The following is a 115,343-nucleotide window of genomic DNA, read 5'->3' as shown; positions in this document are numbered from 1 at the left end:
TTTTATCTCCACTTCATCGGTTTCTTTATAAAAATCATATAACTATTTTTTATTAGTGTCAATATTTTGTTGTTATTTTATCTAATGTTTTTATTTTAGTACATTTTTATATGATTTAAGATCATTACAAAACATTATATTTTACACAACGAATAAACTTATTGGATATGCAACAGTATGATCCTAATCAATAATTAATTTATCTTCATAAAAGAATATTTTCAGCTTACAGATCTGTTTCAATTAATTTTATCCTTTCTAACAATTAAAAAATGATTCTAATATTCATTTATTTCTTTATATTTTTATTATGATTTACTCTACGTTTATATTCATCAATCAACAACGGCTGTATTAATGGATATGTCCAATCAACAGGTAATACTTCAGTGAAAATTATTTTTTCCATTTCACTCTGTAAATCATCTGCAAATGTTTTGATATCTGCATAATAAAGCATCCCATATGTTTCCTCGCCCGTTTCATTCACTCTGTTTTTTCCTGTAACAGAATATACACAAATAGGCATTATTTCAAAATCAATAGCTCCGGTTTCTTCTTTTAGTTCTCTTTTTGCTGTATCTTCAATCGCCTCACCATCATTTCTATGTCCACCTGGAATTTCAAGTGTTTTTCTTTCCTTATGTTGACAAAACACCCATTTCCCTCTTGAGCGTGAAATAATGACTGCAAATTTTAACAAAGAATCTTCAATATCATCATAAAATTTGACTTTCATAAATTTTATTCCTCTTTCGTAAATTATAATTATCAAATTTCTTTTATCATAAAGATTTCCATCGGCTGTTCATATCCTCTAATATCAATTACAAAACCGCCACATTCTTCGTATCCTAACTTTCTATAAAAATACTATGCATTTTCATTAACTGACGTAGCTGTTAATACCATTTCATATCATTTTTTCAATATTTTACCATATCCCAAATTCTGATATTTTTCATCTATATAGAGCATTGTGCAAAATAGTGGATTGGCCCAAAAAATCATCTTTTAATAATCCTATTCCATCTACAAGTAAAACATAGTCTTGCTGGTTTGCCACCTTTTTTGCAAATTCTTCTACCGATAAATGCTTATCCAAGCTATACCAAAAATTTTTATCATTTCCTTGTACATATCTAATCTTAATCATCTTGATATTTCCTGTAAATTCTAATTTTACAATATATTTATATCTACTGCAATAAAACCAAAGTGTCAACTTATAGCTTGATAAATAATTTATTTTTTACAAGCAGCAAAGTCATGGTAATGATTGCTACACCAATTAAAAGTTGTTTTAAAATTTATTGATAAAATCAGATATTTTTTATTGAAAACGCTTTCATTTTTATGAGAAATGTGCTATTATAATAGTGAGGAAAGGATTAGGAGAAAGGAGTTGATAATATGAATGAAATGTATATAATTACAGTATTAATGTTGTATACATTATTAGTTTTAAGTGAAGCATTATTAAGTACATATCGCTTATTAATGAATGAAAGCAATACAATCGAAGATAAATATATTTATCCAAAAAAGAATTTTATTAATTTAATTCATATTAAGATCACTCCATTAATTCTTAAAATCAATGAAAAAAAGGATTATCGACTAAATATGAAACGTAGACCCCCAATTATATTGGTGGCCCACTAAGGCTGGGTCTTAAAGATAAAAGAATTGATTGATGTGAATCAAGCAGTTTAATATAATTAAACAAGTGAGAATTTAAATTCTCACTTGTTTTTATTATCCTCAAGATATTCTAAAAAACTATTTATATCATAATTAACAATTAATTCTTTAGGAAAATCAATTTCCTGTAAAATACTTTCAATTTGATCGTAATTAATAATATCAAAATGAATATGCGCATCGCTGCCTAAAATAACCTTAACTTGATATTTTTTACATAACTTAAGCATCTCAATTACATTATTACGTGAATTTAACCTTGATGAACTCCGTAACGCATTATTATTAACTTCTAATAAAGTATGATACTTTTTGGCTGCTAAAACAACTCTCTGATAATCAAGAGGACAATTTCCATCATCAGGATGTACGATTACACTAATATGCGGATTTTTGATCGTTTCAATTACTGCTCTTGTATTTTGCTCGATTGTTCCAGCTTGATAGCACTGTAAATGAATTCCGGCCATACAATAATCAACATATTTATATAAATCATCATCAATACTTAACTTACCATCATAATCAAGAATATTAATTTCGATTCCTAACAATAAATTTACACCATTGATCTTTCTAGGAACAACCCCAAGATTTTTAAAATATATGGGATCGCAGGTCCCGGGAATACCTTGATCATGTTCAACGATTCCAAGTAATTTTAACCCTTTATTTTTAGCCTCATTTACCATTTCGCTAATAGTTGAATAAGCATGCCCGCTAGCTAAAGTATGGGTATGTACATCTAATTCATAATTTTCCATCCTAATCCTCCTTTTATATCTTATAGAATAGCTCATTTTTAAAATAAAATTAGCTTTTTTCTATTTCAGCAAAGGTAAATCGCCCGTTAACTTATTAATTCTTTTTTTACTACCATATAAACAAATACCAGAATAATTTAATCTAACTTCACTTGTCACTTTCATCTTAGAAATATATTCAGGATAATTTTTACAGCTTTGAGCCAAATCACTAAAATCAATAACTGCAATCTCATCATTATAATCATTCGCTTTTTCTAATATATTTCTAATCAATCCTTGATTCTCTTTCAAAATTACAATTGGAAGCATGACAATACCACAATGCCTATTATTTTCTAAATCAAATACATCTTCACCGATGATCTTTATGTCCAGTTTAGCTAATGCTGTAGCTAAAACAGCTGTCGTATTAGCAATTAAACCAAGCGGTAAACTTTCATCAACGATCATCACACACTTTTTTTCTATCATTTTTTACTCCCTTGCGATAAAAATAAGCCCATTAAAGTTAACAATGTACCTACCAAAGACAGTATCGTTATGCGCTCATTTAAAACAAGAAATGACGTTATTACAGTAACTACAGGTACGATATAAATATAAATACTTGTCTTTATTGTCCCAAGTATCTTAATCGCAAAATTCCAGGTTACAAAGCATCCTGCTGAAGCCCCAACTCCTAAAAAGACGATATTTCCTAAATAGACAGGATTAGCAAATCTTTTCAAATTCAATTTAAAATCAAGGGGAATTAATGTAAACAGCATAAAAATAATTCCATACATAAACATTCGCCTCGTTACTTGGATCGTATTAAAACCATATTCACTGATTTTTTTAGTTAAGATCGAATAAACTGCCCAAATCAATGCTGCCAATAAAGCTAATAGATCGCCTAATGGATTCAATTTAAAATTAGAACTAGTATTAAAACTAATCAATGAAATACCAATCATCGCTAAAACAAAACCGATAAAAAAATTCCGCTTTAATCTTTCCTCTTTTAAAACAAGATATGATAAAACAGCTGTAAAAAAAGGTGCTATAGAAATAATTACCCCAACATTAGCTGCTAAAGAATACGTCAAAGCAATATTTTCCAATAAATAATATAATGTAATTCCCGTCAATCCTGCTAAAGCAAAAGTAATTTCCTGCTTCTTAGTTGTACCTGATATCTTTTTAGGATAGATAATAATAAGAAGCAGCAGTCCCAGCAAAAATCTGAAAAAAAGAATCTCTATTGGTTTAAAATCAACCAATAATAACTTTGTCGAAATAAAAGTCGTTCCCCAAATAAAAATAGTTATCAAAGCCGCTAAATGCCCTTTTAAATTCTTATTCATCATTATCACCATTAAAAATATTTTGATATTGTTTTGGTGTCAACCCAATTAATTTTTTAAAAAAACGTATAAAATGACTTTGATCACTAAAACCTGCAAGAATCGCTGTTTCTGTTAAATCAATTCCAGCTTCTAAAAGTTTTTTAGCTTGGTTTATTCTAATCGTTTCTAGATATTGATATGGTGTTATTTGCATTTCATGAGTAAAATTACGAATCAAAGTATACTTATTCATTCCCGAAATCTGACTTAATTCATGTAATGAAATCTGTTTTTCATAGTTATCGTCTAAAAATTGTTTTACCTTTTTGATTGGTTCTTTGAATTCAACTCTTCTATCTGTTTTTAAAACAGCATATTCTTTGATTAATTGTTCTAATAATAGATAGAATAGTTCTTCTTTAAAAAATTCCGTTTCTTTTTTCATGATCATTTCATGCAATAATCTTAAATTATCTCTTAAATCACTTGAAAAAATAACAGGCGCTTTAAATTCCGGCAAATAAGCTATCGTAAAGATTTCTTTAGCTATTTTTTTCATTACAGCTTTACTAATATTTAAACAACGATAATCCAAAGCTTTTCCATCTTCACTATCACAACTATGACTATCTAAAGGATTTAATAATAATATATCGCCTTCTTTTAAAACATACTCGTTATTGTTGCAAGATAAAATCCGTTTCCCCTTTTCAACAAAACCGATTACATAATAGTCATGAAAATGATTAGGAAATTTTTGCATAACTCCTATAAACTGGTAAGCTTCGATCTTCAACTGTTCATCATAAACAATAATTCTTTTTTCTTCCATCATCATCACCATCATCAATATAACATAAATAAAAAAAACTTACTTGAACGATATTGACATATTAAAAGATGTGCATAAACACATCTTACATCAATTCCTGGGTATTTTGCTTTAGTGCTTCAATAAAAATCTGACCTAAATTACTGCGAATAGTATCTTTATGAACAATATAACCAATACTGATCACTTCATCGACATCAAGGGGAATGGCAATGATATTTTTACCATTTAACTCCTCGCTAATAACACCTGTACATATAGTATAACCATCCAAACCGATCAATAAATTAAATAATGTTGCTCGATCACTTACTTTGATCATCTTTTGATGAATCATCGTACTTAAAATTTCTTCAGAGTAATAAAATGAATTATATTGTCCCTGCTCAAATGATAAATAAGGATATGGTTCAATATCTTCAAGTGTCACAATCTTTTTACCAGCTAAAGGATTAGTATCACTTACAAAAATATGTGGTCTAGCATCAAACAGTTTATTAAAAACCAAATCATTTTCTTTTAATAATTTATTTATTACTTTTTTATTAAACTCGTTTAAATATAAGATTCCAATCTCACTTTTTAACGTTTTAACATCTTCGATAATTTCATGAGTTCGCGTTTCTCTAATCATAAATTCATAATCATTATCACGATATTTTTTTACTAGATCAACAAATGCATTAACAGCAAAAGAATAATGCTGTGTCGAAATACTAAAACGCTTTTTTGTCACTTTATCTTGTAAATATCTATTTTCCAACAAATCCGCCTGTTCCACAACTTGGCGTGCATAACCCAAAAATTCAAGTCCTTCATCACTGATTACAATACCTTTATTAGTTCGTGAGAAAATGACGATTCCTAGCTCTTTTTCTAATTCTTTGATTGCATTAGATAAACTTGGCTGCGAAATAAATAATTCCTTCGCCGCTTCGCTTATCGTTCCTTTTTGAGCTGTAGTAATAATATACCGTAGTTGTTGTAATGTCATTTTTTCACTTCCTTTTTAGCTATTTTAACATTATTTTTTGATTTGTTGAAGTTTAAGACGAATATTTTTAGTCGCTGTTACCATATTTTCAAGACTGCTTTGAGTCTCTAAAACCCCGCGTGTCTTTAATCCGCAATCCGGATTGACCCATAATTTATCTACTGGTATTTTTTCAACCATTGCCTCTAATGCTGATTCAAATTCTTCAACACCAGGAATTCTTGGTGAATGGATGTCATATACCCCTGGGCCTACCTCACTCTTGAACTTAACTTTATTTAAAGTATCTAATAATGTTAGATTAGAACGAGAGGCCTCAAATGAAATAACATCACTGTCCATATCTTCAATTGCTTGAATAATATCATCAAATTCACTATAGCACATATGACTATGAATCTGTGTATCAGCCTGAACACTACTGCTAACTAAACGATAAGCTGGAATTGCCCAATCTAAATATTCACTTTGCCAGTCACTTTTACGTAACGGTAATTTTTCTCTTAAAGCTGCTTCATCGATTTGGATGATCTTAATTCCCTTAGCTTCTAAATCTAAAACTTCATCTTTGATTGCTAAAGCTAATTGTAAAGCTGATTCTTTTAAAGAAATATCAACTCTTGGAAATGACCAGTTCAACATTGTAACAGGCCCTGTCAACATTCCTTTTACTGGTTTATCTGTCAAACTTTGGCTATAGACAGCATAATCGACTGTTAAAGGATGATTTCTAGAAATATCGCCCCAGATCACAGGTGGTTTGACACAACGAGTCCCATATGATTGAACCCAGCCATTTTCAGTAAATAAATAACCATCAAGATTTTCACCAAAATATTCAACCATATCATTTCTTTCAAATTCTCCATGAACAAGTACATCTAAACCAATTTCTTCTTGATATTTGATCCATTTTTGAATCATTGTATGATTGAAATTGCGATATGCAGTTTCATCTATTTCCCCTTTACGATACGCCCGCCGATTAGCACGAACTTCACTTGTTTGTGGAAAAGAACCGATCGTCGTTGTTGGTAAAAGAGGCAGATTTAACTTTTCTTTTTGAATTTCACGACGCTGATCAAACAATGGCTGACGAATAAAGTCACTTTCTTTCAATGAAGCTAAACGAGCTTGAACACTTGCATTACTACGGTTAGCAGCTTCATTAAAAATATTCACGTTATCAACATAATAACTATGCTTTGTTCCTAATTCAGAAATTATTTTTAACTGGAATAATTCAACTAATTTTTCTTTTGCGAAAGCAAGATGTCTTTTATACTTATCATCTAATTTTTCTTCGTTTTCCAAACTATATGGCACATGTAATAATGAACAAGATGTACTAATGACAATATCATTGACATTTTCGTTAATTTCTTCTAGCAAAATAATCGTCTTTTGATAATCATTCTTCCAAATATTTTTACCATTGACAATACCTGCAAATAATATCTTATTTTGATCAAAACCATATTTTTTGATTAAATTCAAAGTTTCTTTACCCTCAATAAAATCAAGACCAATACCATCAAAATCTAATGTCATAATATCATTATAACAATCTCGTATATCTCCAAAATAAGTTTGTAATAAAACCTTTATCGTTCCTTTTTCCTTCAAGATCTTAGTATATATATTTTTAAATAATCCAATATCCGCTTCACTCATATCAAGTACTAAAGCTGGCTCATCAAATTCAAACCATTGTGCATTTAAATCATTAAATTTAGTGATTATTTCTACATACACTCTAATAACATCATCTACAATATCCTGAATAGTTAAAGTTCCTGTAAAACGTAATAATTTAATTAATGTATACGGTCCAATAATTACTGGTTTAGTATTTATATTCAAATCTTTAGCTTCTTGATATTCATCAAATATTTTAGTTCCATTTAATTCAATTTGAACATCATCTTCAACTTCCGGTACTAAATAATGATAGTTTGTATTAAACCATTTTTTCATCGCTAAAGCTTTTACATCACCTGCTTCACCTTGATATCCTCGAGCCATAGCAAAGTATTTATCAAGAGGATCAAGATCCAAACTTTGATAACGTTTAGGAATGATATTTAATAAATATGCTGTATCTAAAACATTATCATAAAATGAAAAATCGTTTGATGAAATAAAATCTATTTTTTGATTATCTTGATCAAGCCAATTTATTTTTCTTAATGCTTTGGCTTTAGTAATTAACTCACTCTGTTCTATTTGTCCTTTTAAATATTTTTCAATTGCAAATTTTAATTCACGTTTCAATCCAATTCGTGGATATCCAATTACTGCTGTTTTCATCTTTTACCCCCATAATTTCTTTTTTAAAGACGCAGCCGCCTTCTTTAGATATAAGAATACTAGATTATTTTAATATTGAAAAATACTTATAATAATTAGTTGAACATAGTTTTAAACTATATTTATTTAAAAAAAACATCTTGTCATAAGATGTTTTAATAAATGTATGTAAAAACTATTTAATACTATTAATAAATACATTTTTATCTAAAGCTTTATTTTGGTGGGCAACTATCGTTGTACAAACAGCATCACCAGTAATATTTACAGCAGTTCTTGTCATATCTAAGATTCGATCAATTCCCATGATCATTCCAATCGCCTCAACTGGAAGTCCTACTGAATTGAAAACCATCGTTAATGTTACTAAGCCAACACTAGGGATGCCCGCTGTTCCAATTGATGCTAGAGTTGCCGTTCCAATTACGGTAATATAATCTGTAAAGTCGAGATTAATTCCAAAAGCCTGAGCCGCAAAAACAACAGCGACACCTTGCATGATAGCAGTTCCATCCATATTGATCGTTGCTCCTAAAGGAATCGTAAAAGATGAAATTCTTTTTGAAACTCCCATTTTTTTAGCTAAAGTATCAATTGATAATGGAATCGTAGCATTTGAAGTTGCCGTTGAAAAAGCAAATGCCATAACCGGAAAAAAGTTTTTGATAAATTTTATTGGATTTAAACCTGTAAATAGTTTTAATAAACCTAAATAAACAAAGAAACACTGCACTGCCAGAGCCAACAAGACCCCAATCATATATTTTCCTAATGGTAAAAAAGCGCTAAATCCGATTCCAGCAAAAGTCCTTGCAATCAGGCAAAATACCCCAATTGGCGCAACAGCCATTACCATCATTGTCATTTCCATCATAATATCATTAAATTGACTGAAAAAATTGCCTACTATTTCTGTCTTTTCACCTAATTTAGCTAAGATCACTCCTACTAATAAAGCAAATACAATGATTTGTAACATATTACCATTAGCTAATGAACCAATCGGATTATCAGGAATAATATTTAAAATCGTTTCAACTAATGATGTTGATTCCACACTATCAACACTCGTTACATTTGCTTGAATCGTTGACATATCTAGTCCCATTCCCGGATTGATCAAGTTTCCTACTAATAAAGCTACGGTTATTGCTAGTGCTGTAGTTAGAAGATAGAAAATGATCGTTCTAACGCCTACCGATCCTAATTTTTTTGTATCGCCAATTGCCATACTGCCACAAACTAATGAGCAAAATACTAATGGTACAACAAGCATTTTCATCAACTTTATAAATCCCTGGCCAACTACATACAAAATCCCATCGATCACAATATCATCACGAACAAAACTAGCTGGTAAAGCATATAAAACAATCCCTAAAATTGCTCCTAATAATAAAGCAATAAAGATCTTGGTCGTTAAACCCATCTTTTTCTTTCTTTTTTCTAATGCCATCCTAGCCCTCCTTTATATCTTTTAAATATTCATCTAATGATGTTTTCCAATCTGGCATTTCAAATTCATTTACTAAGCGCAAGATAAAATTATCTAAAACTGCATATGCTGGTCTAACAGTACCTTTATCAACATCTTTAGCTTCGACTTTTTTTAATTCAATTTTCTTATCAGCTCTTTCTTTAAGATATTGAGCAAATTCATAGCGACTGCAAACACCTTTACAAGTAATATGATAAGTACCATATTCATTTGTTTTAATTAAATATAAAATAGCTCGTGCTAAATCTTTAGCACTAGTAGGTGATCCTAGCTGATCACCAGCAACATTTAAAACTGCCTGATCATAATTTAAAAGATCATTAACGAAATTCTTTCCTTTTTTACCATATACCCAGTTACTACGAATAATAAAATGTTTATGAGTAAATTCTTTTACATAGTCTTCACCGGCTTTTTTAGAACGACCATAAATAGTTTGGGGATTAGTACGATCAAATTCATTATAGGGCCGATCATTTGTCCCATCAAAAACATCATCAGTAGATAACTGAACTACTTTAGCCCCAATTTTTCGTGCAACAATACACAAATTACGAGGTCCTAAAGCATTTACTCTAAAAGCCTGATCTTTATCACTGGCACACTCATCAAGATTCGTGATTGCAGCGCAATTAATAATTACATCAGGACGATTTATTTCTCCAAAGCGGATAATATCATTAGTATTGGCAATATCTATTTCTTCTTTATCAGTATTAAATACCTCAATATCCAGCGGTTCAATCAATTCATTTAAAGCTGTCCCTACCTGGCTATTTGAACCAACGATCCATAATTTTAGCATTCTTTTTACCTCCTCATAATAAAAGCGCTGAATAATCAACGCAATGATGACATTATATCAATTAACTCTATTACTGTCAAATCAGCTGTTATCATCCTTAAGTAAAGAAAAAAGTAAATCATCATAAATGATCCCTTGAAATCCTTTAACGGCTCTTCTTAAATGTCCTTCCAAAACAAATCCTAACTTTATTAATAGTTTTTTTGAAGCCGTATTATCAACAAAGACTCTACCACTAATAACTTCAATTCCCTGCTCAAATAATTCTTTGATTATAAGTTTTAAAGCCTCATACATATAGCCCTGACCCTGATAATTTTTATCTAAATAATATGAAAGACAAACAGCCTTTACTTGATATCGTAATTGATCTTGACCTACAAAAACAGCCCCAATTATGCGTTTAGAATCAGGTAGCTGTAAATAATAAGTATTTTTACGATCATCAATAATATCTTTAAGCATATCTTCGCGACGATAAAGTTTCATCGCATTATAGCGCTGCACATATTCACTATTATGAATTTTTAAAATTTCATCAACATCTTCTATTTCCGGTCTTTTAAGAATCAACCGCTCGCTCTTTAATATCATTAAATCCTCCAAATAACTCTGTTCCACAAGCAATAAAGTCTAATTTATCGATTCGTTTATGATGTTTATATATTAACACAGTAACTTTAGAATTTAAACTCTCTTTTACATCACTGTTCATCATTCCCAGTTGTGGCGCTTTCAACAAATAACTATTACCAGGAATAATTTTAATATAAAAACTGTAAGGATACTGTTTAATGATTAAATAATATTGACCTTTTTTAATCAACCATCTTTTTAAATATGCGCCATAATAACTAGCAACTCGATATTGTTTATCGTCTATCATCAAAACCATAATAATTCCAGTAAAACTAGTAATTTTAATGGGAATATTAGCTATGGCTAAAAATAATGAGGCTTTACATTGGTTGCAATCATTTGATTGTAACCATAAGTAATCTTTAGGAAATGAATATCCCCAATCTTTTTCCATATAACCAATTCCATTTATATTTATTTTTTGCTGGTTAATGATCAAACGACCTTTTATTTGATGTGATAAACTAATGATCCCGTGATTACATTCCATCTTCGCTAAATAATGAAAGGGACCCATAATAGTAGGTGCATATAATGAGGCTTTTAATGGTGTAAAAGCATCATTTTCTAATACTCCTCTTATTATGATTGTACCCTGATCCAGATTTAAAATAATTTTTTCTTTAGAAAAATAATTATTTTTTATTCTGATAAAAAATGGAGCATTTCCATATTCAAACTCATTCAAATCAAATTCAAGCATTTGACTAACATTAGTATACGTATCGATCGTTTGAATAAAAGCCATTGTCTCACTGACTCCCACAATAACCGCTAAAGAAACTTTCCGATCACTAACTCTAAAATACCAGCCTTCAAACATTCCTTTGTCTTTTAAATGTAATTGTATTTCTTGTTTTCTTTGATGCATATTTTCACTCCTTCAGTTCATATTTTACTTTAATGATCTGGATAATAATCATTAATATTGTCGGAACAATTATTAATCCTGTTATTCCCAAGATTTTCATTCCTAAATACATTCCAATCAATGATACTAATGGACTAACTCCTAAATTTTTAGCAATTAATTTAGGTTCTAAAATATTTTTAGTAATAACGATTACCATATATATAACTAATAAGCCTAAAGCCATTGACATGCGATTTGTTAAAGCATTGATAACAATCCAGGGAATCATGATCATATCAATTCCTAAAACCGGCATAAAATCAAAAATAGCAATAATACATGCCAGCATTATACAGTTATCTAATTTTATAATCATAAAACCAGCCCATAATTCAACAAAAGTAATGATCATGATTATAAAATATGCTTTAAACAGATTACTTAAAACATCTTTGATCATATTAATAACTAAAGAAACCATGGGATATCTTTGAATAACCAAATTATCTATTCTTTGATAATCTAATAAAATGAATAGCGAAGTAATGATCATAAAAATCAAATCAAACAAAATACTAGGAATTTTCATAATAACGGTAACTAGACCCGTAATAAATCCACTAGAAATACTTTCAACGATACTCATTGAACCATTATAAATAATATCGAGAAATCTAGCGGTATCAATGATATAGTTATTTTGACTAAGTAAATTATATAGATTAAATAAATAATCCGGTAGTAATTCTAAAACTGTATAAATTTGGATACAGCAAAAAATGATTATGGCGATAATTACAGCAATAAATAATAAATAATTAAACACAATTATGCTTTTAGCAAAAAAAACATTTTTTATTTTCAGGACTTCAATTTCCTTATTCAATAACGGCTGTAAAATCAAAACGATCAAACAGCTAAAAAAAAGCGGAATTAGCCAGTTGATCAATACATATGTAACAATAACCGCAATAATTAAGAGCATCAAATAATATCCATACTTGATTAATTTTTCTTTCATCTAATCACCAATACATTATATGTATAAAAATAAAAAGAATTCTTATTAGAATTCTAATTATTTACACTATGATGAACTACATAAGAGCTATCATCGATACCTTTAAAAACATAGCCTTTTTTTTGATAATACTGAATTACTGGTCCTAGTGCTTTTAAAGAGTTTTCCTTACCATTAGCATCATGAAATAATAATATAATATTATTATCATTAGAAGCAGTTGCATTTTTAATTAACTGATTAACTGATAATTGCCCCGAACCATCTTCACTATCTTCATTCCAATCGTAATACTGATAACCGCGGTTAATTATTTCCTTGGTTAATTTAGTCATAATTTTATAACAATATTTTTTTGACACATTATTACTGCTGCCTCCAGGAAAACGAATATACTTAGGAATTGAACCTATTTGACTATAAACAAGATCTTCGATTTTTTTTAAATCAGCAAAATAGGCTGACGAAGAATTATAAATCTGGTCATATTCATGAATGTAACTGTGCAAGCCGATAGTATGACCAGCATCATATGCTTTTTTAATTAAATAATAATACTCTTCATTGGTTCCGGTAACAAAAAAAGTAGCTTTAACATCATAAACATCAAGAATATCTAAAACTTTTTGAGTATTCTCTGATGGTCCATCATCAAAAGTCAAGTAAACAATTTTTTGATCACTTTGTTCAAAAGTACCAATTGTTTTATTTTCAACGACACTAACAATACATGTTTCTACAGTAGTATTTAATGATCGATCTTTGGCATGATAAGTTATCTGATAATCACCTACTTTTGAAATATCAAGATTTGAACTATCAATCGTTAAAATTGGACTATCATCTTGATTGTCTTTAACACTAACACTCGATAATAAATCAATATCACTATCTTTTAAAACCGTCAGATTACGGATCCCTAAAATTTGTGGTGGGGTTGTATCTTTAGCTAACACATGAACAATTGTTTTTTTTGAAATACGATTATTTCCGCGACAAATAATGATTTCAACTTCATGATCACCAATTTGATCAAACTGATAATCTTCTTTGAATTTAACTGTTGTTCGCTTAGAATCAAAACGGGTTTTGATCAAGTCATCAGCTGTTATTTTCATTCCTAAATCAATTGTTAGTTCTTGAACTTCTAAATCGGGTATGATCGTATCTTTTAATTCAATCGTGATTGTTGTTTTAATATTATTATAAGTGTATGTGATTGGATATTTACCAGTTTTATTGAAATTAATCTTGCTTGTATCTACACTTACATCATCGATTGAACCGCCAATGACTCTTTTAATATTAGCTTTAGGATCAAATTTATCAGATATTTCTATTGTCGGATGATAATTATATAAAATAATTTGATTTGTTTGATGAATGGATAAAGTTATTAATGAAATAATTAAAATTAAAACAATCAACATTAACTTGTATTTGGACACTTTTATCCCCTCATCAAACCATATTCAAAGTAAAAAAAAATAGAACTCATCAGAGTTCTATTCATCTTCTAACTGTTTCAATTCTTTTTCACCAGTAATATATTTAAGAATTGCAATAGCTGCTTCTTGAGGACCTTTATGCTCATTTCCTTTAATACCTAAACGAGTTCTTAACTGTCCTACTTTAATTCCTTGATCAAACATATGATTAAAATAATCCACTAAAATAGGCTCTGTTTGTTCCTGACGTTGTACTGGACCAAATGGATTTGCAAAATAACTTCCAACTAATCCATATTCAGTAGTTGTTCCTTTAGCCATACGATTACCAGCTCTAAATACGGTTAAAGCATCATCAACATTATCAAAGAAACTTAATGATTCGCCACCTTCTTCATAATTATTAGCATATAAGAAGAAGTCAACATCATGTTTAGCAACTACATCTTTATAATCTGTAATTGGTATTACGATTCGCGCATTGATTTTATCTGGATTCATAAATACTGAACGGTCTAACTCTTTAAAACTATATCCCGCATCTAAATCATCAAGTCTGACAAAAGCTCCAATTTCTGTACCAGAAGACTGTACTTTACCATCTTTATCTAATGACAATACCCCCATATCATCATAGACAGTAACTAAATCACGAATATATGCTGCACCAAATACTTTGATTTGTTCAATTGTTTCAGATTTACCAGCACCACTATCACCCATGACAACAATATTTTTAACCTCACCACTATGCAAAGTCATTTTAACCATTGCTCCGTGGATAGGTAACTGATGTTGATTGATTTTACGAACATTGTGTAAAGTTAACATCATTTTCTTCATATATCCAAAATAATCAAATTCATCACTTGCTGATAATAATGCTACCATCATATCATTTTCATCATCTTGATAGAAGCTTTGATTCATTTTACCATCTTCATATCCATATACATAGATAATATCTGGTTTACGATTACGATATTCTTCTTCGCTTGCAAGTTCAAACAAGTTACATAAAGCAACCCCTTGAGCCATGAAAGCAACATTGAAATATACAAATGCTAATAAATCTCCAACTTTAGCAGGATAACAGAACCATTGTTCAGGATCAAATTTTAAATCCTCGATTGGATTATGCTTCATTTCTGGGAAAACCCCATCACGTTTATTACGTTTTGAATAAGTAATAAATGGTGGATGTATAATAACTGTTTCAATAAATGGAATATCATCTAAATTACGATACTCATATGGTAAAAAAGAACGCATATTTGTTACTCTTAAACCAGCATTAACACCAGCAGTAATTTGACGATATACTTGATGACGATATCCTAAAGCCGTTTCTTCAATCGTACGATACACTTGAAGAACTAATTCTTCAAACTTAGCCTGAGCATCTGCAAATTGAACATTTTGATACCCACGACTTGTACTTTCATTATAAACGACACTATAACGCTGTAGCTTTCTCCAAAAAAGATATACTTCTTCAATGACTTTAACAAATTCATCACGATTTCTAAAATAACCAGCAAACTGTGGATAAGATTGTAATACTTCTTCTACTGACATAACTAGTAATAATTTAAAAATCGTTCTTAAATCAGCAACAATATCAACACTTTCTGATTTTACTTCTCTTAAATACGTATAAGTAGTATTTTCTTTTCTTTTACATACATGTATAAACCCTTTTAACACTCGTGCAAATGATTCACTTTCAATTAATTGACAACGAGATTGACAATATTCTTCAGAAAAATTTAAGATTGCGTTCCCGCGTGTAATTTTAAATTTGTAACCCATGTAACCACCCTTTCTTTATTCAATAAGTACTTCCCCCACTTATTGATTTTTGTCATTTTAACATAAAAGTCATATTGTATACAATACTTATTGCAAAAAAAATTAAATTTATTGATAAATCAAAAAAAGTCGTTAAGACCACGTAAATTATATGTAAACGATCACAAATCGAGTATTAACGGCTTTAGTTTTTATCTAAAATTATATCTGTAATGAATAAATTTTATAACAGCTATCCATCGTTTTTAAAACACCATCACAATATTCACATCTTGTTTGTAAAATATTTTTGATCGGCGCCCCGCAAAAAGGACAAACAGAATTATGATTTATTAACCATTCTGTTAAAAAATATTTATCTCGCATGATCTTCATTCGATAATTAGCATTTACTTTTTGATCGATCTTGCCTGATAAAACAATGCCATTACCTTCTTCCTGGTAATAATCAATTAAATTTACAAACATTTGAACTGTTATTGCTTCACAATCACTCAATCGTTCAAAATCAATGATTTTTGTTTCAATAATTTCCATTTCTTTAACAACATTTACAACTTTGTTTTCTTTCATTGTATTTAATTGTTTTTCATGAAGTTTATAAAGCGTTGTTGTTTCATAATATTTTAAAGTTTCTAAGTCTTTTTTTGACCAGGCTTCCTGCAGTTTTTCTAATACCTGATTACACCACTGTTTAAATTCCGTTTTATTAAAATTAGGATCGTCTTCATGAATTTTAGCAACAATATTCTTTTCAATCATTTTTTCACCTACTTTTTACTTATTCGAAGACTATTATAATTCCATACTATATATTGACCATCTTTAATAGTAATTGTTTTAGATTCAGGTCCAACTTCATATTTTTCTGCCGTTGATACATCAATCACACCATTTATTTCATCTAAAACATATACATTAACATAATAATCATAAGTAACTTCATATTCACCAGCTTCAATATGTTTTCCAACCTTAAAAGTATTTGTGATTTTTGATTTAATTTGTTCTGAATTATCAATATGGTACATTGTCGTCCCATTTAAAACTATTTTTTTACCTATAAAATCATCACCACTAGCATTAATAATAGTATTACTAGAAACATCTTCTTGATGTTCAAGAAAAACACGGCCTTTTTCGATACCATCATTTTTTACAACTACGTATTCACCTGGTAAAATATCTACCCCGATAATATATTCTCCTTCAGTATATACCATTTGTTTATATGCATTGTTTTTTTCCATCATATCGGGAGAAATCAAACCATTATCAAGATTTTCTTTAGCTGTTGTAAGCAGTTTTTTCCAATGCAAGTATTCTTGTTGATATTTTGTTACATCATAATATTTCAACTCATCTAAACAATTAGTTACTAAATTATTGTTATTTGATGCATAAGCAAGATCAACCTGTTTATTCATATTGTTTACTAATAAACTGATGCCATTAAGCAAACTATCTTTTGGATATTTTTGTTTCCAAACATTTAATTCACCATCATAATACTCTTCAAGTTCATCAAGATCTTTTGAAGCAGGAAAATCATTTTGTTCAAAATTCATTTTATCAACCGCTTTATATAATATATTGCTGTAAGTTAGAACCAAATCAGAACTAATACTATTATCAACACTCATTAAAATATTTTTTCTAGTATAAATAATACGTTTATTAGGTAAATCGGCCATATTTGGTAAATTGCCATATTTTTCATTTTCATATATTTCATCTAAATAATCGTTTTGAGCCTTTAAATATTCAACACGTAATTTTAAATCATCAGTATTATTAAACACTTCGATCGTAACAGCCTCAGTATTTTCAATATAATTTCCAATTTTTGCTCCTACTATTGCTTTAGCAATATATTGATGATTATTTTCGATGTTCGTATCCAGACGATTTTCAGATATTTTTAGATATTTAAAAATATTATCTTTATCATCATCTTCTTTCAATAAATTAAATAACTCATTGATTTCTTTTTTATTATTTTCATTAACCTTTTGTTCTTTTCCACCTGTAAAAAAAGCAATAACAACTATTACTAATACAATAATTATAAAACAGGAAAAAATTTTCAATGATTTATTCTTTTTTTTAATTGGAGATGGCGAAAGTATTGTTGTATATTTAGTAGAACCAATCATTTATATCACGTCCTTAGTTTTAGAATAACATATTTTTTCGTTAAAAACTACCCATAATAAAAACAGGCACTATGCCTGTTTTATCATCTTTAAAAGAAAGGAACTGTAAAGAACACTTTACCAATTACATCATCTTCAAAGTCAAAATAACCTAGTTTTCGAGAATCAAGACTATTATTACGATTATCCCCCATAACAAATACTTTACCTTCAGGGACATCAACAGTCATATCCTCACTATTAGCCATTACGCCATTGATATAGTCTTCTTCCAATAACTTACCATTTAAATAAAGTTCATTATCTTTAATTTCAATATGATCGCCACCAATACCAATAACTCTTTTAATTATAAATGTTTCTTTTAAATTAGCATCTTTATAATCAACTACAACAATATCATTCCTTTTAGGCTCACTATGCTTATAAAAAACTTTATCAACTAATACTATATTTCCTTCATGATAAGTAGGGAGCATTGAAGTTCCATATACCCTGGAAATTTGAACAAAATATAATATACCATATGTAATTAATAGTGTAACTACAATTACTTGAAAATATTCTACCCAAGCTCTTTTTCTTCTCACCACTATTTTTCTAACTTCTGGTTTTTCACCGCTGACTTCTACTTCTTCATTCATTTTATCACCTGATGACATTATAACATGTTTTATTATTCGTTCAAGTGATTACGTAATTTTGCGATAATTTTCTTTTCTAGACGGGATACCTGCACCTGTGAAATATTTAATCTTTGAGCCACCTTTTCTTGATTAAAATCGAGCTGATAACGCATATATAAAATTAATTTTTCTTTTTCATCTAGTTTGTCAATTTCCATTTTTAAAGCAATTTTTTCAAACCACATTTTATTATGCTTATCTTCAACTCTTTCTTCCATCGAAATAGATGATCCATCTTTTTCATAGATTGGTTCATTTAAAGATGTTGGATAATATGATGAATCAATTGCCTCAACGACATCTTGAACATCAACCTTTAAATATTTTGCTATCATTTCAACTGTGGGCTCCTGTCCACTTTGATTGATCAATAATTCGCGTACTTTATTAATTTTTAGATTCAACTCTTTTAAAGAACGACTTACTTTAATCGTTCCATCATCTCTAAAGTAACGTTTGATTTCACCCATAATGATTGGTACTGCATAAGTTGAAAATTGAACCCCATAGTTAGTATCAAAGTTATTAACGGCTTTCATTAAACCAATACAGCCAATTTGAAATAAATCCTCTTTATCATAGTAGTTATTTTTAAAACGATGTACAATCGACCAGACTAAACCTAGATTTTGACTTACCACTAATTCTTTAGCATGATCATCCCCGCATCTTGCTTTTTCAATTAGTTCAATTGTATTTGTTTTAGTCAACGCTGGAATCTTTCAATTGCTTTTTAATAGTTAGTTTTGTTCCTAAATTTAAAGTTGAATGAATTTCTAGATTATCACAAAGGGCTTCAATAATCGTTAGACCCATTCCGGCATGTTCTAACTCTTTTAATGAAGTATACATAGGCATTTTTGCTTCCTCAATATTCTCTATTCCTTTACCATAATCTTGGATCACAATTTTTATTTCCCGATTTTCTTTAATCGATACCTTAATGATTACTTTACAGTCAGCATTATTTTGATACCCATGAATTATTGCATTACTTACCCCTTCAGAGATAATCGTTTTTATTTCGGCCAATTCATCAATAGTAGGGTTTAAAGATGTGATAAATGACGCAACGCTTGTCCTTGCAAAGGGTTCGTTTTCAATTTTAGCATTAAAACTAAGTTCCATTTGATTCATTATTCTTTTACCCCCTCTACATATTCCATCAAATCAAACATTCCTGATAACTCAAATACTTTATACGATGTTTTTGATAAGTTTGCAAGAACTAGTTTTCGTTTTTCATTATTTAACTGGTTATAGCGTCCTAATACTAAACCAATTCCTGAACTATCGATAAAATTTGTATGTAAAAAATCAAAATATACTGTGCCGCCACTTTTATCCAAAATACTATCTAATAGGCTGCGATACTTAGCTGCATTACTACAACTTAGTTCGCCATAAAAATAGATAGTAATTTTATCATCTAAGATCTTATATTCTATTTTATTTTCCATTATTTCATCTCCTCGAAGCTATCATACAACTTTTAAAAATATGAATAAATGCTTTCGACAAAACTAGAATAATGGTAACAAAAATAGAAGTAATTTAACTAAATGAGCTTAAATATGATTTTATTTATATTATTCTTTTATCTTTATATACATGTACTAATATTTTCTAATTGTTTGATGTATTTTTATCAATCTTGGACATATTATTTATTGAGGCGATCAAATTGATTAAAAAAACACTAATAACCTTACTAATTATCTGTTTATTACCAATAACTAATGTAAAAGCATTAGATAATGATGTTACCCCTAATGCTAGAGCAGCCATTTTAATCGAAGCTAATTCAAGACAAGTTTTATATGATAAAAATTCTAATGAAAAATTATATCCAGCATCAACAACAAAAATAATGACCATGATCTTAATGTTTGAGGCCATTAGAGACAATAAAATATCTTTTGATGATCAGATAACTACATCAAAATATGCTGCTAGTATGGGTGGCTCTCAAGTGTATCTTGAACAAGGTGAAACCATGTCTTTGAAAGATATGTTTAAATCAATTGCTATTGCTAGTGCTAACGATGCTAGTGTTGCTGTAGCTGAATATATTGCTGGAAGTGTTGATAAATTTGTTTCGATGATGAATGACAAAGCTCAACAATTAAATTTAAAAAATACACATTTTAAAAATGCTACTGGTTTACATGATAATGATCATTATACATGTGCCCATGATCTAGCCTTAATGGCTGCATATTTGATTGAAATTGGTGGTGATGATTTATTAAGTGTCACCTCACTTTATGATAGTTATATCCGTGAAAATACCAAACAAAGTTTTTGGCTGGTTAATACAAACAAACTTTTAAAATTGTATGATGGTGTTGATGGATTAAAAACTGGTTATACTAAAGAAGCTGGATATTGTCTAGTGACTACTTCGAAACGTGATAATCAAAGAATAATTGGGGTTTTAATGAAGGAAAGTGCTCCCAAAACAAGAAATGAAGAAATGTGTAATTTGCTTGATTATGGTTTTAATAATTTTAAACAGGAGATTATTTTTAAAAAAGATGATATTATTGAAAAATATGTAATTGATAAAATGGATAATATAACTATTGATGTAAAATGTAAACAAGATATTGCTTTTACTAAAGCTAAAAACAGCGATAGTAAATATTCAACTGAAATAACTTATAAAGATAATATTTTACCGGTTAAAAAAGGAGATATTATTGGCACTTTGACTGTCACCGTCGATGGTACAGAGACTGCAAGTTATGATTTGTATAGTGATAATGATGCTAGTAAAGCTACCTATTTTTCTAAACTGATCAAAACATTTAAAACTTTATTTTAAATAAAATGTCTGAAATATTTTTTATTTCAGACATTTTATGATTATTTTACATAATAACAAAATATTCTTTGACTACATCTTAATACTGCTATATTTTTGAAAATTTTCTCTACTATTAATATTCTCCTTAATAACAAATAATTAATTTCTATTCACATACTATTATGTCATTTTACGTAATCTAAATTCATGTTATATATATTTCTTTTTATATATTACTTTATGGTCATTATCTATAAAAAGTTTATATCTATTTTTGCTACTTTAAACTTATTAACAATAAATATAATTCTATAAATAACAGTTATTTAATCAGTGTAAATTGAATTATAGCAATGATCTTTAACTAATTTTTTAAACAAAAAAAGAAATAATCGGTAAATTATTTCTAGATTAAAATATTTTTTATCTAAAATAAACTCATATAAATATCTCATTAAATCATCTTAATAAAATCGTCACTAATTTTCTTATCTAACTTAAGGAATATCTTTTCAACCTGTTCAGTTACTCCTTGTGTTAATTCCTGAATAAGCATCAATAAAACCATTTCAAATATATCTTTATCTAAAACTATTTGATTGATTTTATTGTATAAAAGCAACACTTTATCATTACTACAAATAATTATAGGCACGTATGGGAAAATCCCTAAATATTTGCAATACTTAAGATAATTTTCATAACTGATCTGTCCACCATTTTCAAAACGATAAACAGAACTTATACTCAAGTTTAAGATTTCAGCAATTTTCTTCTGTGAAATCTTTTTTGATTTTCTAATCTGTTTTAAGATTAAACCTACTGGTAAAATAATATCACCTATTTAATTAACTTAAGTCGTTTCATACATTCATATATGCCATCATGATCAGGCTCCTCAAATGTATCATCAGCAATTGCTTTTAACTTTTCAGGTGCTAAATATGAAACTACGCCATAACCAGCCGTTTCAATCATCTGATAATCATTCATACTATCACCAAAGGCAATCGTATCTTTCATATCAGCTTTAAAATAATCTATTACTCGTTTTATTGCATCTCCTTTAGTACAATCCTTGAGAATAATCTCACCATTAATAAAATCGTCTGACTCTTTAGAAAAAATAACTATATTAAAAAACTCGTTTAAATATTTTACACAATCATAAAATGCTAATTTATCTTCAGAAATAAAACATACTTTAGTTACTTTAGTCTTTAAAATATCAAATTTACTGATTGGTAATCTAACTTCCTCATTTTTCCGTTCTTCCATAAAACGTGCTAATTCAAGATTTTCTTTTACAACGTTTTTATTCTTTTTATCAAAAAAATCTTGAACTCCCGGAGTCTGATATAAAGCTTCTTTTGTTTCTAAACTAAATAAAATTCTAGCATTAGTAAATAAAAGCATTACTTCAGATAATACATATTGATTAATAAAATTCTCAAATATATATTTATCTTTTATACTAATAAAGCCCCCTGCCGATGAAATAATTCCATCAAAACCAATATCTTTGACATCTTTCATGATTGATATCGGTGCTCTTCCAGTACATAAAAAAGCTTTATGACCTTTTTTACGGGCCTGACGAATTCCTTCGATCGTTTTTTGGCTAACACGCTTACTTGGACCTATCAACGTACCATCAATATCAAAAAATAAATATTTATACATTTTCAACCTCCATTCATCTATATTATACAAGAATTTCATCAATTAGTATTGGCTTTTTTACAAAAAAATCAACTATTTTATAAGCCTGATAAAACTCTTCAATTAATTCTTGAGCAATTTCATCATTTCCATGAAGATAAGCTAAAACATCTCCCCTATCACATTTATCACCTACTTTTTTATTCAAAACAATTCCTACACTATGATCTATAATATCATCTTTTACCAATCTTCCTCCCCCAAGTTTCATTGAAATTATTCCTAATGCTTTAGCGTTTATCTCTTTAACATACCCGTCTTTTCTAGCTTTGATAGGAATAATAAACTTAGCTTTTTTAAATAAATCAGGATTATCTATATAATTAACATCACCATTTTGATAGTCAACCATTTCTCTTAATTTCTTTAATGCTGTTTTATTTTCTATCGTCTGTTTTAATAATTTTACTGCCTCAGCTTCATTTTGACATCTTTTAGCTTGAACTAAAATATTACTACCAGCTTGTAAACATAATTCTAATAGATCTTGAGGTCCTTCGCCCTTTAATGTATCGATTGCTTCGATTACTTCCAAAGCATTACCAATCGCATTACCTAATGGCTGATTCATATCAGAAATAATTGCACGAGTATCTTTACCTAATCGCTGTCCTATTTCTATCATCGTATGCGCTAATATTATAGCTTCTTCTTTAGTTTTCATAAAAGCACCTTGACCATATTTTACATCTAATAATATTACATCACTTCCAGAAGCAATTTTTTTAGCCATGATTGAAGAAGCTATCAAAGGAATGCTATCAACAGTAGCTGTAACATCGCGCAAAGCATACATTTTTTGATCAGCAGGAACAATTTTAGTACTTTGACCAATAATAGCAATCCCAATTTCATTAACCTGCTTAATAAAATCAGCTTTACATACTTGAATGTTAAATCCGGGAATTGACTCTAATTTGTCTAATGTCCCGCCAGTATGTCCCAAACCTCTTCCTGACATTTTTGCTATTTTGACATCACATGCTGCAATCATTGGTCCTAAAACCAATGATGTTTTATCCCCAACACCACCAGTTGAATGCTTATCTACTTTAATTCCTTCAATATCCTTTAAATTAATTATCTCACCACTATGAATCATTTCATCTGTCAAAATTACCGTTTCTGACATCGTTAAACCATTGAAACATACACTCATTAAAAAAGCACTCATCTGATAATCAGGTATTTTCCCTTTACAATAACCATCAATTATAAAATGATACTGTTTTCTTGTTAAAGAGTGATTATTTTTCTTTAAATCAATTAAATCTACCATCCGCATAAATATCTCCTCCAGTATTTAAATTAATTAAAGCAAAATATTAACTAAAATTTCTTCTTCAATAATTAATTCTTTTTTGTTTCCTAAAAAATACAAAAGGAAGTATTAACTTCATTGCCGATAATTAAAACTTCCTTAATTTCGTTTGTACATTAGCTAATAAAAACTTTTTCTTTATCATTTAATCATATCTATTTTTTGCTTAAAAACTTTAAAATCAGCTTCTTTAAAAATTAATTCAATTATTTCTTCTAATTGCTTCCCTGTTAAGCTCTCTACCCATTCCTGGCAGTCTTGATGATATTGCTTTTTAATCAATTTAATACATGTTTGCTCAATACCTTTTTCAATACCCTGTTCAACACCTCGCTCAATTCCTTGAGCAATACCTTGTTCAATCCCTTGTTCGATACCCTGCTCGATGCCTTTTTTGATTCCTTCTTCGATCCTTTTGGCTGTCTTTTCTTCGCGTTCCATCTCTAAGGATTCAGTTCTAAGCTTCGCTAACGCTAACTGGTTCGCTAATGACCATATCGGCTCATTACTTCTAAACTTGTCATACATCTTTATCACCATCTCCACTATATCTTCTTCTCTTTCCTTCATTATAGCAGTGTATTCATTTTTTATAAACAAATAACATAATCTTTCTAGATCATTTAATCCTGCGATTCCTTTTTCTTTGATGATCTTATCGATATGTCTCATCTTGATAAAATAGCGATAGTTAAGATTTTCTTTTTCCAGCTCTCCCTGATCATCTCGAAACGCATAATCTTTGATCAAACGATCATCATCTTCATTGATAAAGATGATTTGATATACTGGTCTTAGCTGATGATATTTTTCACCGGTATCGATCTGTTCTACTAACAGTCTGGCCCCATAGAACTGAAAGCGGGTGCTTTCGCTATTACTGTTGCCGGCCATCTGCATTTCGATATCAATGATTCGACCCTTTTCATCAACAGCACAGATATCGAGGATAATATTTTTAGCGAGGACCGTATTTTGATTGATTTCCGGATTTTTAACGATCATCTGCTGGCAGTCAAGATGGGTGACAGATTTAACGATAAACTTTCTCAGTTTTATAGATTCTAAAGTATCTCTGGAAAGCAGGTATTTAAAGAACAGGTCATTACTAAAGCGAACATTATTATTATCGATAATAGTTTTTTCATGAATCATATTTTTTCCTCCTCATTATCTTTTACAATCTAAAAAGGAGAATTACTTTAAAAAAAACAGCTTTTTTTGAAAAAAGCTGCTATTCAAACTTAGTATCTACTTTAAAAACATTATTACCATTTAAATAATCTTTTACAAACATTCTTTTTTTACCAGCAATCTGTAATTCCGTAATTAAATAAATGCCTGCCCCTGTTTTTACACCAATAGCATCTTTAAATATTTTAACGATCGTACCATTTTCTTGATGTCCATGGTGTTCAATAGCATTTTTACAATGATGAACCTTACCAGCCCAAATTTTAACTACCTTATCTTGATAAGTAGTATAAGCACCAGGCCAAGGATTCATCCCACGTACTTGATTATAAACCTGCAAAGCACTCTTATTAAAATCCAGCTTTTCTTGTTCATGGCTAATTGTTGGAGCATATGTAACAAGATTTTCATCCTGCTCAATAGAAGCATTTGTTCCTTCAATAATACTTGGTAAAGTTTCAATTAATAATTTTGCTCCTGCAACACTTAAGCGTTCGTACAATTCACCAGTTGTTTCTGCATCATCAATATTAACTTCCAACTGACTAATAATATTTCCTGCGTCCATCATTTTAGCCATATACATAATTGTTACTCCAGTAACTTTTTCACCATTAATGATAGCATAATGAACAGGTGCCCCACCACGATATTTAGGCAACAATGAAGCATGTACATTAATACAGCCGAGTTTTGGTGTGTTTAAAATTATTTCTGGTACGATTTGACCATAAGCTGCCGTAATTATCAAATCTGGTTTTAAATCAATAATTTCTTGATATTCCTGCTTGATTTTCTGCGGTTGAAACACTGGAATATTATTTTTAATAGCTACTTCTTTTACCTCTGGCATCGTTAAAACCTTTTTCCGTCCAACAAAACGATCAGGCTGACTAACAACACCAATAACATTAAAATTATTTTTTAATAATTCTTCTAATACATGTCTAGAGAAACTTGCAGTTCCCATAAATAATATTTTTACATCTTTCATTTAATCACCACTTTCTTATAAAAGTGTACTAATAATATTAGAAATAATCAATACTAAAGTTTCAATTACTTTAATACATCCATCACTAATTTTTTTTACTACTAATGATAATGCATTTTCATCATTATCATTAGTAGTTCCATAATCAGTTGTAATAGTTCGCTGTTCTTTTATATCTTCTTCAAACTGTTCAATATTTTGTTCAAACATTGCCTTTTTAACACTAAAATCACCAAACAAACCATTGATCATAAATAAAAGCATTCCCACCAGGCATAAATCAATTAAAAAATTTTTCATCAGCCTAAATATTCTCCAATCGCTTTTGCAATGATTTCAACTGTTGCCTGGATTTCTTCTTTAGTGTTACTTTGAGCTCCAACTTCAATTAATACCATGTTATCACTTGTACCTTGATTATAGTGCGAGTTTTTAACATAAACACCCCTACTGATTTTAGGAATCGTAGCATTCGCTAAATCTGATAATTTTTGCGATAATTGATTTACAGCATCAAACTTGCCACTGCTTTTTCCTACTACAAACATAATTTTAGCATATGATTTACCATTATAACTAATCGTCGACAATTCTTTTGAAATTGAATCCCGATGAAAATCAATGATCAAATCATATCCACCATTACTTTGTAAACTTTGTTCCAAATACATCTTAGAAACCGTATAAGATTTGTTATAAGCAATATTATGCACAGCTTTATAGCTTTCAAAATCATTACCTTCAACATCACACTGATAACCCTGACTATTTAAACAATCCTTTAAATAATTCGCCCCTAAAACAACATTATATCCATCATATTCTTCACTTTGATGAGTATTGTAGATATGAACCTTTTTATCTTTAGTAATTGTAAACTCTGTAGTTTGGGGATTAGCTGCTACAGGGGTAGAACTAGTAGTATTATTAATAGCATTAATAACTTGTGCATTAGGAGAAGTTGATACTTTACTTGGAAGATATACGATCAAACCAACTATAACGGCTAATTTCAATAAAATCAAAAAAGTATTTTTTAGTCTCATCTTCATCACCCACTATACTATACAACTAATTGTATGCACGAAATGTAGGATTTAGTACCTTAAAGAATTAATACTTTTACTAATTATTTTAGACATTATTTCACACTGTTCATCAATCTGTTTATCACTTAAAACAAAATTACAATCAATAGGATCTAATACTTCATTAAATAACATTTCAAGTTCATTATCATTAAGTTTTCCAATCTGTCCTAACATCATTTCCTTTTGCTGCTCATTTAAAGTCCCTTGATAGCTTTCTCTTTTTCCTACCTTTAATCTATTTACAGGATTTAAACTATCGCCAAAATAATCAATAGTATAATTTAACACATCACTAACAAGGCTACTGGCATAGATTACTGTTGGTATTCCGATTGCAATGACTTTAGTTCCCATCGTTTGTTCATTTATTGCTTGACGATAATTACCTATTCCACTACCAGGATTAATTCCCACATCATTTATTTGGATAACATGGGCTAATTTACGATAATTTTTAGCACATAAAGCATCTACAACAATTACTAAATCAATATTTTCTTTATCAACTATAGCTTTTACAATTTCACTTGTCTCCATTCCCGTTTGGACTTTTACTCCTGGAGCAATTCCTAAAATATCATAATAATGATTCAAGAGTTTATCTTCATCATCAAGAAAATGCGTAATTCGAATATCTCTTAAAGTTCTAGGTCCGATTGCATCATTAGTTAAATATTGATTTCCTAGACCAACGATTAAAATTTTGGGATAGTTGATTTTATCAATCAAGGGTTTTAAATTATTTACCAGTTCATCAATAATGATTTGTTGATCCATGTAGTTTTTAAAACTAATTTCAATATATGTCCCGATTCCTTGATTAATACTTTGATGAGGTTGGAGAATTGATACTTTTTCTACTTTTACACCATTATTAACATATTCTTCTTTATTATAATGTTTCCCTATTTCTAATTGTTCTAATGATTCTGTCGCTAAATCACTACGTATATTCTTAAAATTCATCATATCACCTACCATAAATATCACCAATTCTTTGATTTTAATACATTTTTATCTAAATAATGTCTTATCAATTTAAAAAAAAGTTGCATTTAATCAATTATTTATATATAATGTAAAGGCAAGAATAAAGCGAGGTGAAAAATCATGGCAAATATGAAACAACAAATCAAACGTTATAAAAATGATAATGTAAAAAGAGCAAAAAACGCTTCTTATAAATCAGCATTAAAAACTGCAATTAAAAAATTATTAGCTGAAGTTGAAGCTGGAAATAAAGATGGAGCAGTAGAAGCTTATAACATTGTTGCATCAAAATTAGATGCTTCTGTTTCAAAAGGAATTCATCATAAAAACTATGCTAGTAGACAAAAATCTAGATTAGCTAAATTAGTGAACTCTATCTAATGATAGGGTTTTTATTTTAAAGGAGAAAATTGTATGGAAAGAAAAGATATTGATATTAAAGATACTTGGGATTTAAGCACCATTTATCAAAATCATAATGACTTTTATCAGGATTTAGAAAAAGCTAAATCTTTAATTGATGACATAGTTAGTTTTAAAGGAAAAATATGTAATAGTATTGATAGTTTCTATAATTTTTTATCAACAAAAGATCTAGTGGAACGATTAATTAATAAATTATACTGCTTTGCTCACTTAAATTGTGATGTCGAGCCTAATAACCAGGAATATCAGACAATGATGGCTTCAACCATCGGTGTTTTAGAAGCTTCATCGGTAAAAATCTCTTTTATTGATAATGAAATTATTGAATCTAAAGATAAAGTTTTAGAATATATCAAAGATCCAAAACTTCAAAAATATACTTATAAAATTAATTCATTATTATCATTTAAAGATCATATTTTACCTAAAGAACAAGAAGAACTTTTAGCTAAAGTTGAAAGTATCGCTGATACTTCCAGCCAGGTATTTGATGCGTTGCGCCTTGAATATGATGATGTTGAAGAAAACGGTGAAATGAAAACTTTAAACAACGCTACTTTAAATCAGTTTTTAAAAAGTAAAAATGATAATGTACGTAAACAGGCCTATACTAATTTTTTTAAGGAATACAAAAAATTTGAAAATGTTTTTGCCCAAACACTATCTGGGGCAATGAAAAAAGATGTTTTCTACGCTAATGTTCGTAAATTTGACAATGCCTTAGAAGCTAGTGTTTTTGATGATGATGTACCTAGTGATTTATTCTTTAAAATTTTAGACAGTGCTAATGTGAAATATCGTCATTTATTTCATCGCTATAATCGTCTAAAAAAAGAGCTTTTAAATAAAGATGTAATTTATAATTATGATTTAAATATTCCTTTAGTTTCATCAATAAAAAAAGAATACACGATCGATCAATGTTTTGAAATCATCAATGAATGTTTAAAACCATTTGGACAAGAATATTTAAATATTATTAATAAAGCTAGAAGTGAGCGCTGGATCGATTATTATCCAACTCCTGGTAAAAGAATTGGAGCTTATTCTAGCGGCAGCTATGATACCAATCCATTTATTTTAATGAATTTTATTGGTGATTATAATTCTCTTTCAACTATGATTCATGAATTAGGACATAGCGCTCATTCTTATTTATCTAATCATTATCAAGATTCTGTTAATGCTAATTATCGTATTTTTGTTGCCGAAGTTGCATCAACTGTAAATGAAACATTATTGATTAATTATATGATCAATAATGCTAAAGATGATCAAGAAAAAGCTTATTTTATTTATGAGCAGTTAGAGAATTGTGTAGGCTTAATTTTTAGACAACCAATGTTTGCTGATTTTGAATATAAACTGCATACTATGGCTGAAAATAATGAGCCCTTATCTTCTAAAGTAATTACTGATTTATACGCTAAACTAAATCAAGAATATTATGGAGATGATGTTGTAATGGATGATCTAGTTGGCTGGTCTTGTTACTATGTTCCACATTTCTATTACAATTATTATGTTTATAAGTATACATTAGGAATGACCGCTGCTCTAGCAATTGTTAATCGAATCTTAAAAGGTGATCAAAATCAAGTTAAAAATTATTTAAAATTCTTAAAATCTGGTGGTAGTATGGCTCCAGTTGATTTATTAAAGAAAGCTGGAATTGATCCTTTAGATGATCAAATTTATGAAGATGCCTTTAATTATTTTGAAAATCTATTAAATCAATTTGAGGCAATTAAAAAATCATCATAAAAGTATTTGCGCTATTTATTATAAATAGCGTTTTTTATATGTTATAATAGTTTAGAGGTGAGTTCATGAAAAGAAATGAAACAAGAGCTATAAAAGTAGGTAATCTTACTATTGGTGGTAATGATGAAGTAGTTATTCAATCAATGACAAATACTAAAACTAAAGATATTGAAGCAACTGTTAAACAAATTAATGAATTGGCAAATACAGGCTGTCAGCTAGTTCGTTTAGCTGTTTTAAATATGGATGATGCCTTAGCGATTAAAGAAATCAAAAATCGTGTTAATGTTCCTTTAGTTGCTGATATCCATTTTGATTACCGTTTAGCCCTACAGGCAATTGAATCGGGAATTGATAAAATTAGAATCAATCCTGGTAATATTGGTTCTATTGATAAAGTCAAGTTAGTAGTTGAAGCTTGTAAAAAGAAACACATACCTATTAGAATTGGTGTTAATGGCGGTTCTTTAGAAAAAGAAATTTTAGAAAAATATGGTAAACCAACTGCCCAAGGAATGATCGATAGTGCTAAAAAACACGTTGAAATTTTAGAAAGTCTAGATTTTTATGATATTTGTATCTCATTAAAATCATCTAATACTTTACTTACGATCGAAGCTTATCAATTAGCCAGCGAAACCTTCCCATACCCTTTACATATCGGCGTTACTGAAGCGGGAACAAAACTAGGCGGGACAATTAAATCTAGTTTAGGAATTGGAACTATTTTATATCAAGGAATCGGTAATACTATAAGAGTATCTTTAAGCGATAGTCCATTAGAAGAAATAAAAGTAGCTAAAACATTATTAAAAGAATTGCAGTTAATTGATAATGTTCCGACTCTAGTTTCCTGTCCTACATGCGGACGAATCCAATATGATCTAATTCCTATCGCTAAAGAAATTGAAGATTTCTTAAATACGATCAATGCTAATATCACGGTAGCAATCATGGGCTGTGCAGTTAATGGCCCAGGTGAAGCAAAACATGCTGATATTGGAATTGCTGGAGGAATCAATGAGGGTTTATTGATCAAAAAAGGTGAAATCATTCGTAAGGTTAAACAAGAAAATATTGTAGATGAATTAAAAAAAGAAATTTTAGCAATGATTTAATAAGGATTGAGCTTATAATCAATATTATTAAGTTAAAAAAGTACACATTTGAAAAGATATAACGGTTGGAGTTAACAATTCCTGCCTAAGCGAATTAGCAAGTATTCCTTTAGCTATAAAATGTTCTATTGGTGGGATTTTCCCACCTTTTTTAGTTAGAAAGTGTCTTGTTATACGATCTCGTGAAGTTGATTTGGAAATATATATTTTATCACTTGTACGACCCTTTGACAGAAATTAGATAGAATACTTTCTTTAGAATGCAATATGTTAGCGCATATTTCACTTCTCTAAATGATGTTTCATGCCTCTTCTCTTTGACAATTATTCCAAAACTTGGGAATCTTTAAATAATGAATATTGTCAATACATGAAACTTTAACACTTTTACCTACTAATCCCAAACTGCTTTTTTATTCAATTCACCAAGTATATCTTTGACTTTTAATTCATGTCTTTGCTGGAACAGACACCATGTAAATGTGCAAACGCTTTAGTAAATGACGATGATGAATCATAACCATATTTATAACTTATATCAACTATTTTCATTTTTGTACTCTTTAAATCATATCTCGCTAAAGTTAGTTTTTGTAAATGAATATATTCTGCAAAACTGATTCCATTCATATATGAAAATATTTTTTAAAAAAAGCCAAAAGAATATCCTACAATCTAAACTATTTCGTCCTTATCAATAATCATCTATAGTTTTTCATACCAAACCATATATCCTCTCATCTATATAATATTTTATCAAATGATATCTTATCTTTCAGCTCATTTTAAACACTAACTAGCTAACTATTGATTAATATAATATTTATTAAAAATGGCAAATAACAAGTAAAATGAATAATTCTTTTGTATATATTAATAGGAGGTCTTTTTCATGACAAAAGAATTTTACAATGATTTTAAAAATGATATCTTATTCAAATATTTACTGCACGATGATTTAGATCCTGACTGTATCTTTATGTTAAAACTCTTTATCGAAAATATCCTCAATATTAAATGTGATCAAATCTCTGTCCTTAATCCTGATCTTAACCCGAAACATATATCTGATAAAGATATGATCCTTGATGTTAAGGTAAAAACAACTGATGGTGATATTATTGATATCGAAATGCAGAATTCTACCTTTTCTAAAAGTCATTACTATCGTTTCTGGCAGTACGGTGCAGCTTTACTGGCAGCACAAAAAGAAAAAAGCAGGAGTTATATTGAAATCATGCATTCTGTATATCAGATCATCTTTATTGATGATATTGATAAAGATAATCTAAAATTGATTGATACATATAGAAGTACTAATGAAGATGGAATAATAGAAAAGTATAATCTCATTACCAGGAGTTATGTCCAGCTGCCATATATCAATATAATCAGGAAACAGAAAAGTTTAAAAAAATGAGTCAAATAGAACTGGCTTTGTATATATTTAAAAACGGGATAGATAGTGATATAATTGGTTTAACGAACCAAGGAGTGGTAAAGATCATGAAAAAAAATTAGAAATGTTTAATGAAGACGAACTATTAAGAGATATGTATTATAAGCGAGATTTAAACAGGGCAGCAAATGAATCTGAAAAACAGGAAATATATGAAAAAGGATTGGCTAAGGGAAGAACTGAAGGTGCATTAAAAATAACTATTGATTTTATTGAAGCAAGATATGGAATAAGAGAAGAAGAATGGGTATTATCGCTAAATACTAAACAATTAAAAGTGATTGATAAAATAATCTTTGAAGAGGATGAGTATGAAAGGTTCAAACAAAGAATAGATGAGATAAAGGAAACAGAAAAATAAATCTGTTTCCTTTTTTATCGAAAATAATTTTGTATGAACGTTCTATTTATTTTATTTATGCATATTATTAATTATGGAGGCAAAATAATGAGTAATAATAATTATGATAATCTATTTGATTTAGATTTTAAAACATTTGAAAAACTTGTTTATGACCAGGATATCGAAATTGATGAAGATCAATTATTAATAATTTATAATTTGATTCAGAATAATCGTTATGCCTTAGTTGATAGTCATTACAATGAAGTACTTTATAACTATATAATTGAAAAGACAAGTATTGCTACTTGCCTTAAAATTAAATCTTTTTTAGCTAATTGTCCTAATTATTTTAAATTAGGATTAAAAGTTTGAGTTTTAAACATTTCTATTTCATCTTTATATGGTGCTCTTTTATCGATGTACGGTGTTTCTAAAATTTTAGGGACATCTTTTAATTTATCATGATGAACGATCTTATTTAAAATTTCAAAACCAATGTGACCATAGCCAATATTTTCATGGCGATCTTTTCCAGCCCCACATACATTTTTAGAATCATTAACGTGAACAACTAATAATCGATCTAAACCAATTTTTTGATCAAATTCCACTAAAATTTCATCAAATTTACTTAAATCATAACCTGCATCATGCATATGACAAGTATCTAAACATACTCCTAAACATTCATTATTATCAACATGTTCAATAATATATTTTATTTCATCAAATGAACGACCACACTCAGAACCTTTTCCTGCCATCGTTTCTAAAGCAATTTTAACATTGCCACAATTTTTAGTAGCTTCATTTAGTCCGGCAACAATTTTATCTAAACCTGCCTGTGCCCCAGCTTTTACATGACTTCCAGGATGTAAAACTAATCTTGTCATTTCTAAGGCTTTACAGCGTTCAATTTCCTGCTTTAAAAAGTTTACAGCCAATTCAAAAGTTTCTGGTTTGATCGTATTAGCTAAATTAATAATATATGGTGCATGAACAACAACATTATTAATATCAATGCCATTTTCTTCCATTAATTTTTTAGCTTCATCAAATCTTAACTGATCTACTGGTTTACGTGCTGTATTTTGTGGAGCTCCTGTGTAAAACATAAAAGTATTAGCATTGTACAAAAGAGCTTCTTTGACTGAACCTAACAGCATTTCTTTACCTGACATTGAGACATGACTTCCAATTATCATTAATATTCTTCTCCATTTCTTTTAGCAATTTGTGCAGCTTTTGCACGTTCTTTTTTCTGACGTTTAATATCGTTTTGAATCATTTGCCGTTTTTGTTTACGGACTACTTTTTCAATTTCTCTTTTACGTTTCTTCTTATAACCTGGTTTTACTTTTCTTGGTTTACGAATAATACTTTGAACTTTTTTTTCTAGTTCTGTTTGTTGTTTAGGGCGCTTAGTTCTTTTTAAACGTTCCCCTAGATCAACAAATTGACCATTTTTAATTGTCATATTTTTAAAAACAATGCCTTTTCTCTCTAAGATTCTTAGATTTTCTTCATCACTAGTATCATACATACTGTAACAAATACCTGTATATTTACCTCTTCCACTACGACCACTACGATGAATGTAAAAATCTGCTTCTTTAGGTAACTCCATATTAATTACGTGTGATACCCCATCAATATCTAGTCCTCTAGCTGCAATATCAGTAGCAACAATATATTGATAATCATTGTTACGAATTCTTCGCATCATTTGTTTACGTTCCCGTGGCTCTAAATCACCATGAATTTCTCCTACCTTGAAACCATCTTCACGTAATTTTTTTGTTATCATTGCTACTTCATCACGCTTATTTGCAAAAATAATACATATATAAGGGTCAATAGCCTTCATTATTTTCTTTAAAACATCATATCGATCCTGATGTTTTGTCGCAATTAAAATATGTTCAACATTATCAGTAGTAACTTTATCATCATCGATTTCAATCGTTACTGGTGTTTTCATATATTTCTTTAAAAACGGTCTTAACATTTGGGGAATAGTTGCTGAAAAAACCATCATTTTCAAATCATCTTTCATTTTACCTGCAACAGCATCGATATCTTCTAAATAACCAAATTCCAAAGTCATATCCGCTTCGTCAATTACAAGGATAGAAGCTGTCGTTATTTTTAATGCTTGTTCATCTAATGATAGATCTTTAATTCTTCCTGGTGTTCCAATAACGATATGAGGCTGGACTAATAATTTATTAACCGCTTTTTGGCGATCACTTCCACCAATAATTAAAGATACCCGAATATCCTGATTATATTTAATAAATAACCTGGCATTATTGTATATTTGCGTTGCTAATTCACGTGTCGGTGCAGTAATCACGGCTTGAACATGATCTTTACTTGTATCTATTTGATCCATAATCGGTAATAAAAAGGCATGTGTTTTTCCTGTTCCGGTTTGTGAAATACCGATTATATCATTATTTTTATATCCTAAAGGAATCACTTGTTCTTGAATTGGCGTTGGTTTAATAAAACCTAATTCATTAATTGTTTGATAGCAAAATTCCTGTAATTTATATTTTTCGAATGTACTCATCTTTTCCTCCTTTTCTTTGAGAAATTCAATTAATTTTATCATAACATAAATAAAAAGCAAATAAATTTATCTTCTCTTTAAAACTATCTTATATAATTGACATCACTACACATCAAATCTATCTGCTTTCTTAAATCTTTTCATTCATTATAATCATATATTTTCTTTTTATTGAATTTCACACTTTTACTTAGACATTGATTATATATTCATTTTAACATATGGGTAAATAAAGCAAAAGAATACACATAAATTATTATTGGTAAGAGAGCTTTAAAACTATTTTGATGTACTTATTAAAAAAAATACTTATTTATCTTTTGTTTCTGGCACACATACAAAAAAAACACATAAACTATAATAAAAGGAGGGATAGTATGAACCCATTTTATGATGAGAATTTCTACTATGATAACTTTAATCCACAAATCTATCCTATGAATCAAGTATATCCAATTAATCGTAAAATGAAAACCCGAGCTAATATCCAAAAATCATTACATTATGCTACTAAAACAATATATACGATCAACCAAATAATTCCATTAATATATCAAATCCGACCAATAATTAATAATACTAAAAATGCCTTTCGCGTTATTCAAGCAGTAAATCATATTAATGATATTGACTTTGATGAAGTAGAACAAAATATCACTCCGCTCAACGAAGAAAAAATAAAAAACTCTACTGATAATGACGTACAGTTTGAAAATATGATACAATAACTTTGAGGTGATATAATGAAAGTCTATCAAATTGTTCCTCGTGGATATTGTAAAGGTGTTATCAGAGCAATAGAAACAGCAAAAAAACAGGCACATCATGAAGATACTTATATATTAGGAATGATTGTTCATAATCAATATATTGTTGATGCCCTTGAAAATTTAGGGATTAAAACAATCGATAAAAAAGGTGCCTCAAGAGAAGAATTGTTAGAAGAAGTTAATAAAGGAACCGTAATTATTACAGCTCATGGAGCTAGTGATAATGTCATAAAAAAAGCGCTTGAAAAAAATCTAAACGTAATCGATGCAACTTGTCCTGATGTGATCAAGACTCATGATTTAATAAAAGACTATCTTAATAAAGGGTTTGAAATTCTTTATATTGGTAAAAATGGACATCCTGAATCAGAAGGTGCCCTATCTATTAATTATGAACATATTCATTTAATTGAAACTAAAACAGATTTAGATAAGTTAGACAAAAATTTAAAATATGTTATTACCAACCAAACAACCATGTCTTTATATGATGTCTATGATTTATGTGAATATGCTAAAACACAGATTCCTAATTTAATTATTGCTAAAGAAACATGCCAGGCAACTACGATCAGGCAAGAAGCCATTGCTAAAATTAACGATGATGTTGATGTTGTTTTTATTGTTGGTGATCCACATTCAAATAATACCAAAAAATTAGCTAGTATTGCTTGTAATAAAGCTAATAAAACTACTTATATGATTGAAAGTGTTAATGATATTACATTAGAAATGTTAAAGGATAAAAAAGCTGCTGCCGTAAGTTCAGGCGCTTCTACCCCTACTTATTTAACTAATCAAGTCATTAATTATTTAAAACAATTTAATTATAATGATTCATCAACACATCCAAAACCAAAAATTGATCTAAATAAAATACTCTAAAAAGCTCCTAGATTTAGGAGCTTTTCCAATACTAATTATTATTTATTAAATAAAAGTTAGAATTAATTTTTCTTTTTCTTAACATGCATTATTAAACTATATATAATCACAACTGCGCAGGGAAAACCTAAAATTTCATTTAAAACTATTGCAGTTGTACTATTAATAATAGCTTGATCATAACAATATCTAACTATCAGCATACCAATTATACAAACGATTAAAAAAAGTGCTATAAATAAATTTTTATTATTTTTCATAATTATAATGATCCGATCTTATATTCCCAATATTCAGTAATACATGGACCTGAATGTCTTGGTTCACATTCTAGAATAAACTTGCCAGTAAGTTCATAACGAGCTCTTGGTTTTGCTGATGTTTTTAATTTACTTAAAACAATTCGACAAATATCATGTCCTGATACATATTGAATTCTCTGACAATCATCAATAGGAGTGATAGCAATAATCAATGAACATCCCGTGAATAAACAGCTAATATGTTTTAACATAATTTCCTCCTTTTCTGTCTAACTTCATTAATAGACGCAAATATTTTAATAAAGCAGAAAAGAAATTTTTCTAATACTTCAAATTCATATTTAATTACTTTCTTATCATTCCTTTAATTTATTTTCCCTTACCTATTTGATGAAATTAAAACTATTTAACGTTACCATAACTTATTCACATAATAAACAGAAGTATCATTTCTTTTAGCTGTTTTACTTACCTTTACTATAACATAATAAATAATGATATTGTTCATTTCCCCATTTAATGGTTTGATATTCAATTAAACGGTCGTAACTTTTAAAAATTATCTTATTAATATGATTTATATTGATTTAAAAATGACTGGTGAAATGCTTTAAATAAAAACTAATCGATATTTATCATATATTAAAAAAATATATTAAATAATATTTGCATGTATTCAAACTAATTTCCAATCTTAAATTTCATCATACAGATATATACTCATAAAATATCAATTTATGCTGTATAACATTAGTTTTTATATAATGACATACTATTTTTATCTATGATTCCTTCATCAGATAATAAATATTTATATTCATTATCAACTACAGTTTTTAATATTTTTGGTAATATATTCATTAAATCTATAATTTAAAATTATCATAAAACTAATTATCTATGATTAATATTTTAATTGATCAAAGCATAATGTAAATATAAAAGAGACTTTTTCCATAATATGAGTCACAATACCTTATATTATGGAATAGTCTCTTTTAATCGAAATCTTAGATTGTTTTGTAAAGCTTCTATTTTTATAACTACTTTTTTAATAGTATTTGTATCAAATAATAACTTCTATAATTAAAACTATTTTCTAGCCATACTGTTATTAGAAAACTTTAATTTTTATATTATTAAAATTTTCCTTTAATCATTATCGATACGCATATTAGCTACCCTAATCATTATATTCTTAATCTAACATCATTTTTTAATTTATCCTATTAATTAACAATCTATCAAGAAATTTATTTTGAGATTGTAATTTTATTTATGATACTGTTACTTTTTTCTTTTTTACTAAAGAAATTACAGCTGTCAATAATGTTAATGCTAAAGTACCACTATGAATTGCAATCGACGTATCATCACTTGTATTTACAGCTACATGAGTATCATTTTGAGCTGTTTCTTTTTTGATGATTTCGATTTCAAATGATGTTTTATATTTTCCATCTGAAAGATTGATTTTTTGTTTTCCTACTTTATTCATATCTGGTTTAAAAATAATTAATTTTTCTAATGGAATTATTTCTACTGTATCATTATCATAAACGATTGCAGCTACTAAACCATCGATTTTAAATTCTTCACCCATTTCATAAACAGTTTTAGTTGGTAATGTTTGGATCACTAAACCTATAGATGTTTTAGGTAATATTTCAACTGTTTGATCAACTGAAACATTAGTTCCTTTACAAACAATATCAATCACTTGCTGACCAACTTTACTGTTGTCATATCCTTTAATGATAAAATCATCACTATTAGCATTAATAATTTCTACACTACCATTATTATATGTTAATTCTAATTTACCACTAAATATAAATGGTTTTCCTTCTTTAAATTGTAAAATATCTGGTTCTTCGATCCATTTCATTGCAGTAACAGTCTTAGCATCAATTTTAATTGAATAAGATGTTTTTAATTCATTATATGATACCTCAACATCAACTTTTTCACCAATTTGATTCATATCAACGTTACACATAGTAGAATCTAAATCAATTATTTCTTTAGAATTATCATCATAGATCAACAATAATTTACCACCTGTTATATCCAATTGTTGACCTTCAATATATTCTACTCTATCAGGTGCTTTAAAGATTTCAATTGCTGTTAATGCCTTATTTCTAACGATAATATTAAAACTTGTTTCAAAGCCATCATAAACAACTTTAACTGTTTTACTTCCTGATGATGATAAAGCAGGAATCGTAACCATTTCATTAGTTACAGTAATAATTTCTGTTTCATCATTATTATAAGTTACTTTAAGTGTTGCCCCAGTAATATCAAATGTTTGATTGACAATATAATTAACTTTATTTGGTAAAGAATTCATTTCAATATTAGTAATTGCTTTTTTTATTACATTTACTTCAAATGTTGCAGATTGATTTTGATATGTTACATTAACAACTTGTTTACCAATCTTGCTATTATCATAACCACTGATCATATCCTTAGTAATTGAAATAGTTTTCGAACTACTATCATTATATGTCAAAAGTATTGATGCCCCAGTTAAATCTAGTTCCTGACCTTCAACATATTCCAATTTTGATGGTGCCGTTATTTCCATCTTAGTTATTTCTTTAGCTAACACTTCAACTTCAAATGTTGCTGTTTTTCCTTCAAAAGTAATTACAACTGTTTGTTTTCCAACCTTATTAGCATCATATCCACTAACCATTTCATTTTCAACACTGATTGGATTACTTGTTCCATCATTATATTTAGCAATAATCGTTACTCCTGTTAAATCAAGAGCCTGCCCTTGAATGTATTCCGTTTTTGCAGGAGTACTTATAGGGGAGTGTAAAATAAAGTGTGTAAGTAAGTAATATGTGTTATATTACTGCTACACACTTTTCTTATTATCAAAATTAAAAATATGGAGGTTAATGAAATATGGCAAGAATAAAAAGAGATCCAAAAACAGTAGCTTTGGCTCAACAAATTATTGATACTTATAATCCACAATCAGCACAGGATATGGATGAAGCTTTAAAAGATATTTTTGGACCATTATTTGAATCAATGCTTCAGGGAGAAATGAACAACCATCTTGGTTATGCATCTAACAGTAAAGAAGAAAAAAAGACATTAAACAGAAGAAATGGTTATTCTCCTAAAAAAATAAAAACATCAAGAGGAGAATTAGATATTAATATACCTAGAGACAGGGAGGCATCTTTTGAACCGCAAATTATTCCTAAGAGAACGAGAGATGTTTCGGACATTGAAAATAAAGTCATCTCAATGTATGCAAAAGGAATGTCTCAAAGAGATATATCAACCACAATTGAAGATATCTATGGATTTTCGGTTTCTCATGAAATGATTTCCGATATAACCGATGCTATCATTCCTGAACTGGAAAACTGGCAAAACCGACCACTATCTCAATGTTATGCATTCTTGTTTGTTGACTGTTTATATGTGACAGTAAGAAATGATTATGAGGTAAAGGAATATGCTGTATATGCTGTTTTAGGCTATGACATCAATGGAAACAAGGAAATACTGGGGTTATGGTTAAACGAGACAGAAAGCAAGCATAAATGGATGCAGATTTTTGATGAAATCAAAGCGAGAGGTGTGGAAGATGTTTTCTTTATATCTATGGATGGTGTTAGTGGACTTGAAGATGGTGCGAAAGCAATATTTCCCAATGTTGTGGTACAAAGATGTATTGTCCACCTTATAAGGAATTCTATTAAATATGTCCCAAGCAAGGATTATAAGCGATTTACACAATCATTGAAAAAAGTTTATGGAGCTCCTAGTTTAAAGGCGGCCAAAAACGCATTTGAAACATTCAAGAATGAGTGGAAACAATATCCGGGAGCAGTTGATGTATGGGAAAGGAACATTCATCATGTAGAACAGCTGTTTGATTATGGATCAGCCATCAGAAAAGTTATGTATACAACCAATGCAATTGAAAGTGTCAATTCAAGTTTTAGAAAGGTCATAAAAAAAGGAGCATTTCCAAATGAGACAGCGGTATTAAAAGTGTTATATTTAAGAGTTCTTGAATTATCGAAAAAATGGTCAGGTGGGCGTGTATCAAATTGGGCAATGGTTATGAATCAATTAATGATGGATGATAGATTTTCAACAAGAATCCAAAAATATTTAGAAAAATAAAATGACCTATATATACTCGATATAAGTCATTTCTATAGTTCTTTGACAATTTAATAAAATTACTTACACAAATTTCTTGACATTCCCTTTTCAATCGTCAGTTGATACTGATGATACAAATTATATGATACAGGATTTTATACTCAATATCAAGTCAGCTTTTGATTCTCAAAATATTAAATTCTATAATGAACCTTCTTTTTCACAAATCCGCGATTTCGAATTCTACTGTCTCAATCATTTGGAGCTGTCATCTTTACATACTCATAACGGCATCGTCTGTAAATCTTCCAATATCAAATATTATCAGTCCTATCAGAGACATTATATCTCTTTTCATAATGGCCAAATTGATGATCAGATGCTTGAAGTCCCTGTGATGTACTGCCGTAATGACGGTCATTTTCATTCTATTTTGCCTGCTTCTTTTATCATACCTCATTCATCATATTCCATATTTTTTGTACTTCATGTCCTCTCTTTGAAGATGTTTTCTTCATTGACCATTGAAAAAATCGTCAATATATTTCAGATATCTGTTTCAACACTTTACCGCTGGATAAAAAAATATTCATATTATTTAAGGATATTCAGCTTTTTAAAAAATAAATATCATATGCATTTCTTCATTCATTTGATCTATGACTACGAAAGTCTCATCAGTGATATTTTCGGTATGACTCTTCATACTCTTTTTCAAAACAGTCGCAAGCTGTTTCAATCAATATCCTGATCGTTCTTGAAAGATAATCAAATAAATATGTTGGCAATGTCATTTCATGATTGTCTGTTCTATACTCAAATCAGGAGGTAAAATAATATGAATATACAAAAAACAGACAGCTATGAGTATCGAAAGCTTGTAGCACAGGTCAAATTTTCGATGATTGCGCCAGTTGTTTCACATACATTTACTGATGATTCTATAACTGCCTATTTCAAGCGCATTGGAAACAGTGAAATTGAATGGCCTGATGGTACAAAACGCCACTTTTCTGGACAGACAATGAAATACTGGCTCCATATTTACAGAAAATTTGGCTTTGAAGGACTTATGCCTAAAGATAGACTCGATCTTGGGAGAGTCAGGAAACTTGATGAGGAACATAAGAAATATATCGCTAATCTCATTAAAGAATATCCTAAAATAACAGGAGTTATGATCTATGAAAAAATGATCGAAGATGGTGTGTTAAATCAAGGAGACTGTTCGGTAGATACGGTTCAGCGTTATATCAAAAACAGTGGTTTAAGAAACGGACAGGGTAAAACACTGACCAAAGAAAGAAGGGCTTGGGAATTTGCCCATTCATGTGATGGATATGAAGCTGATACATGTCATACATTTTATATTTTTGATAAAAATGGAGAATATCGAAAAACATATCTGATAGCTATTATTGATAATCATTCAAGGATGATCGTTGGTGCTGAATTCTTTTTCAATGATAATGCAGTCAACTTTCAAAAAGTGTGGCATGATGCTGTTTTAAGGTATGGGAGAAGCAAAGTCATTATCTTAGATAATGGAAGCAGCTATAAAAATAAGAGCACAAAAGAAATAGAAGCAAAATTGGGAACTAAGATTATCTATAATCCCCCTTATTCTCCAACGGGAAAAGCTGTTATTGAAAGATTTTTTCATACCATGAAAATGAGATTTTTAGATGTACATAAAGGAAGTGATTATCAGTCACTCCATCAATTGAATGATGATCTCAATAAATGGATCAATGAATACAACAGAACGGTCCATTCATCCATGAAAGATGATGAACACGATAATCATACACCATTTGAAAGGTATATGTATGATATGAGAGATATTGAAGTATCAAGACTTTCCAATAAATCACCGGCTGATTATTCTTCATGGCTTGATGATGTATTTCTTCATGAAACGACAAGAAAGGTTAATGGAGATTCAACAGTTCTTATAGAGAATGTATTATTTGATGTTCCTTCTGTTTATATAGGGATTCGAGTTATTATTCGTTATAATCCTCGTACTTTTGAAGGAACATATCTTTATGATACATCACAAAAGAAAAAAGTATTCCTAAAGAGAACAGATAGAGTTGAAAATGGAAAAACAAGAAGAGAGGAGATCATTTACTGATGGAAATGACAACATATTATGGAATGGATAAAAATCCTTTTACCAAGGATGCAACAGTTTCAACACTTTATGCATCGAATGATTTCAATCAGATGACAAATAGACTGGATTTTATCATACGTTCAAGGGGTATTGGTGTATTTTTAAGCAGTCCAGGAATGGGAAAGACGACATGTTTAAGAAAGACACTTGAATCACTCAATCCAAATCGTTATGTCGTCATCTATATATGCATGACAACTATAACAGCGATTGATTTTTATCGTATGCTTAATGATGCACTTGGTCTGGAAGAAACAACGAAGAAATCGCAAATGTTCAATCAGATACAGGAAGAACTCAAAAGACTGACATCAGAAAACAAGATGGAAGTCATCATAGCTGTTGATGAGGCACAGTTTTTAAGAAAAGAAGTACTCAGAGAATTCATCATGCTTATGAATTTTGATTATGATTCTAAAGATTACTGCACACTTATATTTGTAGGGCAGAATGAATTTTTAAGAACATTAAGACTCAAATCACTTGAACCATTTAGACAACGCATCAATATGAATTATACATTTACTGGCTTCAATGAAGAAGAGGTCAAAAACTATGTTGTCTCAAGACTCAAATCAGTTAACTGCAGAAGCGATCTTTTCAAAGAAGAATGTTATCATACACTATATTCATTAATGAATACTTCTGTAAGAATACTCAACCTTTTAATAAACAAGAGTCTGATACTGGGAATGCATTATAAAAAAGATGTAATAGATAGTGAATTAATAATGAAAGCAAGCAAGGAATTGATGATTGGGTAATGATTATGGATTATATATAGAAATTCACAAGAAGAAAAGTGTGTAGGAACAATAGAAGGACTGGTAATAACACCAGTATATGATTTTTCAATAAAAATAAAAGATAAAATAATATGGTGTCAGATGGAGCATTTATTAAATGAATGGTGCATACATTTTATTGATATTAGAAAAAATGTAGAACTTGCACATCCAAGAGATGTCTATTGGAATATGAAAGCGATATATGAAGTATTTGAAGATATTGAAATAAGTTTAAAAATAGCATATGGAATAAAAGCGATATATGAAAAAACAAGAGAATGCATAATTGCATTCTTTTTTTATTTAACAGATAACAAGTTAAAATAATTTGCGGTTACAATTCAAAAAGTATAAAAATCTGATTATTTTAATTTGCAGTTGCAAAGTGGGGAGAGTTTGCAGTTTAACATTTCCGGCAATACATGGTTTCACCATAAATCCATAATCATCTGCAAACTGTTGAAACTTAACGTTGACTTTTCCGCTCGAATACTCTGTTCTTGCTTCATCCATAACCGTTTTCATGTTATCGGTCTTTAGGATATCAGGTATACCACCTGCTGATTCAAAAGCCTGATCAAGATAATGAAATAGAGCTCCTTGTTTCTTGGTAAGTGATATAAAATTAACACTATATCTTGAATAGGAATAAACAAGGGCAAAGATATTCAAATTAATAACTTCACCAGTTTTTAATGTGTAATTCATACTTTCTTTCCAGTCTAGTTGTGCTTCAACTCCCATACCACTCTCTCTTTTGATTGCCTGATGATTAGTAGAACAATTTCTAACTTCACCATTTACTGTTCTGTTTGTTTTTCCATTAAAATATTTGTTGAATTCTTCATGTTGACTGATCCATTTTCTAAAATGTGAAGCCGAGCATTCTAATCCATGATTATCTTTTAGATACTGCCATAAAACTCTTTTATAAAAGAAAACCTGAGTTTTCTGGTTGATAAGCAAGTCATATACTATATGATAGAAATCATCTAACTTACTTTTTCTTTTTCTTTTCTCTGGCTTGGTATAACCATTCATATATTTATCTATTAATCTTCTATCTACACCAAGCTCTCTTGCAATCTGTGATTTATTAACTTTCAATTTTAACTCCTCTATTAATACTTTCAATTCAAGTAAAGATTTGATTTCGATACTTGAATTAACTGATAAATTCATAATCATAATATAATCCTCCAATAAAACTGGATTATTATATTATATATAATTGATTTTGTACATTTTTATATGATCATTTTTGTACGTATTAATAGTATCATTTATAATTCTACATTCATAACAAGTAAGATCTATCACCGAGCGACGTTTTAAACTGTTAACGTTCAGCGAAAATGTCACCAAAAATGAAGAAGGGTTCAACTAGTGAGAACCCTTTGTTTTATTGTCTAATTCTTGGATGAGATTATTTAAGTCTTTGTGATTGTTAATCACAACTTTTCTGTTTTTATGATTAGTACCAACTATTGCACAATCATAAATTCTACCTATATATTTCATTCTTACTTTGTTTTCCAACACAAAATATAAAACAGTAATTTCCGTTGATGATCTGATTTTTATGACTTCTCCATTATTATCATATGGAACATAATAATAACCTTCATAAGAAAACATATTACCTTCAACGATTTTTCTTTTATTTGAAATTGTAAATACTAAATTTAAATCATAATTTTCGGTTAATTCTACAAATTCATAGATTGGATCAATGGGTAAATGCGCAAATTTTTCATTTAGATATTTTATATAGAAGTCATTGAACCATAAGTTTAGCTGATCATAATCTTTTATTTTAAATCTAATAATATCATTCGGTAATCTTCGTTGTGCGGTTCCATTGTATCTTTCTATTAATCCTTTTGCTTGTGATGTATTAGCGAAAATCATTTCAATACCGAGCTTTTCCATCATTAATCCAAAAGATGTCGTATTACCTTCAGAACTTTTAAAAATAGTATGTTTGTCTGAATAAATCGCTATGGGAATTCCTTTTTTTCTAATAATCAGTTCCATTATTTTACAATATCCAAACATACATTCGTTTTTGGTAAACCATCCTGCAAGTATATCATTGGTTGCATCATCTACAGCCATATGTAATGTGTAGAGCTGACCATTACCAAACCAGTCAAAAGGAGTTCCATCAACTTGAATAAGCATACCAGCTCGAGGACTTCTTTTTCTTAATAAATGTAGAGGAGAAGCTCTTTTATGACTTCTATGTTTTACCGGAGATGACCACTTGAATTGTTTATAAAGGCGCTGAAAGAATGAAATACTTCTAGGTTTAAGCTGATATTTTAGAACATCAAGCTCTTTAGATGGATTGAAAATAACATCTTCAAGATAAATATCTCTAAATTGTGATATAGTGATATTAGGGTATAGTTTTTTGAAATTGACGATATAGTCAACTTCAGTATTTGAAGCACGGTTATTGGCGGCCAAACCTTTATTGCCGTGAATCAAAGTGGAATCTATACCTTTTTCTTTTAATGATTTAGAAATACGAATAAGTTGACGCCTAGAATAGCCAGTAAGAATAGATAATTGATCATAAGACATATTTAAATCACCATTTATTTTTTTAGACAACAGATCAACAATTTCTTTTTTGTCCAATAAAAAAGGGACAAAATAAATTTTGTCCACCTGGGTGATAGTGCATTTTAAATGCCTTTCATCCTTTTTGGTATTATAATGATTTTAGGAGATGACTTTATGATCGATTTATCTGTTCCTTCTGATACATTAGGTCTTTTTAATTTTAAGCAGTTTGTTAAAAAAGACGGTAAAAATACTTTTAAATATATCTTCTTTGACAATTACGACTATATCATTAATCTACATGATAAAGGCAAACTCAGGGATGTTTCTTTTGATAATGTTCAAAAAACTATCCTTTGTTCTTCTATCCATCTTGGTTATGATCTCTTTGTCTGTCCTAACTGCGGCAATGAAACTATTGTTGCTCATACCTGCAGTTCCAGATACTGTACCAAATGTGGTTCTAAATCCAGTCAAAGACGCGCTGCTTATGTCAGCTCTATGGCTTTTAAATCCAAACATCGTCATATCGTCTTTACCATCCCTGCTCAGCTTCGCTTCTACTTTATCAAAAACCGATCACTGCTTGATGGTCTTTTTGTCGTTGCCAGAAATACTCTGGCTTCCCTTTTCAACGACAGAAAATATCGCAGACAAAAGCGTCTTGAAAAAAAGAAAGGTATCTTCTATCATAAAAAAAGCAATAAATCTCAATATCTTTACAAAGATACAACTGATAATGTGATCTTTGGTGCCATTGCCTCATTGCACACTTTTGGCAGACCTCTTGACTGGAATCCGCATATCCATGTTCTGGTATGCGAAGATGCTTATGATTCTAAAGATGACAAAATCAAAAACTTCAGTTATATGGACTATAAAAAACTTCGCCAGACATGGCGTTATCAATTACTCAGCTATCTTGACAGACACATTGGCAACGACAAAGAATTTCAAAGCCTTAAAAGCTGGTTCTACCGAAAATACGAGGAAGGGTTCTATGTCTATGCTCCAAAAATCAAAGATGAACAGACTAAGGACGACATTGAAAAATGTGTTCAATATATAACCCGTTATACCAGCAGACCAATAATGGCTGAAAGCAGGATAGTAAACTATGATGATGATAAGAAAATGATTCATTGGTTCTATCATCGTCATGAAGATAATAAGCGTGTAGATGTCACAGAATCTGTTTACAGTTTTCTTAACAAGGTATTGATGCACTGTCCTGAAAAGAACTTCAAGATGGTAAGATATTTTGGTTTTTATTCAAATAAATCAATAAAGACCTATAACAGGATGGCTGAACTGTTGAGCCATAAACAAAAAAGAGTAGAAGAACTAAAAAATGACAGAAGGGTGATGATAGAAAAGAGACAAAAAGAGTTACATTTCAGATATAATATGATAAAATCATTTCAACGGGATCCATTGCTTTGTGAATGTGGAGAAACAATGGAATATAAAGAAAGCTATGAACCATTTGGTGGAAACGATAAAAATGACAGAGAATATCGTGACCGAAAGATTCTCAAAGCAAAATACAGCTATGAGCATAGGAAGAAGGTAAACAAGTGATCAATCTGACCGATGAAGAACTAGCAGAATTATTAGGGGAACCAGAGGTAATGATACCGATGAAATGTAAGAGATGTGGTTATGAAGAAGAAGTACCGGAATGGATACTAGAAGAGTTTTTAGGTGAAGAAATATATTCAGGTAAAGAGAATCAAGGATACAGCTGTCAGTGTCCAAAATGCAATGGAAGAATGGTTAGGAAAAAATGATATTTCTAACACTTTTTTAGCCACATAAAAATATCCAGCCAATAAATGTACCCTTATGGTTGGATATTTTTATTTTATACCTAAACGAATCGAAATTCCTATTAGATAAAAAAACCTCCTTCATATAACATGATAGAGGATAATTTTAACAAAGAGAATACTGGTGACATTTTCGCTGAATTTTGCGGTGACATAATCGTTGAATTTTAACAGAGCGACGTTTTAAACAATTAAGATATCTGATAAAAACTAATTTTTATCGTTCCTGGTATATTGTAATTGACTTATTTAACTGTCAATTATGTATACCTTATAAAAGTCAAGATAATTTGACCAATTTGTTGCACTTAAGTGTTCTCAGTTTTTTTAGGATTCAATTTATCCTTGATTCGATAAGATGGTCCTGTAATATTAAATAAATATGAGTAATGAAGAATTCTATCTACTATGGCTTTAGTTATCATTTCATCATTGCCTAATATCTGTGGCCATTTATCAAAGGAAATATTGCTGGTAAAAATTGTAGATCGTTTCGTATATCGTATATCAATCAATTGGAAAAACAATTTGGCCTCCAATGGTGATATCTCATTAAATCCAACTTCATCAACGACTAGCAGTTTATATTTATAAAATAGTTTTATTTTTCTTTCTAAAGTGCCCTCGTTATATGCCTGTCTTAGAATATTGATTAATTTATTAAATTTAATAAAATATACACTATTACGTCTAATGGCTACTGTATATGCAATTGCTATTGCTAAGTGCGTTTTCCCCGTACCTGGATTACCTATAAAAACAACATTTGTTGCGTTTTCATAAAAATCCGATTCAATAATCGATCTTATTTTTTCTTCTTTTATGCCTGGCTGAAAATTAAAATCATAATCGTCAACTTTTCTTAAGAAAGGAAATGCTGCTACCTTTACATTATAAAGTCTGTTATTTTCCTCCTTGGCTATTACTTCCTTATTCAATATTTTATGCATTACCTGTAGTTGTTCTTCATCTATTTCATTATTCATTATTAATGAATTTAAATATGAATATGCTGATTTCAATTTTAAATAATTTAATTGTTCATTACATGAGCGGAACATCAGGTATGCTTCCTTCGCAGTTTAACTATCAACCAAAAAGTATAACTAAGAGAGTGCATCAGGCTGAAAAACCTGTCGAGTTGCTAGAGGAAATAATCGGTTATATATCGCTTCCATATGAAATTATTCTTGATCAGTTTGCTGGAAGCAGTAATTTAGCCGTGGCTGCATTGAATATGTCTAGAAATGCAATCGTTATTGAAGGAGTTGAAAATATATAAAATACCTCACAAGAAAAAAGAAATTTAGCAAAAGAAAATTTTAATCTAATGAAAAAAAATATAGAAGAACAGCTGAATAAAGAAGCTACTATAATTGATATCAATCGTATTACATATTCTAATGAAAGTATTGTCGGATATGAGGAATTAGAAAATGATTATGATTTAGGATTATAACAAGGAGAAAAAATATGGAAAATAAATTAATCAAAACTAAAATTGAAAATCTTATCGAAAAAACAAAACAACTAAAAATACACGATGTAATATCATACATTAAAATTGAATTTCCTGAAAATGAGTTTAGTTGGGAAAACATTGATGAAAGAAACGATTTTTATTATGATCATCGAGATATTATTCATCTAACAAATCAAACGGAATTGATTATTAATTATCCTGGAGGTGACAGATTTGGGGATCTATATGCTGAACCATATACTGATATAAGTTTTCACAGTTTTAAGTTAAGTGGTAATAATGACTTAGACGATAACTTATACCTGTTTCTAAATGATAAATATAACGAGGGGAATAAAATACTCGACTATCTGAATGAATTGTCAAGTAATGCCAATTTTTCAATCGAAGAAATAATTATACGTTTAACCACTATGAATGTAAATATTCCATATCATATTTTAGGTCAGTTATCAAATGAAGAATTACAAAACATTAAAGTAAAAGAAGCGATAGTTAATTGTGTTGAAAATATTGCATTTCACAAACATTTTGATGCATGCGATCAATATCAGTATGGTCAATACGGAGGAGAAGATGTAGCTGAGTGGAGATTATCTCAATCACTTCAATTTAAAGAAATCTGGGAAAGCCTGCCAGATAAAGTGAGAGAATATTGCAATGATGAACTTGAAAGAGCGTGGTTGCAGATACCTAATACAAAAAATATACTGAATGGAGAAGTAGAATTTTTACAGGAAAGCTAACTATATATAAATCAAGTGATTTTTGATAATTAGCTGAAATATTTTTTAGTTCTTTGAAAAGTGAATTTTGTGTACACTGAAAACTACTGCTTTATGCAGAATTTTAAAAATATTAAGTTAAATATTTTTAAATCAGCTGTCTTTCATCAAATGGTATGTTTTCAGACAATAATTTATAGATTACTCTTATAAGTTTTCGTACTGAATGGCCCTGGGCGCATCTATGGGATTTACCTTGTGACCGTTTTAGTTTATAATACTTATTGAAAGTGAGATTGTATTTGCATACTGTAAGAATGCACTGATATAGATTTTTTCTTAGGTAGCGCGAACCACGTTTAGACAATGCTGTTTGAGGAGCGCTGTATTCACCGGACTGATAAGTACCGGGGTCTACACCTGCAAATCCCATGACTTTGACAGCAGAGCTGAAGTTATGGATATCACCAATCTCGCTTAAAATAGACATTCCCGTATAAATCCCAATGCCGGGAATCGAGAAGATAAGAGAATCTAGTTTAGCATCTAATTCTTCTATTTTTTTGTCTATAGTTTTAAGCTGACTGGTTAAGAGTTCAATATTTTCAATAAGCATCTTAATTTCAAGAGCAATAACTTCGTTATTTTCGCCAATAGATTTCTTTGCATTATCACGAAGAGATGATGCATCTATCTCTACATGATACCCCTTGTTTTTAGGGTTTAGAACGTTTTTGAGATGAGTAAGATTAGCTTTGGCTAAATTATAAGAACTTCCAAATTCTTTTAAAACAGCCATATAAGTTTTGGAATACTTGGTTTTAAACCATGAATTAAACTCGGGTATAACGATATCGATACACTTTTGAAGACGGTTTTTCTTTTGATTGATATCTTCAGTAATTGAAGCGTGATAACGGGTTAATTCTCGAGCCTGTTTCATATCGAGTTTATGCTGAGTGACTTTAGTATAGTCTCTGTCAAAGAGTACTGAACAGATAAGAAAAGTATCTTTTTTATCATTCTTAGTCTTGCGGATTTTAGACTTGCGCTTGGCATCAGTGGTTAATGGATTAATTAAAGCAACCTCATAATCGTGTTTGATTAGAAAGCTGATAAGGTTGTCACCGTAATGACCGGTGGCTTCTAAGCCTACAATATGTCTAGGTGATTTAAATTTTTTAACAGCTTTGATAAAAGAATCAAAACCATCAGAATTATTAGGAAAGAAGAAAGGTTCATGACAGTTAAATAAGTCAATTACAATAGGTTTTTAAAGTTTCCAATTTTCTGGGTTCACTTCAATAGCACGTGGTTTTTGTTTCACAATAAAAACTGTGAAGTCAATCCGTACGCTACTGACTTACACAGTTTATATTACACTCTCTATTTCTATGTAATTTAATTCATTATTTATGAATATTTTTTAGATTTTTTAAATATTTTTTGATCATTATTATAAAAGTCATTAAGCTTACAACTGCTAATGTTAAATAATTACTATTAGCAAGATCACCGGTAAGTGGTGCATTGGCAGATGAACTAGTAGTACTATTATTTCCATTTACACTACTATCGTTTCCTGGTTGAACATTGATATCTTGATCGTCATCATTTTCAACAACTTCTACTACTCTAGTTACAATAGCAACATTGTTAAAGCAATCAGTTACTTGATATGTCAACTCGTATCTACCAGCTTTATCAACATCGACACTACCTAATACAACAATCTGACTAGTCAAATCATTGCCTTGACTGTCAAAAGCTTTAACATCTTTCAATGGATCAAAATCTGTTCCTACAGCAATCTTATTAAATTCATCATCAGGTAATACTATTGTTGGTTTAATATTTTGTTTATCAATATTAACATAATTAACATTTGATCTTGTTAAACCACCATTAGTATCACTAATTTCAACATACCAGCCAAATAATCCATGAGGAGCATTTTCTAATGTATAGCTGATTTCTTGATTACTTCTTACATCATTAACTGTACCAAAAGTATCATCAGTATAAATATTAACATCTAAATTTGTTGTTTCAATTTGTTTTTGAACTGGTGTAATTCCTAAATCGCTATAATTAATTACAAATTCTTCTTCACCATTAATATCAGCTACATCACCAATATTACTTTCATCTTTAGCATTATAATCATCTAATGAAGGTGAATATGTTCTAATAATTATTTGTCCATTTGTATTATCAAAATGCATCAAACGCATATAACCCATACCACCTTGAGCTAAACCTTGATAATCAAATAACATTTGATAAACATTACGATCATTAACACCATCATGATTATCATCAAACTGCGATACTACTGTTTGAGCATTATGATAATGACCAGATAAAACCATACAAACATTAGGATTAACAGCTACGACTTCATTATAAATTCTTTGTGGCTCTTCACCTAAACCACCACTAGCTAATAGGTATTCATGGAAATTCAAAATTGCTTTTCTTTCTGGATACTGAGCTAAAACATCATTCATCCATTGAATTTCTTGATTACCAATACCCCACCCCATATATACCATGATAAAGTCAATGCCATCAACAGTAATTAAATCATAATGTCCACGATTGTCTTGATAACTTTCACCATACCATGGGTTTTGATTATAACGATCTTCACCAAAGTATTTGGAGAAAGAAGTATAATCACCACTTAAATGACCAACGTCATGGTTACCAGCTAAAACACCATAAGGCATATTAGCATCATCAAGCATTTTATAAGCATTGTCAGCATTGATCCATTCTTGCACTTGATCTTCATCATCAATAATATCACCATCATGGAATAAATACTGAATATTCATCCGTTCACGGTTAGCTAATAACCAATTATGAATATCTAATTGATATTGATAGTTTCCATCAACATCTTGATCTGGATTGCCATCAAAGTCTTCATTATAATATTGAGTATCACTTTCAACAGCAAATGTAAAATCATAGTTTTCTCTTGGTGTATCTGCTGGATTAGACATTGCACCAGTAAAATCTTCTCTATATTGATCAGGGGTATATCCTTCACCATTTTGAACCATAATTTTGATTGTTTGATCAAGTAAGTGATCTTTTAATATTACTTCACCGGTTAATTTCATGGTTTCACCATCAATTTCCATAACCGTATCTAATTTATCAAAAGTATTAGTTGCATAGTTATAAGCATACATAAAAGTCTTTTGATTATTAGATTTACCTTTCCAATCAATCTTAACAGTTGCATCATCACTTATATCACCAGTTACTTTAACATCAAACTGTTGATAAGGGAATCCATCACCAGAATCACCACTGAAATCCTGAGTATTATTACCGGCAATCTGACTAATACCACTAGATGAAGTAATATTAGCATCACCTAATAGATAACGTTCACCATGTTTGAAAGCAACCTGCATTAAATCATCAGTACTATCACTTACAGTAACTTTAAATGTTGGATCACCATTAACAGTTGTCCCACTTACTGGTGTTATTTCCCCATTAATTGCTGCATTTTCTTCTGGTGTTACAAAATTTATTACCTTACTAGTAACATTTCCAATCATATCTGAAGCTGTTAATACTAATTGATGATTACCTGGCTCCATTTCTAATGAACGGAAATCATAAGGCAATTCAATTCCTTCCCCATCAAGAGCAGCAATTAAAGTACTCGTATCACAAATAGCATCTTGGGCACTACCTTCAATAGTTCCATTATGATAAATTTGACCTTCAACCATATTAGTTTCAATAACTGGTGCGGTATTATCACTAACAAATGATACCGTCTTGCTACCACTTGTTACACTATGAGTACCATCTTCTAACGCAGTTGTATCAAGATCATAACGTAAAGCATTAAAGTTTTGATCATCTAATGTGAAAGTAGCATATAAAATTTCAACTTTGCTTGTACCATCACCCATACTAATTTCTTTTTCAGGGGTAATATCATTAACTTCAACTGGACTATCTGGTTTCCAGTTATCTTCAGTATGTTCAACTGCTCCTAGACCATAAACAGCACTATACTGACCAGCTCTTAAAGTTGTACCATCTGGTAATGTTAATCTAATATTCTTTATAGTAAAGTCATCGTTATTTTCAACATTGTGTTCTAAAGCATTAGCTTTATTACCAGCATGGAAAGCAATAGTAATTGTTTTTGAATCACTGTCAAAACAGCTAGCATTAATATCATAAGCATATGTCCGCCAGTCACTATAAGTACCTTCATTGAAAACGCCAATTACATCATTTCCAATTGCAACTGCATTTTTAAAGAAAACATCTGTTTGAGTAGTATCAAAAACAATTCGTGCGTTTCCGTTAATTGATTTGACTGCTTTATCAGTTACATCCTGATCATCAATTATCAAATTATTAGCGGTACCAATAATTTGTTCAGTTTGGTTAATAATCGCACCTTCGCTAATATTAATTTGATCGCCAGTAGAAACTGGTTTTTCATTATTAACTGTGCTAACTGGTGTTGTTATTTGTTGATAACCATCGCTAATAGCAAAATAATATGTATATGATGATTTATTATATAAATCTACTGCTGGTAATGTTTTTGAAAAATTATCACCAGAATTACGTAATAAATTATAAACTTCAAAATCTTCACTATTATTATCTTTTAAATACAAGTAAACACTCTTAATTGTTGTATCGTTAGATTTAGCATCAAGCGAGAAAGTTAAATCGTTAGCTTCATTAAAAGTAGCTGGTGTTTGATCTTTGTATTCTATCAAAGAAACAGTTTCTGGTAAAACAGCCTCATACATAGGTTTTTCAGTTACTGTTCCTGGTGTTGGTTCAGCGCTATTATCGATTAGCGTACTAGTAAAAGTTGAACCATCATATCTATTTTGATATACAATTGATTTATCAGCTGCAGTATCATCAACACCATCCATATTATATAAAACATAATCTAAAACATCTTTAATATTAGAAGTTATTTTTAACCCACGAGCCGAACCATTTGCCATTCCAGCATTATAAATCGAAATTAAATGATCACTATCTAGATTAGTATTAAACTTATTGTTAAAATCACTAATTTGTAAATCATCATTAGCACCATTTTTAATCCAAAAAACTAATGTATCATGTGATTTGATAATTTTATCCTCATTAGTTTCATACCAGATAACATCACCATCTACACCTTGATCAGGATAATTATAATACAATTTATAATCTTTTAAATTAATATCCAAATTTGAATTATTATAAATTTCAATGAATTCATAACCATCACTGCCACCGACATTAGAACTATCAGGCATAATTTCACTAATAACCAAGGGGGCAACCTTACTTTGATCAATCATTCCTGGCTGTTCGATTACTACAGTTTTCTTAACAGAAGTCACCTTATTAAAACCATCAGTAATAGTAACATCATATGTTAAATTTGAATAAGCAGCTAAATCTTGAGCAAGTACATCTACCTTTAAAATCCCATCAGTATATGATAAATCATAGCTGGCTACTACATTTTCATCCTGATATAAATTTAACTTAGCATCAATAATTGTGTTTGTAAGATTAGTATTTTCTACACTGACAGTGAAATTGCTATTTGCACTTACAAAACTATCTGCCCCAACTTCTACTTCAGGGTTTTCTACAATCGCTGGTGTTATATAGCGCCCCGTAATTAATTGTTGACTATTTAATTTTCCTAATGTTACTTCATTATCATAAACTGGCACTCCGGAATTTGAAGTGTAATTATAATAAATAGCTTCATCTGTGTCGATTTTACCATTACTAGAATCACTAGCAGTATAATTAACCGATGTTAATTCTTGATTAGTATTAGTGATAATTTTAAATCCACGAGTACCACTATTGCTCATTCCATCACTATGAATAGTTGTAAAATTATCACCAGCGACAAAATTAGTACCATAATTATTATTAAAATCTGCAACTGTTAAGCCAGTTTGTTCTACTGTCTCATTAACAACCCAAACTGTTAATACTTCTTTAGCATCTAAGACAATATCATCATCTAATTTCCAAACTGTTTCTTTATTACCATTAACATAAACAAGCTGGTAATTATTTACAGCTACACTTTGGTCACTAACATTAAAAATCTGTAAATATTCATACGCATCACTACCAGAAACATTAGTACTATTTGGTGATAATTCACTAATCAACAATGGTGAAGCAAATTCAACCGCCCCTTCATTAACAGTAACTGTTTGAGTTGCACTAGTAATTTCATTAATACCATCATTAAAAGTAGCAGTAATATTTAAAAGATCCTCATTACTAATTTCGCTAGCAGGGACACTATAAACATAATTACCGTCACTATCATATGTCATATCATATTCTTTATCATTTACCTTTAAAGTTGCTTTTAAAATAACTCCTGGTAAATTAGTCGTAGCTTTTACAACCAAAGCTTCGCCGGCATTGATTTCTTGAACAGTATTAATGGTAACAATTCCATCACTTACTGTTACAAATTGATACTTACTTTCTAATTTTTGTTGTTCAATCAAACTACCTGGTGTAGGATCCAAGTCATAACTAAAAGTACTTTCTTGAATTCTACCAGAATTGTAAATAAAGTTAATTCCTTTTTTTGTTTGTACTTTAACATCTTCATCATTATAAATAACTGAACTTAAAATTTGTTTAGTATTTTTTACTGTAACTCGCAGTTCTCTTTGACCACTATTAGAAAAACCACTAACAATATTTTCAGTTTTAACAATTTGTCCTTCATCAGCTGACAAATTATAATATTCTCTAAACAAAGCTAAATCTAAATCTTTACTTTCTTCATTTTGAATCCAAACAATCAAAGCTTCATTAGCTGGTAAAATTGTATTAGCAGGTAAATTCCACTCACTAATAGTACTACCATTATCATATAATACTTGATAATCATCTAAATTAATACTTTGATTACTAGTATTATACAATTCAAAATACTCAAATGCATCTCTACCACTAGTTGTTGTCATATCACTCTGGTGGCTATCAGCAACTATTTCACTAATAATAATTGGTGATGTAACACTATTTTCATTTAAGATAGCTGTGTCACTATTATCATTATTAACTGCTTGTAATGAAATAGCACTATTACTACCTACAACAAGAGTTGTCACCAAGGTTGCCATTGTGGCTTTAATTACTTTATTTGATTTTTTCTTCGTCATTTTTTCGTCCTCCTGATATTACAAAGGTAATATAACAAAATCATCAACAAAGTATGTTAATACTAAGTAATTTTTTCCTTAATTTTCTTTTATATAACCTTTACTAAATATTTACTTTGATAAAATTATTTTAAAATAGCAAATTAGACTTTAAAATAAACCATGTTAACATTTAACAAAGACTAAGTCCACTGGATATAAGGAAATTCAATTCGTTTGGAAACCTACAAATCTGCCACTTACAAACTATTATTTGACAAAACGTCAAACCAGACAGATATTTTATTTAATTAACATAAATTTTATCCTTTTTAATACAGCAAATTTACATATTTTTAAGCCTGCAACATATTTATAGCCATTTTATACAAAATGATTACTAATTATTATAAATAATTAAAATAAATAATATGCTAGAATATCTAATGTATTTTTAATATGAACTAAATCACCAGTAGTTTAACTAAAAATATAAACATACATTAAGAAAAGATAAAGAGGAAAGAAAAATGAAAAAAATTTTAAAAGGTTCATTAGTTTTAGCTCTTACATTATCTTGTGTCCCAATGAATACAAATAAGTTAGATGCATTAGCAGCTTCTGATATTGAAGTAACTAATTCAAATAACATTGTAACAATTGGAAACGAGTATATTGAAAGGGAATTTTCAACAGTAGATAATAAATTAAAAACTACTAGTATTGAAAATAAACGTGCTAAAACAACGTTTGAACCAGCGACAGGCAGCGAAGAATTTATTATTAAAACAACTAAAGAGCAAAAAGATGCTCCAGTTGTACCGGCACTTAATCGTAATGGTTGGACAGCGACAGCTGATAGTTTTCATAACCCATCAGGACCAAGTGATGGACCAGCTCAAAATTTATTAGACGGTGATGTTAATTCAATCTGGCATACTAATTATGGTGGGGGAACTGGTGACCAAGAATATCCTCATAACGTTGTAATTAATTTAAAAGGTGAAGAAACATTTCAAGCATTTTCTTATACACCTAGACAACAAGGTGAAGAGACAAATGGAAATATTCAAGGATATGAATTATGGGTTTATAATGGACCTGTTGGTGATGATTTAGCAGTTGATTCATCTGAATGGAAACAAGTTGCTAAAGGAAATTTTGTTTATGAAGGAGTAAATCCTATTTATGTAAATTTAAAAGAAGCTACAACAGCAACACAAATTAAGTTTGTTGCGACTTCATCTAATAATGGAGCAAAATTTGCAGGTGGAGCAGAATTTAATTTACATGCAGAAAAGGCACCTGTTGAAGAAGATAATGCACGTTCTTTTGAAGCAAGTGATTTGACTTTAAAGGAAAATGGAGTAACAGTAGAAGATACTACTGCTACAATTAATAACATAGAAAAAATTGGTAAAAAAGTAACATTTTCTTTTGAACCATATAATTTCAAAGGTGTAGATTATACAGTTAATGAAGTTGTTGTTATGTATGAAGGGGATCACTTCATGCGTAAATATATGGAAATTAGTGTACCTGATGAACATGCAGGAGAAGCTGAAATCGATTATATTGATTTAGAATCATTAAATGTTAATGAAAGTGATGCTACTTGGACTATTCCAACTGGAAAAGGTGGCGTTGTTGAAATGGATGAATTTAAAGCTAATTTAGGACAGCCAATCTATATTCAAGGTATGTTTATGGGATGTGAATTTCCTGCAACTGATACACAAATCGTTGATGATAACGGTTATATCAGATATTATACAGGAAAAACATTTAACAAATTAGTTGACGATAAGCAAGCTACTAGCAATGATGGCATGACTAATTATATGACATGGCAAACAGTAGCTGGTGCTGCTAGAAGTACTGATAATTCTGTAATTCAGGCAGATTTTTATGATTATATCCAATCTATTGCAACACCTTCTGAATTTAGAATTCAATATAATTCATGGTTTGATAATATGATGAGAATTGATGATAAAAATATTCTTGATTCATTTATTGAAGTTGATAGAGAACTGAGTAATACAGGTGTTAGACCATTAGATTCATATGTTGTAGATGATGGATGGAATAACTATAATGATACACATGTTGTAGATGCAGTACGTTCTGGAACAACATTAAATCAAACAGGATTCTGGGAATTCAACAGTAAATTTCCTCAAGGATTAACACCTTCAAGTGAATTAGTAAATAATTTTGGAAGTAACTTTGGGGTATGGGTTGGACCACGTGGTGGTTATAACTTTTATAGTTCTTTAGCTGATATTTTAGTTAAAAATGGTACAGGAAGTAAAGCTGGAGGTTCAATCGATGTAGCAGATCGTAACTACATTAAAAATTTCCAAGAAATGGCTGTAAATTGGCAAAAAGAATATAAAGTTAATTATTGGAAATGGGATGGATTTGCTGATAGAGCGCAATTTAATGCTTTCCCTGCTAGAGATGGGGTACCTGGATATGCAAATAATCACATGACAGGTGGATATAAAAATATGTATCATGTAACTGATATGTGGGAAGCATGGATTGATTTGTTTGAAGCAGTTCGTCAAAGTGAAATTGATGACAATATCAATGATTTATGGATTTCATTAACTTGTTATGTAAATCCAAGCCCTTGGTATTTACAATGGGCAAACAGTGTATGGATTCAATGTACACATGACCGTGGTGATGCTGGTCCAATTAATAACAAAATGGATACCATGCTAACTTACCGTGAAGCTGTTTATTATGACTTCATTAAAGAACATGAATTCCAATTCCCGCTTGCAAACCTTTATAATCATGATCCGGTTTATGGGGTTGAAGGTACACAAATTAATATTAATTCAATGACTGATGAACAATTTAAAAATTACTTATACATGATGTCAACTCGTGGAACAGGTTTCTGGGAATTGTATTATTCAGATTCAATTATGACAAAAGGTAAGTATGAAGTAAATGCTGAATTCTTAGCATGGGCAGAAGAAAATTTCCATATTTTAAAAAATGCTAAGATGTTTGGTGGAAATCCAGCTAATGGTGTTAAATTAGGTGGAATTGGTCAATCGACAGAATTTGAAGCATATGGATTCTCTGCTTGGGATGGTGAGGATGGAATTATTTCAATGCGTAATCCTGATGACGAAGTACAAACAATTACATTTACATTAGATCGTAATATTGGTCTTGCAGAGTCTATTAAAGATAAAACTTTATATAGTACAGGAATTCATAGTTATAATATGCCAGAAAGTGGAAATGATAACTATAAAGAATTTACATATGGTCAAGAAGTAACTGTTACTTTACAACCTGGTGAAACAAGACTTTGGTCTTTGTCAACTACTAAAGATGTAGAAGCTCCTACTTATACAACTTTATCAACTGATGGAGATAAAACATTAAATGTTAAATTTGATGAAAAAGTAATTGGAACAGATTTTGATGTTACAGTAAACGGAAAAGTTGCAGAAATAGCTAACGTTAGTAAGAGCGTTGATCAAGTTTTTTATGAAATTGAATTGGCAACTAAACCAACAAACAATGCAACAGTTGTTGTAACTGCTAAAGATATTTCTGATTTAAATGGAAATAAAGTTGCTAAAGCTGAAAAATCAGTAATATTCCATAAAAATAATACAGCTTTATCTGTTAAATCTGATGAAGTAACTGGTTCTAAAGTTGTAGGAACTGTAGCAAAATCATTAAGTAATGATAATGGATTTAGTGTGGTTGTAGATGTTAATACGACAACAACTAATAAAGAACTTGCTAGTCAAGGATATACAGTAGGAATTAATGCTGAAGGTAAAGCATACTTTACATTAGGTAATGCAACAGCTACATCTAAAGTTGTAGTAAATGATGGTACTGATCATCAAATTCAAGCAATTAAAGAAAATAATGGTATCTTAAAATTATATGTTGATGGAGCATTACAAAGTTCAGCATATGATAAAGATAATAAAACATTAGTTATCGAAGCTGCTAAGACGATCCTTGGTAGCGATGGATTTGAAGGTAAATTAGGTATAAAAGTATTAGATAGAGCATTAGGATACAATGAATTTACAACTGATAGTAGTGAAGAAGGATTAATCTCAAATGAAAATATTAAGCCAACAGCTACTACATATGATAGCACTGAAGGTGCTGTAGCTAATAATGCAAATGATGCTAATACAAACACTTATTGGGCAAGTGCACAAACTGCTAACAATAAAACTGAAAAACAATATTTAACTTATGAATTGTCAAATGCTTATACAGTAAACAAAGTACAATATATTCCAAGATTTGATGCTACTCAAAAATTAAATTGTACAGGTAATATTTTAGAATATGTTGTAGAAACAAGTATGGATGGTCAAGAATGGAAACAAGTAGCAACTGGTGCTACAGTAAGAGAAGGTAACGGGGTTACTGATATCATTTTTGAATCCCCAGTTGAAGCCAAATATGTACGTTTAAGTGCAAATGATACATATCACTGGAAACAAGGTTCAAATAATACAATTGTTGCAGCTGCAGAATTTAAAGTATATGGTAAGATTGAATTAGATACAGATGCTTTAAGTCAACGTATTGAAGAATTAGAAAAAGTTGATACAACAAATTGTACTGAAGAAAGTATTGAAGAATTTAATACTTTATTAGATGAAGCTAGAGATGTATTAGAAAATGCAACTGATCAAGAAGAAATAGCTCAAATGGTTGAAGCATTAAAGAATGCAGAAGGTATTTTAAAACCTAATGAACCAGCAAAAGAGGCAGATAAAACACTATTAAAGATTGCCCTAGATTTAGCTAATGCTATTACTGATGAAGATTTAGCTAATGTCGTACCGGCAGTAGTTGAAGAATTCAAAGAAGCAAGAGATGAAGCTAATGGAATTTATAATGATACTAGTGCAACTCAAGATAAAGTAAATGCTGCATTTGACAGACTTGCAACAGCTATGCATATGCTAGACTTTGTTAAAGGTGACAAAACAGCGTTAAAAGCATTTATTGATAAGGTTAGTGGATTAGAAGCTAGTAAATACACAGAAGCTACATGGGTACCGTTTAATGAGGCTTTAGTAGTGGCAACTGGTGTATACAACGATGAAAATGCAATGCAAGAAGAAATAACTAAAGTATACAATGAATTAGTAACTGCATTTATAAATTTAAGATTAATCCCTGATAAAACTTTATTAGAAGATTTAATCAACAAAGCAAATGGATTAAGCGCAGCTAATTATACAAAGGCATCATATAAAGTTTTAAGTGATGCATTGAATGACGCAAAAGTAGTATTTGATATTTCAAATGCAACTCAAGAAGAAGTAGATAGTGCAAAAGATGTTCTTGCAAAAGCTATTGCTGGATTACAAACTGTAACAACTGATAATACAGTAAGTACACCAGTAAATAAAGGTGATACAATAGTAAGTGTAAAAACAGGAGATAATGGTTTAGTTGGAATGTTTGCAACAATGGCATTATTAAGTGCGGCTGGATATACAGCATTTAGAAGAAAAGTAGATTAATTCTTTAAACGGTTATGAATTTTCATAACCGTTTTTTAAAGAAATTTGTTAAATAGAAAATACTGGTTAGGGCTAGTTAGAATTTATTTGTGACTATGACTAATTTATGCTTTATCTTTGAAAAAATATACTTTGTTATTGAATTGTTTATATGGAAAATTTCGTGATTTGTTTTTGTCAAGCAAATTTGAAAATATCTCAAAAAATTTTAAACATTAGCACCAGATCAGTGCTTTTGTTTTGCAAGGAAATTTAAGTAGAAGCCGGGTTTGTCAAGTAAAATGTGTAAGTTTTTTAGAAAAATTATTTCGAATTAAAAACTTACCACTTTTTCTATGCTGTTATAATTTTATACACATTCTTTTATTTGTTTGATTTTATATTAATGCTCAAAAAGGTAAGTGTTCCTTTGTAAACGCTTACCTGTAAATATCTTCACATATTTATGATCTATAATTTTATATATTTATTTATCCTGTCTCTAAATCTATCATCTGTCATTAATTGGTTTAATACCATTGACCAGTTTCTAACTCTTCCTCCTTCCCATTTTTTCTCTAATTCCCTCACTCTTAAATATATTAATTTAAATAATGCATTTTCATTAGGAAATGCTCCTTTTTTTGTGACTTTTCTAAATGTTGCATTTATCGATTCAACTGCATTAGTCGTATACATGATCTTTCTTACATCACTTCCGATATCAAATAATTGATCGATATGCTCCTTGTTTCTTGCCCAGACATCTACTGCACCTGGATAATGGCTCCATTCTTTTTTAAAAGCTTCAAAAGCTGTATTTGCAGCTTTTAAACTAGCAGCCCCGTATACTTTTTTTATACTTTGCGTAAATCGCTTATAATCCTTTGATGGTACATATTTTAGTGAATTGCGAATCAAATGAACAATACACCTTTGGACTACTACATTGGCAAATATTGCTTTCGCACCTGATTCTAATCCCGATACACCATCCATAGATATGAAGAATATATCTTCTACACCACGTGCTTTAATTTCATCAAAAATTTGCATCCAATAATTCTTAGATTCTGTCTCATTTAACCAAATACCGAGTATTTCTTTATTACCGTTTAAATCATAGCCTAAGATAACATATACAGCACAATCCTTTACCTCATAATCATTTCTAAGTGTTACATACATACAATCAACAAAAGTAAACGCATAACACTTTTTAAGCGGTCTATTTCGCCACTCATTTAGATCATCTAAAACTGCATCAGTAATATCAGAAATCATTTCATGTGATACACTAAATCCATAAATATCTTCAATAGTAGCTGAAATATCTCTTTGTGACATTCCCCCGCATACATCGCAATAACTTTATCTTCGATAGAAGATATATCTCTTTGTCGTTTAGGGACGATCACTGGATCAAATGAACCGTTTCTATCTCTGGGAACCTGAATTTCCAGTTCACCTTGTGAAGATTTTACTTTCTTTTTACCATAACCGTTACGTCGATTATCAGTTTCTTTAAAATTTTTATCATTAGAATCATAACCAAGATGATGATTAATTTCACCTTTAAGCATACTCTCTAACATTGGTCCAAAAAGATCCTTCAAAGCATTAGACATGTCTTCTACTCTGGTTTATATTGTTTTAAAATAGCTTCAGCTAAAGCTACAGTTTGTGGGTCTCTTTTAATTTTTGTCATATAAATCTCCAATCATAATTACTATATACTATTTAAATAAAAAATAAACTGTCTAAGCAAAGCCGTACGCTCTTTACTTACACAGTTTATTTTACACTCTCCTGTTCTCTCTTAAAAATTGTCCAAAAAATTGTTGACAATCCAAACAAACTGCTAAACAGATTGCTATATAAATAATTTTTAATATTTCTTTCATAGCGTTACTTCTCCTTATATAAATGTATTTTTATTTATTTCTGATTACTATCTCGTCTATGCTTATTTCTAATGCATCTGCAATAGCTATTACTGTAGATATAGTCGGATCTTTTATTTCACCATTTAGTAGTTTCTTTAAATTCGTACGGTCATAATTTGTCATTTTTGATAATTTATATACTGTTATATTTTTTACTTTCATAAGTTCAATTACTTTATTTGTATTCATATATTTTTCCGTCTGATATTCCAGGGGGTCAATAATAATTTTACCATTTTCTTTAGCCCACTTTTCAAACTCAGCTCTGTCAATCATCATCTTTTCACCATGTCCTTCAGATGAAAGCACTATATTTCTGTATGTATATGGATTTTTTCTACTGTCTGCATCATCACAGATCTTATCTTTGTTTTCGTTCATAATTTTCAACTCCTCTTTTGTACCACTCACTGACACAAATGTTATTAAATATTACGTTTAACATTTTTGTATGTGCCCTGATTATTTATTATTTCACATCTGATTACATTACTCCCAGTATTGTCTCAACAAAGATACAGCCGTAATTGTATAAATGACACTTTGCGAGTGTATCATTATAGCCGTTTCTCAACGAGGGAGTATTTACATATTCTTCATAGTTTATTGCCTTTATTGTATTGCTCATTTTTACTGTCCCCTTTGCAAGTTTAAATTTTAATCATCATACTATTTATAAATTTTTTATAATTATTTTTTAAATATATGTAGTTGCACTACAACTTAATAGACTCAGGATTAAAAATACACACATTTTTAATCCCCGTTTAATATTGTCCGCAAATGTTACACTTCTTTTTCATATTTAACCTGCACGCTTTATATTTAAAATAGATTTCTTATATAACTGCATTCTCTAATCATAGTAATCATTTCATTTGCTCTTTCTTCTACTGCGTTACAAAATCCATCGATTACTTTTTCTTTATCTATATCAGCTTGAAAGCTATATTTGTCAGCAGATGTGCAGTAAGGCATTAAATAACTTATGATACATACATTATTAGATACTGTGATACTTGTAATTTCTATTTCTTGATTTTTCATTTTCAATGGTTTGAATACTTTTTTCCAATACTTCTCTAACTTTTTATCTGATGAAAGAGTATTACTGTTTTGTAGATCATCATTTGTATTTTTTTCAGGTGTTTTAAGTCCAATAAACATTAAATGTGATTCTAAATCATTTTCAGACCATTCAATAATTTTAAAATTATATGCATTTTCATCATTTCCCCAAACGATTTTATTTTTTAGATTACTAAGATGCTTTTCTGCGCCTTTTAGTGTTTTAAAAACTTTTGGTTTTTGCATATTAAACCAACTGCTTGGATAAAGATACAGCCCATCCATATCACTGTATGTTCCTGCATAAATTTCACTATTATATTTAATTACATACATTTTTTATCATCTCCTTTTGGCCTTGATCACATTCTAAAACACTTTTTAATATTGAACGCACATAATCATATGCTCTCTCACGTTCCTTCTGTTCTTCTCTTGTATACCTGTCATAAGAATAACCATGAGTATTAGTTTTTCCATAACCACGAAGATACAATTCCCTGCTTATTATTGAATAATTATACGTAAATTCAAATTTAAACTGTTTATATGTGACATAAATACGATCTATATCATTGCTGTATATGCTTATTTCAATGTCTGAATCAATTTTATTAATTTCCTCTTGAATATGCTCTTTTATTAATAATGCATATTTTTCTTCATATTTTTCCAGTTCAGCTCTAAATTTCTCGATTCTATTCATTTTAATCCCTCTTTTTATTCAACATCTTCATAATGATCATAAATGTCATTAACACACATAGAATAAATGAACTCCTTTTCAATTTTTTCACTATTTTTTTCCAGCCAGGCTTGTCGTTTTTCTTCATTCCATTTCAACCACGATTTTGGTACATCATACAACATTGAAAGCTCTCCATTATCCGCACAATGATTACTATCATTTGTGAATTCGTAATTAGCATATACTATAATTTTTGGCATCCTCTATAACCTCCTGAATTTTAAAACTCTTTTCATATTTCCAATTAACCATTTCAACCTCAATTAAATTAATCAAAAATAATTTCAAAATATTCAACATTTTTATAATCGTGTTTCATACGTTCATAAAATTCTTTAATATCGTTAATTCTTGTTGGATCTGGATAGTTTAATTTATAAAATTCATTTTTTGCCTTTTTTAAATTTTTTACTGCTGTATCATACGAAATCAAATATATTGACCCATTACCAGATAATGCATTACATTCCTCACATCTAAAAGCTTTATAAAAAATTCCATCTGCATATCCAAAGAAATACACTTCATCATTAGGTACTCCTTTATATTCCTTTTTTTCAATGTATGTATGTTCATTTCCAACAGTTATTACATCATATCTTTTCGACCATATTCCATTTGGTACTCTTATAGTAAAATCATGCGCCATTCTAATCACCTGGTATATTGTAATTGACTTCAATCCATGAATTAATATATTCAGAAATCCCTCTTGCAGTAATTTCATCCATTCCTGCATCCATTAATTTAATTCGATTATAATAACAGCTATCACTATGATCAGATGCTTCACAGCAAATATTCCAATTTGGTATTGCTATAAATCCACCGTTTATGTGATGACCAAAAATTATTAAATAACTGTTATCTTTTATCTCTACACAATGTTCAAAATAAATCTTAGTATTTTTCGTAAAATTCTGTTTATTTTTTATTTCCATTTTTATTTCACTCCTAAAATATTAGCCATTTGCACTGGAAAGAAACGATTTTCTTCGAATTCTCTAACATGACATTCCATATTATCAAAGAATACTCTCACTGTTCTGCTTTAATACATTAAAATTTCTATAAAAAGCAATATAAATCCATACATAAAATAAACCAATATAGGTAAAAGCAACAAAATCAAAATGCAGAAAACAAATATTAAAACTACTCCACAAAATCTAAGTATTTTATCTGAATCATGCATTATTTCATTTATAAAAGAATAAAATTCCATACATAAAACTTTTATTTTTTTTATCCGTTCTATTGTTGAACCACTGATATAAGTAATTTTTCTATCAAAGAAAATAGAACTGGTTATATTTCTAATTCCCTCAGTCAAAAAAATTATAGTTAAATATACATAATAGTTATTTCGAAAGGAAGCACTGGCCACAAAACTTTTATCTACCATATCCGGATTTACTAAACAGGCAAAACCTAAAAATCCTAAATACATTGCTACACACTCAATAATAAATATAACTATCCATTTAAATAACCTAAATACATCAATGTTATTAAAAACAGTATAAAATAAACGTTTAATCATCATATTCCTCCTTTGCCAACGCTGGTAAATTTACCAGCGTTGTAATTTCCTTGTACTTATATTTCATCCATACTCATCTGCCCATCTAAAACATTTTCATCTTTATTTTGTTCATCTATCTCAATTGATATTTGAATACATCTGCTAAATTTACTAATCACATTATGAATATTTATTAGAGAATCTTCGACAGTAATATCCCTATCATCAGACTCTGCAATCTTTTTATGAGATATAGATGTATTCTCAACTTTTTTATTAATCTTATCAATCTGCTTTAACAGCTTTTTGTAATCTGAAAAGAGTTCACTTAATCCATACTCTTTATTTTTACAGCTATCTTTTTTGGCTTCATCATGCGTTCCTATATCAACAGATTCTTCTTTCTTTTCAATTGCATTTATATATTTTTGTACCGTTTTACCTGACTTTGCACCAATAAAAGGTGCAATCCAGTCTCTTTTATTACCTTTAGGTTTAGGATCCAATTGCTGATATATATCTAACAGCTCAGCAACAATTTTTATTTTATCTAGTTCCGACATTATTCTTGTCCCATTTCCTAATATCAAACGCAAACGGTCATTTAATTCACTTTCCGGTGCTTCATAAACGATACAGTATACTTCCGGTTCTATCTTTCCCTCGTCAGCTAATCCCTTAAGTGCTGTATACCTACGTTCACCATCACTTATCCTGTATCTGTCACCTATTTTATAAACATCCAGTGGTTTCCTTAATCCATATTCCAGAATTGACGATTTAAGCTCGTCAATTCCATTAATATCAAACTGATTATGTTGATTCACTTCTATATCATCAATATCAATAGTTTTTAGTCCAACGGGTTTCTTATTCATCTTGTTAACTTTATCTGCATTGATTAAATTTGTAAGTGCCATACCTTTACTCCTCCTCATAATCCTGGTAAATTTACCAGGATTTAAATTTCATTATCAAACTCTTTAATTAATTCATCTACAAGATTACGATAATCCTCACCAACACCAGTTTTACTGTTATACAGTAATTTACCGCTCATAGTTGATCTTGATGCAACTGCATCCTGATAGCCTACTGTTGTCTTTAAAATAGTATCGCCATAGAATTCTCTAATCTTATTAATAAAATTGATGTAAGCCGGTCTTATACCACGAGGAATCATATTCATCAATATTCTTATTTTATATTCACATTCATAATCATCTTCAATATCAAACAATTCCTCAAGTGTATCAATCAGCCCCTTTAATTCAAATCCACCTGGTTTAAGTGGGATTATAATTTCATTCGAACAAAATAGACCATTTACAGTAATATTATTAAATGTTGGTGCATGATCAATGATCACGATATCATAATCATTTCTAATTTCTCTCAAAGCCCTTTTTAAAATCACATGTCGTTGACCTGTTGATGCACCAAGCAGCTTATCTGTAGCAATAAGTTCAGTACCGATTGATGGAATAATATCTAACTGCTGATACTGTGTTTGATGAATACACTCTCTAATAACATCTTTCCCCTCAAGCAGAAGTTTATTTAAATCATTTCTTTCGCCAAGCATACTGATTAGTGAATTTTTTATAAACTTAGTTGAACTTCTAATGTCACAGTTTTCCGGTACCTCCAGCATATTAAATTCTTCTAATGTAATTGATTTAAACTCCGGCAGAAAAAATTTAGTTGCATTGCCCTGTGCATCTGCATCGATTAACAAAATTCTTTTTCCGTCATTCATTAATCTTTCTACTAACCCGTAACTGATATTTACTGATGCGGTGGTTTTTCCAACTCCGCCCTTTTCATTGATAATACTTATAACTTTCATCTCTCTATTCTCCTTGTTTTTTCTTTTATTAAATTTCACTTTTTCGTATTAATCTCAACAGCAAAAACATTCATAAACTAATAAGAATCAACTCATTTTACAAAATAAAATTCAAGTATTTGACATCAAACATCTACGCTACCCCTTTCACCCCAAACACCGCTTTGACATTCTTAATAGTTTCTTCAGTTAATTCAACATCTTTGAATATCTTCATACGCTTTGACCAGTTTAAAAAATCTTCGTAATCTTTTAAATGTATAGTCCCGTGCATTCCATTCTTAGCTATATAGTTAACTGGGATTCGCTCTTTACTTTTACTTTCTTTTACAGTTTTTGTGTTCTTGTTCCTTATATTTTCATCTTCATAGACCAGTACATCATCAAACAGATAAATAAGCTCTGCCAGCGCATTATCACGAAGTTTATATACCTGCCAGATAGGTTCAAACTCAACATCGTGTACTGAATCATAATAACCATAACGTATTTCATTAAATGTAGCGTTATAGAAATAGTGAAGAATAATTACATTTTTTTGTTTTTCATTTTTCAGCATATTTACAGCTTCAAGCGTTCTGCATATATAATTTTCGTTACTATTTGACTTGCATACACTTTTAATAAACTTATAGTCACCGCTTTCTAAACTGCCATTGGACATTCTTATTACAGAGGCAGAAAATGATGAAATATTTGCTTCGACTGAATAGGCATGATCGAGCATCAACTCACTTACTCTGTTCAAAACAGCTTTAACATTTTCAATAGATAATTTTATATTTACTTTTCTTCTGCAGTTATCAGATTTGTCATTATTCAGCATCGACCATTACTCCTCTCCAGTAAACTCTAATCATTATGTCGGCTATTCTACCGATATAATATGATTTTTATATGTTAATGCCCTTATAATCTCATTTTTACCAATTGAGACATTTCATCTTTTCCGTTTTTTAAAGCGTCCTGTACAGTATATTTATCCCATTCTGCTCCAGCAAACATCCGATTTTAAGCCTTGAAATTCTTCTTGTTTAGAATATGAAATTCATCATATTCTTCGCGCGTTGCTTTTCTGGATACTTTATATGCACGCTGTAAATTTGTTCTTGGAAGAAACAGGTTCATATTAACCTTTTCAAATTTTATATCAATTTTCTGTTCTAAATCCTTGAAACCTGAGAGATATGTTTTTACTACATCTGATAATCCTTCACTGTTTCTTATTTTTGTATACTTGTCTGCTCCCTCAAAATTGTAAAAAATCGTAACATCATCATAATTATTAGCTATTGCATATTTAATCCCTTTCAAAACCCCTATCAGATATCCTCCAACCTGATAGCTCTTTATTTGCCATGATTCTTCTGTAAAACCGCTTATAATATCAATTGGTTTGTATTCTTCTACCATAATTACTCCATATCCGCATTTTTTGTTCAGTTCATCAAAACTTGATGCAACATAGCATTGCAGTTTTTTCATTTAAGCCACCCCTTTTTCTTTCAGATTTAGATATGTATTTATTAAGTTGTTGTCCCAGTATCCAGTATTTGAAGGTTTCTCCATATAATGATGCTGATCAGTTGCCCTGATACAGAAAACACATTCAAAACAGTTACAGCATCCAGTGCAGCAGCTGCAGTCTATGCAGTCAGTGCAGTTTTTACAGTTTCGGCAGTCAAGGCAATTGATGCAGTTCCTGCAGTTTATAAGAGTTCTTGAATACTCAAGAGCCTCCTCATAACTATAGCGGTTCTTACTCCACTTATTGTTGTTGAAATCTTTCCAGTATTTATCAGTTTCAACTAAAGATTTAACCGAATCAGCTTCATGCTCCGTATATTGATCAGCTGTAAAATCATCATCACTATATACTTCATCAGCCCACCACTGCGTTAGGAGTGACTCTATATACTCCTCTATTAAAGAAATATTGTCTTTTAAACATGTAACAGACTGTTTTGTTCCGAGATAGATCGAACTGCCACTCACCGGGTCGGTCCATCTGGTTAGATATAACAGACTGTTAATACGATGAATCATCTTATGAAAGGCTTTATCAATATCCGAGGTGTTCCAGTACCTGCCTTCCTGTAATGCAGTCTGCATAGAATTAATACGGGAATTTAGCCTGATTATCAGCTGATTTTTTATATGAATCTTTTCTTTATTTTTAAAACCTGATTTTTTTATTGTTATCCGTGAAAAATACTTTATTTTTTTATTCCAGAAATCCCGGTCTAACAGCATAGCTGCATACTCGGCATTTTTTAAAAGACGTTTATGAAATCGGGTAAAAGAAGTATATTTAAATATTTCTTGCTCTGTTTGGGAAACAAAGAAAGTTTCTTTTACAGGAGAGCCGTTGGCATCTTTTTTCATATCACCTTTCTTATGAACAAGTACTGCATCCGGATCATCTTTCTTACACAGCCTTTTTGTCTTACTGCTGTAAATATAATCCTTTTCATAGGTAACAGTCATTAACCGTTGTCTTTTGAAATACTTTCTGGTAAAACACAGTACACTAATATAGCTACCTTTACCTTTTGAAATAAATTTGTAGCAGTACAGGAAACTGTTAAGCTTGTAAAGCGGATTTACTGCACACATGAATTTTTTGATAAAATCATGCTTAAGTGCATCAGTCATAGTAACTGGAATCATAACCTCCATCAGATGGGCATAAATATTAGAGTAAACCTTTTTGTTCTTCTTTCTGCCATAAGTATAAGAATGCCTGTCCTTATAATCACATTGATGCGCTATCACTGTCTTATAGTCCGAACGGTTGCTGAAGATGTCATGACCGGTATTAAGCCAGATATTGATATCATCTCTGGAACCGCATGTAGCGTAAGATACATAAGTGTTATTGGTAATCATCTATTCTTCGTCCTCCTAAATAGACATTAAAGCTCTGCTTTAATGTTTTTTTTATTTCAGACCGTATTTTCAGTACTGAAATCATTGAAATAGTCTATTAATCTTGCTATAATCATTTTGTATTAATTAAATACATTTTTTTACAAAACACGGTTGTAGTACACGGTGTAGTACATGGTGCAGTAGACAGTGCAGTGTGCAGTGTGGAGCATGGATCGAGGATCGAGCGGTGATTGAGCGGTTTTGAATTTCGATACAATCCGGGTATTCGTGTTTTTGCTTAAACTTAAATTAATAGCCCTTGTCGCCAAACAGAGTTATTATTAATTTAAGTTTTTTTCTTTTTCATATTATTTTTTTGTTCGTAAAGGATAACACTGTCAAGAACCTCTCCTGGAGATTTATCTAAGACAATTCCCATTTTTATATAAAACTGAATTGACGGCTGATAATCACCTCTCATAGCATTAGAAATCATCCTTTTCTTTTTATCAAACATCTTTTCAATGTCGCTGGGCTGCATTTCATTTTCTTTTAACAGATCCCGTATCCACGGAATAAGATTGACTTTCATCAATTCAAACAAACGCTCTGCTCTAAGGTTATTTTCTTCCACTGTATCGCTTTTTTTAGTATCGACAATCATTTTATCTCACCTCCTTGAAATATCGTTTAAAAACGAAAAAAAGTGGGTAAGCTATCGAACGATAACTTACCCACTTGAGTAAATTTTATAAATAATGGTGCGGGTGACAGGAATCGAACCTGCACGCCGAAGGCGCTAGATCCTAAGTCTAGTGCGTCTGCCAGTTCCGCCACACCCGCATATAAAATGGTGCCGGCTAAAGGACTTGAACCCTCAACCTACTGATTACAAGTCAGTTGCTCTACCAATTGAGCTAAGCCGGCTTATAATATTAATGGTGGAGGTTAACGGGCTCGAACCGCTGACCCTCTGCTTGTAAGGCAGATGCTCTCCCAACTGAGCTAAACCTCCAAAATGGTGACCTGTACGGGATTCGAACCCGTGAATGCATGCGTGAAAGGCATGTGAGTTAACCGTTTCTCCAACAGGCCATGGCGCTTGAAGTAGGACTCGAACCTACGACCGATCGGTTAACAGCCGATTGCTCTACCAACTGAGCTATTCAAGCAACTTGGTGCCCTAATATAATATCATTTATGTAAATTATATGCAATACTTTTTTTACATTTTTTTATTTTTTTCTGTGCTAGGTATTATAAAATGAAACTGCTTTAAAGAATTGTACAGATTGACAAGTCAATCTATACAATTTTCTTAACTACTTTTAATATATTTTTCATATAAGTCTTCTTCATGATCACCATCTATTGAAATACTTTCCATTTTCATTTCTACTCGACTATTATTACTACTACGAACATACTTTAAAACTATTCCTGTTTCTTTGTCCACCAATAAAGATACGGTTCCTCCTTCAACATACAAATCATTTTTTATTTTACCTTCTACAAAAAACACCTCTCTTTTCAAAAAATTATTTTTTTCTTTAATATTAAAATTTTCTAAACTAACCCCTAATTGTCTCAACGCTATATCCTCAGGCAACAAATACGGTGCTACATCACCATATAAATCATTAGCAACTCGTGATATATTGATATCATTAAATCGCTCTTCTAAAGACCATTTTGCAAACTTGAATAAATTATCATCTTTATCTATTTCTTCAATACTGATTTCTTTTTTATTAATTAATTCTTCAAAACTAAAATTATCCAGGTCCTCTCTGTTACCAGTAAAAAAATACATATTCTTACTATCTCTAAACATTACCTGTTCACTATATCCACTTGAAGATATTTGATAAACAAAAGATCGATATTCTGGTATATTAATTTGAAACTCATATTTTATTTGTGTTTGATTATCTAAATATGATGAAGTAACACACATTTTTCCACTTACCAAATTATAATAATCAACACTATTAATCATCAGCTTCAACAAATCATATTTACCTTGTTGATCATCTTCAAAATCAATTACATTTTTACTAACTTTTCTTTGTGCATTAAGCTCAGTTATATCAATCTTAGATATCGAAACCATATTTTCAGTATCTTGTTTAACACACCCTACAAGCATTATCATCCCAATCATTATACTTAACCATTTGTTTTTCATAATTTAAATATCCTTTTTTATTTTATTAAAGCATTATTCAAATTAAAATTATGTAGAAAAGTATATACTCATAATATAAAAAAATCCTATTTTAAAAGGCTCGAAAATTTATACCTTCGAACCTTTTATCTTAAAATTTATTCCAAATTATCTTTATTAGATTTACTTTTTCTCTTATAAAAATAGAAAGCACCTGCTCCAACGATCACTATTGCTATAACACCAACAATTAATCCCGTATTACTAGAAGGTTCTGATGTTTCTGAAACAATTTCAACACCATCTGATAACTTTTCATAATCTTTTAAACCAATCGTCACTACACCATCTTTAACTTCTCCAAATGTAGAACTTTTAATTTTTCCAGGCATAGAAATTTTAATGCTAAATTCCACTCCCATTTCTTCTAATTTATCAGTAGAATATCCTAACTGCTCAAATTCGTTAGTATTTATAGTTTTATCTAAATCTGAACCTTTTAATTTTAAAGTATATTGATTTTCTTCAACTGTTAAATCTTCCAATATTTTTTCAGAAACTTCTTTTGGTGCTGTTGCATTAAATCCTAAATACTTTTTTCCATCAATCGTCTCACTAGCATCTTTAATTTCCCAATTTTTAAAATTTCCTTCTTCTTGTAATTGACTTTTAATATTATCCTGACTCATCTGATATGTATCTAGTATTTCTTTATCAAAAAGAACAGCCATAATAATATCAGCATCATCCCTATCAGTAATATTGATTTGACAACGAACTTTAACACATCCCGTTAACGCTAAAGCAATGACAAATATCATCAATAATTTGAGTGATTTTTTCATTTTTTCCCTCCATTCATAACTAAATTATAACAGTATTCTATATTTATAGCAAATTATTTAAAAAATCGCTTTACAACATTCTAAAAATATGCTATTTTTATATGGCACTGCTAAATACGACCCGCTAGCTCAGCCGGTAGAGCATCTGACTTTTAATCAGAGGGTCAGGCGTTCGAATCGCCTGCGGGTCACCATTCAACAAATTGAGATGAATTATAATTCATCTTTTTATATATAAAAAAACTAATTTTATCTTTGTAAAATATACTTTGACCATATAAAAACTACCTAATCAGGTAGTTTTTATCATTTAACTGGTGCCGGCAACTGGATTTGAACCAGCAACCTATCCATTACGAGTGGATTGCTCTACCGTTAGAGCTATACCGGCATCTGTAAATATTATAGCATTATTCTCTAAAATAATAAATAATTATTTTCTTAAACAATTTCTATTTGGTAATCATTAAATTGATGATATAATAAATCATTGGAGGGAAAGAACATGTATATAAAAGATGATGAGATAAATAGAATATTTAATGAAAAAAACTGGAAAACTGCTCATAACTACTACAAAGACAATGTGATTACTAACATGTCTGTTTTAAAGCAAGGTAATGAATATCATATTGATGGTACTGTAGAAATATATGGTCGCGTCAGTACTAGTCATATTATCGTTGATACAAGTGGAAAAATCGTTACTTTTGAGTGCAGCTGTCATAATTGCCACCCAAACGAATTAGCCTGTGGTCATATTGGAGTATTATTACTAAAGTTTTACAGTCTAGAAATGTCAGATATCCCATTCCAATTTAATCAAAAAATTGATTATCGTGCAAAATTCGAAGAATTTGAACGCATTCGTGAAGAAAAAATGATTCAAACAAAAATTGAAGAATCAAAAAAACTTATTGAAAAATATGTAGATAAAAAAGAAATAAGCATAACCAACGATGCTTTAATAGAACTTTTTCCAAATATAAATTATTCATTTAATCGAATTTTAATCAATTACCGTATCGGAAACACTAAAACTTACTTAATTAAAAACTTAAAAGAATTTATAAATAATTACCGCTATCATAAAATCTTTACATATGGCAGTAAATTAATTACTGATCATAATCGTAAATCATTTAGTCAAGAAGCTTTAAAACAAATAGATTTTATTAAAGATAATAGTGAATTTATTGACGAGATCGAACGCTATCGTTCAATTGATATTAATAAATATAATATAGATGATTTCTTTGAAACATATTTAACAAATTTAAACATAAATATATTATTTACAACTATCGATTTAAAAAATCTTACTATTAATATCGAAGACAAGGAAGATTATTTTGAAATCTCACTTGTTCCTTTAGAAGGGCAATTAATTCTTGGAAATCAATATATTTATTATTTAAAAGATAATATTTTAAATCGTTATAGTTTAGAAATGTCACAAATAACTAAAAATCTCTTATCTAAGCTGGATAAAGAAAATTTAATTGTATCTAAGGAAGATTTTGGATACTTTGGAAAATATATTATCGATCAGATATTACCATATATTTCTATTACAGGAGCAAATATCGATGACTATATGCCAAGCGTAATTACTTTATTAGCGTATATTGATTTAAATAATTTTGGCGATCTAACTATCAATTTAGAATATCGTGATGAAAATGGAAATATTTTATTTGACGGTAAATATATCGACAGTTATGAAACCAAACTTCCATTAAATGTTGATAAAGCTTTAGTGTTGATTGAAAATTATGCAAATTATGATGAATTAACTAAAATGTATCTAATCACAAATAATGATGAAGATGTTTATTATTTTATAAAAAATATTCTCCCTAAATTAAATCAATACTGTGAAGTATTCGTAAGCGAAGATATCAAAAATATCAACAAACCTAAAAATATCTCTTTGAATATAGGTATTCGATTGAAAAACGATTTACTAGAAATAGACTTAAACAGTATTAATGTTTCAAAAGATGAAATCCAAGAAATTCTTCATTCTATTCAAAGAAAAAAATCATATCACCGCCTAAAAAATGGTGATTTCATAAATCTAGAAGATAAAAGCTTAAGCGAAGCATATAGCCTAATCCAAGACTTAAATCTTAATGAAAATAATATTCAGGATGGCTCTATCTTAATCGATAAATCTAAAGCACTGTTCTTAAACCAATTATCCTTAGATCGAGATTCCATTAACTTTGAACGAAGTACACAGTTCAAAGAATTAATCGATAAATTGACTCATTGTAATAATAACAACTATCTTATCCCCCAATCGTATCAAAACATCCTAAGGGAATATCAATGCGAAGGCTATAAATGGATAAGAACTATGAGCGATTACGGATTTGGCGGAATCTTGGCTGATGATATGGGATTAGGTAAAACGCTTCAAATGATCACTGTTTTAGAAAACACTAGAACAAATGATAAAGTTAGTATTGTCATTACTCCTGCCACATTAATTCTAAATTGGCAAGATGAAATCAAAAAATTTTCTAATGATCTAAAAGTTTTATGCATTACTGGAACTTTACCTATACGTAAAAAATTAATCGAACAAATCAATGATTACGATGTTATAATTACTTCTTACGATTATTTAAGAAGAGATTATAATTTATATAAAGATCATTACTTTGAATATATTATTCTAGATGAAGCACAATACATTAAAAATCAAGCAACAAAAAACGCTAAAGCCGTTAAAGAACTAAACGGTATACATCGTTTTGCACTAACTGGTACACCAATTGAAAATTCTTTGGCTGAACTATGGTCAATATTTGATTTCTTAATGCCCAACTATTTATTTAGTTATAATTATTTTAAAGAACATTTTGAACGACCAATTATTCAAAATGAAGACAAAGAAATCCAACTGCGTTTAAAAAAGATGGTTGAACCATTTATTCTCAGAAGAACTAAACAAGATGTATTAGATGAATTACCAGACAAAATTGAAAACAATATCAAAATCGCTTTTTCTAAAGAAGAAGAAAACTTATATATCGCTAATCTAAGTCAAATAAACAGCAAATTAAAAACCGCCTTAGATATTGAACACGTTGATAAAATTCAAATTTTATCAATGATGACACGATTACGACAATTATGTTGTGAACCTAGAATATTGTATAAAGAAATCCAAGAACCTAGTTCTAAAATGAAAGCATGCCTGGATATCATCAAAAAAGCTAAAGAGAATAATCAAAAAGTTCTATTATTTTCTTCTTTTACAACTTCATTAGATTTAATTGAAAAAGAACTTCGTAACGAAGATATTTCTTATTATGTTTTAACAGGAGCAACAAATAAGATCAAACGACATCAATTAGTTAACGCCTTCCAAAACGATAACACTAATGTATTTTTGATTTCTTTAAAAGCCGGCGGTACAGGTCTAAATCTTACCGCAGCCTCTATCGTTATCCACTATGACCCATGGTGGAACATGTCGGCTCAAAATCAGGCGACTGATCGCGCTTATCGCATTGGTCAAACAAATAATGTTCAAGTATATAAATTAATTATGAAAAATAGTATTGAAGAAAAAATTCAAAAACTTCAAGAACAAAAACAAGATTTATCTAATATCTTTATCGAAAACAATAACGGCAGTATCACTAAAATGTCTACAAATGATATTATTGCGTTATTTTCAACTGATTAACACAAAAGAAGCAACATTATATGCTGCTTCTTTTTTATATTCAATTAAAACTGTTTCAATTTCAAATCTCCGCTCTTTATCAAAGCACATTTCTTTAACATTTTATAACTAGTCCAAGAAATAAAAGCTGGTGCAATTATATCAATAACAATAACCGGAATCCAATAACTACTTCCCATTACATTAATCGCTTCTAATATTCCAACTAACCCAGCCATTCCCATTCCAGAACCAACTGGTGTGCATGAGATATTTAATACACAAGTCGATATCGGAGCAATAATGATACTAGCAATAATTGGTGGAATCCAAATAATTGGTTTTTGAACAATATTTTTAAACTGCAGCATACTCGTTCCAATCGCAATTGCAATCACTTCTCCAATATCATTATCCTCTATTGACATCATCGCAAAACCAATCATTTGAGCACAACATCCTGCCAAAGCAGCACCAGCCGCCAAACCATTTAATCCCAGCATCACCCCAATTGCCGCACTAGAAATCGGTGCCGTTAAAGCCATTCCCATCAAAACTGCAACTACAATTGACATTAAAATTGGCTGCATATTTACACCTTGGTTAATCAAATCACCAATTCCTAAAATCAATTTCGTTAAATATGGTCCAACAATAATTGTAATTATCCCGGCTACAATAATCGCAGTAAAAGGTACCAGTAAAATATCTATCGGTGTTTTTCCTTGAACAAAACGAGTTATTTCGATTGCACCAATTACCGCAACATACGCCGCTATAGGATTACCTGTCGTCGCTGCACTGCCATTAAAAGTTCCTGCACCAATACTTCCTGCAATAATAGCCGCAATCAGATTTAATCCTTTAGCGTCCACCGCACAACCAATTCCTACACCAATTGCCGGTCCCATCAGATACGTTGCTGTTTGCCCCCATGCAGTTAGCTCATTAATTTGCGTAAAGCTTCCTAACTGTTTTAAAATCGTTCCAATTATCAAACTGCAAAAAAAGCCATATGCCATTCCATTAAGCGTTTTAATAAAATAATTTTCTTTTTTCATTCTACTCTCCTACTACTACAATATTTTTGACCCAACGCTCTTTTTTCAAAAAATATATCGCAATTATTAATTTAATAAAATCTAAACTTTCCACGATCATATACAAAGTAACTAATGGTAGCTCCGTAAACATTGATAACAACGTTGAAACCAATACATTTACCAGCCATAAAAAACCACTATCCATGATCATTGTGCTTAAAGCATCACCACCAGCCCTCAATATAAAGAAGATACACACATTAAAAGCATATACATTAATTATTATCGACTTTATTCTAAGCAAGGCTACGATCGTTTCCTTTATCGAAACATCTACATTATATAAATTCGGTACAAAAGGTGCTGCCAAAAAACAGCAGGTTCCAACTACCAAAGAAACCATTAGTGAAAAACACAATAATTTTCTAGCATTATCCTTAGCTTCATCGAGTTGATCAGCACCTAATTTATTTCCAATCATAATCGACACAGCTGAAGATAATCCCCCAAAAGCAATAAACATAATATTAGAAACTGTATCTACGACAGATATAGAAGCAACTAAATATTCATCACATCTAATATATGATTTAAAAACCATTGCTTGTCCAACAGAAAATAAAATTTCATTTAAAGTCAACGGAATAGCTTTATGAACAATATTAACAAGCAAATCCGTATTAATATGCAATAATCCATTTAAATCAAATTTAAAGAAATGTCGTTTCTTTATCAACACCATTAAATAAATGGTCATTTCTACTAATCTTGCAATCAATGTTGCAATAGCTGCCCCTTGAATTCCCATTTTAGGCAATCCAAAATGCCCAAAAATCAAACAATAATTTAATAATGTATTTGTAAGTACCGCAACAGTCCCTACTTTTAATTGAATTTTATTGATTCCAACTGCTCTTAACGCCATCATACAAGTAAAAGAGATTCCAAAAGGAACATACGTAAATTTTGCAATCTTAAGATAAGCAACGGCTTCTTCAACAATTACTGGTGTTTGTGAAAAAAGCTGGATCGCAAACTTAGGAACTACAAATAATAATAAAGAAAAAAATATAGCCGCCCCAAGCGAAAAAACCATATTTATATTAAAAACTTCCTGACATTTATTCTTTTTCTTTGCACCATAAAATTGAGCAATATAAATTCCTGCAGCACCACATAACCCAAATAAAATCGAATTCATAATCAAAAAGAAACGATTCGCTACCGTTACAGAAGTTAACGCAATATTACCAACACTACCAATCATAACATTATCAATCAAATTAACAAAAGTAGTAATAAACTGCTGTCCCATTATCGGAAGTGCAATCGTCGTTACTTCTTTATAAAATTGTTTTGTCCCAAAATATTTTTTCAACACTAATCATCACCTCGCTTCTTTTTTATTATTTGTGGGAACGCTCTAATCAAACGCCGATGACGATATTTAAACAATTTCTCCTTTTTCAATAATGTTTTTAATAACAATTGTTGTTTTCGCCATTCAAGACCTTTTTTCTCTAATTTTTCTAAAGTTTTAGCATGTCCTCTTTCTAATTCAGCAATAATTTTTTCTTCCCGCTCTTCTAAAATCTGTTTTACAAGATCCAGCTTCTTCTCTATATCTAAAGCAATGTGCGTAGATATGATCGTATCAAAGATAAAGCCGATCGTTAAAATACCGCTAATAATAAATAATATATTTTCATTAACTTTTAACAACTCTTTAGTAAAAAAAGGCTGAATATAATTTATCGCCACAACACTAAATAAACCAAAACAAAGAAATCCCTCTAAACAAACTCGTCCATTTATATTAAATGCCTTTTGACTATAATCCCACCAGCGTCGATGAAATAACTTTTCCATAACAAATGAAGTAAGATATTCCAGTAAACAAGCAACGACACCACTACTTAAAAATAAAACATGAATTGGGTAACTAATTTGATGTATATCAAACAAAATAATTACTAACATTGCTCCAAAACCATAAATCGGTATCCATGGGCCATTTAAAAAACCTCTATTATAAGGCACTTCTTTTCTTGCCAGTGGCAAAATAATAGATTCCCAAACCCAACCCATAAAGCTATATATATAAAAAGATACAATCAAAATTATTACATGATTCATCATATTTTTCTCCTTAAAATAATTAAAAAGCCTGCCTAAGCAGACTAAATATTCAAATTGGTGGAGCCTAGCGGGATCGAACCGCTGACCCCCTGCGTGCAAGGCAGGTGCTCTCCCAGCTGAGCTAAGGCCCCAATTAACTATAAATATATATGGTGGGCCTGAATGGATTTGAACCATCGACCTCACCCTTATCAGGGGTGCGCTCTAACCAACTGAGCTACAGGCCCATATATTATTGCAATTAATTAATGGTGGGCCTGAATGGATTTGAACCATCGACCTCACCCTTATCAGGGGTGCGCTCTAACCAACTGAGCTACAGGCCCATCAATCGACTGCCAAGATATAATAACACACATATTTTTAATCGTCAATAGTTTAATTATATTTTTTGACAAAAATATAAACTGTGTATTGTAAAATGAAACTGGAATTAAGGTAATGTAATGATTGGCTAGCCAATCATTACATTTCGCCGCCAACTCCCTCTAGTCTCAATTTTTAATTTTTTACATGAAAAATGTTCATAGAAGTCGTATTATTTTAGTCGACCAAAACCTAATAAAGGAGACTCTCTATGAACACTTATACTATATCACAAAAATCTAAAAATAAACACCTTCAGTTTTTTCATTATGAATTTATTGTTAATGAACTTATTCGTTTTAACGCTCTGCATTCTGGTCATAAGCGTAATATCGGTAAAACTCAATTCATTCATTATTTGGCTGTTTCTGTTGGTACTTCTGTCTCTAATGTCTATTCTATCATTAAGGATGCCACTATCACTGTTAGAGATACCTATCTTAATGAACGTACTGAACTTTCTGCTTTGGCTGCCTTTGAAAAAAGATCTAAGATCCATAAGACCCCTAACAATTCTAAACTTCATAAGGCTCATGATTTTATCACTCTCGTTGAAAATGAAATGAAATCAAATAGACTTTCCTCTGTTGATGAGACTATCAATTATCTTCGCCTTCATGAAAAAGATAAAATTAAAAATATGGTAACTGTTTCTACTAAGACTTTCTATAATTACATACACGAAGGAAAAGTTTCGATAAAACCAATTGATCTGCCTAGAATGCTAAGAAGAAAGACGAAAAAGAACTGGAAAACTTATATCCCTAAAAGACAGAAGGGAACTTCTATCATGGAAAGACCTGAAAGCGTTGATACAAGAGAGGAATTTGGTCACTGGGAAGGTGATCTTGTCACTGGTCCAAGAGATGGACAAAATGGTGCCTATTTGACCCTGATTGAAAGAAAAACAAGATTCTATTATATGATTCCTATTACATCAAAATCTTCTAAAAAAGTTTATATGCAGATCAATAAGCTTCATAAATTTTATAGTGACGATTTTAAGAAAATATTCAGATCCATTACATTCGATAATGGAAATGAATTTGCCAGATGGAAGGATATGGAAAAGAAACCAGGATCAAAAGAACAGCGTACAAAGATTTATTTTGGGAGACCATATCATTCATGTGATAGGGCATCAAATGAAAACTGCAATGGACTTATAAGATATTTTATAAAGAAAGGAACTGATATTAATACAATAGATAAAGAAAAAACATTAGATATTAATCAAAAAATCAATCAAAAGAAAAGGAAGATACTTGGTTATCTTCCTGCAGAACAGCTATTTGTCAAAGAAACTGGCGGGAGTGTAAAATAAAGTGTGTAAGTAAGTAATATGTGTTATATTACTGCTACACACTTTTCTTATTATCAAAATTAAAAATATGGAGGTTAATGAAATATGGCAAGAATAAAAAGAGATCCAAAAACAGTAGCTTTGGCTCAACAAATTATTGATACTTATAATCCACAATCAGCACAGGATATGGATGAAGCTTTAAAAGATATTTTTGGACCATTATTTGAATCAATGCTTCAGGGAGAAATGAACAACCATCTTGGTTATGCATCTAACAGTAAAGAAGAAAAAAAGACATTAAACAGAAGAAATGGTTATTCTCCTAAAAAAATAAAAACATCAAGAGGAGAATTAGATATTAATATACCTAGAGACAGGGAGGCATCTTTTGAACCGCAAATTATTCCTAAGAGAACGAGAGATGTTTCGGACATTGAAAATAAAGTCATCTCAATGTATGCAAAAGGAATGTCTCAAAGAGATATATCAACCACAATTGAAGATATCTATGGATTTTCGGTTTCTCATGAAATGATTTCCGATATAACCGATGCTATCATTCCTGAACTGGAAAACTGGCAAAACCGACCACTATCTCAATGTTATGCATTCTTGTTTGTTGACTGTTTATATGTGACAGTAAGAAATGATTATGAGGTAAAGGAATATGCTGTATATGCTGTTTTAGGCTATGACATCAATGGAAACAAGGAAATACTGGGGTTATGGTTAAACGAGACAGAAAGCAAGCATAAATGGATGCAGATTTTTGATGAAATCAAAGCGAGAGGTGTGGAAGATGTTTTCTTTATATCTATGGATGGTGTTAGTGGACTTGAAGATGGTGCGAAAGCAATATTTCCCAATGTTGTGGTACAAAGATGTATTGTCCACCTTATAAGGAATTCTATTAAATATGTCCCAAGCAAGGATTATAAGCGATTTACACAATCATTGAAAAAAGTTTATGGAGCTCCTAGTTTAAAGGCGGCCAAAAACGCATTTGAAACATTCAAGAATGAGTGGAAACAATATCCGGGAGCAGTTGATGTATGGGAAAGGAACATTCATCATGTAGAACAGCTGTTTGATTATGGATCAGCCATCAGAAAAGTTATGTATACAACCAATGCAATTGAAAGTGTCAATTCAAGTTTTAGAAAGGTCATAAAAAAAGGAGCATTTCCAAATGAGACAGCGGTATTAAAAGTGTTATATTTAAGAGTTCTTGAATTATCGAAAAAATGGTCAGGTGGGCGTGTATCAAATTGGGCAATGGTTATGAATCAATTAATGATGGATGATAGATTTTCAACAAGAATCCAAAAATATTTAGAAAAATAAAATGACCTATATATACTCGATATAAGTCATTTCTATAGTTCTTTGACAATTTAATAAAATTACTTACACAAATTTCTTGACATTCCCGAACTGGCTAAAATTGGTATAACTAAAAATACGATTTTCTATAAAAATTAGAACTTTTTTATCTTATTTCCACTCTCTGCTTGCAATTCGGGCAAAAATATAAACTCTTTTTACTCCTTTATTATCACAACATAAAGTTTTAATACAATTTTGCATATTTTTTATTTTTTTTCATAATTATATTACAGGAGGTAATAATGGTAAAATTTGCTATATACACTTTTTTAGGTTTTATTATGGAATCTATATATGTATCTATTTTAGAACGTAAGATATATTTTTCAGGGTTATTAAAAGGACCTTTCATTCCTATATACGGTTTTGGAGCACTATTGATTTTAAAGACCGTTCCCTATTATCAAAATAATTTCGACACATTTTTTTATTCTCTAATTTGTTGTACTGCATTAGAATATCTGACACATTATTTCTTATCAAAAGATTCAAATATCCAGATCTGGAACTATTCTAAAATTTCTCATAATTATTCTGGTAGAATTTGTATGTTTTATAGTTTGATGTGGGGAATTCTAGGAATAATTCTTGTCAATTATATCGATCCATTCATTAATAGTATTTTAATTCATCTAAACTATAACTTTCTTAACGTTATAGCCCTTATATATGTACTAATTATTATGTATCAATTCTATAATTATAGATATAATAATCATTAATTTCTTAAAGATACTATATGATGTAGTATCTTTAAGATTATTTTTTTATGCTACAACTGCATATATTTTATCAAACAAAAATAGTTAAGATTCCTTAATGGGTTCTTTCTTACTTTAGGGTAAACATTAAAAAAGAGATTTCTTAAATAATTATTAAATATGATCATTTTTTGAAATCTTTTCTTTTTTAATTACCCATTATCGAGTAAGAACCCCTTAATGATCTCAACTATTTTTATATTATCTAAATCTATATCATTTATAAAAAGTATTAATTTAATATTTTTTCATAATCCTCTTCATTAATTGTATCTTCAGGATACTTTTCCCGATATTTTTCTAGACCATCACAAATTTTTACTGCCAGCTTTTGATGATACTTAGAACTTTGAAGCTGCCCTCGTTCATTAGCATTAGATATAAATCCACATTCAATCAGTACTCCTAATGTTTGGGTTGCTCTCAATACCCTAAAACTGGCACCGGATATTCGCTTAGGACTTCCTGTCACTTCCACCATTGCCGCTTGAATTTCACTTGCTAGACGTTTACCTTTTTCACTATTTTTATAATAAAACACTTGCGATCCCCATGCACTTGAAGTTGGTGCTGAGTTTAAATGAATACTTATCAGATAATCACTCTTATATGAATCAATCTTTTTTACACGTAAATACATATCATCCTGCTTAGAATAATTATAATTACGTTTTGTCATATCTTGATCATCTTCTCGTGTCATATACACTTTAGCACCTCGATTTTCCAATTCTTCTTTTAATGCAAATGATATTTTTAAATTCAATTCTGATTCATATATTTTTCCCACACTAGCACCATTATCAAGACCGCCGTGTCCTGGATCTATTACCACCGATACCCCTTCTAACGTTAGTTCTTTACTAACAGCTACTGGACTACTTAAATAAAAACATTTAGTGAATATATATATGACAACAGTTATTGCAATTATTAGATATGTTTTTTTCACAAAATCACCTATCTAAATATATGCTTTAAACCATTAAATAATGCCCAAACCAAACACTAATACAATTTAATTTCAAAAAATATTATTATTAAAAACTTCCATCACTACTTTAATACTTTTTCTACCAACTTATATAAATACTTTGAATACGGTGGATATAATGAGATAAAGTTTCTTTTCAAAAAACGATGATGAATCGTCTGTTTATGACTAAAAGCAATATAACTATCTTTACCATGATACTGTCCCATCCCTGAATAGCGAACACCCCCAAACGGCACCTTAGCTGATACTAAATGACTTATACAGTCATTTATGCAACCACCGCCAAATGATAATCGTTTTGTTAAATATTGAATATATTGTTTATCATTAGAAAAAATATATAGCGCCAAAGGAAACGGATGGCGTTCGATAATTTCTACGATCTCATCACGATCTTTATATGTGATGATTGGTAAAATAGGACCAAAAATTTCTTCATCCATAAAACTACTATCATTTCCACTAACTAAAGTTGGTTCGATCCATAGATCATCACGATCATAATTACCCCCGGTATATATTTTTTCATTATCAAAAAGATTAACTAAACGATCAAAATGTCGCTCATTAACTATTCTAGCATAATCATCTTGACTTAAAAATTTCTCAATTACAGTTTGCCACATTTGAATAAACTCATCTTTTAATTTTTCACTAATTATTAAATAATCAGGAGCAACACAAGTTTGTCCCGCATTCAAAATCTTTCCCCAGGCAACCTTTTCAACAGCATCCTTTAATAAAGCACTATCTTCTATTATAACAGGACTCTTTCCTCCTAATTCTAAAGTAACTGGTATTAATTGTTCACTAGCTACTTTCATTATCTTTTTACCAACTTCAATACTCCCTGTAAAAAAAATATGATCAACCAAACTATGAGTTAACTTAATCGTTATTGATGCATCTCCTAAAATACAACAAATATATTTATCTACAAATATTTCGTCAATAATTCTTTTTACTATTTTAGCTGTGGCAGGAGCGTTTTCTGAGGGCTTAACGATTGCGCAATTTCCAGCAGCAATCGCACCAATCAATGGTTCAATTACGAGTTGAAAAGGATAATTGAAGGGTCCTATAATCAAACTTATCCCTAAAGGTTGATAAGTAACTGTATCATATGAACCAAATAAATAATATGGTGCTGTTTTTCGGTTTGGTTTCATCCACTTTTTTAAATTCTTTTGCATATGTCTAATGCTTTTTAAAACATAACCGATCTCGGTTGAATAAGCTTCAAAAGAGCTTTTCCGTAAATCTTGATATAAAGCCTGCTCAATATCTTTTTGATATTCTTTTATCTTTTGATAAAGTAATGTCAATTGTTGATTTCTGAAACTAAAATCGTATGTTTTTAAAGTTTTAAAATATTCATGCTGTTGGTTAACAATTTGTTCAATATTTTTCATTTTATATAGTTGAATTAAAACAACATAACCTCCTTATATTTAATTTATTAAATAAAAATATATATTTATAATTATAAATAAAATTTAGATGTTTTTCTATAAATAAGATATTTTAATCTCATTATAGCTAATAACTATAACAAAGTGCTATTTTTCTGTATTTTACAATAATTAAAAGACAAGTTATTATATGCAATAACAGGAGGATAAGTACATGTTAAATATAAAATATGACATCGTTGGTTCTTTTTTAAGACCTCAAGAAATTAAAGAAGCACGTGCTCAATATCAAAAAAATGAAATTGATTTAAAACAACTAAGAAAAATAGAAGATCAAGAAATCACAAAACTAGTAGAAAAAGAAGTTGATCATGGATTAAAATACGTAACAGATGGAGAATTTAGACGTCGTTGGTGGCATTTAGACTGGCTAAAAGAATTTGACGGCTTTACAACCAAACACCTCGATAAAGAAAGAAACGGTGTTGTAAACCATATTGAATTAGGTTTGATTGAAGGAAAAATATCTTATGATAAAAATAAATCACATCCTGAAATTGAAGCCTGGGATTTTCTTTATAACTTAGCTCAAAAATACCCTGGTATTGAAGCTAAAAAATGTATCTCTGGTCCTAATATGATTTTAGTTGATCATTTCTTACAATTAGGAATAAAAGATACCCCTTATTATGGCAATGATATCGATGCCATTATCGATGATATCGCTACAGCTTATCAAGATGCTATTTTAGATCTATATGACCATGGCTGTCGCTATTTGCAAATCGATGATACTTCCTGGACATATCTTATTGACGATGATTTTTTAGCAAAAGTTGATAAATTAGGCTATCAAAAAAATGAAATCTTGCAGTGGTTTAAAAAAGTTTCTACAAAAGCTTTAGAAAACAAACCTCAAGATATGGTTATTGCAAGTCATTTTTGCAAAGGGAATTTTAAAGGTTATCCTCTCTTTAAAGGCTTTTATGATTCAGTAGCACCAATCATTTGTCAAATTCCATATGATGGTTTTTTCGTAGAATATGATGATGAGCGTTCTGGTTCTTTTGATCCATGGGCGCAGTTAAAAGGAACAAATACCACTTTTGTAGTTGGTTTGATATCTACTAAAAATCCTGTTTTAGAATCACACGATGAAATCAAGGCAAGATATCTTGAAGCCAAATCAATTGTCGGTGATAATATTGCTCTATCTCCTCAATGTGGTTTTGCCTCTGTAGAAGAAGGAAACTGCATTGATGAAGATACTCAATGGAAAAAAATAGATCTTCTTGTTTCTTGCCAAGACTTTTTATAAAAACACTGATTGAAAAAGATTATCCCGTCAAGGATAATCTTTTTTCGTTAAAACATCTTATTTTCTTTTCTTTTGCACACATATATGATTATTGTACAAACTACCATGAAATATCCATAAATTAATTCTTTTGAAAAATCTCCAGTCTGTGGTGATTTAGATATATTTGTATCATCTAACTTATCTGGTTCAATTGGTTTTTCAGGATTTTCAACAATTTTAATTAAATTCCTGATAGCATTAGCTAATGTATTTACCGCCATATCTACTGTTGCTTGATTAATTGGATCAATTAGAATGTTTTCAGCATTTTCTAATGCCATCTCAAACTCAGATTTTCCTATCTCTTGATATGCGTTCAAATCAATCATTTTAGCATCTTCAATTATTTTTTCAAGCTCACTAAGATCAATAGTAGCAGGATCCACTTTTACATTAACATGAATAGTATCATTATATTCACCACCACTAACTGTAATATCAGCCATACCTGTTTTATGAGCTGTAATCACACCATCTTCTACTGTAACAATATGATCATCACTACTTTGCCATACTAATTTTTCATGAATATAAGTTTCAATATAATCTAGCTGCATATTATATCCAGTAGATACAACATTTTTTGTACCACTACCTTTGATTACAACATGATGATCTTTTAATTCCAAACGCTCACTTTCATATAAGCGAGAATATACAATTCTTCCCGAACTATAAGCATCTACTGTTGTTACATATTCACCATCAATAAATACATCAAATTTCCCATTTAAATATTCTAAATTTCCAATAACCGCAAAACTATCTCCGTAAAAATCAAATTCATAGCCATAGTTTTTAGCATCATCTCCATCAACTGGTGAACACCAGTGATCATCACCATTATAAAACATACTTGGATATCCTTCATCAGTATGCCAAATTCCCTTATAAACAACATTTTCATCGAAATCATTTATAATTGCTGTTTGTTTTAAAATCTCTGTTAATAAGTTTTCAGGTGATACTGTAACCGTTAACTGTTTTGTTTGATCTGGGTATAATTCAATATCACGCTCGTTAATTGAAATATAAGGAACTACTGATCCATTAGCTGCCTGTTTAGATAATTGATCAATAAGCTTTTGTGATGAAGTAATATCATAACTCAATTTATTAATAACATTTTCAACATCAGCACTTAGCCAGCTGTATGTTTCTTTTAAATAGCGAAGTTTTTCAATATCCCTTAAACCTTCTATAAGTTTTTCAAACCTTGGTGTAGATTGAGCCTTATAATTTGCATCTCTTAAATCAGGATAAATCAAGTATAAATCACCAGCTGCAAACAAATCATGTTGAGAAGTGATAAGCGGTTCGGCATTAAAAGAATCAAAAGCCCAGCGTAATAATCCATCTGTACCATCTTTATAACTTTCATAAATAGATGCCACACTCTCTCCAGGATTATTTAACATGGCACTATTTTGGGCTCCACATGTATATATCGTGGTTATTAAACCTTGTTGTGATCTTTGTTTTGTAATTTCTTTTGCCTTATCTTGAGAACCAATCGATATTGAAAGCGATAGATCATCGATCCTGTCAAAAATACTTTCAGTATCATAATTATATACTGCAAGTGAAGTTTTTAATGACTTACCATCTTTATTTTTTACTGATTCAACTAAATCTAATACAGGTGTAACTTCACTAAGAGGACGTTCATCCATTGACATATACGCTAGATCAAACCAGCCTTTTTCATCCATATGTTTAACATAATCTTGTAAAAAGATCGACCACAATTCATTCCAGCGCTGCGAACCAGTATCCGGTCTTTCAAAAATCACCTGATTTGTCGCTTCATCAAAATAAGTAATTCGATTTCCCCAACACGATAATGAAAATGCCTTGATTTGTTTATCAATACCATGTTTCATGCATAATTCGACCCACTTGTCTAAATCAGTATAATCAAAACTAAATGTTCCATCAGCTCTCTTTGTCCATTTTACCATCGAAGGATAAGGATCATGAGTTTGACTATTCCAAGCATCTTCTACTACCGTAACAGTAATAGCATCCCCACCGATTCTTTTATAAAGTTCCAGTTGACTCTCTAATCCCACCTGATATTGATCATCTAAATGAACATAATACAAATCAGTTACATCTGTGCCAAAATACTCACTAGATGATTTACCTGAATAATAACGATTTGAACTGTATGGATACATCCATAATTCAATCTGTGATTGAAATTCTGGTAACACAAGATCCAAGACATCAAGTTGATATATAAATTCTGTTAAAATTTCACCTTGCGATACTAATGATATCGTTGCAGTATATGATCCCGCTTGAACATCTTTTGGTATCGTTATATCCACCCATGCGCTATACATTTGATTTGCCTCTAAATTCCTTTGCGTATCATGAGAGATAATATCAAAGATACGTTGATTAGATGTATGCGCTATTGCCGTATCCATATAAGTTAGATGAATATTCTCTTTACTGATAACATTCCCTTCTTGATCAACTAAATCATCGGCTATTAATGATACAGCCGGATATTCTTTCGCTTTCGTAAAAATATCGATTCGACTCGTTACTTCATCATTTTTCCAAACATCTTTACGCCACGTTTGTAAAGACGCTAAATCTTTATCATAAAGATCGTTAATATATGATAAATATTGTTCTGGATATGCATGTTTATTATTATCACTAATTATCCCTATAATTTCATTTTTGCAAGGTTTCACGGTTACTTCTACCTGCTTAAAAATATCTGTATTTTCCAGCTTTGCTGTAATTTTCGTAACCCCAGCACCAACTGCTGTAATTAAACCATTTTGATCAACAGCAGCAACCGCAGGATCCTCACTTGTCCAAATAACATCAGGTATTTGTGTTGCATAAGATGGAAGAATCGTATAAGTAATTTGTTTTTGCATCCCTTCTTCTAATCTTAATTGTAAATCACTTAACTGGATATCTGTAGCAAAATACTCCATCTCTTCACTTTCAACTACAGCGTAATCAACCGCTGCTTCATAATTATCTCCAGCATTTACATTCTTACTACCATTTAATACCACTCGAATCGTATGTAGACCATTTTCTAATAATGAACTTTGATACAACATTTCTTTATTTGCTCTACCATTACGATAATAATCGATTTCCCCTACTTTTATATCATCAATATAAACATCTGCCATACATCCATCATTAACACGATGACCATATAACGTAACCCTATTCCCTAAAAACTTTAACGAATATGATGGATAATTCTCATTGAAAACCGCTTTAGTTGTCCAATGTTCATCGCCACCTTCAAATAAGCTGGGATAGCCACCCTCATGCACCCAGCCATCACTAAACCAAAACTGATTAACATCTTCACCAACATCAGAATCATTAATAATCATTTCTGAATAGATTTGATTTGCTTTTACTTCAGGGCAGCCCATTAAAACCATAAAAACAGTTAAAACAACTATAAATATTTTTTTAATAACTAACAGATTTTTCTTCATTTTCTCACGCTCCTTTTTTATCAGTTAGCTTTAATATCGGCAACATCTTTCCCTACAAAATCACTTCCCCCGATAATAATTTTATAAGTGATGATTCGACCTCATATATTTATACTTTATCGTAAAAACCATATCTTTTAAATTATAAAATTTACCTATTATTATATAAAATCAATTAAATATTTAATGTAAAAATACCTCTTATTAAATATATTATACATTCAATTTATCCCAATTAATATATATCCCGCTTACACTTTTTAACTAACAAATTGCATTTATTAATATCCCAAAATAAAAAGTGTTTTAATTACTAAAACACTTAATCATACTATATCGTAAATCCTGCATACTGTGTCATATACAACTGATAATACTTTCCTTTTCGAGCCAGCAAAGTATCATGATCACCACTTTCCACAATTTTTCCTTTATCCATAACTACAATCATATCAGCATTACGAATTGTTGATAAACGATGAGCAATAATGATACTTGTTCGATTCTTCATTATCTCCATCATAGCATCCTGTATTGCTTTTTCTGTACGGGTATCAACATTAGATGTCGCTTCATCCAAAATCAAAATTTTAGGATCAGCAATAAAAGCTCGAGCAATAGTAAGTAACTGTTTTTGCCCTTGACTAATATTTTTGCCTGAACCAGTTAATATCGTCTCATAGCCTTGAGGCAGTTTTTGAAGCATATCTTTACACCGGCTCATTTCTACCGCATTTTCCAACTGTTGCTCAGTAGCATCTTTATTCCCATATTTCAAATTTTCACGAACAGTATTAGAAAACAAGATAGCATCTTGTAGTACAATAGCAATATTTTGTCTTAAACTAGTTCTTGAAATATTTTTAATTGGCTGATCATTAATAAAAATTTCTCCACTATCAATATCGTAAAATCTCATTAAAAGATTAACGATCGTAGTTTTTCCACTACCTGTGGCGCCTACTAAAGCAACCTTTTTTCCCGAAGGAACCGTAAGTGAAAAATCGTAAATAACTGGATTCTTCTTATCATATGAAAACTTAACATTTTTAAAAACAATCGTCGCCTTTTTATCTTGAATAAATTCTTCTCCTGATTTATCCTCATTTATTTCATCTAACACATCAAAAACACGCTCTGCACTAGCAATCGCAGTTTGTAACTGACCATAGATTTGAGCAATCTCATTGATTGGTCGACTAAATTGTTTTGCATAAACAATAAAAGCTGAAATAACACCTACTGAAATTAATCCTTTAACTGAAAAATAACCTCCAAATGCAGCAATGATCACAAAACCAACATTCCCAATACAATTCATAACAGGACCCATTACCCCGCTAAAAATATCAGTCTTTATTCCAGCTTTAGTAAGTAGATCAGAAGTATCACAAAAATCTGCAGTTGTAATATCCTGATGATTATAAGCTACTACTGTACGATAGCTTGAAAGCATTTCTTCTACAGTCGCATTAAGTTTACCAAGTAACGCCTGTCTTTTTCGTGAAAATTTTCGAACTTTTCCTGAAAGAACTTTTGTCACCAGCAAAGTTAATAAGACCGTTACACAACTAAGCAAAGCAAGCTGCCAGCAATACCAGAACATAATTCCTACCGTCCCAATGATCGTCAATACCCCAGAAAACAATGAAGGCAATGATTGCGAAATCGTTGTAGAAATATTTTCTATATCATTAGTCATTCGACTCATTATATCACCATAAGAATTTGTATCCAGATAATAAACCGGTAAATCAATGATCTTACTAAACAATTCTTCTCTCATTCTTTTGATAACCCGCTGACTGATTTTAGCACTTAAAAAACCTTGCAACAATTGGCTCCCGCTATAAAACATATAAACAATAAACATAAAAAAGAGCATGTTATTAAAATTACCTGTCACACTACCAGCAATTATATCAATAACATTACTTTGTAAACTAGGAGCATATATTCCACAAAGCGTTCCAAAGATAACGACTATCAACATACAAATTACCATTAACTTTTCATGTATAAAATATTTAGCAATCCGTTTAACTGTTGTTTTAATATTTTTTGCATACTGCACTTCAACAAAACGCTGATGATGGTTCGTTCCTGGCATATTACGATTTACCATTGTTTACATCCTCCTTTCCAATTTGAGAATGATAAATATCTTGATAAGCAGTACATGATTTCAATAATTCTTCATGATTACCACACGCTAAAATTTTTCCATTATCTAAAATAATGATCCTATCAGCATTGCGTACAGAAGCAATTCTTTGAGCAACAATAATTTTAGTAACTTGTGGTTTTGATTGCTGTAAAGCTTTATATAATTTAGCTTCTGTCATTAGATCTAAGGCGCTTGTAGCATCATCAAAAATTAAAATTTCTGACGATTTTAAAATCGCTCGAGCAATCGATATTCGCTGCCTTTGACCACCTGATAAGCTCATTCCCCTTTCTAAAACAGCTGTATGATAACCATCTGATGATGATGAAATAAAATCATCTGCTTGAGCAATCTTAGCTGCCTCTTTGATGGCTTCCGGTGATGCTCCAGGATCACCCCAAGCAATATTTTTAGCAATCGTTGTATTAAATAATTCACTTTTTTGTGAAGCAATTGAAATCTTTTTTCGTAATTCAATTTGGTCATATTCGCGTACATCAATTCCATCTACTAAAACTGCACCTTCTTTAACATCATAAAAACGCAATATCAAATTAACGAGTGTTGTCTTTCCACATCCAGTAGATCCCATAATAGCTACCGTTTCCCCTTTATGAATCGTTAAATTAATATTATCTAAAACGATCTGGCCATTACCAGGATAAGCAAAAGAAACATTTTTAAATTCTATTTCTCCATCGCTTTTACCTTCACCATTATATAGCCCATTCTTTAATTCTGGTTCACTGCATAAAATTTCTTTTACCCGTTTCCATGATACAAGACCTCTTGAAATATTTTGAAACAACATAACGAGCATCAAGATTCCATTGAGTAACTGGGTAGTATACGTAATAGCTGCCATAATGCTTCCTGGTGTAACTTTTCCACTAGCAACTTCAAAAGACCCAACTAATAAAATAACTGCAACTACAACATACATTAACGCATTAATAATCGGATTCATAAACGCAAAAATTATAAGTACCTGCAGCTGGGTCTTAATTAAATCATCATTAGCTTTTTTAAAACGAACTTTTTCATAAATTTCCCGTACACAAGCTTTAATAATGCGAATGCCTGATACATCTTCTTGCATAATTACATTAATTCTATCAAGCTGATCTTGCAGTTTTAAAAAAAGAGGATCAGCTTTAAATAAACAAAACGCTAAGCAACCAATAATCACAGGAAAAGCACATATTACAATTATTCCAAAATCACGGTTTAAACGAAACATACAATACATGCTTCCAAACATAAGCAACGATGTCCGAATCATCCCTCTTACAAATTGAGAAACAAAGTTTTGTACTTGGGTAATATCATTTGTTAATCTAGTTACTAGAGATCCAGTTTGAAACTTATCTATCTGTAGAAAAGAAAATGTCATGATCTTGAAAAAACAATCTTTACGAATTTCGTTACCAATATTTTGTCCTGATAAATGGACAAACATATTATTAAGAGAACCACAAAATCCACCAAATAATACTAATCCGATCATTTGTATCCCTAACTGCCAAATCAAGTTTAAATCACTTATACCACTATTTTTTAGTCCCAAAACACCTTCATCTACGATCTTGCTCATGATTCCCGGTTGAATTAGATCCATTGAAACTTCACCAATCATAAAAAGACCTGCCGCAATAGCAAAATGCAAATATTTCTTTACATATTTCCACATAAACTATCCTCCATTATTACTATCCAGCCTTTTATTTGGCCGAAATTTTTTCTTTTTAATATCATGATAACGCTCTTTCCAATCAGTATTTACTTTTTTTAACAATGCTACTAATTCTTTTTTTTCATCATCAGATAAACAAGAAAACATTTCTTCATGTCTTTTATGACGCTGACTATTAGCTTCTAGTGCTAACTTTTTTCCTTTTTCCGTTAATTCAATATCGATAGTACGATGATCTGTTTCATTTGCTGTTTTAATTATACAATCATTATTTTCCAGCTTTGTTATTACCTCACTAGCTGAACCAGGCTGGATTCCTAACTTCTTTGTAAGTTTACGTTGAGTAATTTTACCTGTTTCATTTAAAACAATAAGAATTCTTTTTTGGCTTCCCTTACCTTCATATAAACAGTGCATAATATGGCTTATCTCACGTAAATTAATAATAATATCATCATTTATATCAAGATTCTTTTTATTTTTTACTTCTTTCATTACTTTACCCTCCTATCTATTACATTATATTTATTCACAAACAAATATCAAGGTACCTAACAAATAAAATTAATATTTTATAAAAAACAAAAAAAGACAAAGTACGAATTTTAAATTCTACTTTGTCAATAATCTAAGCTTTTGTCTTAATCCTATAAATCACAAATTCCTTTGCCTTTACCATAAACATCATACCAGTCATTATTAAAATCATTTACCGCTTTTTCAATATTTGGATTTGCAAATATTTGTTTCAATACGGCTACTGGCGCTGTTACACTCTGAGCTCCGGCATTAAAGGCATCGCGTATTTGCTGGAGGCCTTTAAAACTTGCTGCTAAGATCTTACATTCATAATTATCCATAACGATTCGATTTGATAACTCATTGATCAATTCATATGGATCACTTCCTAAATTCCCGATTCGATTTACATATGGCGCAATATAATCTGCTTTTGCCGCTAGCGCCATGTATGCCTGCATTAAATCATATACAGCTGTTGCAGTTACATTATGCCCTTCACTTTTCAAAATTTTTATCGCTTTGATACCTTCATAGGATACCGGTACTTTAATATATACCTGATCATCGATTTCTTCTAAAATACGATGACCTTCTTTGACTATTTCATCACACTCTTTAGAAATAACCTGGACATGGAGACTTCTTTCCTTACCAATGATCTTTCTTACTTCTTTCATATGTTCAAAGAAGTTTTTAGGACTTGTTGCTTTAACGATCGAAGGATTGCTGGTTACTCCGGTAATTGGCATGTGATCTATAGCATCCTTGATTTCTTCTAAATCTACTGTATCAATAATAAATTCCATCTCTTTTTTCTCCTACTATAATATTTGTTCAGTTCTACCAATAATATCATCTTGAGTAGCTTTAGATAATACATTGAAAAAAGCTGAATATCCTGCTACACGTACAATTAAATCTTTATGTTTTTCAGGATGTTTTTGAGCATCGATCAAAGTATCACGGGAAACGACGTTATATTGGACATGATAGCCATCTAATCGATTAAAAAATGTTTTGATCATCATTTCTAATTTTTCTTTATTTTCTTCCTTAGCTAACATCTGTGGGGTTACTTTTTGATTCAATAATACCCCACCTGTTATTTCATGGGTCGGTAATTTAGAAACAGATTTAAAAACTGCTGTTGGGCCGCTTTTATCCATCGAATGAGCTGGCGAGCACCCTTCTGCAAGCGGTGTATGCGCCTTTCTTCCATCAGGAGTTGCCATTGTTCCATATCCTTGACCAACATTTGCTGAAATGCTTGAAGTTCCCGCATAACGGATACCACCAATTGGTCCTCTACCATATCTAGTATTAGGATATTTTTTCATTTCATCAATATACGAATTATAAACTTCAACAACTAATTGATCCACATAATCATCGTCATTTCCATATTTTGGAGCATCATTAATTAACATATTTTGAATTCTTTGGTTTTCAACACTTGTAAAATCGTCAGCTAAAGCAGCCATTAATTGTACAGGGGTTATTTTCTTTTCTTCAAAAACAAGTTTTTTTATTGCCGCTAGACTATCTGCCATATTGGCTATACCAACTTGTAATCCTGAAATAAAATCATAAACTGCCCCACCTTCTTTAATCGTCTTACCACGACCAATACAATCTTCTGTCAACGCTGAACACAAAACATCTGGTACATCTCTTTCTAATGCTAAATCAATAGCATTTTCAACAATAACACTCATCCGCGTTAATTCTCTCAAAACATAATCAATCGCTTTCATCAATTCATCAAATGATTTCATGTCCTCAAAACGTCCCCGACCTTTGACAAAACGCTTACCTGATGTTGGATCGATTCCATCATTCATAGTAATAAGTAAGATTCTAGGAAAGTTCATATAACTCATTCCGGTGCATCGATATCCCCATTTACCAGGAACTGCCGTTTCAACACATCCGATTGCACTATAATTATAAGCATCTTCTTCTTTAACTCCTTTTTCGATGAAAGAAGGAATAATAACTTCATCTGAATTGAAAGCCGGCATTCCTGTACCTAACTTCATAACTTCGATAGCTTCATCCAAAAATGTTTTTGGCATATTTCGATGATAACGTACTGTTAAATTTGGCTGTGGTAATCTTGTTTGAGCTACTGACTTTAAAACTAGATATGATAATGCATTAGTAGCATCTTTTTTATCTGGTGTTTGCCCGCCAATCGTTACATTTTGATACATTGGACTTCCAGCACTGCTGAATGTATGCGCCTGACTTCTGACTTTATTGATCGTTAAAGTTTTGATCCATAGATTTGTTAGTATTTCTACCACCTGGTCATCATTAATAAGTCCATGATCAATATCATGCTGGTAATATGGATAAATATACTGATCAAAACGCCCATATGATAAAGAGTGCCCATTAGATTCAATTTGCAAAATCAATTGAATGAACCATGTTGATTGAACTGCTTCATGGAAAGTTTGAGCTGGTTCATAGGGAACCTTAGCACAAATACGGCTAATTTCTAATAATTCTGCTTTTCTTTTTTCATCAGCTTTCATGGCTAATTCTTTAGCTAATTTTGAAAATCGCAATGCATATGTTTTTACCGCTTCAATAACAATCAACACCGCTTTATAAAACTGATACTTGTCTATATTTTCAACAACACATAAATCCAATCCATCTTTTAATTGTCGTACTCTTTCTTCATATCCTTTTAATCCCGTTTTTAATACTTGTTGATAATCCACAGCTAAATGGGCATCTCCAGAATTTAATTTTCCTTCCATTCCAAAAAAACCTGTTTCCATATAAACTTTTACTTCATCAGGAAGCAAAGCACCACCTTTTGATCTTAAATTATTATTTTCCCAAAATGGTGCAATTGAACGCAAATCTTCTTTTGTTTTTTCAGTAATATAAAAAACATCACCATCTCGCTTTTCGAACAAATCCAATTCATCTAAAACAAATTCTAATGTATATTCAGGAAAAATTGGTGCATCTTTATTAGAAGCTGCCTGATTCCCTACGATAAGGGTTTCATCTTCAATATAAATGGACATCTTTTCTAAAATATTTTTTAACATCAAAGCTCGTTTCATAACGGCTGGTTGATTTTGATTCAGTTTGTATGCTTCTGTTGCAAGCAATGCGCGTTGAGCACAAATATAGGGCTTTTTATCCAAAACTTTTTCTCTAAACTCATTCATTCTTGGGGTTAAATCTCCAAAATGGGCAACATTTTTCATTTTCATCCTCCTTATTTCATTTGAAATTATTTATATTTTCAATTACAATTATATATTATCATAAACAGCTTTTGTGTCAATATAGATTTTTTAATTAAAAGATATTTTACTTTCATTCGTAATTATTATTTACATTTAAAATAACGAATGTTATCATATAAATATAAAAAAGGAGACAGTACTTATGGAAGGGATAATATTTAATATTCAAAAATTTAGTATTCATGATGGTCCCGGTATTCGTACAACCATCTTTTTCAAGGGTTGTCCTTTAAAATGTGGCTGGTGTTCAAATCCTGAATCACAACTTGAAAAAATTCAAATTTTATATGATCAAAAAAAATGTATTCATTGTCAATCTTGTATCAATGCCTGTCAACATAAAGCAATTCAAATGATCAACGATAAAATCATAATTGATCACCAAAAATGTACTAGTTGTTTATCATGTGTTGACAGTTGTTTTCAAAACGCTTTAGATTATGAAGGTGAAAACAAGAAAATAACTGAAATTGTGAAGATTTGTTTACAAGATAAAGATTTTTACGAAGAATCTAACGGAGGAATTACTATTTCTGGAGGCGAAGGAATGAGTCAACCTGCCTTTTTAAAAGAATTAGTTAAAGAACTAAAAAAACACGATTTACATCTAGCAATCGAAACGACCGGTTATGTTCAACCTAATATTTTTAAAGAATTAGCCCCTATGTTTGATTTAATATTATTTGATATTAAACACTATGATTCTTATCAACATTTTCTTGGTACAAACGTCCATAACGAATTAATTATTCAAAACTTGAAATGGGCAGTTAAGCAAAAGATTGAAATCTTGCCAAGAATTCCAGTCATTCCTGACTTTAATGCATCATTGGATGATGCTAAAGGTATCGCTAAGCTTTTAACAGAAGTTCAATTATCAAAAGTACAACTTTTGCCATTTCACCAATTTGGTGAAAAAAAATATGAATTATTGAATCGTGAATATCGTTTTAAAAATAAAAAAGCCCTTTATCCTGAAGATTTACAAGAATACCAGCAAATCTTTTTAGATAAAGGAATCGATTGTTTTTTTTAGGAGTGATACTCCTTTTTTATTCAGTTTTAAAAATCTCTATATTCTGTTTATGTAAATAATCTTCCACTTCTTTAGGTATATTTGCATCAGTATATAGATAATCAATATCATGGATATCAACCAGATTGACAACACCCTTTTGATGGAATTTTACTGAATCAGTTACAATAATAACATGTTCCGCCTGCTTAGCCATATCACGTACCGCCTCACTTCGCATATAATCATTACCAGTAAAACCACTTTTTTCACTAAATCCATCAGTCCCGATGAATAATTTATCAACAAAAAAAGTTTCAGCACATTTTTTCATGATCGGCCCAACCATTACTTGAGACTCGTTTTGATATTCTCCACCTAATAAGATAATTTTTACAGTACCCATTTTTCTTATATAATCAGCAATAAACGCAGAATTCGTAATAATTGTCACATCTTTTTTAGTATGGGCTATTTCTAAGGCAACAAGAGCACAGCAAGATCCTGATTCGATCATTACCGTTTCCCCATTTTCAATAGTTTCTACAGCAAGTTTAGCAATTTTTTGTTTACTATCATAATGATACGCTAAGCGATTATTAATATCATCACTATCATTTAAAGTTGCATAGCCATGCTCTCTAAGAAGAACCCCACTATTTTCCAATATCGCTAAATCTTTTCTAATCGTCACTTGAGACACTCCCAGTATTTGCGAAAGCTTGCTAACTTCTATTTTTTTTCTTTTAGTCAATAACTCTAATATTTGAGTATGTCTTTTATTCATAATAACTTTATATCCTTTCTACCTGCCGATCCAAAGTCTATCTAATTATGAATAAACGCTTGTTTCTGTAGGCAATCATTTTAATTAATCTATAAAAAACAAACTGTAAGCTTTACCACTTTACAAAATTATAAACCGCAGTATCTTCTCTTTATTTGCCAAAGCAGCAAAAACTAACAATTTACTTTAAATTTAGCAATGATTTTCTTTTATCATCGTCTTTTCTATATAAGAATATCATATTAAAATTTCGTTTACAACAAAAAAGGGTTTCATAATATCGTTATAAGATTTCATAAAAAATCATTAATTTTTAGCACTCAGGCGTTGACAGTGCTAAAATAAGTGCTATAATATAAGTGTAGTTAAGGAAAGGACCTTAACGAGGTAAATAATTTTATATCCCAGCGTAAAACTACTGAGATAAAGAAAGAGGCGATGTTTTATGAAATTTTTACCTATTATGAATGATGTATTTGATGATTTATTTTATGATTCTTTTAAAAATTATTCTAACGTGAATGCTATGCGCACAGATATCTGTGAACAAAATGATCAATATTTACTAAACATGGAACTTCCTGGATTTAAAAAAGAAGATATTCAAATGGAATTAAAGGATGGTTATCTATTAGTTAGTGCTACTAGAAATGCAAATACTGAAGAAAAAGATGACCAAGGTCATGTAATTAGACGTGAACGTTACAGTGGAAGCTGTAGTCGTAGTTTCTATGTCGGAGATATTAAACAAGAAGATGTTAAAGCTTCATTTGATAATGGTGAATTAAAGATTACAATTCCTAAAAACACTGTTAAACAAGTTGAAGAAAAGAAATATATATCTATTGATTAAAGCCAATTTGCATTGGCTTTTTTTATTTATAAAAAATCATACTAATAAATCAAAATATTGATAAATCCTAATTAAATAAAAATAATGAAACCATTACAATTATATATGTTTATCCAAAGTCATATTCAACTCTCATTTTATCAAAGTTCCCATCAACAAAGATAGGAACTTTATTTTATAAATAAAATTGTATTTTCTTTCACAAATACTTGCATATTCAAATTATCTAACAGATGATTAATCTATTTAATAATCTTTTACAGAAAAACAGCAGCATCTTTAAACAGTCATCTTTTAAGAAAAACACAAGCTGTCAAAACACTCATGATAAGATTTATTTCAATTCGTTATAACGCTTATTACATTAATCTCTTTAATTATAAAGATTTCCAAAAGAAAATAACCATCCAACGCCAATTGTAATGGTTATTTCTTTTAAATAACTTTCACTTGAGGACAACCGTTTATCGATAGTCCTTTTCTCATTTATAATATACTATAAAATATCGAAAACATCAATAATATTAACATTTCTTACTTTATCCGCTCATAGTTGATATCACTTTGCATTTTACTTGAGAATTATGTTCGTTAATTTTTCTGCTTTATTGCTATTCAGCATAACTTAAAAGTTCTTACATCAATAAGCTCTTAAAAATCCAGGATAATCTTAAATCTTTCTTCGTACTATTTTATTAGCATTTAAATAATTATAAAAACACAGTAGAATAAAGTAATTTTGTTGCATTGTTAAAGCAACGTAGACCATTATATCAAAACATTTAATATTTTATCCTCACCATTTAAATTATAGAAATCATTAAAACACAAATAGTACTCAATAATGTTCCCAATAAATAATATTCAGCAAACTCTTTATCCTCTGATATTTTATTATATCTCGCTATCGATTTAGCTGTTAACACTAATCCAACTGAAGAATATTGTTCAATTAGTAAGAAAAATAACATAATAATCCTTTCAATAGTACCAATCATCCTTCCCGCTTTTTTTGTATTCTTAATATTATCATCTTCTTTACTTACGGGCTTATATGATTGCATTATATTAACTATCAAGATATTTGTTGGTTTATGTACAAGAAGTATTTGGACAATTAGAATAATTATAGACTGAATAGAAATTCCAACAATATTTAATATATTTAAAAGCATTAGATTATATCGATAATTTTCTCCTGATTTTATCATAAAGTAAGAAAGTATCATTAATATAGCGATATGAATAATTTGATCGATTATAAAAATATACTTTTGATATTTTCTTATAAATTCCTTTTTCTTTAAGAAATATTTTATTGCATCTACTAAAAAATGAGAAATTATAATTATCTCTAAATATATATTTTCAATATTTTGACAGATCAATTTAGCTACAATTAAAGTTATCAATCCATAAATCACACTATGAATGAATACATATTTAAAATTGTCTTCCTTTTTTCTTGCTAAAGACTCAGTCTGAAAATAAAAATCAGATAAGATATGTGCAAGTAAAAATATAATCAGTATTTCTTTATAAGTCATTATCACCCTTTACCTCACTTAATATTTTATTAACAGAATCAAAGGCGTCTTTATATACATAAAAATGAGTTTTAGACAAAATCTGTTGAATATTGGATTGAGTAACATTAAAATATTGTGCTGTTTCAGTTTGATTTTTCTTTTCAAATAAAACATAATCAACAACTTCTCTTTGCCTTTTTGTCCACCCCTCTTCGATGCTATACATGAGTTTTAAAATAGAATTTAATGATAATTCTTGTAAAGGATTATCTCCATCTATTTTAATTTGCACATCACCAAATGTACGTTCATTTTTCTTCTCTAATATTTTAAGATTTTCTATACTATCTCGTGCTTTATAATATCCCGGTCCATCTGCACCAATAGATATTTTAGAATTAATTTCTGTAGTAATCGCTCCAACCCCAATACCAAATCTTATTTTTATAGGATAAGAGCCCCTTTTTATATATTGAATTATATCCATAATATTTTTCCCAGAATGCAGCAGCCCTTGAAATTCGTCTCCCAAAGTAATTGTAAAGTTAGAAGCTATTGAATCAGAATATATTTCATTTATTTCACTTAATACTTTATTTAATTTGTTTTGAAAAACTTTTCGCTCTTCAATACTTTTTGATTTCTTAATATCACCTATAATAGCAATATATGGATTAAAATTATTAAAGACAAAAAACACATGCTCCACCTCCTCGTATTTACTACAGTATAATATATTTTTACTTTACAAACAACAATTATTAGTCAATTAACTAATAACTATCATTTATAAGTATATTAGCTTATAATTATATATTATTAGTATTTTCATTATAGTATTTAAGCAAAACTCAAGAAAAAGTATCTAACTTCTCATAAATCATTACTACAATATAGTTATCTTTTGATCGATATATTTAATTTCATATTCATCAACATATTTTTCAATAAAAATTTTGATTACACACTGTAAAATAAAACTTGCATTAATTTTCAACATCATATTATCTTAGCTTCGATTTTAACATAAAAATGTTCATAAATACCATATTATTTTAGTCAACTAAAACCAAATAAAAGAGACTTTTTATGAACACTTCCCTATATCACAAAAGCCTAAAGATATGCATCTTTAATTTTATCATTATGAAAAAAACCTCTTTTTATACTAATTTGGAGTTGAATTCCAAATTTGTACCATTTGGATTATATCTATCATTATTATAGTTTTATTTTCATTTTAAATACAAAAAAAGATCCAAGATAATCTTGAATCTTCCTTCGTAAATGCTACGATTAACGTTTTCTAAAATCAAGTTGTTAACTTATAACTCAAATCCATTGATTTTATCAATGCATTTTTCAATGAAATTTTTGATTTGCTGCCTTATTGTTACCACACTAAACACATTCTAAAACTTCTCACATCAACAAATCCTAAAGAAATCTGTTATATTCAATTAACTAAAAAGTCTTAAAAATTAATTGTGGTTAAAATATTTCTTTACTAAAGCATATCACTCTTATTTAATAATTGTCTTAATAAGTTGCATCATAATATCTTTATCTTCTGGTCTAGAGGTTGCTACTAATATTGTTAATGTCGCTAAAGCATCATTATTAATTCTTTCTTTTCCATCTTTATATAGTGCATTGTTCTTTTCCAAAAAGTATAAAAATATAGTTGCTCCTATTCTCTTGTTTCCGTCAATAAAGCTATGATTTTTGACAATAAAATATAATAATGCACTTGCTTTATCTTCAAGTGTTGGATATAAATCACTTCCTCCAAAGCTTTGATATATTGTTGATATACTACTTTTAAATGAATCATCTCTTTCAATTGCAAATTGATCTCCTTAATTTGCAAACATTGTATTGTGTATCAATTTTATACATTCATCATATTGAATGACATAGACATCTTTTTGTCCTTCAGGTACTTCTAAAGTATGATGATCATAATCATCTAGTATTTTAAATCCTCTTTGATAAGCTTTTAAAAACTCTAACACAGCATCACTAGTTGGTAATTTTCCACCAGCTTCTTTATATTGATCAAGCATTTTTGTAACATATTCAATATCTTGAAAGTGTCTATCATTGACAACATATCCTTTTAATAAGTATTCTCTTAATATATTATTAGCCCATTTTCTAAAAAGAATACCATTTTTAGATTTTACTCTATAACCTACTGAAATAATAACATCTAAAGAATAAAACGCTACTAATTGTTTAACACCAACAACACGCATTTTTTGCGTGTTGTTTTCTATTGAAAGTTCATCATCTTTAAAAATATTATTTATATGTTTCCTTATTGTTTTTTCATCTTTATCAAATAGCTTAGCCATCTGATTTGCACTTAGCCATACAGTTTCTTCTTGTGGTGAAACATAACATCTAATACAAAATCTCCATCTTTAAATTGTACAACTTCATTTCTTTCTACTATATCAACCATAATATCACCTTCTCCATTTAAAATTTTATTAATTAGCTCATTATATCACTTACTCACTCTTATTTCATTAAAAATCACAAAAAAAGATCCAAGATAATCTTAAATCTTCCTTCGTAAATGCTACGATTAACGTTTTGTTAAAATCAAGTTGTTAACTTATAACTCAAATCCATTGATTTTATCAATACTTTTTTCAATGAAATTTCTCATTTGCTGCCTTATTGCTACTACCCTCAGCACAACTTAAAACTTCTCACATCAACAAACCCTAAAGAAATCTGTTATATTCAATTAACTAAAAAGTCTTAAAAATTAATTGTGGTCATATCAATCTATCTGTTTCTCAATAGAAGAAACTAAATCTTTTATTGTAGGTAAACCTTCTTTTAATTCTTCTGGTAAATAATCTGTTATTTTGTATTCACTAACTCCCATTGGTTTATCCATATCTCTTAAAGTATATTCAGCAATAATATTGTTCTTATGACTACATAATAATAGTCCAATTGTTGGATTATCAAAATGACCTTTCAAAGTTTCATCTACTGCTGTCAAATAAAAACTCAATTGTCCTGCATATTCCGGTTTAAAATCACCTATTTTTAATTCTATAACAACATAACACCTTAATCTTATATTATAAAATAACAAATCAATATAAAAATCTTCCTCTGCAATTTCTAAATGATATTGATGTCCTACAAACGCAAAACCTTTTCCCAATTCTAAAAGTACTTTAGTAATATTATTGATTAAAGCATCCTCTAAATCTTTTTCCCTTGCATTTTCTTTCAAATCAATAAAATCAAAAACATAAGGATCTTTCATTGTTTCTAAAGCTAATTCACTCTGTGTTTCTTCTAATCTTTGAGGAAAATTTGAGATTTTTGTATTTTCATGTTGTCTTATATAATTGAGTTTCTATTTGATGAGCCAAAATATTTTTGGACCAGCCATTTTCTACTGTCTTATTAATATACCAAATTCGTTCTTCTTTTGAATTTATTTTTAGTATCTCAAAATTATGTGACCAGGGAATTTGTGCAGTCACCGTCTGCACAAATTCAAAATCAGTATACTCTCGATAAAATCTTACCATATTTTTTAAATTTCTTGATGAAAAACTTTTAAAGATGGAAACTCATTTCTTATATCTTTTGAAAGATTATCAATAAATTTATTTCCCCATTTACTATGAGTATCAATAATTTTTCCAATGTTCCAATACAAAGAAATCATTTCTTTATTAGCATTCAGTATTGCCTTGTGCTGAGCAATTTGTATTTGTTTTTTAATAATTTCAAAAGTTTCTATATAACTTTTTTCTATCAATAATAGCACCTCCTCATATATTTAATAATATATCTGATTATTATATTCTACTATTTCATGATTTAATATACAACAAAAAAAGACCCAAGATAACCTTGAATCTTCCTTCGTATTTGTTTTTGATTAACGTTTTGTTAATTCCCAAGTGTGATAAAATCAACACTTTTTAAACATTTTGCATCTTACTAGCTTATTTACCAAACCACTTCAAATCAACTGAATACAACTGTTATATACAAGAAACAGATAATACAAATACATTTTTATTAATAAGACAATTATTTTCTGTATTGCATATAATACAAGATACACCAACTACTAATATAACTTTCATTGTTCCTAAAGCCAATTTACTCTATATTTTTCTAATCTATCTCCTTTTGAACTAATTTTAAATCATTCTGAAAAACTCATTTAAAAAACTTTTGATTCCGTTTTTATATCACCTATCATTATTTTCCAAATCTTCTGAGTTTTGCTGTAACTGAAAAATTGTTTTTTGAGTTTCTATTTCATTTCTTAATTCTTCTTCTGTTGGTAAATATAATTTATATTTACTTGCAAACAGTTGTTCATTTCCCTTGAGAATTGAATATCGCGCTATATCTTCATCTGTATCTGCACAAAGAATAATCCCTATGGTTGGATTATCTCCTTCTGTTCGTTTTAATTCATCATACATTCTAACATACATATCCATTTGTCCTACATCTTGATGACTTATTTTTTCTGTTTTGAGATCAATTAAAACAAAGCATTTTAAATAATAATTGTAGAATACTAAATCAATATAATAGTCTTGTTTTTCAGTATGAATGTGCTGTTGTCTTGAAACAAAAGCATAACCTTTCCCTAATTCCATTAGAAATTTTTGTAAATTAGTTATAATACTTGTTTCTAATTCAGTTTCAGTAAAAGATATATCATTCGGTAACGATAAGAATTCAGCTATCACTGGATTTTTTATAAATTCTAACTTATCATAATTTTTAGATTCAGTTAATTTATTCATTTCATCAATAACAGGTTGCTTAGTTTGTGATTTCAACAATCGATAATAATATTGAGAAGAGATATTTCGTTGTAATGTTCTAACACTCCAAGTTTGTTCTTTTGCTTCTTTTTCATACCATTCTCTAGCAACACTATCTTTAACTTGGGTTAAAACTTGATAGTGGGACCAAGACAAAAAATCTATTGGTGATTTTCCAAACGCTGTCTGGAAAATGTTTGGATACATTGTATAAAATTTATAAAAACTATATAGATTAGACTTTGTAAATCCTTTTCCATATTCTTTTATTAAATTCTTTGAAAGATTTTTAATAACTTCGCCACCATATTTTGCACGATTATCACCATTAAGTTCTTCTTGAGCAATACGATATCCAATTAACCAGTTACGATAGATGAGATTGGTATTAATTGCCTGATATGCACTTTTTTGTGAACTATCAATAATAAATTTCATATCTGATACAATATCATCAGTTTTATTAAATTCAACAAAGCCATCCACTTTAATTATATGATCATTCATCAAATTCACCTTCTTTTTATTTAAAATTTTAAAAATCTTTTACCAAAAATAATAATATAACTTTATATTTCTACATTTGGATATATCTAAACATATTATAATCACTTAATGATATTTCATAATATATCTTATTTTTATATTTTACAATTTCATGATTTAATATACAACAAAAAAAGACCCAAGATAACCTTGAATCTTCCTTCGTATTTGTTTTTGATTAACGTTTTGTTAATTCCCAAATGTGATAAAATCAACACTTTTTGATATTTTTGCATCTTACTAGCTTATTTACCAAAACACTTTAAATCAATTCAATACAACTGTTATATACAAGAAACAGATAATACAAATACATTTCTATTAATAGGATAATTATTTTCTGTATTGCATATAATACAAGATATACCAACTTCATATTGACTCTTTTTTAATTGACTAAAACTTTTAATATGACTCTCATTGAACATACTACCTTTTTTTATTTCTATACAATGAAGTTTTAGATTTTCAACAATGATAAGATCAATTTCATTTTGATTATTGTCCCTATAATAGTATCCTGGTAATTCTAATCCATTATTTTCATATGATTTCTTTATTTCATTCATAACGTATGTCTCCATGAATGCCCCTGCTAAATTACTAATTAATAAATTTTCAGAATCATAGACTTTTGACAAATAAGCTGCTAAGCCAGTATCACTAAAATATAATTTGGGGGCTTTAACAATTCTTTTTGATAATTTATACTCACTATATGGTTGCAATAAATATATAATTCCACTCGTTTCTAAAATCGAAATCCAATCTTTTACTGTTTTAACATCAACACCCACATTTCTGGCAATTTGTGAATAATTAATTTGTTGACTTGTTAATGTTGCAATATGTTGTAAAAAATTATGAAACCTCAACTTATCTTTAAGATTTATAAGTTCATTAATATCCCTATCTAAATACGTGTTAACATAGTCTCTATAAAATTGTCTAGTTGGTAATTTTGGATTTTTTAATAATTCGGGATAAAATCCTCTAACTATTATTTTAAACAATTCATTGACATTTATAGGATTCATTTCCTTTTGTAATAATTCTAAAGAAGGCAAAAAAGGAATCTCATCTTTCCCAATTATTTCACTATAACTTAAAGGATTCATTGATAAGATAGTTGCTCTTCCAGCTAAAGACTGTGTTACTCCTCGCATTAATGAAAAAGTTTGGGAACCAGTTAATACAAACATCCCATTGGCACTTCCTTCTTCAAGCCTTTTTTTATTAACAATTGATTCTATTACTTCCATCAGTATAGGAGCATATTGAATTTCATCAATAATCAAAGGATAACCATATCTTTGAATAAAAAATATTGGATCTTTTAAGGCCTGTTCCCTCATTTCTATGTCATCTAATGAAACGTAGTGAAAACCATGTGTTTTCACCAAATTATATGCTTCTGTTGATTTTCCGACTTGTCTTGGTCCTGTAATAATAACAACAGGATAAAGCTTTAACGATTCTTCGATTTTATTAAAAATTGTTCTCTTAAACATAGCGCCTCCCATTTATACAAATTTTCATTATAACTCCATATTTGTATAAAATTATTATAACATACTTTTCATTATTATTATAGTTTTATTTTTAATTAAAATACAAAAAAAGATCCAAGATAACCTTGAATCTTCCTTCGTATTTGTTTTGATTAACGTTTTGAGAATTGTGGCGCACGACGAGCTTTTTTAAGACCGTATTTTTTACGTTCTTTAACACGTGCATCACGAGTAAGGAATCCAGCAGCTTTTAAAGTTGGTCTATAATCATCACCAGCTTGCAATAACGCTCTAGAAATACCGTGACGAATAGCTCCAGCTTGTCCTGAATATCCTCCACCATATACATTAACACTAATATCAAATTGAGAAGTTGTATTAGTTAACTCTAATGGTTGATTAACAATCATCAATAAAACATCTGATGGTAAGTATTCTTTAGCTGGTTTATCATTGATTACAATATTTCCAGTACCTGGTGTTAAAATAACACGAGCTACAGAAGATTTTCTACGTCCTGTTCCTCTATATTGTACATTTGCCATTTTTCTGTTTTTCCTCCTTACCCTTTAATTTTCAATTCTTCAGGTTTTTGTGCTGCATGTGGATGCTCATTACCTGCATAAACA

102 protein-coding genes, 10 tRNA genes, 2 pseudogenes and 1 other annotated feature (2 of these 115 only partly in view) are annotated in these 115,343 nt (G+C 29.8%); of the genes and pseudogenes, 28 read left to right on the top strand and 86 right to left on the bottom strand.

Annotated elements, in window-relative coordinates; genetic code table 11:
* Window positions 1-26, bottom strand: a binding site (T-box leader) (it extends 214 nt beyond the left edge of the window).
* A 263-nt stretch (window positions 27-289) separates the two neighbouring features.
* Together OC535_RS01600 and OC535_RS01595 are read right to left on the bottom strand one after the other, a co-directional pair.
* Window positions 290-739 (bottom strand): NUDIX hydrolase, encoded by a 450-nt coding sequence (locus OC535_RS01600; protein WP_227052169.1) that lies wholly within the window; start codon window positions 737-739, stop codon window positions 290-292.
* A gap of 222 nt (window positions 740-961) precedes the next feature.
* Entirely contained in the window at window positions 962-1,156 is a 195-nt protein-coding gene (locus tag OC535_RS01595) for a hypothetical protein (RefSeq protein WP_227052171.1), read from the bottom strand.
* A gap of 257 nt (window positions 1,157-1,413) precedes the next feature.
* On the opposite strand from OC535_RS01595, the gene OC535_RS01590 reads away from it, so the two are divergent.
* Window positions 1,414-1,665 (top strand): hypothetical protein, encoded by a 252-nt coding sequence (locus OC535_RS01590; RefSeq protein WP_227052172.1) that lies wholly within the window; start codon window positions 1,414-1,416, stop codon window positions 1,663-1,665.
* 80 nt (window positions 1,666-1,745) lie between these two features.
* Here OC535_RS01590 and OC535_RS01585 read toward each other — a convergent pair whose 3' ends face one another.
* The 19 genes from OC535_RS01585 to OC535_RS01495 all read right to left on the bottom strand — a co-directional run bounded on the left by OC535_RS01585 (window position 1,746) and on the right by OC535_RS01495 (window position 20,313).
* Entirely contained in the window at window positions 1,746-2,468 is a 723-nt protein-coding gene (locus OC535_RS01585; protein WP_498823004.1) for a phosphatase, read from the bottom strand.
* 60 nt (window positions 2,469-2,528) lie between these two features.
* A complete protein-coding gene (locus OC535_RS01580) occupies window positions 2,529-2,942 on the bottom strand; it encodes a DUF2000 domain-containing protein (RefSeq protein ID WP_498823003.1) in 414 nt (137 codons plus the stop codon).
* Window positions 2,939-3,817 (bottom strand): DMT family transporter, encoded by an 879-nt coding sequence (locus OC535_RS01575; protein ID WP_227052182.1) that lies wholly within the window; start codon window positions 3,815-3,817, stop codon window positions 2,939-2,941. The genes OC535_RS01580 and OC535_RS01575 overlap by 4 nt, the downstream gene beginning before the upstream one ends.
* Entirely contained in the window at window positions 3,810-4,634 is an 825-nt protein-coding gene (locus OC535_RS01570) for an AraC family transcriptional regulator (protein WP_498823002.1), read from the bottom strand. The genes OC535_RS01575 and OC535_RS01570 overlap by 8 nt, the downstream gene beginning before the upstream one ends.
* 82 nt (window positions 4,635-4,716) lie before the next feature.
* Complete coding sequence (locus tag OC535_RS01565; RefSeq protein ID WP_024722216.1) at window positions 4,717-5,625, bottom strand: LysR family transcriptional regulator; 909 nt, start codon at window positions 5,623-5,625, stop codon at window positions 4,717-4,719.
* A gap of 30 nt (window positions 5,626-5,655) precedes the next feature.
* Window positions 5,656-7,935, bottom strand: a complete 2,280-nt coding sequence (metE, locus tag OC535_RS01560) for a 5-methyltetrahydropteroyltriglutamate--homocysteine S-methyltransferase (RefSeq protein ID WP_498823001.1) — start codon at window positions 7,933-7,935, stop codon at window positions 5,656-5,658.
* 175 nt (window positions 7,936-8,110) lie between these two features.
* On the bottom strand, window positions 8,111-9,391 hold the full coding sequence (locus tag OC535_RS01555; RefSeq protein ID WP_498823000.1) for a dicarboxylate/amino acid:cation symporter: 1,281 nt from the start codon (window positions 9,389-9,391) through the stop codon (window positions 8,111-8,113).
* A gap of 1 nt (window position 9,392) precedes the next feature.
* Window positions 9,393-10,238, bottom strand: a complete 846-nt coding sequence (gene rfbD / locus OC535_RS01550) for a dTDP-4-dehydrorhamnose reductase (protein WP_024722218.1) — start codon at window positions 10,236-10,238, stop codon at window positions 9,393-9,395.
* 81 nt (window positions 10,239-10,319) lie between these two features.
* The gene (locus OC535_RS01545) at window positions 10,320-10,832 is read right to left on the bottom strand and encodes a GNAT family N-acetyltransferase (protein ID WP_498822999.1); all 513 of its coding nucleotides are present in this window, start codon (window positions 10,830-10,832) and stop codon (window positions 10,320-10,322) included.
* Window positions 10,801-11,748, bottom strand: coding sequence for a tocopherol cyclase family protein (locus OC535_RS01540; protein WP_227052194.1), 948 nt, complete (start codon window positions 11,746-11,748; stop codon window positions 10,801-10,803). Before OC535_RS01540 ends, OC535_RS01545 begins: the two co-directional genes overlap by 32 nt.
* 4 nt (window positions 11,749-11,752) lie before the next feature.
* Window positions 11,753-12,751, bottom strand: a complete 999-nt coding sequence (locus OC535_RS01535; RefSeq protein ID WP_498822998.1) for an AI-2E family transporter — start codon at window positions 12,749-12,751, stop codon at window positions 11,753-11,755.
* A 53-nt stretch (window positions 12,752-12,804) separates the two neighbouring features.
* Entirely contained in the window at window positions 12,805-14,199 is a 1,395-nt protein-coding gene (locus tag OC535_RS01530; protein ID WP_024722221.1) for a polysaccharide deacetylase, read from the bottom strand.
* A 57-nt stretch (window positions 14,200-14,256) separates the two neighbouring features.
* Window positions 14,257-16,011: a phosphoenolpyruvate carboxykinase gene (locus tag OC535_RS01525; RefSeq protein ID WP_227052199.1), complete on the bottom strand. Its 1,755-nt coding sequence runs from the start codon at window positions 16,009-16,011 to the stop codon at window positions 14,257-14,259.
* 201 nt (window positions 16,012-16,212) lie between these two features.
* The gene (locus OC535_RS01520) at window positions 16,213-16,773 is read right to left on the bottom strand and encodes a TIM44-like domain-containing protein (protein WP_498822997.1); all 561 of its coding nucleotides are present in this window, start codon (window positions 16,771-16,773) and stop codon (window positions 16,213-16,215) included.
* Between the two features lie 8 nt (window positions 16,774-16,781).
* Window positions 16,782-18,167, bottom strand: coding sequence for a hypothetical protein (locus OC535_RS01515; protein ID WP_498822996.1), 1,386 nt, complete (start codon window positions 18,165-18,167; stop codon window positions 16,782-16,784).
* 89 nt (window positions 18,168-18,256) lie between these two features.
* A complete protein-coding gene (gene lepB / locus OC535_RS01510) occupies window positions 18,257-18,811 on the bottom strand; it encodes a signal peptidase I (protein WP_024722225.1) in 555 nt (184 codons plus the stop codon).
* Window positions 18,812-18,843: 32 nt separating this feature from the next.
* Window positions 18,844-19,563 carry a SigB/SigF/SigG family RNA polymerase sigma factor gene (locus OC535_RS01505; protein WP_024722226.1) on the bottom strand — a complete coding sequence of 240 codons (720 nt, stop codon included), beginning with the start codon at window positions 19,561-19,563 and terminating at the stop codon, window positions 18,844-18,846.
* A complete protein-coding gene (gene spoIIAB, locus OC535_RS01500; RefSeq protein ID WP_034864400.1) occupies window positions 19,556-19,990 on the bottom strand; it encodes an anti-sigma F factor in 435 nt (144 codons plus the stop codon). The genes OC535_RS01505 and spoIIAB overlap by 8 nt, the downstream gene beginning before the upstream one ends.
* Entirely contained in the window at window positions 19,990-20,313 is a 324-nt protein-coding gene (locus OC535_RS01495) for an STAS domain-containing protein (protein WP_227052210.1), read from the bottom strand. Before OC535_RS01495 ends, spoIIAB begins: the two co-directional genes overlap by 1 nt.
* A 224-nt stretch (window positions 20,314-20,537) precedes the next feature.
* On the opposite strand from OC535_RS01495, the gene OC535_RS01490 reads away from it, so the two are divergent.
* Window positions 20,538-21,680: a D-alanyl-D-alanine carboxypeptidase family protein gene (locus OC535_RS01490; RefSeq protein ID WP_051409490.1), complete on the top strand. Its 1,143-nt coding sequence runs from the start codon at window positions 20,538-20,540 to the stop codon at window positions 21,678-21,680.
* A gap of 436 nt (window positions 21,681-22,116) precedes the next feature.
* Here OC535_RS01490 and OC535_RS01485 read toward each other — a convergent pair whose 3' ends face one another.
* The 8 genes from OC535_RS01485 to gpr all read right to left on the bottom strand — a co-directional run bounded on the left by OC535_RS01485 (window position 22,117) and on the right by gpr (window position 28,950).
* Window positions 22,117-22,464, bottom strand: coding sequence for a helix-turn-helix domain-containing protein (locus OC535_RS01485; RefSeq protein ID WP_498823080.1), 348 nt, complete (start codon window positions 22,462-22,464; stop codon window positions 22,117-22,119).
* Between the two features lie 38 nt (window positions 22,465-22,502).
* Entirely contained in the window at window positions 22,503-23,345 is an 843-nt protein-coding gene (locus tag OC535_RS01480; protein ID WP_227052211.1) for a Cof-type HAD-IIB family hydrolase, read from the bottom strand.
* Window positions 23,346-23,367: 22 nt separating this feature from the next.
* Complete coding sequence (locus tag OC535_RS01475) at window positions 23,368-24,669, bottom strand: pyrimidine-nucleoside phosphorylase (protein WP_498822995.1); 1,302 nt, start codon at window positions 24,667-24,669, stop codon at window positions 23,368-23,370.
* A gap of 177 nt (window positions 24,670-24,846) precedes the next feature.
* A complete protein-coding gene (locus OC535_RS01470; protein WP_498822994.1) occupies window positions 24,847-25,860 on the bottom strand; it encodes a PD-(D/E)XK nuclease family transposase in 1,014 nt (337 codons plus the stop codon).
* 79 nt (window positions 25,861-25,939) lie between these two features.
* A complete protein-coding gene (gene fmt, locus OC535_RS01465; RefSeq protein WP_498822993.1) occupies window positions 25,940-26,893 on the bottom strand; it encodes a methionyl-tRNA formyltransferase in 954 nt (317 codons plus the stop codon).
* Window positions 26,894-26,908: 15 nt separating this feature from the next.
* Entirely contained in the window at window positions 26,909-27,193 is a 285-nt protein-coding gene (locus OC535_RS01460) for a hypothetical protein (protein ID WP_227052217.1), read from the bottom strand.
* Window positions 27,193-27,939 carry a stage II sporulation protein P gene (spoIIP, locus tag OC535_RS01455; protein WP_024722234.1) on the bottom strand — a complete coding sequence of 249 codons (747 nt, stop codon included), beginning with the start codon at window positions 27,937-27,939 and terminating at the stop codon, window positions 27,193-27,195. Before spoIIP ends, OC535_RS01460 begins: the two co-directional genes overlap by 1 nt.
* A gap of 51 nt (window positions 27,940-27,990) precedes the next feature.
* Complete coding sequence (gene gpr, locus OC535_RS01450; RefSeq protein ID WP_498822992.1) at window positions 27,991-28,950, bottom strand: GPR endopeptidase; 960 nt, start codon at window positions 28,948-28,950, stop codon at window positions 27,991-27,993.
* Window positions 28,951-29,094: 144 nt separating this feature from the next.
* On the opposite strand from gpr, the gene rpsT reads away from it, so the two are divergent.
* The 3 genes from rpsT to ispG all read left to right on the top strand — a co-directional run bounded on the left by rpsT (window position 29,095) and on the right by ispG (window position 32,282).
* Window positions 29,095-29,355: a 30S ribosomal protein S20 gene (gene rpsT / locus OC535_RS01445; protein ID WP_024722236.1), complete on the top strand. Its 261-nt coding sequence runs from the start codon at window positions 29,095-29,097 to the stop codon at window positions 29,353-29,355.
* 33 nt (window positions 29,356-29,388) lie between these two features.
* On the top strand, window positions 29,389-31,164 hold the full coding sequence (pepF, locus tag OC535_RS01440; RefSeq protein WP_498822991.1) for an oligoendopeptidase F: 1,776 nt from the start codon (window positions 29,389-29,391) through the stop codon (window positions 31,162-31,164).
* 65 nt (window positions 31,165-31,229) lie between these two features.
* The gene (gene ispG, locus OC535_RS01435) at window positions 31,230-32,282 is read left to right on the top strand and encodes a flavodoxin-dependent (E)-4-hydroxy-3-methylbut-2-enyl-diphosphate synthase (RefSeq protein WP_227052222.1); all 1,053 of its coding nucleotides are present in this window, start codon (window positions 31,230-31,232) and stop codon (window positions 32,280-32,282) included.
* Window positions 32,283-32,726: 444 nt separating this feature from the next.
* On the opposite strand, the gene OC535_RS01430 is transcribed toward ispG, so the two are convergent.
* The gene (locus tag OC535_RS01430; protein ID WP_227052224.1) at window positions 32,727-32,912 is read right to left on the bottom strand and encodes a helix-turn-helix domain-containing protein; all 186 of its coding nucleotides are present in this window, start codon (window positions 32,910-32,912) and stop codon (window positions 32,727-32,729) included.
* Window positions 32,913-33,174: 262 nt separating this feature from the next.
* Here OC535_RS01430 and OC535_RS01425 point away from each other — a divergent pair, with 262 nt between their 5' ends.
* From OC535_RS01425 to OC535_RS01415, 3 genes are all read left to right on the top strand, one after another.
* Complete coding sequence (locus OC535_RS01425) at window positions 33,175-33,702, top strand: PD-(D/E)XK nuclease family transposase (protein ID WP_498822990.1); 528 nt, start codon at window positions 33,175-33,177, stop codon at window positions 33,700-33,702.
* Window positions 33,703-33,805: 103 nt separating this feature from the next.
* On the top strand, window positions 33,806-34,102 hold the full coding sequence (locus OC535_RS01420) for a hypothetical protein (RefSeq protein WP_498822989.1): 297 nt from the start codon (window positions 33,806-33,808) through the stop codon (window positions 34,100-34,102).
* A gap of 87 nt (window positions 34,103-34,189) precedes the next feature.
* A complete protein-coding gene (locus OC535_RS01415; protein WP_024722280.1) occupies window positions 34,190-34,459 on the top strand; it encodes a hypothetical protein in 270 nt (89 codons plus the stop codon).
* On the opposite strand, the gene OC535_RS01410 is transcribed toward OC535_RS01415, so the two are convergent.
* The gene (locus tag OC535_RS01410; RefSeq protein ID WP_227052229.1) at window positions 34,432-35,292 is read right to left on the bottom strand and encodes a deoxyribonuclease IV; all 861 of its coding nucleotides are present in this window, start codon (window positions 35,290-35,292) and stop codon (window positions 34,432-34,434) included. The two genes, OC535_RS01415 and OC535_RS01410, sit on opposite strands and share 28 nt — an antisense overlap.
* Window positions 35,292-36,662, bottom strand: coding sequence for a DEAD/DEAH box helicase (locus OC535_RS01405; protein ID WP_498822988.1), 1,371 nt, complete (start codon window positions 36,660-36,662; stop codon window positions 35,292-35,294). The genes OC535_RS01410 and OC535_RS01405 overlap by 1 nt, the downstream gene beginning before the upstream one ends.
* Window positions 36,663-37,039: 377 nt before the next feature.
* On the opposite strand from OC535_RS01405, the gene OC535_RS01400 reads away from it, so the two are divergent.
* Window positions 37,040-37,390, top strand: coding sequence for a hypothetical protein (locus OC535_RS01400; protein ID WP_024722283.1), 351 nt, complete (start codon window positions 37,040-37,042; stop codon window positions 37,388-37,390).
* A 15-nt stretch (window positions 37,391-37,405) separates the two neighbouring features.
* Window positions 37,406-38,317, top strand: a complete 912-nt coding sequence (locus OC535_RS01395; protein ID WP_227052231.1) for a 4-hydroxy-3-methylbut-2-enyl diphosphate reductase — start codon at window positions 37,406-37,408, stop codon at window positions 38,315-38,317.
* A gap of 262 nt (window positions 38,318-38,579) precedes the next feature.
* On the opposite strand, the gene OC535_RS01390 is transcribed toward OC535_RS01395, so the two are convergent.
* Window positions 38,580-38,831: a hypothetical protein gene (locus tag OC535_RS01390; RefSeq protein ID WP_024722286.1), complete on the bottom strand. Its 252-nt coding sequence runs from the start codon at window positions 38,829-38,831 to the stop codon at window positions 38,580-38,582.
* A gap of 1,025 nt (window positions 38,832-39,856) precedes the next feature.
* Window positions 39,857-41,404 carry a bacterial Ig-like domain-containing protein gene (locus OC535_RS01385; RefSeq protein ID WP_498823079.1) on the bottom strand — a complete coding sequence of 516 codons (1,548 nt, stop codon included), beginning with the start codon at window positions 41,402-41,404 and terminating at the stop codon, window positions 39,857-39,859.
* Window positions 41,405-41,505: 101 nt separating this feature from the next.
* Here OC535_RS01385 and OC535_RS01380 point away from each other — a divergent pair, with 101 nt between their 5' ends.
* From OC535_RS01380 to OC535_RS01365, 4 genes are all read left to right on the top strand, one after another.
* Window positions 41,506-42,747 carry an IS256 family transposase gene (locus OC535_RS01380; protein ID WP_498822983.1) on the top strand — a complete coding sequence of 414 codons (1,242 nt, stop codon included), beginning with the start codon at window positions 41,506-41,508 and terminating at the stop codon, window positions 42,745-42,747.
* Window positions 42,748-43,567: 820 nt separating this feature from the next.
* The gene (locus tag OC535_RS01375) at window positions 43,568-44,866 is read left to right on the top strand and encodes a TnsB C-terminal domain-containing protein (protein ID WP_027089463.1); all 1,299 of its coding nucleotides are present in this window, start codon (window positions 43,568-43,570) and stop codon (window positions 44,864-44,866) included.
* Window positions 44,866-45,672 carry an ExeA family protein gene (locus OC535_RS01370; RefSeq protein WP_051592760.1) on the top strand — a complete coding sequence of 269 codons (807 nt, stop codon included), beginning with the start codon at window positions 44,866-44,868 and terminating at the stop codon, window positions 45,670-45,672. Before OC535_RS01375 ends, OC535_RS01370 begins: the two co-directional genes overlap by 1 nt.
* A gap of 9 nt (window positions 45,673-45,681) precedes the next feature.
* Window positions 45,682-46,023, top strand: coding sequence for a DUF6618 family protein (locus OC535_RS01365; protein WP_494407233.1), 342 nt, complete (start codon window positions 45,682-45,684; stop codon window positions 46,021-46,023).
* On the opposite strand, the gene OC535_RS01360 is transcribed toward OC535_RS01365, so the two are convergent.
* Complete coding sequence (locus tag OC535_RS01360; protein WP_051592759.1) at window positions 46,015-46,884, bottom strand: IS21 family transposase; 870 nt, start codon at window positions 46,882-46,884, stop codon at window positions 46,015-46,017. The genes OC535_RS01365 and OC535_RS01360 overlap by 9 nt on opposite strands.
* 195 nt (window positions 46,885-47,079) lie before the next feature.
* The gene (locus tag OC535_RS01355) at window positions 47,080-48,285 is read right to left on the bottom strand and encodes an ISNCY family transposase (protein ID WP_498822871.1); all 1,206 of its coding nucleotides are present in this window, start codon (window positions 48,283-48,285) and stop codon (window positions 47,080-47,082) included.
* Between the two features lie 156 nt (window positions 48,286-48,441).
* On the opposite strand from OC535_RS01355, the gene OC535_RS01350 reads away from it, so the two are divergent.
* Both OC535_RS01350 and OC535_RS01345 read left to right on the top strand, forming a co-directional pair.
* Entirely contained in the window at window positions 48,442-49,848 is a 1,407-nt protein-coding gene (locus tag OC535_RS01350) for an IS91 family transposase (RefSeq protein ID WP_498822872.1), read from the top strand.
* The gene (locus OC535_RS01345; RefSeq protein ID WP_024722851.1) at window positions 49,845-50,057 is read left to right on the top strand and encodes a hypothetical protein; all 213 of its coding nucleotides are present in this window, start codon (window positions 49,845-49,847) and stop codon (window positions 50,055-50,057) included. Before OC535_RS01350 ends, OC535_RS01345 begins: the two co-directional genes overlap by 4 nt.
* Before the next feature lie 347 nt (window positions 50,058-50,404).
* Here the strand turns inward: OC535_RS01345 and istB are convergent, their stop codons facing one another.
* Window positions 50,405-51,157, bottom strand: coding sequence for an IS21-like element helper ATPase IstB (gene istB / locus OC535_RS01340; RefSeq protein WP_027089460.1), 753 nt, complete (start codon window positions 51,155-51,157; stop codon window positions 50,405-50,407).
* A 5-nt stretch (window positions 51,158-51,162) separates the two neighbouring features.
* Here istB and OC535_RS01335 point away from each other — a divergent pair, with 5 nt between their 5' ends.
* From OC535_RS01335 to OC535_RS01325, 3 genes are read left to right on the top strand one after another with little or no spacing between them, the layout of a single operon-like run.
* Entirely contained in the window at window positions 51,163-51,378 is a 216-nt protein-coding gene (locus tag OC535_RS01335) for a DNA methyltransferase (RefSeq protein WP_008792838.1), read from the top strand.
* Window positions 51,379-51,426: 48 nt separating this feature from the next.
* The gene (locus OC535_RS01330; RefSeq protein WP_261794259.1) at window positions 51,427-51,555 is read left to right on the top strand and encodes a hypothetical protein; all 129 of its coding nucleotides are present in this window, start codon (window positions 51,427-51,429) and stop codon (window positions 51,553-51,555) included.
* A gap of 14 nt (window positions 51,556-51,569) precedes the next feature.
* The gene (locus OC535_RS01325; RefSeq protein ID WP_240474517.1) at window positions 51,570-52,325 is read left to right on the top strand and encodes a hypothetical protein; all 756 of its coding nucleotides are present in this window, start codon (window positions 51,570-51,572) and stop codon (window positions 52,323-52,325) included.
* Window positions 52,326-52,452: 127 nt separating this feature from the next.
* Here the strand turns inward: OC535_RS01325 and OC535_RS01320 are convergent, their stop codons facing one another.
* A complete protein-coding gene (locus OC535_RS01320; protein ID WP_084300726.1) occupies window positions 52,453-53,565 on the bottom strand; it encodes an IS110 family RNA-guided transposase in 1,113 nt (370 codons plus the stop codon).
* A gap of 148 nt (window positions 53,566-53,713) precedes the next feature.
* A complete protein-coding gene (locus tag OC535_RS01315; protein WP_027089457.1) occupies window positions 53,714-59,521 on the bottom strand; it encodes a lamin tail domain-containing protein in 5,808 nt (1,935 codons plus the stop codon).
* A gap of 509 nt (window positions 59,522-60,030) precedes the next feature.
* Here OC535_RS01315 and OC535_RS01310 point away from each other — a divergent pair.
* The gene (locus OC535_RS01310; RefSeq protein ID WP_051592758.1) at window positions 60,031-65,043 is read left to right on the top strand and encodes a discoidin domain-containing protein; all 5,013 of its coding nucleotides are present in this window, start codon (window positions 60,031-60,033) and stop codon (window positions 65,041-65,043) included.
* A 450-nt stretch (window positions 65,044-65,493) separates the two neighbouring features.
* Here OC535_RS01310 and OC535_RS01305 read toward each other — a convergent pair.
* The 21 genes and pseudogenes from OC535_RS01305 to OC535_RS01205 all read right to left on the bottom strand — a co-directional run bounded on the left by OC535_RS01305 (window position 65,494) and on the right by OC535_RS01205 (window position 78,041).
* Window positions 65,494-66,730, bottom strand: a pseudogene (locus OC535_RS01305) (IS256 family transposase).
* Between the two features lie 226 nt (window positions 66,731-66,956).
* Entirely contained in the window at window positions 66,957-67,349 is a 393-nt protein-coding gene (locus OC535_RS01300) for a helix-turn-helix domain-containing protein (protein ID WP_051592757.1), read from the bottom strand.
* A gap of 444 nt (window positions 67,350-67,793) precedes the next feature.
* Window positions 67,794-68,372 (bottom strand): hypothetical protein, encoded by a 579-nt coding sequence (locus OC535_RS01295; protein ID WP_027089455.1) that lies wholly within the window; start codon window positions 68,370-68,372, stop codon window positions 67,794-67,796.
* Window positions 68,359-68,742, bottom strand: a complete 384-nt coding sequence (locus tag OC535_RS01290) for a hypothetical protein (RefSeq protein WP_051592756.1) — start codon at window positions 68,740-68,742, stop codon at window positions 68,359-68,361. The genes OC535_RS01295 and OC535_RS01290 overlap by 14 nt, the downstream gene beginning before the upstream one ends.
* Window positions 68,743-68,756: 14 nt before the next feature.
* Window positions 68,757-68,984, bottom strand: coding sequence for a hypothetical protein (locus OC535_RS01285; protein ID WP_027089454.1), 228 nt, complete (start codon window positions 68,982-68,984; stop codon window positions 68,757-68,759).
* Window positions 68,985-69,052: 68 nt separating this feature from the next.
* Window positions 69,053-69,433, bottom strand: coding sequence for a hypothetical protein (locus OC535_RS01280; protein ID WP_027089453.1), 381 nt, complete (start codon window positions 69,431-69,433; stop codon window positions 69,053-69,055).
* Window position 69,434: 1 nt separating this feature from the next.
* Entirely contained in the window at window positions 69,435-69,725 is a 291-nt protein-coding gene (locus OC535_RS01275; protein WP_027089452.1) for a DUF6618 family protein, read from the bottom strand.
* A 110-nt stretch (window positions 69,726-69,835) separates the two neighbouring features.
* Window positions 69,836-70,327, bottom strand: a complete 492-nt coding sequence (locus OC535_RS01270) for a hypothetical protein (protein ID WP_027089451.1) — start codon at window positions 70,325-70,327, stop codon at window positions 69,836-69,838.
* Window positions 70,328-70,383: 56 nt separating this feature from the next.
* A complete protein-coding gene (locus OC535_RS01265) occupies window positions 70,384-71,229 on the bottom strand; it encodes a ParB/RepB/Spo0J family partition protein (protein WP_027089450.1) in 846 nt (281 codons plus the stop codon).
* Window positions 71,230-71,270: 41 nt separating this feature from the next.
* On the bottom strand, window positions 71,271-72,158 hold the full coding sequence (locus OC535_RS01260) for a ParA family protein (RefSeq protein WP_027089449.1): 888 nt from the start codon (window positions 72,156-72,158) through the stop codon (window positions 71,271-71,273).
* A 133-nt stretch (window positions 72,159-72,291) separates the two neighbouring features.
* A complete protein-coding gene (locus OC535_RS01255) occupies window positions 72,292-72,984 on the bottom strand; it encodes a hypothetical protein (protein WP_027089448.1) in 693 nt (230 codons plus the stop codon).
* Between the two features lie 185 nt (window positions 72,985-73,169).
* Window positions 73,170-73,643, bottom strand: a complete 474-nt coding sequence (locus OC535_RS01250; RefSeq protein ID WP_027089447.1) for a ribonuclease H family protein — start codon at window positions 73,641-73,643, stop codon at window positions 73,170-73,172.
* A complete protein-coding gene (locus tag OC535_RS01245; protein WP_027089446.1) occupies window positions 73,644-75,047 on the bottom strand; it encodes a hypothetical protein in 1,404 nt (467 codons plus the stop codon).
* 328 nt (window positions 75,048-75,375) lie between these two features.
* Entirely contained in the window at window positions 75,376-75,693 is a 318-nt protein-coding gene (locus OC535_RS01240; protein ID WP_027089445.1) for an XRE family transcriptional regulator, read from the bottom strand.
* A 95-nt stretch (window positions 75,694-75,788) separates the two neighbouring features.
* Window positions 75,789-75,872 (bottom strand) — tRNA-Leu (locus OC535_RS01235).
* Between the two features lie 8 nt (window positions 75,873-75,880).
* A tRNA-Thr gene (locus OC535_RS01230) sits at window positions 75,881-75,956 on the bottom strand.
* Window positions 75,957-75,968: 12 nt separating this feature from the next.
* Window positions 75,969-76,044, bottom strand: a tRNA-Val gene (locus tag OC535_RS01225).
* Window positions 76,045-76,048: 4 nt separating this feature from the next.
* A tRNA-Glu gene (locus tag OC535_RS01220) sits at window positions 76,049-76,124 on the bottom strand.
* Between the two features lies 1 nt (window position 76,125).
* Window positions 76,126-76,201 (bottom strand) — tRNA-Asn (locus OC535_RS01215).
* 146 nt (window positions 76,202-76,347) lie between these two features.
* Entirely contained in the window at window positions 76,348-77,217 is an 870-nt protein-coding gene (locus OC535_RS01210) for a hypothetical protein (protein ID WP_027089444.1), read from the bottom strand.
* Between the two features lie 137 nt (window positions 77,218-77,354).
* Window positions 77,355-78,041 (bottom strand): hypothetical protein, encoded by a 687-nt coding sequence (locus tag OC535_RS01205; protein WP_027089443.1) that lies wholly within the window; start codon window positions 78,039-78,041, stop codon window positions 77,355-77,357.
* 118 nt (window positions 78,042-78,159) lie between these two features.
* Here OC535_RS01205 and OC535_RS01200 point away from each other — a divergent pair.
* Window positions 78,160-78,235: transfer RNA gene (locus OC535_RS01200), tRNA-Lys, on the top strand.
* Between the two features lie 121 nt (window positions 78,236-78,356).
* Here OC535_RS01200 and OC535_RS01195 read toward each other — a convergent pair.
* A tRNA-Thr gene (locus OC535_RS01195) sits at window positions 78,357-78,432 on the bottom strand.
* A 114-nt stretch (window positions 78,433-78,546) separates the two neighbouring features.
* Here OC535_RS01195 and OC535_RS01190 point away from each other — a divergent pair.
* Window positions 78,547-81,744 (top strand): DEAD/DEAH box helicase, encoded by a 3,198-nt coding sequence (locus tag OC535_RS01190; RefSeq protein WP_498822987.1) that lies wholly within the window; start codon window positions 78,547-78,549, stop codon window positions 81,742-81,744.
* A gap of 44 nt (window positions 81,745-81,788) precedes the next feature.
* On the opposite strand, the gene OC535_RS01185 is transcribed toward OC535_RS01190, so the two are convergent.
* From OC535_RS01185 to OC535_RS01160, 6 genes are all read right to left on the bottom strand, one after another.
* Window positions 81,789-82,784 carry a PTS sugar transporter subunit IIC gene (locus tag OC535_RS01185; RefSeq protein ID WP_227053741.1) on the bottom strand — a complete coding sequence of 332 codons (996 nt, stop codon included), beginning with the start codon at window positions 82,782-82,784 and terminating at the stop codon, window positions 81,789-81,791.
* Window position 82,785: 1 nt separating this feature from the next.
* On the bottom strand, window positions 82,786-84,147 hold the full coding sequence (locus OC535_RS01180) for an MATE family efflux transporter (RefSeq protein ID WP_498822986.1): 1,362 nt from the start codon (window positions 84,145-84,147) through the stop codon (window positions 82,786-82,788).
* Window positions 84,147-84,902 carry a putative ABC transporter permease gene (locus OC535_RS01175; protein ID WP_498822985.1) on the bottom strand — a complete coding sequence of 252 codons (756 nt, stop codon included), beginning with the start codon at window positions 84,900-84,902 and terminating at the stop codon, window positions 84,147-84,149. The genes OC535_RS01180 and OC535_RS01175 overlap by 1 nt, the downstream gene beginning before the upstream one ends.
* A 58-nt stretch (window positions 84,903-84,960) precedes the next feature.
* Window positions 84,961-85,036 (bottom strand) — tRNA-Ala (locus OC535_RS01170).
* A gap of 19 nt (window positions 85,037-85,055) precedes the next feature.
* A tRNA-Ile gene (locus OC535_RS01165) sits at window positions 85,056-85,132 on the bottom strand.
* A 22-nt stretch (window positions 85,133-85,154) separates the two neighbouring features.
* Window positions 85,155-85,231: transfer RNA gene (locus tag OC535_RS01160), tRNA-Ile, on the bottom strand.
* Between the two features lie 251 nt (window positions 85,232-85,482).
* Between OC535_RS01160 and OC535_RS01155 the strand changes: the two genes are divergently transcribed.
* The 3 genes from OC535_RS01155 to OC535_RS01145 all read left to right on the top strand — a co-directional run bounded on the left by OC535_RS01155 (window position 85,483) and on the right by OC535_RS01145 (window position 88,685).
* Window positions 85,483-86,595: an IS30 family transposase gene (locus tag OC535_RS01155; RefSeq protein ID WP_498822984.1), complete on the top strand. Its 1,113-nt coding sequence runs from the start codon at window positions 85,483-85,485 to the stop codon at window positions 86,593-86,595.
* An 84-nt stretch (window positions 86,596-86,679) separates the two neighbouring features.
* Window positions 86,680-87,921, top strand: coding sequence for an IS256 family transposase (locus OC535_RS01150; protein ID WP_498822983.1), 1,242 nt, complete (start codon window positions 86,680-86,682; stop codon window positions 87,919-87,921).
* A 284-nt stretch (window positions 87,922-88,205) separates the two neighbouring features.
* Window positions 88,206-88,685, top strand: coding sequence for a putative ABC transporter permease (locus tag OC535_RS01145; protein ID WP_024721025.1), 480 nt, complete (start codon window positions 88,206-88,208; stop codon window positions 88,683-88,685).
* Between the two features lie 271 nt (window positions 88,686-88,956).
* On the opposite strand, the gene OC535_RS01140 is transcribed toward OC535_RS01145, so the two are convergent.
* The gene (locus OC535_RS01140; RefSeq protein ID WP_227053649.1) at window positions 88,957-89,676 is read right to left on the bottom strand and encodes an N-acetylmuramoyl-L-alanine amidase family protein; all 720 of its coding nucleotides are present in this window, start codon (window positions 89,674-89,676) and stop codon (window positions 88,957-88,959) included.
* Window positions 89,677-89,780: 104 nt separating this feature from the next.
* Window positions 89,781-91,148, bottom strand: coding sequence for an aldehyde dehydrogenase family protein (locus OC535_RS01135; protein WP_498823078.1), 1,368 nt, complete (start codon window positions 91,146-91,148; stop codon window positions 89,781-89,783).
* Between the two features lie 199 nt (window positions 91,149-91,347).
* Between OC535_RS01135 and OC535_RS01130 the strand changes: the two genes are divergently transcribed.
* Entirely contained in the window at window positions 91,348-92,451 is a 1,104-nt protein-coding gene (locus OC535_RS01130) for a 5-methyltetrahydropteroyltriglutamate--homocysteine S-methyltransferase (RefSeq protein WP_498822982.1), read from the top strand.
* A gap of 47 nt (window positions 92,452-92,498) precedes the next feature.
* Here the strand turns inward: OC535_RS01130 and OC535_RS01125 are convergent, their stop codons facing one another.
* The 6 genes from OC535_RS01125 to OC535_RS01100 all read right to left on the bottom strand — a co-directional run bounded on the left by OC535_RS01125 (window position 92,499) and on the right by OC535_RS01100 (window position 103,599).
* A complete protein-coding gene (locus OC535_RS01125; protein ID WP_498822981.1) occupies window positions 92,499-95,984 on the bottom strand; it encodes a glycoside hydrolase domain-containing protein in 3,486 nt (1,161 codons plus the stop codon).
* A 331-nt stretch (window positions 95,985-96,315) separates the two neighbouring features.
* On the bottom strand, window positions 96,316-98,109 hold the full coding sequence (locus tag OC535_RS01120) for an ABC transporter ATP-binding protein (RefSeq protein WP_498822980.1): 1,794 nt from the start codon (window positions 98,107-98,109) through the stop codon (window positions 96,316-96,318).
* Window positions 98,096-99,841, bottom strand: coding sequence for an ABC transporter ATP-binding protein (locus OC535_RS01115; protein WP_498822979.1), 1,746 nt, complete (start codon window positions 99,839-99,841; stop codon window positions 98,096-98,098). The genes OC535_RS01120 and OC535_RS01115 overlap by 14 nt, the downstream gene beginning before the upstream one ends.
* A gap of 3 nt (window positions 99,842-99,844) precedes the next feature.
* Complete coding sequence (locus OC535_RS01110; protein WP_498822978.1) at window positions 99,845-100,339, bottom strand: MarR family winged helix-turn-helix transcriptional regulator; 495 nt, start codon at window positions 100,337-100,339, stop codon at window positions 99,845-99,847.
* A gap of 152 nt (window positions 100,340-100,491) precedes the next feature.
* Window positions 100,492-101,172, bottom strand: a complete 681-nt coding sequence (locus OC535_RS01105) for a fructose-6-phosphate aldolase (protein WP_498822977.1) — start codon at window positions 101,170-101,172, stop codon at window positions 100,492-100,494.
* Window positions 101,173-101,187: 15 nt separating this feature from the next.
* A complete protein-coding gene (locus tag OC535_RS01100) occupies window positions 101,188-103,599 on the bottom strand; it encodes a glycyl radical protein (RefSeq protein WP_498822976.1) in 2,412 nt (803 codons plus the stop codon).
* Between the two features lie 184 nt (window positions 103,600-103,783).
* On the opposite strand from OC535_RS01100, the gene OC535_RS01095 reads away from it, so the two are divergent.
* Complete coding sequence (locus tag OC535_RS01095; protein WP_227052938.1) at window positions 103,784-104,677, top strand: glycyl-radical enzyme activating protein; 894 nt, start codon at window positions 103,784-103,786, stop codon at window positions 104,675-104,677.
* A 16-nt stretch (window positions 104,678-104,693) separates the two neighbouring features.
* Here the strand turns inward: OC535_RS01095 and OC535_RS01090 are convergent, their stop codons facing one another.
* Window positions 104,694-105,443, bottom strand: coding sequence for a DeoR/GlpR family DNA-binding transcription regulator (locus OC535_RS01090; protein ID WP_227052939.1), 750 nt, complete (start codon window positions 105,441-105,443; stop codon window positions 104,694-104,696).
* A gap of 445 nt (window positions 105,444-105,888) precedes the next feature.
* Between OC535_RS01090 and OC535_RS01085 the strand changes: the two genes are divergently transcribed.
* Window positions 105,889-106,296, top strand: a complete 408-nt coding sequence (locus OC535_RS01085) for an Hsp20/alpha crystallin family protein (protein WP_024721015.1) — start codon at window positions 105,889-105,891, stop codon at window positions 106,294-106,296.
* 803 nt (window positions 106,297-107,099) lie between these two features.
* Here OC535_RS01085 and OC535_RS01080 read toward each other — a convergent pair.
* From OC535_RS01080 to rplM, 10 genes and pseudogenes are all read right to left on the bottom strand, one after another.
* Window positions 107,100-107,843, bottom strand: a complete 744-nt coding sequence (locus OC535_RS01080; protein ID WP_227052969.1) for a DUF3307 domain-containing protein — start codon at window positions 107,841-107,843, stop codon at window positions 107,100-107,102.
* Window positions 107,833-108,525: a SatD family protein gene (locus OC535_RS01075; RefSeq protein ID WP_498822975.1), complete on the bottom strand. Its 693-nt coding sequence runs from the start codon at window positions 108,523-108,525 to the stop codon at window positions 107,833-107,835. The genes OC535_RS01080 and OC535_RS01075 overlap by 11 nt, the downstream gene beginning before the upstream one ends.
* A gap of 823 nt (window positions 108,526-109,348) precedes the next feature.
* Window positions 109,349-109,639, bottom strand: a complete 291-nt coding sequence (locus OC535_RS01070; protein ID WP_498823077.1) for a type II toxin-antitoxin system death-on-curing family toxin — start codon at window positions 109,637-109,639, stop codon at window positions 109,349-109,351.
* Window positions 109,640-109,684: 45 nt separating this feature from the next.
* Window positions 109,685-110,182: a RhuM family protein gene (gene rhuM / locus OC535_RS01065; protein ID WP_498822974.1), complete on the bottom strand. Its 498-nt coding sequence runs from the start codon at window positions 110,180-110,182 to the stop codon at window positions 109,685-109,687.
* A gap of 437 nt (window positions 110,183-110,619) precedes the next feature.
* Window positions 110,620-111,120 (bottom strand): PDDEXK nuclease domain-containing protein, encoded by a 501-nt coding sequence (locus tag OC535_RS01060; protein ID WP_498822973.1) that lies wholly within the window; start codon window positions 111,118-111,120, stop codon window positions 110,620-110,622.
* 67 nt (window positions 111,121-111,187) lie between these two features.
* A pseudogene (locus tag OC535_RS01055) lies at window positions 111,188-111,531 on the bottom strand (DUF1016 N-terminal domain-containing protein).
* Window positions 111,532-112,066: 535 nt separating this feature from the next.
* Complete coding sequence (locus tag OC535_RS01050) at window positions 112,067-113,164, bottom strand: PDDEXK nuclease domain-containing protein (protein ID WP_498822972.1); 1,098 nt, start codon at window positions 113,162-113,164, stop codon at window positions 112,067-112,069.
* 323 nt (window positions 113,165-113,487) lie between these two features.
* A complete protein-coding gene (locus OC535_RS01045; RefSeq protein ID WP_498822971.1) occupies window positions 113,488-114,714 on the bottom strand; it encodes an ATP-binding protein in 1,227 nt (408 codons plus the stop codon).
* A 152-nt stretch (window positions 114,715-114,866) separates the two neighbouring features.
* Window positions 114,867-115,259, bottom strand: a complete 393-nt coding sequence (gene rpsI / locus OC535_RS01040; RefSeq protein ID WP_024721010.1) for a 30S ribosomal protein S9 — start codon at window positions 115,257-115,259, stop codon at window positions 114,867-114,869.
* 17 nt (window positions 115,260-115,276) lie between these two features.
* Window positions 115,277-115,343: the final stretch of a 50S ribosomal protein L13 gene (rplM, locus tag OC535_RS01035; RefSeq protein ID WP_024721009.1), read on the bottom strand. Its footprint extends 371 nt past the window's final position; only the last 67 of its 438 coding nucleotides appear in the window; its start codon lies off the right edge, out of view; the stop codon is at window positions 115,277-115,279.

Origin of the sequence: Clostridium sp. Marseille-Q5894 (assembly GCF_946902305.1) — a bacterium.
Lineage (GTDB): Bacteria > Bacillota_I > Bacilli_A > Erysipelotrichales > Coprobacillaceae > Thomasclavelia.
Note: the sequence above shows the minus strand (reverse complement) of the source record. Positions and strands in the feature narration are given on the sequence as shown.

What these genes read in the sequence shown, in the direction of transcription:
- OC535_RS01600 (WP_227052169.1), bottom strand. Translation starts at nt 739, where the DNA reads ATGAAAGTCAAATTTTATGATGATATTGAAGATTCTTTGTTAAAATTT.
- OC535_RS01595 (WP_227052171.1), bottom strand. Translation starts at nt 1,156, where the DNA reads ATGATTAAGATTAGATATGTACAAGGAAATGATAAAAATTTTTGGTAT.
- OC535_RS01590 (WP_227052172.1), top strand. Translation starts at nt 1,414, where the DNA reads ATGAATGAAATGTATATAATTACAGTATTAATGTTGTATACATTATTA.
- OC535_RS01585 (WP_498823004.1), bottom strand. Translation starts at nt 2,468, where the DNA reads ATGGAAAATTATGAATTAGATGTACATACCCATACTTTAGCTAGCGGG.
- OC535_RS01580 (WP_498823003.1), bottom strand. Translation starts at nt 2,942, where the DNA reads ATGATAGAAAAAAAGTGTGTGATGATCGTTGATGAAAGTTTACCGCTT.
- OC535_RS01575 (WP_227052182.1), bottom strand. Translation starts at nt 3,817, where the DNA reads ATGAATAAGAATTTAAAAGGGCATTTAGCGGCTTTGATAACTATTTTT.
- OC535_RS01570 (WP_498823002.1), bottom strand. Translation starts at nt 4,634, where the DNA reads ATGATGGAAGAAAAAAGAATTATTGTTTATGATGAACAGTTGAAGATC.
- OC535_RS01565 (WP_024722216.1), bottom strand. Translation starts at nt 5,625, where the DNA reads ATGACATTACAACAACTACGGTATATTATTACTACAGCTCAAAAAGGA.
- metE (WP_498823001.1), bottom strand. Translation starts at nt 7,935, where the DNA reads ATGAAAACAGCAGTAATTGGATATCCACGAATTGGATTGAAACGTGAA.
- OC535_RS01555 (WP_498823000.1), bottom strand. Translation starts at nt 9,391, where the DNA reads ATGGCATTAGAAAAAAGAAAGAAAAAGATGGGTTTAACGACCAAGATC.
- rfbD (WP_024722218.1), bottom strand. Translation starts at nt 10,238, where the DNA reads ATGCTAAAATTATGGATCGTTGGTTCAAATAGCCAGGTAGGGACAGCT.
- OC535_RS01545 (WP_498822999.1), bottom strand. Translation starts at nt 10,832, where the DNA reads ATGATATTAAAGAGCGAGCGGTTGATTCTTAAAAGACCGGAAATAGAA.
- OC535_RS01540 (WP_227052194.1), bottom strand. Translation starts at nt 11,748, where the DNA reads ATGCATCAAAGAAAACAAGAAATACAATTACATTTAAAAGACAAAGGA.
- OC535_RS01535 (WP_498822998.1), bottom strand. Translation starts at nt 12,751, where the DNA reads ATGAAAGAAAAATTAATCAAGTATGGATATTATTTGATGCTCTTAATT.
- OC535_RS01525 (WP_227052199.1), bottom strand. Translation starts at nt 16,011, where the DNA reads ATGGGTTACAAATTTAAAATTACACGCGGGAACGCAATCTTAAATTTT.
- OC535_RS01520 (WP_498822997.1), bottom strand. Translation starts at nt 16,773, where the DNA reads ATGATTGAAAAGAATATTGTTGCTAAAATTCATGAAGACGATCCTAAT.
- OC535_RS01515 (WP_498822996.1), bottom strand. Translation starts at nt 18,167, where the DNA reads ATGATTGGTTCTACTAAATATACAACAATACTTTCGCCATCTCCAATT.
- lepB (WP_024722225.1), bottom strand. Translation starts at nt 18,811, where the DNA reads ATGAATGAAGAAGTAGAAGTCAGCGGTGAAAAACCAGAAGTTAGAAAA.
- spoIIAB (WP_034864400.1), bottom strand. Translation starts at nt 19,990, where the DNA reads ATGAATCAAATGGAACTTAGTTTTAATGCTAAAATTGAAAACGAACCC.
- OC535_RS01495 (WP_227052210.1), bottom strand. Translation starts at nt 20,313, where the DNA reads ATGGAAAATAAAATAGAATATAAGATCTTAGATGATAAAATTACTATC.
- OC535_RS01480 (WP_227052211.1), bottom strand. Translation starts at nt 23,345, where the DNA reads ATGTATAAATATTTATTTTTTGATATTGATGGTACGTTGATAGGTCCA.
- OC535_RS01475 (WP_498822995.1), bottom strand. Translation starts at nt 24,669, where the DNA reads ATGCGGATGGTAGATTTAATTGATTTAAAGAAAAATAATCACTCTTTA.
- OC535_RS01470 (WP_498822994.1), bottom strand. Translation starts at nt 25,860, where the DNA reads ATGATTCATGAAAAAACTATTATCGATAATAATAATGTTCGCTTTAGT.
- fmt (WP_498822993.1), bottom strand. Translation starts at nt 26,893, where the DNA reads ATGAAAGATGTAAAAATATTATTTATGGGAACTGCAAGTTTCTCTAGA.
- OC535_RS01460 (WP_227052217.1), bottom strand. Translation starts at nt 27,193, where the DNA reads ATGAAAAATTTTTTAATTGATTTATGCCTGGTGGGAATGCTTTTATTT.
- spoIIP (WP_024722234.1), bottom strand. Translation starts at nt 27,939, where the DNA reads ATGAGACTAAAAAATACTTTTTTGATTTTATTGAAATTAGCCGTTATA.
- gpr (WP_498822992.1), bottom strand. Translation starts at nt 28,950, where the DNA reads ATGAATTTTAAGAATATACGTAGTGATTTAGCGACAGAATCATTAGAA.
- rpsT (WP_024722236.1), top strand. Translation starts at nt 29,095, where the DNA reads ATGGCAAATATGAAACAACAAATCAAACGTTATAAAAATGATAATGTA.
- pepF (WP_498822991.1), top strand. Translation starts at nt 29,389, where the DNA reads ATGGAAAGAAAAGATATTGATATTAAAGATACTTGGGATTTAAGCACC.
- ispG (WP_227052222.1), top strand. Translation starts at nt 31,230, where the DNA reads ATGAAAAGAAATGAAACAAGAGCTATAAAAGTAGGTAATCTTACTATT.
- OC535_RS01430 (WP_227052224.1), bottom strand. Translation starts at nt 32,912, where the DNA reads ATGAATGGAATCAGTTTTGCAGAATATATTCATTTACAAAAACTAACT.
- OC535_RS01425 (WP_498822990.1), top strand. Translation starts at nt 33,175, where the DNA reads ATGACAAAAGAATTTTACAATGATTTTAAAAATGATATCTTATTCAAA.
- OC535_RS01420 (WP_498822989.1), top strand. Translation starts at nt 33,806, where the DNA reads ATGTTTAATGAAGACGAACTATTAAGAGATATGTATTATAAGCGAGAT.
- OC535_RS01415 (WP_024722280.1), top strand. Translation starts at nt 34,190, where the DNA reads ATGAGTAATAATAATTATGATAATCTATTTGATTTAGATTTTAAAACA.
- OC535_RS01410 (WP_227052229.1), bottom strand. Translation starts at nt 35,292, where the DNA reads ATGATAATTGGAAGTCATGTCTCAATGTCAGGTAAAGAAATGCTGTTA.
- OC535_RS01405 (WP_498822988.1), bottom strand. Translation starts at nt 36,662, where the DNA reads ATGAGTACATTCGAAAAATATAAATTACAGGAATTTTGCTATCAAACA.
- OC535_RS01400 (WP_024722283.1), top strand. Translation starts at nt 37,040, where the DNA reads ATGAACCCATTTTATGATGAGAATTTCTACTATGATAACTTTAATCCA.
- OC535_RS01395 (WP_227052231.1), top strand. Translation starts at nt 37,406, where the DNA reads ATGAAAGTCTATCAAATTGTTCCTCGTGGATATTGTAAAGGTGTTATC.
- OC535_RS01390 (WP_024722286.1), bottom strand. Translation starts at nt 38,831, where the DNA reads ATGTTAAAACATATTAGCTGTTTATTCACGGGATGTTCATTGATTATT.
- OC535_RS01380 (WP_498822983.1), top strand. Translation starts at nt 41,506, where the DNA reads ATGGCAAGAATAAAAAGAGATCCAAAAACAGTAGCTTTGGCTCAACAA.
- OC535_RS01375 (WP_027089463.1), top strand. Translation starts at nt 43,568, where the DNA reads ATGAATATACAAAAAACAGACAGCTATGAGTATCGAAAGCTTGTAGCA.
- OC535_RS01370 (WP_051592760.1), top strand. Translation starts at nt 44,866, where the DNA reads ATGGAAATGACAACATATTATGGAATGGATAAAAATCCTTTTACCAAG.
- OC535_RS01360 (WP_051592759.1), bottom strand. Translation starts at nt 46,884, where the DNA reads ATGATTATGAATTTATCAGTTAATTCAAGTATCGAAATCAAATCTTTA.
- OC535_RS01355 (WP_498822871.1), bottom strand. Translation starts at nt 48,285, where the DNA reads ATGTCTTATGATCAATTATCTATTCTTACTGGCTATTCTAGGCGTCAA.
- OC535_RS01350 (WP_498822872.1), top strand. Translation starts at nt 48,442, where the DNA reads ATGATCGATTTATCTGTTCCTTCTGATACATTAGGTCTTTTTAATTTT.
- istB (WP_027089460.1), bottom strand. Translation starts at nt 51,157, where the DNA reads ATGTTCCGCTCATGTAATGAACAATTAAATTATTTAAAATTGAAATCA.
- OC535_RS01335 (WP_008792838.1), top strand. Translation starts at nt 51,163, where the DNA reads ATGCTTCCTTCGCAGTTTAACTATCAACCAAAAAGTATAACTAAGAGA.
- OC535_RS01330 (WP_261794259.1), top strand. Translation starts at nt 51,427, where the DNA reads ATGAAAAAAAATATAGAAGAACAGCTGAATAAAGAAGCTACTATAATT.
- OC535_RS01325 (WP_240474517.1), top strand. Translation starts at nt 51,570, where the DNA reads ATGGAAAATAAATTAATCAAAACTAAAATTGAAAATCTTATCGAAAAA.
- OC535_RS01315 (WP_027089457.1), bottom strand. Translation starts at nt 59,521, where the DNA reads ATGACGAAGAAAAAATCAAATAAAGTAATTAAAGCCACAATGGCAACC.
- OC535_RS01310 (WP_051592758.1), top strand. Translation starts at nt 60,031, where the DNA reads ATGAAAAAAATTTTAAAAGGTTCATTAGTTTTAGCTCTTACATTATCT.
- OC535_RS01300 (WP_051592757.1), bottom strand. Translation starts at nt 67,349, where the DNA reads ATGAACGAAAACAAAGATAAGATCTGTGATGATGCAGACAGTAGAAAA.
- OC535_RS01295 (WP_027089455.1), bottom strand. Translation starts at nt 68,372, where the DNA reads ATGTATGTAATTAAATATAATAGTGAAATTTATGCAGGAACATACAGT.
- OC535_RS01290 (WP_051592756.1), bottom strand. Translation starts at nt 68,742, where the DNA reads ATGAATAGAATCGAGAAATTTAGAGCTGAACTGGAAAAATATGAAGAA.
- OC535_RS01285 (WP_027089454.1), bottom strand. Translation starts at nt 68,984, where the DNA reads ATGCCAAAAATTATAGTATATGCTAATTACGAATTCACAAATGATAGT.
- OC535_RS01280 (WP_027089453.1), bottom strand. Translation starts at nt 69,433, where the DNA reads ATGGCGCATGATTTTACTATAAGAGTACCAAATGGAATATGGTCGAAA.
- OC535_RS01275 (WP_027089452.1), bottom strand. Translation starts at nt 69,725, where the DNA reads ATGGAAATAAAAAATAAACAGAATTTTACGAAAAATACTAAGATTTAT.
- OC535_RS01270 (WP_027089451.1), bottom strand. Translation starts at nt 70,327, where the DNA reads ATGATTAAACGTTTATTTTATACTGTTTTTAATAACATTGATGTATTT.
- OC535_RS01265 (WP_027089450.1), bottom strand. Translation starts at nt 71,229, where the DNA reads ATGGCACTTACAAATTTAATCAATGCAGATAAAGTTAACAAGATGAAT.
- OC535_RS01260 (WP_027089449.1), bottom strand. Translation starts at nt 72,158, where the DNA reads ATGAAAGTTATAAGTATTATCAATGAAAAGGGCGGAGTTGGAAAAACC.
- OC535_RS01255 (WP_027089448.1), bottom strand. Translation starts at nt 72,984, where the DNA reads ATGCTGAATAATGACAAATCTGATAACTGCAGAAGAAAAGTAAATATA.
- OC535_RS01250 (WP_027089447.1), bottom strand. Translation starts at nt 73,643, where the DNA reads ATGAAAAAACTGCAATGCTATGTTGCATCAAGTTTTGATGAACTGAAC.
- OC535_RS01245 (WP_027089446.1), bottom strand. Translation starts at nt 75,047, where the DNA reads ATGATTACCAATAACACTTATGTATCTTACGCTACATGCGGTTCCAGA.
- OC535_RS01240 (WP_027089445.1), bottom strand. Translation starts at nt 75,693, where the DNA reads ATGATTGTCGATACTAAAAAAAGCGATACAGTGGAAGAAAATAACCTT.
- OC535_RS01210 (WP_027089444.1), bottom strand. Translation starts at nt 77,217, where the DNA reads ATGAAAAACAAATGGTTAAGTATAATGATTGGGATGATAATGCTTGTA.
- OC535_RS01205 (WP_027089443.1), bottom strand. Translation starts at nt 78,041, where the DNA reads ATGAAAAAATCACTCAAATTATTGATGATATTTGTCATTGCTTTAGCG.
- OC535_RS01190 (WP_498822987.1), top strand. Translation starts at nt 78,547, where the DNA reads ATGTATATAAAAGATGATGAGATAAATAGAATATTTAATGAAAAAAAC.
- OC535_RS01185 (WP_227053741.1), bottom strand. Translation starts at nt 82,784, where the DNA reads ATGAAAAAAGAAAATTATTTTATTAAAACGCTTAATGGAATGGCATAT.
- OC535_RS01175 (WP_498822985.1), bottom strand. Translation starts at nt 84,902, where the DNA reads ATGAATCATGTAATAATTTTGATTGTATCTTTTTATATATATAGCTTT.
- OC535_RS01155 (WP_498822984.1), top strand. Translation starts at nt 85,483, where the DNA reads ATGAACACTTATACTATATCACAAAAATCTAAAAATAAACACCTTCAG.
- OC535_RS01150 (WP_498822983.1), top strand. Translation starts at nt 86,680, where the DNA reads ATGGCAAGAATAAAAAGAGATCCAAAAACAGTAGCTTTGGCTCAACAA.
- OC535_RS01145 (WP_024721025.1), top strand. Translation starts at nt 88,206, where the DNA reads ATGGTAAAATTTGCTATATACACTTTTTTAGGTTTTATTATGGAATCT.
- OC535_RS01130 (WP_498822982.1), top strand. Translation starts at nt 91,348, where the DNA reads ATGTTAAATATAAAATATGACATCGTTGGTTCTTTTTTAAGACCTCAA.
- OC535_RS01125 (WP_498822981.1), bottom strand. Translation starts at nt 95,984, where the DNA reads ATGAAGAAAAATCTGTTAGTTATTAAAAAAATATTTATAGTTGTTTTA.
- OC535_RS01120 (WP_498822980.1), bottom strand. Translation starts at nt 98,109, where the DNA reads ATGGTAAATCGTAATATGCCAGGAACGAACCATCATCAGCGTTTTGTT.
- OC535_RS01115 (WP_498822979.1), bottom strand. Translation starts at nt 99,841, where the DNA reads ATGTGGAAATATGTAAAGAAATATTTGCATTTTGCTATTGCGGCAGGT.
- OC535_RS01110 (WP_498822978.1), bottom strand. Translation starts at nt 100,339, where the DNA reads ATGAAAGAAGTAAAAAATAAAAAGAATCTTGATATAAATGATGATATT.
- OC535_RS01105 (WP_498822977.1), bottom strand. Translation starts at nt 101,172, where the DNA reads ATGGAATTTATTATTGATACAGTAGATTTAGAAGAAATCAAGGATGCT.
- OC535_RS01100 (WP_498822976.1), bottom strand. Translation starts at nt 103,599, where the DNA reads ATGAAAAATGTTGCCCATTTTGGAGATTTAACCCCAAGAATGAATGAG.
- OC535_RS01095 (WP_227052938.1), top strand. Translation starts at nt 103,784, where the DNA reads ATGGAAGGGATAATATTTAATATTCAAAAATTTAGTATTCATGATGGT.
- OC535_RS01090 (WP_227052939.1), bottom strand. Translation starts at nt 105,443, where the DNA reads ATGAATAAAAGACATACTCAAATATTAGAGTTATTGACTAAAAGAAAA.
- OC535_RS01085 (WP_024721015.1), top strand. Translation starts at nt 105,889, where the DNA reads ATGAAATTTTTACCTATTATGAATGATGTATTTGATGATTTATTTTAT.
- OC535_RS01080 (WP_227052969.1), bottom strand. Translation starts at nt 107,843, where the DNA reads ATGACTTATAAAGAAATACTGATTATATTTTTACTTGCACATATCTTA.
- rhuM (WP_498822974.1), bottom strand. Translation starts at nt 110,182, where the DNA reads ATGGCTAAGCTATTTGATAAAGATGAAAAAACAATAAGGAAACATATA.
- OC535_RS01060 (WP_498822973.1), bottom strand. Translation starts at nt 111,120, where the DNA reads ATGAAAGATCCTTATGTTTTTGATTTTATTGATTTGAAAGAAAATGCA.
- OC535_RS01050 (WP_498822972.1), bottom strand. Translation starts at nt 113,164, where the DNA reads ATGAATGATCATATAATTAAAGTGGATGGCTTTGTTGAATTTAATAAA.
- OC535_RS01045 (WP_498822971.1), bottom strand. Translation starts at nt 114,714, where the DNA reads ATGTTTAAGAGAACAATTTTTAATAAAATCGAAGAATCGTTAAAGCTT.
- rpsI (WP_024721010.1), bottom strand. Translation starts at nt 115,259, where the DNA reads ATGGCAAATGTACAATATAGAGGAACAGGACGTAGAAAATCTTCTGTA.